Origin of the sequence: Bacillus sp. FSL H7-0578 (assembly GCF_038630855.1) — a bacterium.
Lineage (GTDB): Bacteria > Bacillota > Bacilli > Bacillales > Bacillaceae > Bacillus > Bacillus safensis.
The window spans coordinates 1-115,343 of record NZ_CP152045.1 but is presented as its reverse complement, the minus strand read 5'-3'; the positions used below and the strand labels follow the sequence as shown (position 1 = coordinate 115,343).

The 115,343-nt window shown below is 43.3% G+C and carries 94 protein-coding genes, 16 tRNA genes, 12 rRNA genes, 1 other RNA gene and 1 other annotated feature (1 of these 124 running past the window's edge); of the genes, 7 read left to right on the top strand and 116 right to left on the bottom strand.

The features are described 5' to 3' along the window. The 72 genes from gltX to metG all read right to left on the bottom strand — a co-directional run. Positions 1 to 1,111 carry the 5' portion of a glutamate--tRNA ligase gene (gene gltX / locus MHB41_RS00615; RefSeq protein WP_340899535.1) on the bottom strand. The gene continues 341 nt to the left of window position 1, outside the view, so 1,111 of the gene's 1,452 nt are visible here — the first part of the coding sequence; the start codon lies at positions 1,109 to 1,111; the stop codon falls past the left edge of the window. Positions 1,112 to 1,205: 94 nt separating this feature from the next. Further along, a complete protein-coding gene (gene ispF, locus MHB41_RS00610; RefSeq protein WP_003216928.1) occupies positions 1,206 to 1,682 on the bottom strand; it encodes a 2-C-methyl-D-erythritol 2,4-cyclodiphosphate synthase in 477 nt (158 codons plus the stop codon). Between the two features lie 3 nt (positions 1,683 to 1,685). Next, positions 1,686 to 2,375 (bottom strand): 2-C-methyl-D-erythritol 4-phosphate cytidylyltransferase, encoded by a 690-nt coding sequence (ispD, locus tag MHB41_RS00605; RefSeq protein ID WP_041115162.1) that lies wholly within the window; start codon positions 2,373 to 2,375, stop codon positions 1,686 to 1,688. A 13-nt stretch (positions 2,376 to 2,388) separates the two neighbouring features. Further along, positions 2,389 to 3,489: a PIN/TRAM domain-containing protein gene (locus tag MHB41_RS00600; protein WP_024425582.1), complete on the bottom strand. Its 1,101-nt coding sequence runs from the start codon at positions 3,487 to 3,489 to the stop codon at positions 2,389 to 2,391. A 153-nt stretch (positions 3,490 to 3,642) separates the two neighbouring features. Then, complete coding sequence (disA, locus tag MHB41_RS00595; RefSeq protein ID WP_024425581.1) at positions 3,643 to 4,722, bottom strand: DNA integrity scanning diadenylate cyclase DisA; 1,080 nt, start codon at positions 4,720 to 4,722, stop codon at positions 3,643 to 3,645. Between the two features lie 2 nt (positions 4,723 to 4,724). Then, a complete protein-coding gene (radA, locus tag MHB41_RS00590; protein WP_025092231.1) occupies positions 4,725 to 6,104 on the bottom strand; it encodes a DNA repair protein RadA in 1,380 nt (459 codons plus the stop codon). Between the two features lie 93 nt (positions 6,105 to 6,197). Next, entirely contained in the window at positions 6,198 to 8,633 is a 2,436-nt protein-coding gene (gene clpC, locus MHB41_RS00585; RefSeq protein WP_007496263.1) for an ATP-dependent protease ATP-binding subunit ClpC, read from the bottom strand. Then, entirely contained in the window at positions 8,630 to 9,721 is a 1,092-nt protein-coding gene (locus MHB41_RS00580; protein WP_024425579.1) for a protein arginine kinase, read from the bottom strand. Before MHB41_RS00580 ends, clpC begins: the two co-directional genes overlap by 4 nt. A gap of 4 nt (positions 9,722 to 9,725) precedes the next feature. Continuing rightward, entirely contained in the window at positions 9,726 to 10,283 is a 558-nt protein-coding gene (locus tag MHB41_RS00575) for a UvrB/UvrC motif-containing protein (RefSeq protein ID WP_024425862.1), read from the bottom strand. A gap of 14 nt (positions 10,284 to 10,297) precedes the next feature. Continuing rightward, the gene (locus MHB41_RS00570) at positions 10,298 to 10,762 is read right to left on the bottom strand and encodes a CtsR family transcriptional regulator (protein WP_003217184.1); all 465 of its coding nucleotides are present in this window, start codon (positions 10,760 to 10,762) and stop codon (positions 10,298 to 10,300) included. A gap of 177 nt (positions 10,763 to 10,939) precedes the next feature. Then, positions 10,940 to 11,055 (bottom strand): 5S ribosomal RNA (rrf, locus tag MHB41_RS00565). Between the two features lie 61 nt (positions 11,056 to 11,116). After that, a 23S ribosomal RNA gene (locus tag MHB41_RS00560) occupies positions 11,117 to 14,047 on the bottom strand. Positions 14,048 to 14,229: 182 nt separating this feature from the next. After that, a 16S ribosomal RNA gene (locus MHB41_RS00555) occupies positions 14,230 to 15,778 on the bottom strand. Positions 15,779 to 15,903: 125 nt separating this feature from the next. Continuing rightward, a tRNA-Ala gene (locus MHB41_RS00550) sits at positions 15,904 to 15,979 on the bottom strand. 8 nt (positions 15,980 to 15,987) lie between these two features. After that, positions 15,988 to 16,064, bottom strand: a tRNA-Pro gene (locus MHB41_RS00545). A 7-nt stretch (positions 16,065 to 16,071) separates the two neighbouring features. Continuing rightward, positions 16,072 to 16,148: transfer RNA gene (locus tag MHB41_RS00540), tRNA-Arg, on the bottom strand. 10 nt (positions 16,149 to 16,158) lie between these two features. Then, a tRNA-Leu gene (locus MHB41_RS00535) sits at positions 16,159 to 16,244 on the bottom strand. Between the two features lie 12 nt (positions 16,245 to 16,256). Continuing rightward, a tRNA-Gly gene (locus tag MHB41_RS00530) sits at positions 16,257 to 16,328 on the bottom strand. A 30-nt stretch (positions 16,329 to 16,358) separates the two neighbouring features. Further along, a tRNA-Leu gene (locus tag MHB41_RS00525) sits at positions 16,359 to 16,441 on the bottom strand. Between the two features lie 8 nt (positions 16,442 to 16,449). Then, positions 16,450 to 16,525 (bottom strand) — tRNA-Lys (locus MHB41_RS00520). Positions 16,526 to 16,562: 37 nt separating this feature from the next. After that, a tRNA-Thr gene (locus MHB41_RS00515) sits at positions 16,563 to 16,638 on the bottom strand. A 33-nt stretch (positions 16,639 to 16,671) separates the two neighbouring features. Next, a tRNA-Val gene (locus MHB41_RS00510) sits at positions 16,672 to 16,747 on the bottom strand. 820 nt (positions 16,748 to 17,567) lie between these two features. Continuing rightward, positions 17,568 to 17,683: ribosomal RNA gene (gene rrf, locus MHB41_RS00505) — 5S ribosomal RNA — on the bottom strand. A gap of 61 nt (positions 17,684 to 17,744) precedes the next feature. Then, a 23S ribosomal RNA gene (locus MHB41_RS00500) occupies positions 17,745 to 20,675 on the bottom strand. Positions 20,676 to 20,857: 182 nt separating this feature from the next. Then, positions 20,858 to 22,406: ribosomal RNA gene (locus MHB41_RS00495) — 16S ribosomal RNA — on the bottom strand. The 16S, 23S and 5S rRNA genes sit together here with 9 tRNA genes alongside, the layout of an rRNA operon. Before the next feature lie 342 nt (positions 22,407 to 22,748). Next, positions 22,749 to 24,248: a lysine--tRNA ligase gene (lysS, locus tag MHB41_RS00490; RefSeq protein WP_034284259.1), complete on the bottom strand. Its 1,500-nt coding sequence runs from the start codon at positions 24,246 to 24,248 to the stop codon at positions 22,749 to 22,751. Positions 24,249 to 24,338: 90 nt separating this feature from the next. Continuing rightward, a complete protein-coding gene (gene dusB / locus MHB41_RS00485; protein ID WP_024425662.1) occupies positions 24,339 to 25,340 on the bottom strand; it encodes a tRNA dihydrouridine synthase DusB in 1,002 nt (333 codons plus the stop codon). Then, positions 25,333 to 25,566: a helix-turn-helix transcriptional regulator gene (locus MHB41_RS00480; RefSeq protein ID WP_024425661.1), complete on the bottom strand. Its 234-nt coding sequence runs from the start codon at positions 25,564 to 25,566 to the stop codon at positions 25,333 to 25,335. Before MHB41_RS00480 ends, dusB begins: the two co-directional genes overlap by 8 nt. Continuing rightward, on the bottom strand, positions 25,518 to 26,021 hold the full coding sequence (folK, locus tag MHB41_RS00475) for a 2-amino-4-hydroxy-6-hydroxymethyldihydropteridine diphosphokinase (RefSeq protein ID WP_024425660.1): 504 nt from the start codon (positions 26,019 to 26,021) through the stop codon (positions 25,518 to 25,520). The genes MHB41_RS00480 and folK overlap by 49 nt, the downstream gene beginning before the upstream one ends. After that, entirely contained in the window at positions 26,018 to 26,380 is a 363-nt protein-coding gene (folB, locus tag MHB41_RS00470) for a dihydroneopterin aldolase (protein ID WP_024425659.1), read from the bottom strand. The genes folK and folB overlap by 4 nt, the downstream gene beginning before the upstream one ends. Then, positions 26,373 to 27,230: a dihydropteroate synthase gene (gene folP, locus MHB41_RS00465; RefSeq protein WP_034284257.1), complete on the bottom strand. Its 858-nt coding sequence runs from the start codon at positions 27,228 to 27,230 to the stop codon at positions 26,373 to 26,375. Before folP ends, folB begins: the two co-directional genes overlap by 8 nt. A 9-nt stretch (positions 27,231 to 27,239) precedes the next feature. Then, a complete protein-coding gene (gene pabC, locus MHB41_RS00460) occupies positions 27,240 to 28,088 on the bottom strand; it encodes an aminodeoxychorismate lyase (protein ID WP_340899539.1) in 849 nt (282 codons plus the stop codon). After that, positions 28,085 to 28,678, bottom strand: coding sequence for an aminodeoxychorismate/anthranilate synthase component II (gene pabA / locus MHB41_RS00455; RefSeq protein WP_024425656.1), 594 nt, complete (start codon positions 28,676 to 28,678; stop codon positions 28,085 to 28,087). Before pabA ends, pabC begins: the two co-directional genes overlap by 4 nt. 13 nt (positions 28,679 to 28,691) lie before the next feature. Next, positions 28,692 to 30,110: an anthranilate synthase component I family protein gene (locus tag MHB41_RS00450; RefSeq protein WP_340899540.1), complete on the bottom strand. Its 1,419-nt coding sequence runs from the start codon at positions 30,108 to 30,110 to the stop codon at positions 28,692 to 28,694. A 124-nt stretch (positions 30,111 to 30,234) separates the two neighbouring features. Next, positions 30,235 to 31,158, bottom strand: coding sequence for a cysteine synthase A (cysK, locus tag MHB41_RS00445; RefSeq protein ID WP_024425655.1), 924 nt, complete (start codon positions 31,156 to 31,158; stop codon positions 30,235 to 30,237). A 77-nt stretch (positions 31,159 to 31,235) separates the two neighbouring features. Then, positions 31,236 to 32,144: a peptidyl-prolyl cis-trans isomerase gene (locus MHB41_RS00440; RefSeq protein WP_024425654.1), complete on the bottom strand. Its 909-nt coding sequence runs from the start codon at positions 32,142 to 32,144 to the stop codon at positions 31,236 to 31,238. A 46-nt stretch (positions 32,145 to 32,190) separates the two neighbouring features. Then, positions 32,191 to 33,066 (bottom strand): Hsp33 family molecular chaperone HslO, encoded by an 876-nt coding sequence (gene hslO, locus MHB41_RS00435; protein ID WP_061109549.1) that lies wholly within the window; start codon positions 33,064 to 33,066, stop codon positions 32,191 to 32,193. 14 nt (positions 33,067 to 33,080) lie between these two features. Further along, positions 33,081 to 33,857 (bottom strand): type III pantothenate kinase, encoded by a 777-nt coding sequence (locus MHB41_RS00430; protein ID WP_024427185.1) that lies wholly within the window; start codon positions 33,855 to 33,857, stop codon positions 33,081 to 33,083. A gap of 162 nt (positions 33,858 to 34,019) precedes the next feature. Beyond that, positions 34,020 to 35,921 (bottom strand): ATP-dependent zinc metalloprotease FtsH, encoded by a 1,902-nt coding sequence (ftsH, locus tag MHB41_RS00425; RefSeq protein ID WP_034284252.1) that lies wholly within the window; start codon positions 35,919 to 35,921, stop codon positions 34,020 to 34,022. 95 nt (positions 35,922 to 36,016) lie between these two features. Continuing rightward, positions 36,017 to 36,556, bottom strand: coding sequence for a hypoxanthine phosphoribosyltransferase (gene hpt, locus MHB41_RS00420; protein WP_008357399.1), 540 nt, complete (start codon positions 36,554 to 36,556; stop codon positions 36,017 to 36,019). Between the two features lie 15 nt (positions 36,557 to 36,571). After that, positions 36,572 to 37,975 (bottom strand): tRNA lysidine(34) synthetase TilS, encoded by a 1,404-nt coding sequence (tilS, locus tag MHB41_RS00415; protein WP_101676976.1) that lies wholly within the window; start codon positions 37,973 to 37,975, stop codon positions 36,572 to 36,574. Between the two features lie 97 nt (positions 37,976 to 38,072). Further along, complete coding sequence (locus tag MHB41_RS00410) at positions 38,073 to 39,080, bottom strand: serine/threonine protein kinase (RefSeq protein ID WP_080701255.1); 1,008 nt, start codon at positions 39,078 to 39,080, stop codon at positions 38,073 to 38,075. Further along, positions 39,064 to 39,801 (bottom strand): VWA domain-containing protein, encoded by a 738-nt coding sequence (locus tag MHB41_RS00405; RefSeq protein WP_034284249.1) that lies wholly within the window; start codon positions 39,799 to 39,801, stop codon positions 39,064 to 39,066. The genes MHB41_RS00410 and MHB41_RS00405 overlap by 17 nt, the downstream gene beginning before the upstream one ends. Before the next feature lie 76 nt (positions 39,802 to 39,877). Next, the gene (gene spoIIE, locus MHB41_RS00400; RefSeq protein ID WP_340899544.1) at positions 39,878 to 42,361 is read right to left on the bottom strand and encodes a stage II sporulation protein E; all 2,484 of its coding nucleotides are present in this window, start codon (positions 42,359 to 42,361) and stop codon (positions 39,878 to 39,880) included. 203 nt (positions 42,362 to 42,564) lie between these two features. Then, positions 42,565 to 42,636, bottom strand: a tRNA-Glu gene (locus MHB41_RS00395). 25 nt (positions 42,637 to 42,661) lie between these two features. Further along, positions 42,662 to 42,735: transfer RNA gene (locus MHB41_RS00390), tRNA-Met, on the bottom strand. A gap of 177 nt (positions 42,736 to 42,912) precedes the next feature. After that, positions 42,913 to 43,308: a S1 domain-containing RNA-binding protein gene (locus MHB41_RS00385; protein ID WP_008357409.1), complete on the bottom strand. Its 396-nt coding sequence runs from the start codon at positions 43,306 to 43,308 to the stop codon at positions 42,913 to 42,915. A gap of 82 nt (positions 43,309 to 43,390) precedes the next feature. Next, complete coding sequence (locus MHB41_RS00380) at positions 43,391 to 43,765, bottom strand: septum formation initiator family protein (protein ID WP_003217952.1); 375 nt, start codon at positions 43,763 to 43,765, stop codon at positions 43,391 to 43,393. A gap of 18 nt (positions 43,766 to 43,783) precedes the next feature. Beyond that, positions 43,784 to 44,422: a spore cortex biosynthesis protein YabQ gene (gene yabQ / locus MHB41_RS00375; RefSeq protein WP_122632219.1), complete on the bottom strand. Its 639-nt coding sequence runs from the start codon at positions 44,420 to 44,422 to the stop codon at positions 43,784 to 43,786. Further along, the gene (gene yabP / locus MHB41_RS00370; RefSeq protein ID WP_024425646.1) at positions 44,419 to 44,727 is read right to left on the bottom strand and encodes a sporulation protein YabP; all 309 of its coding nucleotides are present in this window, start codon (positions 44,725 to 44,727) and stop codon (positions 44,419 to 44,421) included. Before yabP ends, yabQ begins: the two co-directional genes overlap by 4 nt. A gap of 73 nt (positions 44,728 to 44,800) precedes the next feature. Then, complete coding sequence (locus MHB41_RS00365) at positions 44,801 to 45,061, bottom strand: RNA-binding S4 domain-containing protein (protein WP_008341839.1); 261 nt, start codon at positions 45,059 to 45,061, stop codon at positions 44,801 to 44,803. Continuing rightward, positions 45,058 to 46,542, bottom strand: coding sequence for a nucleoside triphosphate pyrophosphohydrolase (gene mazG / locus MHB41_RS00360; protein WP_340899547.1), 1,485 nt, complete (start codon positions 46,540 to 46,542; stop codon positions 45,058 to 45,060). Before mazG ends, MHB41_RS00365 begins: the two co-directional genes overlap by 4 nt. Then, positions 46,532 to 48,136: a polysaccharide biosynthesis protein gene (locus tag MHB41_RS00355; protein WP_135033211.1), complete on the bottom strand. Its 1,605-nt coding sequence runs from the start codon at positions 48,134 to 48,136 to the stop codon at positions 46,532 to 46,534. The genes mazG and MHB41_RS00355 overlap by 11 nt, the downstream gene beginning before the upstream one ends. Positions 48,137 to 48,326: 190 nt before the next feature. Further along, positions 48,327 to 48,863, bottom strand: coding sequence for a stage V sporulation protein T (gene spoVT, locus MHB41_RS00350; RefSeq protein ID WP_034284159.1), 537 nt, complete (start codon positions 48,861 to 48,863; stop codon positions 48,327 to 48,329). 139 nt (positions 48,864 to 49,002) lie between these two features. Continuing rightward, on the bottom strand, positions 49,003 to 52,536 hold the full coding sequence (mfd, locus tag MHB41_RS00345) for a transcription-repair coupling factor (protein ID WP_041105720.1): 3,534 nt from the start codon (positions 52,534 to 52,536) through the stop codon (positions 49,003 to 49,005). A gap of 68 nt (positions 52,537 to 52,604) precedes the next feature. Beyond that, entirely contained in the window at positions 52,605 to 52,835 is a 231-nt protein-coding gene (locus MHB41_RS00340; protein ID WP_003217967.1) for an anti-sigma-F factor Fin family protein, read from the bottom strand. Positions 52,836 to 52,890: 55 nt separating this feature from the next. Then, positions 52,891 to 53,457: an aminoacyl-tRNA hydrolase gene (gene pth, locus MHB41_RS00335; RefSeq protein WP_217008953.1), complete on the bottom strand. Its 567-nt coding sequence runs from the start codon at positions 53,455 to 53,457 to the stop codon at positions 52,891 to 52,893. A gap of 140 nt (positions 53,458 to 53,597) precedes the next feature. After that, a complete protein-coding gene (locus MHB41_RS00330) occupies positions 53,598 to 54,224 on the bottom strand; it encodes a 50S ribosomal protein L25/general stress protein Ctc (protein WP_034284155.1) in 627 nt (208 codons plus the stop codon). 138 nt (positions 54,225 to 54,362) lie between these two features. Further along, positions 54,363 to 55,316, bottom strand: coding sequence for a ribose-phosphate diphosphokinase (locus MHB41_RS00325; protein ID WP_101676974.1), 954 nt, complete (start codon positions 55,314 to 55,316; stop codon positions 54,363 to 54,365). Between the two features lie 22 nt (positions 55,317 to 55,338). Then, complete coding sequence (gene glmU, locus MHB41_RS00320; protein ID WP_340899551.1) at positions 55,339 to 56,709, bottom strand: bifunctional UDP-N-acetylglucosamine diphosphorylase/glucosamine-1-phosphate N-acetyltransferase GlmU; 1,371 nt, start codon at positions 56,707 to 56,709, stop codon at positions 55,339 to 55,341. Between the two features lie 198 nt (positions 56,710 to 56,907). Continuing rightward, positions 56,908 to 57,204 (bottom strand): septation regulator SpoVG, encoded by a 297-nt coding sequence (spoVG, locus tag MHB41_RS00315; RefSeq protein ID WP_008357439.1) that lies wholly within the window; start codon positions 57,202 to 57,204, stop codon positions 56,908 to 56,910. A 224-nt stretch (positions 57,205 to 57,428) separates the two neighbouring features. Beyond that, a complete protein-coding gene (ridA, locus tag MHB41_RS00310) occupies positions 57,429 to 57,806 on the bottom strand; it encodes a 2-iminobutanoate/2-iminopropanoate deaminase (protein ID WP_024425639.1) in 378 nt (125 codons plus the stop codon). A 38-nt stretch (positions 57,807 to 57,844) separates the two neighbouring features. Next, a complete protein-coding gene (purR, locus tag MHB41_RS00305; protein ID WP_024427197.1) occupies positions 57,845 to 58,678 on the bottom strand; it encodes a pur operon repressor in 834 nt (277 codons plus the stop codon). Positions 58,679 to 58,733: 55 nt separating this feature from the next. Continuing rightward, positions 58,734 to 59,603 (bottom strand): 4-(cytidine 5'-diphospho)-2-C-methyl-D-erythritol kinase, encoded by an 870-nt coding sequence (gene ispE / locus MHB41_RS00300; protein ID WP_061109541.1) that lies wholly within the window; start codon positions 59,601 to 59,603, stop codon positions 58,734 to 58,736. A 146-nt stretch (positions 59,604 to 59,749) separates the two neighbouring features. Continuing rightward, positions 59,750 to 59,935 carry a small, acid-soluble spore protein, alpha/beta type gene (locus tag MHB41_RS00295; RefSeq protein ID WP_012008653.1) on the bottom strand — a complete coding sequence of 62 codons (186 nt, stop codon included), beginning with the start codon at positions 59,933 to 59,935 and terminating at the stop codon, positions 59,750 to 59,752. Positions 59,936 to 60,098: 163 nt separating this feature from the next. Next, complete coding sequence (locus MHB41_RS00290; protein ID WP_003217979.1) at positions 60,099 to 60,356, bottom strand: Veg family protein; 258 nt, start codon at positions 60,354 to 60,356, stop codon at positions 60,099 to 60,101. 213 nt (positions 60,357 to 60,569) lie between these two features. Beyond that, on the bottom strand, positions 60,570 to 61,454 hold the full coding sequence (gene yabG, locus MHB41_RS00285) for a sporulation peptidase YabG (RefSeq protein ID WP_024427198.1): 885 nt from the start codon (positions 61,452 to 61,454) through the stop codon (positions 60,570 to 60,572). A gap of 114 nt (positions 61,455 to 61,568) precedes the next feature. Next, the gene (gene rsmA / locus MHB41_RS00280; protein ID WP_034284149.1) at positions 61,569 to 62,447 is read right to left on the bottom strand and encodes a 16S rRNA (adenine(1518)-N(6)/adenine(1519)-N(6))-dimethyltransferase RsmA; all 879 of its coding nucleotides are present in this window, start codon (positions 62,445 to 62,447) and stop codon (positions 61,569 to 61,571) included. Then, positions 62,440 to 63,000: a ribonuclease M5 gene (gene rnmV / locus MHB41_RS00275; RefSeq protein ID WP_340899553.1), complete on the bottom strand. Its 561-nt coding sequence runs from the start codon at positions 62,998 to 63,000 to the stop codon at positions 62,440 to 62,442. Before rnmV ends, rsmA begins: the two co-directional genes overlap by 8 nt. 161 nt (positions 63,001 to 63,161) lie before the next feature. Next, positions 63,162 to 64,364 carry a G5 and 3D domain-containing protein gene (locus tag MHB41_RS00270; RefSeq protein WP_044334281.1) on the bottom strand — a complete coding sequence of 401 codons (1,203 nt, stop codon included), beginning with the start codon at positions 64,362 to 64,364 and terminating at the stop codon, positions 63,162 to 63,164. A 244-nt stretch (positions 64,365 to 64,608) separates the two neighbouring features. Next, complete coding sequence (locus MHB41_RS00265; protein WP_024425634.1) at positions 64,609 to 65,376, bottom strand: TatD family hydrolase; 768 nt, start codon at positions 65,374 to 65,376, stop codon at positions 64,609 to 64,611. A gap of 81 nt (positions 65,377 to 65,457) precedes the next feature. Then, positions 65,458 to 67,458 carry a methionine--tRNA ligase gene (metG, locus tag MHB41_RS00260; RefSeq protein ID WP_340899555.1) on the bottom strand — a complete coding sequence of 667 codons (2,001 nt, stop codon included), beginning with the start codon at positions 67,456 to 67,458 and terminating at the stop codon, positions 65,458 to 65,460. A gap of 520 nt (positions 67,459 to 67,978) precedes the next feature. Between metG and MHB41_RS00255 the strand changes: the two genes are divergently transcribed. After that, entirely contained in the window at positions 67,979 to 68,269 is a 291-nt protein-coding gene (locus MHB41_RS00255) for an AbrB/MazE/SpoVT family DNA-binding domain-containing protein (protein ID WP_087975202.1), read from the top strand. 45 nt (positions 68,270 to 68,314) lie between these two features. Here MHB41_RS00255 and rsmI read toward each other — a convergent pair whose 3' ends face one another. From rsmI to tadA, 25 genes are all read right to left on the bottom strand, one after another. Further along, complete coding sequence (gene rsmI, locus MHB41_RS00250; protein ID WP_326484181.1) at positions 68,315 to 69,196, bottom strand: 16S rRNA (cytidine(1402)-2'-O)-methyltransferase; 882 nt, start codon at positions 69,194 to 69,196, stop codon at positions 68,315 to 68,317. Beyond that, positions 69,171 to 69,470 (bottom strand): GIY-YIG nuclease family protein, encoded by a 300-nt coding sequence (locus tag MHB41_RS00245; protein WP_024425631.1) that lies wholly within the window; start codon positions 69,468 to 69,470, stop codon positions 69,171 to 69,173. The genes rsmI and MHB41_RS00245 overlap by 26 nt, the downstream gene beginning before the upstream one ends. Further along, the gene (locus tag MHB41_RS00240; RefSeq protein ID WP_024427205.1) at positions 69,457 to 70,200 is read right to left on the bottom strand and encodes a tRNA1(Val) (adenine(37)-N6)-methyltransferase; all 744 of its coding nucleotides are present in this window, start codon (positions 70,198 to 70,200) and stop codon (positions 69,457 to 69,459) included. The genes MHB41_RS00245 and MHB41_RS00240 overlap by 14 nt, the downstream gene beginning before the upstream one ends. 55 nt (positions 70,201 to 70,255) lie before the next feature. Further along, the gene (yabA, locus tag MHB41_RS00235; RefSeq protein ID WP_024425629.1) at positions 70,256 to 70,609 is read right to left on the bottom strand and encodes a DNA replication initiation control protein YabA; all 354 of its coding nucleotides are present in this window, start codon (positions 70,607 to 70,609) and stop codon (positions 70,256 to 70,258) included. 14 nt (positions 70,610 to 70,623) lie between these two features. Continuing rightward, on the bottom strand, positions 70,624 to 71,451 hold the full coding sequence (locus MHB41_RS00230) for a stage 0 sporulation family protein (protein WP_024425628.1): 828 nt from the start codon (positions 71,449 to 71,451) through the stop codon (positions 70,624 to 70,626). A 2-nt stretch (positions 71,452 to 71,453) separates the two neighbouring features. Beyond that, positions 71,454 to 72,443 carry a DNA polymerase III subunit delta' gene (gene holB, locus MHB41_RS00225; protein ID WP_024425627.1) on the bottom strand — a complete coding sequence of 330 codons (990 nt, stop codon included), beginning with the start codon at positions 72,441 to 72,443 and terminating at the stop codon, positions 71,454 to 71,456. 11 nt (positions 72,444 to 72,454) lie between these two features. Beyond that, entirely contained in the window at positions 72,455 to 72,895 is a 441-nt protein-coding gene (locus tag MHB41_RS00220) for a YaaR family protein (RefSeq protein WP_024425626.1), read from the bottom strand. A 12-nt stretch (positions 72,896 to 72,907) separates the two neighbouring features. Further along, entirely contained in the window at positions 72,908 to 73,237 is a 330-nt protein-coding gene (locus tag MHB41_RS00215) for a cyclic-di-AMP receptor (protein ID WP_024425625.1), read from the bottom strand. 79 nt (positions 73,238 to 73,316) lie between these two features. Next, on the bottom strand, positions 73,317 to 73,955 hold the full coding sequence (gene tmk, locus MHB41_RS00210) for a dTMP kinase (RefSeq protein WP_034284135.1): 639 nt from the start codon (positions 73,953 to 73,955) through the stop codon (positions 73,317 to 73,319). Next, positions 73,952 to 75,367: an aminotransferase class I/II-fold pyridoxal phosphate-dependent enzyme gene (locus tag MHB41_RS00205; protein ID WP_070326874.1), complete on the bottom strand. Its 1,416-nt coding sequence runs from the start codon at positions 75,365 to 75,367 to the stop codon at positions 73,952 to 73,954. The genes tmk and MHB41_RS00205 overlap by 4 nt, the downstream gene beginning before the upstream one ends. Positions 75,368 to 75,444: 77 nt before the next feature. Continuing rightward, positions 75,445 to 76,509: a toxic anion resistance protein gene (locus MHB41_RS00200; RefSeq protein ID WP_340899560.1), complete on the bottom strand. Its 1,065-nt coding sequence runs from the start codon at positions 76,507 to 76,509 to the stop codon at positions 75,445 to 75,447. Between the two features lie 18 nt (positions 76,510 to 76,527). Beyond that, entirely contained in the window at positions 76,528 to 77,142 is a 615-nt protein-coding gene (locus tag MHB41_RS00195) for a 5-bromo-4-chloroindolyl phosphate hydrolysis family protein (protein WP_340899561.1), read from the bottom strand. A gap of 128 nt (positions 77,143 to 77,270) precedes the next feature. Further along, positions 77,271 to 77,462, bottom strand: a complete 192-nt coding sequence (locus tag MHB41_RS00190) for a sigma factor G inhibitor Gin (protein WP_340899563.1) — start codon at positions 77,460 to 77,462, stop codon at positions 77,271 to 77,273. Positions 77,463 to 77,633: 171 nt separating this feature from the next. Beyond that, a 5S ribosomal RNA gene (gene rrf / locus MHB41_RS00185) occupies positions 77,634 to 77,749 on the bottom strand. 61 nt (positions 77,750 to 77,810) lie between these two features. Further along, a 23S ribosomal RNA gene (locus tag MHB41_RS00180) occupies positions 77,811 to 80,741 on the bottom strand. 98 nt (positions 80,742 to 80,839) lie between these two features. Then, a tRNA-Ala gene (locus tag MHB41_RS00175) sits at positions 80,840 to 80,915 on the bottom strand. A 14-nt stretch (positions 80,916 to 80,929) separates the two neighbouring features. Continuing rightward, positions 80,930 to 81,006 (bottom strand) — tRNA-Ile (locus tag MHB41_RS00170). Between the two features lie 95 nt (positions 81,007 to 81,101). Then, positions 81,102 to 82,650: ribosomal RNA gene (locus MHB41_RS00165) — 16S ribosomal RNA — on the bottom strand. A 274-nt stretch (positions 82,651 to 82,924) separates the two neighbouring features. Next, positions 82,925 to 83,188 carry a pro-sigmaK processing inhibitor BofA family protein gene (locus MHB41_RS00160; protein WP_034284261.1) on the bottom strand — a complete coding sequence of 88 codons (264 nt, stop codon included), beginning with the start codon at positions 83,186 to 83,188 and terminating at the stop codon, positions 82,925 to 82,927. 66 nt (positions 83,189 to 83,254) lie between these two features. Beyond that, entirely contained in the window at positions 83,255 to 83,479 is a 225-nt protein-coding gene (locus tag MHB41_RS00155) for a YaaL family protein (RefSeq protein ID WP_024425764.1), read from the bottom strand. Positions 83,480 to 83,497: 18 nt separating this feature from the next. Further along, positions 83,498 to 84,094 (bottom strand): recombination protein RecR, encoded by a 597-nt coding sequence (gene recR / locus MHB41_RS00150; RefSeq protein WP_003218094.1) that lies wholly within the window; start codon positions 84,092 to 84,094, stop codon positions 83,498 to 83,500. 15 nt (positions 84,095 to 84,109) lie between these two features. Further along, complete coding sequence (locus MHB41_RS00145; protein ID WP_008342011.1) at positions 84,110 to 84,433, bottom strand: YbaB/EbfC family nucleoid-associated protein; 324 nt, start codon at positions 84,431 to 84,433, stop codon at positions 84,110 to 84,112. A 26-nt stretch (positions 84,434 to 84,459) separates the two neighbouring features. After that, positions 84,460 to 86,172 (bottom strand): DNA polymerase III subunit gamma/tau, encoded by a 1,713-nt coding sequence (gene dnaX / locus MHB41_RS00140; protein WP_046314485.1) that lies wholly within the window; start codon positions 86,170 to 86,172, stop codon positions 84,460 to 84,462. Between the two features lie 330 nt (positions 86,173 to 86,502). Then, positions 86,503 to 86,767: signal recognition particle sRNA large type (gene ffs, locus MHB41_RS00135), an RNA gene on the bottom strand. Positions 86,768 to 86,843: 76 nt separating this feature from the next. Further along, positions 86,844 to 87,320 (bottom strand): tRNA adenosine(34) deaminase TadA, encoded by a 477-nt coding sequence (tadA, locus tag MHB41_RS00130; protein WP_041106248.1) that lies wholly within the window; start codon positions 87,318 to 87,320, stop codon positions 86,844 to 86,846. Between the two features lie 79 nt (positions 87,321 to 87,399). Here tadA and MHB41_RS00125 point away from each other — a divergent pair, with 79 nt between their 5' ends. The 4 genes from MHB41_RS00125 to MHB41_RS00110 all read left to right on the top strand — a co-directional run bounded on the left by MHB41_RS00125 (position 87,400) and on the right by MHB41_RS00110 (position 90,666). After that, positions 87,400 to 87,954, top strand: a complete 555-nt coding sequence (locus MHB41_RS00125) for an isochorismatase family cysteine hydrolase (protein ID WP_342502603.1) — start codon at positions 87,400 to 87,402, stop codon at positions 87,952 to 87,954. 45 nt (positions 87,955 to 87,999) lie between these two features. Continuing rightward, entirely contained in the window at positions 88,000 to 89,301 is a 1,302-nt protein-coding gene (locus tag MHB41_RS00120; RefSeq protein WP_046314483.1) for a glycoside hydrolase family 18 protein, read from the top strand. An 85-nt stretch (positions 89,302 to 89,386) separates the two neighbouring features. Then, positions 89,387 to 90,010 carry a deoxynucleoside kinase gene (locus tag MHB41_RS00115; RefSeq protein WP_024425759.1) on the top strand — a complete coding sequence of 208 codons (624 nt, stop codon included), beginning with the start codon at positions 89,387 to 89,389 and terminating at the stop codon, positions 90,008 to 90,010. Next, positions 90,007 to 90,666, top strand: coding sequence for a deoxynucleoside kinase (locus MHB41_RS00110; RefSeq protein WP_034284267.1), 660 nt, complete (start codon positions 90,007 to 90,009; stop codon positions 90,664 to 90,666). Before MHB41_RS00115 ends, MHB41_RS00110 begins: the two co-directional genes overlap by 4 nt. An 89-nt stretch (positions 90,667 to 90,755) precedes the next feature. Here MHB41_RS00110 and MHB41_RS00105 read toward each other — a convergent pair. The 5 genes from MHB41_RS00105 to pdxS form a co-directional block, all read right to left on the bottom strand. Next, a tRNA-Ser gene (locus MHB41_RS00105) sits at positions 90,756 to 90,848 on the bottom strand. Positions 90,849 to 90,977: 129 nt separating this feature from the next. Then, complete coding sequence (locus MHB41_RS00100; protein WP_024425758.1) at positions 90,978 to 91,808, bottom strand: methyl-accepting chemotaxis protein; 831 nt, start codon at positions 91,806 to 91,808, stop codon at positions 90,978 to 90,980. A gap of 101 nt (positions 91,809 to 91,909) precedes the next feature. Beyond that, the gene (serS, locus tag MHB41_RS00095) at positions 91,910 to 93,184 is read right to left on the bottom strand and encodes a serine--tRNA ligase (protein ID WP_024426746.1); all 1,275 of its coding nucleotides are present in this window, start codon (positions 93,182 to 93,184) and stop codon (positions 91,910 to 91,912) included. A gap of 49 nt (positions 93,185 to 93,233) precedes the next feature. Then, positions 93,234 to 93,450, bottom strand: a binding site (T-box leader). 53 nt (positions 93,451 to 93,503) lie between these two features. Then, positions 93,504 to 94,094, bottom strand: coding sequence for a pyridoxal 5'-phosphate synthase glutaminase subunit PdxT (gene pdxT, locus MHB41_RS00090; protein WP_034284269.1), 591 nt, complete (start codon positions 94,092 to 94,094; stop codon positions 93,504 to 93,506). A gap of 20 nt (positions 94,095 to 94,114) precedes the next feature. Beyond that, positions 94,115 to 94,999 (bottom strand): pyridoxal 5'-phosphate synthase lyase subunit PdxS, encoded by an 885-nt coding sequence (pdxS, locus tag MHB41_RS00085; protein ID WP_039175840.1) that lies wholly within the window; start codon positions 94,997 to 94,999, stop codon positions 94,115 to 94,117. Positions 95,000 to 95,245: 246 nt separating this feature from the next. Here pdxS and MHB41_RS00080 point away from each other — a divergent pair, with 246 nt between their 5' ends. Beyond that, positions 95,246 to 96,724 (top strand): PLP-dependent aminotransferase family protein, encoded by a 1,479-nt coding sequence (locus MHB41_RS00080; protein WP_041115180.1) that lies wholly within the window; start codon positions 95,246 to 95,248, stop codon positions 96,722 to 96,724. A gap of 41 nt (positions 96,725 to 96,765) precedes the next feature. Here MHB41_RS00080 and MHB41_RS00075 read toward each other — a convergent pair whose 3' ends face one another. Together MHB41_RS00075 and guaB are read right to left on the bottom strand one after the other, a co-directional pair. Continuing rightward, positions 96,766 to 98,091 (bottom strand): D-alanyl-D-alanine carboxypeptidase family protein, encoded by a 1,326-nt coding sequence (locus MHB41_RS00075; RefSeq protein WP_217008959.1) that lies wholly within the window; start codon positions 98,089 to 98,091, stop codon positions 96,766 to 96,768. A gap of 160 nt (positions 98,092 to 98,251) precedes the next feature. Beyond that, positions 98,252 to 99,718 carry an IMP dehydrogenase gene (gene guaB / locus MHB41_RS00070; RefSeq protein WP_024426749.1) on the bottom strand — a complete coding sequence of 489 codons (1,467 nt, stop codon included), beginning with the start codon at positions 99,716 to 99,718 and terminating at the stop codon, positions 98,252 to 98,254. 121 nt (positions 99,719 to 99,839) lie between these two features. Between guaB and MHB41_RS00065 the strand changes: the two genes are divergently transcribed. Then, positions 99,840 to 100,808, top strand: a complete 969-nt coding sequence (locus MHB41_RS00065; protein ID WP_024426750.1) for a YaaC family protein — start codon at positions 99,840 to 99,842, stop codon at positions 100,806 to 100,808. Positions 100,809 to 100,819: 11 nt separating this feature from the next. Here the strand turns inward: MHB41_RS00065 and rrf (MHB41_RS00060) are convergent. The 12 genes from rrf (MHB41_RS00060) to dnaA all read right to left on the bottom strand — a co-directional run bounded on the left by rrf (MHB41_RS00060) (position 100,820) and on the right by dnaA (position 115,343). After that, a 5S ribosomal RNA gene (rrf, locus tag MHB41_RS00060) occupies positions 100,820 to 100,935 on the bottom strand. A 61-nt stretch (positions 100,936 to 100,996) separates the two neighbouring features. Further along, positions 100,997 to 103,927 (bottom strand): 23S ribosomal RNA (locus MHB41_RS00055). Positions 103,928 to 104,025: 98 nt separating this feature from the next. Continuing rightward, positions 104,026 to 104,101, bottom strand: a tRNA-Ala gene (locus MHB41_RS00050). A 14-nt stretch (positions 104,102 to 104,115) separates the two neighbouring features. Beyond that, positions 104,116 to 104,192 (bottom strand) — tRNA-Ile (locus tag MHB41_RS00045). Positions 104,193 to 104,287: 95 nt separating this feature from the next. Beyond that, positions 104,288 to 105,836, bottom strand: a 16S ribosomal RNA gene (locus MHB41_RS00040). 364 nt (positions 105,837 to 106,200) lie between these two features. Beyond that, complete coding sequence (gene gyrA / locus MHB41_RS00035) at positions 106,201 to 108,705, bottom strand: DNA gyrase subunit A (RefSeq protein ID WP_034283649.1); 2,505 nt, start codon at positions 108,703 to 108,705, stop codon at positions 106,201 to 106,203. Positions 108,706 to 108,937: 232 nt separating this feature from the next. After that, positions 108,938 to 110,854 (bottom strand): DNA topoisomerase (ATP-hydrolyzing) subunit B, encoded by a 1,917-nt coding sequence (gyrB, locus tag MHB41_RS00030; RefSeq protein ID WP_217008753.1) that lies wholly within the window; start codon positions 110,852 to 110,854, stop codon positions 108,938 to 108,940. Positions 110,855 to 110,911: 57 nt separating this feature from the next. Further along, positions 110,912 to 111,157, bottom strand: coding sequence for an extracellular matrix/biofilm biosynthesis regulator RemA family protein (locus MHB41_RS00025; protein ID WP_034283648.1), 246 nt, complete (start codon positions 111,155 to 111,157; stop codon positions 110,912 to 110,914). A gap of 17 nt (positions 111,158 to 111,174) precedes the next feature. Further along, positions 111,175 to 112,287, bottom strand: coding sequence for a DNA replication/repair protein RecF (recF, locus tag MHB41_RS00020; protein WP_041105878.1), 1,113 nt, complete (start codon positions 112,285 to 112,287; stop codon positions 111,175 to 111,177). A 16-nt stretch (positions 112,288 to 112,303) separates the two neighbouring features. Further along, positions 112,304 to 112,519 carry a S4 domain-containing protein YaaA gene (gene yaaA, locus MHB41_RS00015; RefSeq protein ID WP_144496518.1) on the bottom strand — a complete coding sequence of 72 codons (216 nt, stop codon included), beginning with the start codon at positions 112,517 to 112,519 and terminating at the stop codon, positions 112,304 to 112,306. 150 nt (positions 112,520 to 112,669) lie between these two features. Then, positions 112,670 to 113,806 carry a DNA polymerase III subunit beta gene (dnaN, locus tag MHB41_RS00010; RefSeq protein ID WP_024424074.1) on the bottom strand — a complete coding sequence of 379 codons (1,137 nt, stop codon included), beginning with the start codon at positions 113,804 to 113,806 and terminating at the stop codon, positions 112,670 to 112,672. 196 nt (positions 113,807 to 114,002) lie between these two features. Then, positions 114,003 to 115,343, bottom strand: a complete 1,341-nt coding sequence (dnaA, locus tag MHB41_RS00005; protein ID WP_024424073.1) for a chromosomal replication initiator protein DnaA — start codon at positions 115,341 to 115,343, stop codon at positions 114,003 to 114,005.

Below are 115,343 nucleotides of genomic sequence, written 5' to 3'. Positions count from 1 at the left end.
GATACAGAGAAATAAGCTTGCGTACCCACGTGTTTTCTTCTTCAGTCAGCTGTTCACTTACCTTGCCTGCCTTTTGAAGATGCGGAAGTGTTAGTGCCACAACCTGATCAAGATCAAGTGCTTTCACGTATTGGTTGTTCACCCATTTTAGTTTATGCATATCGAATAGAGCTGGTGACTTAGAAAGTCGGTTCACATCAAAAATGTCGATGAATTGCTCTTTTGTAAACAGTTCTTCTTCGCCTACTGGAGACCATCCAAGTAATGCAATGAAGTTAAACAGGGCTTCAGGTAAATAGCCTAAATTCTTATATTGCTCGATGAATTGAATAATCGATTCATCACGTTTACTTAATTTCTTGCGGTTCTCGTTCACAATCAGCGTCATATGTCCGAATAGGGGAACATTCCAGCCAAATGCATGAAAAATCATGATTTGTTTAGGGGTATTTGAAATATGATCCTCTCCGCGAAGAACGTGAGTCATTTTCATCAAATGATCATCCACGGCAACTGCAAAGTTATAAGTTGGCGTGCCATCTTTCTTCACAATAACAAAGTCACCAATGCCGTCTGTTTCAAATGAAATATCACCTTTGACCATGTCGTCAAATTTGATGATTTCTCCTTTTGGTACTCGGAAGCGGATGCTTGGCTCTCTTCCTTCAGCAATCAGCTCGTCCTCTTCTTCTTTTGATAAATGACTGCATTTACCAGAATACCGAGGCATTTCGCTGCGGGCGATTTGTGCTTCACGCTCTGCCTCTAGCTCTTCTGCCGTACAATAGCACTTATACGCCAAGTTCTTCTCTAGCAGCTCATCATAATATTTTTTATAAATATCATTACGCTCTGATTGTCTGTAAGGACCGTAGCCGCCATCTTTATCAATGCTCTCATCCCAATCAATACCGAGCCATTGCAGGTGGCGAAGCTGGCTTTCCTCCCCGCCCTCTACATTACGCTTTTGATCCGTATCCTCGATTCGAATAATAAATTTGCCGCCTTGGCTGCGTGCGAACAAATAGTTGAAAAGAGCCGTTCTAGCATTCCCAATATGTAAATGACCAGTTGGACTCGGTGCATAACGAACACGCACTTCATTTCCCATGAGTTTAACTTCCTTTCATCTGCATCATGTTGTCTGACACCAATTTTTTATAAACGTATTTTATCATCAAAACCCATTCTCATCAAAATGGATTTTACTTTTTCTGAAGAAGCACTGTTGCCTGAGAAGCAATTCCTTCGCCTCTTCCTGTAAATCCGAGTTTCTCTGTCGTTGTTGCTTTGACATTCACCTGTGTGACATCTGCCTCAAGCGCTTCTGCAATTTTCTCACACATTGGTTGAATGTAAGGTGCCATTTTTGGCTTTTGCGCCATGATGGTGCAGTCAATATTCACAAGTGTGTAGCCCTTTTCTTTCACAAGTGCCCACACATGCTGCAATAATTTAAAAGAATCTGCATCCTTAAACTCAGGATCTGTGTCTGGAAAATGTCTGCCGATATCTCCTTCAGCAATCGCACCCAGGCATGCATCTGCCACTGTGTGAAGCAGTACGTCAGCGTCTGAATGACCTAGCAGTCCCTTTTCATAAGGGATGGTGACCCCGCCAATAATCAGAGGTCTCCCCTCTGTTAATTGATGTACATCAAAACCTTGTCCTATTCTCAACATGATCTAGTACCCTCTTTCCGCATCCATAATTGCCTTGGCAACCAATAAATCATCCGGTGTTGTCAGCTTAATATTGGTATAGTCTCCTTGGACAATATACACATTCTCACCCTGTAATTGTTCAACAAGACTGGCGTCGTCTGTTCCAAAGAAGCCTGTCCGCTCCGCATATTCATGCGCCTCTTTTAAAATAGAATGACGAAAAGCTTGTGGGGTCTGGACTGCCCACAAGCTCTGACGTTCAATGGTTTGTTCCACTTTGCCTTCTTGAACGCGTTTGATTGTGTCTTTCACTGGTACCGCTACAACTGCGGAGCCTTTTTCAATCGCTGCTTTAACGAGCAAGTCAATCTGTGTATGCTTAATAAAAGGCCTTGCTCCATCATGAACAAGCACGATGTCCGCATCTTTCACAGCCTTTAATCCTTCGTATACACTTTGCTGACGTTCTTCACCGCCAGTGACAAGTGAAACAGGCGTTTGAAAAGCGTGTACCTTGAGTAGCCTTTCAAAGTCTTGACGCTCCTCTTCATTGATCGCTAGGATCATGCGTTTGCATTGCGCATGAGCGTCAAACACCTTTAGTGTATGAATGATGACCGGCATTCTTTTCAGCTCAATAAAAAGCTTATTGCGGCCGGCCTTCATTCGTTTCCCCTGCCCCGCAGCCGGAATAACTACTTCATAATACATGTTCGTTCTCCCTTTAGAGCGCCTTCTCCAGAAGTTTTGGCTTCGCAAAAATCATTCTTCCAGCAGCAGTCTGCAGCACACTAGTGACGAGCACATCGATGTCTTTTCCAATGTAATTGCGTCCTTCTTCTACCACAATCATTGTACCGTCATCTAAGTAAGCAACACCTTGGTTATGCTCTTTTCCATCTTTGATGACCTGTACCTTCATTTCTTCCCCAGGCAGTACAACCGGTTTAACGGCATTGGCTAGATCATTGATGTTTAACACTGCTACTTTTTGAAGTTCGCATACTTTATTTAAATTAAAATCATTGGTCACAACAACACCTGAAGTTAATTTAGCGAGCTTCACAAGCTTGCTATCAACCTCTTGAATGTCTTCGAAGTCACCTTCGTAAATTTCAACTTTGATATCCAATTCTTTTTGAATACGATTTAAAATATCTAGACCTCTTCGGCCTCTATTTCTCTTTAATACATCTGAAGAGTCTGCAATATGCTGTAATTCCTCGAGTACAAATTGAGGAATGACCATGACGCCTTCTAAGAATCCAGTTTGACAAATATCTGCGATTCTTCCATCAATGATAACACTTGTGTCTAAAATTTTCAGCTTTTTATCTTCTATTTCAGGTTCATCATCAGCTGCTCCCTTTTTCTTTGTGACCTTTGCAGATCGGGAGAACAGCCCTATCATTTCATCCTTCTTCTTAAATCCTACCTGAAATCCAAGGTATCCTAAAAAGAAAGCCAGGAAAATCGGAATAATGGTACCAAAAATATGATATGGGATATTGTTTAGCGGGATCACGTTTACAATAAGATATGCTAGAATAAGTCCAAATACTAATCCGAAACTTCCAGATATAAGATCAGGAAGAGGCGCCTTCAATAGAGAATCCTCGATCCATTTCACCCAATTTACCACATAACCTGTGCACCATTTACCAATGATGAAGAACACAACGGCTCCTATTAGTGCTGATGAGTAAGCATTTGTTATGAAAGGTATGTCCTTTACATTTAAAAGCAGAAATAACTCTGGAATGATAAAAATCCCTACAACTGCACCCAAAATGATAAAAAACGCCTGAACGATTCTTTTTAACATACCTTCACCTCCTTTATTTTTCATCTGTCAATCCACCTTCATCTGACATTAATATATGTTTAAGTTTCCTATCATGAGCAACAGAAAACAAAACCATCATTAATATACCCATATTCATCCATTTTTAACCGTAATAGAGAAAAATTTCTCTTCTTAAAGCTGACGGTCAATGTAATGTTTTTCTTGTAACCTTTTTAATCCTTTTTTTATCTTTTTCGCTCTTACTTCTCCAATTCCTTCTACTTCATCCAATTCTTGTACATCTGCTTCCATAATTCGATCTAGCACACCGAATGCTTCAACCACATTTTCGACGATTGGCATTGGCAGTCTAGGGATTTTATGGAGCAATCTATATCCTCTTGTGTACACATATTCGTCAATATTTGTAGAAGCTGGATATCCAAGTAACTTGTACAGAATGGAATCATCTAAAAGCTCAAAGCTCGACATATCTTGAAGTTGTTTGAGCAGCACATACGGATCTTTGATCTTTTCTTTCACGTAATCTTTAATAAATAAAGCTGCTTCCTGCTCCATATCTGTAATCAATTCATTGACTTGCAGACGGATCAAGTGCCCTTCTGTTCCGAGCTCTTTGATATACATATTGATTTCATTTTTGATTCTGAGTACCATTTCGTAGCGGTGCAGCACGGATAATACATCACCAAAGGTCACAAGCTCTTCAAATTCTAGAGCGCTTAACGCAGAAATGGCGTGATCTAAAATGGTTTTATATTTCTCAAGTGTCTGAATGGCTTGATTGGCCTTTGTTAAAATAAAGCCAATATCTTTCAGCGTATAACGACGATTCCCTTGGTATAAGGTAATGACGTTCCTCCGTTCAGAAATGGCAATGATTAAGCAGCCTGTCTGCTTTGCTACACGTTCAGCCGTCCGGTGCCTCATGCCTGTTTCCGATGAATGGATGGTTGCATCTGGCATCAGCTGTGTATTCGCATACAAGATTTTTTGACCAGAATCGCTAAGAATAATGGCCCCGTCCATCTTCGCCAATTCATATAAATGTGCTGGGGAGAAGGCCGAATTAATGTGAAATCCTCCATCTACCACACTCTTTACTTTGTCATTATAACCAACAACAATGAGCCCGCCAGTATTGGCTCTCAGGACGTTTTCAATCCCTGCCCGCAGAGGTGTTCCTGGTGCCACAAACTGTACAATATCTAAGAGATCGAGTTCTCTCGCTCCTTTTTTCTCTTTTTCCATTTCTATGATCCCCCTAGTGAAATTCGAAGTGCCTCCGCTACATTTTCTACACCAACTAACTCAATCCCTCTCGGCTTTTTCCATCCGTCTATATTCGCCTGAGGAATAAACATTCGCTTAAATCCTAGTTTTGCAGCTTCCTGCACTCGCTGTTCAATTCTTGATACTCTTCTGACTTCTCCCGTCAGACCGACCTCTCCTATAAAGCAATCCGCTTGATGCGGCGCTGCATCTTTAAAGCTTGATGCAATACTGACGGCAATAGCTAAGTCAATCGCCGGTTCGTCAAGCTTCACACCGCCTGCGACCTTTAAATACGCATCTTGGTTTTGCAGCAGCAGCCCCACGCGTTTTTCTAAAACTGCCATGAGCAGCGATACTCGATTATGATCAAGGCCAGTGGCCATTCTTCGCGGATTCCCAAAGCTTGTCGGGGAAATTAACGCCTGTATCTCGACAAGTACGGGTCTTGTTCCTTCCATTGAGGCAACAACACACGAACCAGATACACCTGCCGACCGCTCTTCTAGAAAGATTTCTGATGGGTTTAATACTTCCGTGAGCCCTTCCTCTCTCATTTCAAAAATTCCCAATTCATTCGTTGAACCAAATCGGTTTTTGACCGCCCGTAAGATACGAAACGTATGATGACGCTCGCCTTCAAAATAAAGAACTGTGTCCACCATATGCTCTAAAAGGCGTGGACCTGCGATCGAGCCTTCTTTGGTCACGTGACCAACGATAAAAATAGGAATACCATTTGTCTTGGCAATCTTCATCAGCTGCGCTGTACATTCTCTAACTTGAGATACAGAGCCGGGAGCTGACGTGATATCGCTTTGGTAAACGGTTTGAATCGAATCCACCACAACAAAAGCAGGTTTCATCTCCTGTATAGCAGACGTTATATACTCCATATCGGTTTCAGCCAAAACATGTAAAGAGGCGCTTTCAATGCCAAGGCGGTCCGCTCTTAGCTTCGTTTGTTTAATGGACTCCTCACCAGATATGTATAACACATTCTGATTTTTGTCTGAGAGCTGTGCTGATACTTGTAATAATAATGTGGACTTCCCAATCCCAGGATCTCCGCCGATGAGAACAAGAGAACCTTTGACAATTCCACTTCCTAATACTCGATTAAATTCTTCTAAATTTGTTTTAATTCGGGGTTCTTCGGATGTTTCAATTGCAGATATAGGTGAAGGTTTTTGAATGGTTTGAACAGAATGATTAAAAGCACTTCGACGGTTTGCCGGCTCTTTGCGAACGACCTCTTCTGTCATACTGTTCCACGTGCCGCAGCCTGGACATTTCCCCATCCATTTGGCTGACTCATAACCGCACGATTGGCATATAAATTTTGATTTTGTCTTAGCCATAGATTGAAGAATACAACTCCTTATACTGGTCAGAAAATAAGTAAAGGGAGGCATACACCTTACTGGTATGCCTCACACTTTTTTCTTACTATATTAGTTCGTAGCAGCCGTCGCTTTTACGACAATCTCTCCATCTTCCACATCTAATACGATATGTTGACCTTTTTCAATATTCCCCTTCAGAAGCTCTTCAGAAAGTCGATCTTCTACATGCTTTTGAATCGCTCTTCTTAACGGACGCGCACCGTACTCAAGATCTACTCCTTCGTCGGCAATCTTCGCTTTTGCTGCTTCCGTCAATTCAATTGATAGGTCTTGTTCTTTTAATCGTTTTGTCAATTGATCAGACATGAGAGACACGATCTCTTTTAGATGTTTCTTCTCAAGCGAGTGGAAGACAATGATTTCATCAATACGGTTGATAAACTCAGGTCTAAACGCACGTTTCAACTCGCCCATCACTTTGCCTTTCATATCCTTGTAATTTTGACTTTCATCCTGCACGTTAAAGCCAACATATTTATTGCGCTTCAGCTCACTAGCTCCAACGTTTGATGTCATAATCAAAATCGTATTTCTAAAGTCAACGGTACGCCCTTTAGAATCAGTCAGACGACCATCTTCTAACACTTGCAGTAAGATATTAAATACATCTGGATGCGCCTTTTCAATCTCGTCTAAAAGAACGACAGAATAAGGTTTTCTTCTCACTTTTTCAGTCAGCTGTCCACCTTCATCATAGCCCACATAGCCTGGAGGTGACCCAACAAGTCTGGATGTAGAGTGCTTCTCCATGTATTCAGACATATCAATACGGATCATTGCTTCTTCATCACCGAAAATAGACTCAGCAAGTGCTCTTGCAAGCTCCGTTTTACCAACCCCTGTTGGACCTAAGAAAATAAAGGAACCGATTGGGCGCTTCGGATCTTTCAGGCCAGCACGCGCACGTCTCACCGCTTTTGCTACAGCGACAACCGCTTCATCCTGTCCGATCACGCGAGAGTGGAGCAATTGTTCCATATTCAGAAGCTTATCTGTCTCCGTTTGAGCAATTTTCGAAACAGGCACTCCCGTCCAGCTGGAAACGACCATTGCGATATCATCTACAGATACCTCTGAATTCTCTTGTCCCTGCTTTTCTTTCCATGATTTCTTTGTAACTTCTACTTTTTCACGCAAACGCTGTTCTGTATCGCGAAGAGAAGCTGCTTTTTCAAATTCTTGACTTTGAACTGCCGCATCCTTTTCCTTGCGTACTTCATCCAGCTTTTGCTCTAATTCTTTTAGGTTAGGCGGTGTTGTGAACGAACGTAAACGGACTTTCGAACCTGCCTCATCAATTAAATCAATCGCCTTATCTGGAAGGAATCGGTCAGAAATATAACGGTCAGACAGCTTCACCGCCGCCTCAATCGCTTCATCTGTAATAGACACACGGTGATGTGCTTCATACCGGTCTCTAAGCCCTCTTAAGATTTGAATACTTTCATCAACAGACGGCTGATCTACTTGAATTGGCTGGAAACGTCGTTCAAGCGCAGCATCCTTTTCAATATATTTACGGTACTCATCTAACGTTGTCGCCCCAATACATTGAAGCTCTCCACGTGCTAGGGATGGCTTCAAGATATTAGACGCATCAATCGCACCTTCTGCTCCACCAGCACCAATAAGTGTATGAAGCTCGTCGATAAAGAGAATGATATTTCCTGCCTGGCGAATTTCGTCCATCACTTTTTTCAAACGATCCTCGAATTCACCACGATATTTCGTACCAGCTACAACAGTTCCCATATCCAGGGTCATTACTCGTTTATCACGCAGGATTTCAGGCACTTCATTATGAATAATTTGCTGTGCAAGACCTTCTGCGATGGCTGTTTTACCAACACCAGGCTCACCAATCAGCACAGGGTTATTTTTTGTTCTTCTACTTAGGACCTCAATGACACGTTGAATTTCTTTGCTTCGGCCAATGACAGGGTCCAAGCTGTCCTCTTTTGCGATAGCTGTTAAATCTCTTGCCAGGCTATCAAGTGTTGGTGTATTTGCATTGCTATTAGAGCCAGCTGCAGATGCACCTGTTTCATTGCTTCCAAGCAGCTGCAGGACTTGCTGGCGTGCTTTATTTAAGCTCACTCCGAGGTTATTTAAGACACGGGCAGCGACACCCTCTCCCTCACGAATAAGACCTAATAGAATATGTTCTGTCCCTACATAGGAATGACCTAGCTTTCTTGCTTCATCCATTGAAAGCTCAGTGACCTTCTTCGCTCTAGGCGTATAATGAGGAATAGCTTGAGACACCTCTTGCCCTCTTCCAATCAAGCTTTCGACTTCTTTTTGGATTTTATCTGAAACAAGGCCCAGTGCTTCTAACGCTTTGGCAGCGATGCCCTCACCTTCACGTACAAGGCCAAGTAAAATGTGCTCAGTACCTATGTTCTTATGGCCTAGGCGAATGGCTTCTTCTTGTGCAAGTGCTAATACCTTTTGAGCTCTTTCAGTGAATCTTCCAAACATCATATCGTTTCATCCTCCTGTCCATTCCTATGCATTTCTAAGCGCAGCCTTTCTCTAATAATCGCTGCTCGTTTTATATCTCGTTCATTTGGCTCTAAGGCTCCTCCTGAATATTGTTGAAGGAAGCCGGGCTGAGTCAAAATCATGAGTTCATTCAGTATATTACTTGAAAGCCCCTTAATGATACCTAAATCAATTCCAAGCCGCACATCTGACAAACACTTCGCTGTTTCCTTTGATTCAATCATACGACAATTGGCCAAAATTCCTAAGGAACGGTACACTCTGTCCTCAAGTTCAATTTTAGATGTTTGATATAACGCTTTTCGTGCAGATCGCTCTTGTTCAATGAGCTGAGCGGTCACACTATTCAAGTCATCTACAATGTCTTCTTCTGATTGACCAAGTGTCATTTGATTTGAAATTTGAAAGATGTTCCCTATTGCTTCGCTGCCCTCACCATAAATTCCTCTGACCACAAGACCTAATTGATTAATGGCCGGAATAATCCGATTCATTTGTCTTGTGAGCGCTAATGCTGGTAAATGCATCATGACCGAAGCCCTGATACCTGTACCTACATTGGTCGGACAGCTTGTTAAGTATCCTCGCTTTTCAGAAAACGCGTAATCCACTTGCTCTTCAATCCAGTCATCTACCTGATTAGCCGCTTTTAGTGCATTGGCTAGCTGAAAACCTGGGAATAAGCACTGGATTCGAATATGGTCTTCTTCATTCAGCATCACACTGATTTCTTCATTTTCAGAAAGCAAACAGCCGCCAAATCTTGATTCAGCTAAATTGGGGCTGATCAAATGCTTTTCAACAAGTACCCTCTTTGCTAAAGGCTGCGTTTCATTCATTCGAATCAGAACAAAGTTTCCAATGTCCTTCACTTCCTGGCTAGCAAACTTTTGCTCGAATTGCTGGAGAACAGCTTCAGCTTCAGCTTGAGAAAACTGAGTTGGGAAACGAACATGCTCTAGATTGCGCGCTAGCCGGATACGACTGCTTAGAACAATGTCACTTTCTGGTCCTTTTTGTTTCATCCACTGACTAAGAGCGTCTTGAATAAAATGCTGGAGCGACATGACGTTAATCTCCCTCCCTCTGCTGAGATTGCTCATGCTCTAATGCACGAATTTGATCTCGAACTTCCGCTGCCTTTTCGAACTCTTCCTGTTCAATCAGCTGCTTCAGCTCTTGCTGCATTAACTCAAGTTTCCGGCGAACATGCAGGCTGCCGGCAATTCGTTTTGGTACTTTTCCATTATGGACTGTATTTCCACTATGGACTTTCCGTAAAACAGGGTTCAGATACTGATCAAATGTACGATAGCATTCTGCACAGCCAAATCGGCCTGTTTTTCTGAACTGCTGAAAGGTTAAGCCACACTTAGGACATTGATCCACTTCTTTCGCTTCTTGAAAAATAGACGAGCCCTTGTTCGCACTTGTGGTGAAGCTAGGATCAATATTCAATAAGCCTGATAATAAGTTGTGAATCGAGAAACCTTGGTTTCCACTCATAGCATATGAATCACTGTTTTCTTTTGCACATTGTTCACATATGTGCATTTCTTGTTTTTCTCCATTTATAACTTTCGTAAAGTGAAAAGTGGCTGGTCTCTCATTACATTCTTGACAAATCAATCTTTTCACCCGCTTTACTTTAATTTCAAAGCATTTAACATCGCTTTCATCATCCGAGCCCGCAGTTCATCTCGTTCAGGTAAATCAATATGCAATACAGAACGGTCCATGACACTAATCATCATCTTAGCTTCTCTTTCAGATAATATGTTATTTTCAACAAGACGCATGATGATATGATCAGATGCAGCCTGTGATAACCGATGATATATTTGGGAAATAATATTGTTCAATAAGTCGACTTCATCATTCATTTTGACTTTAATGATGCGGATATAGCCACCGCCGCCACGCTTACTTTCAACGATATAGCCTCTCTCGCTCGTAAAGCGTGTATTGATAACATAGTTAATTTGTGAAGGTACGCATTGAAATTTATCTGCAATTTCATTGCGTTTAATTTCTAATATTTCTCGACCGTTCTGATCCAAGACTTCCTTCAAATACTGCTCGATGATATCAGAAATATTTTGTGCCACTCCGCCTCCTCCTCCATTGACTTTGACTATATTTGACTTTAATCTTACTATAAATTTTTTCGATCAATTTTTCAAGATAATCGCTCAACTAACAATATTATTTCCACATTTATATGGTGTCAAACCTCCCAAAAACACAAAAAAGACCAGTTCCGACTGGAACTGATCCTAATAGAAGCTTGGCGGCGTCCTACTCTCACAGGGGGAAACCCCCAACTACCATCGGCGCTGAAGAGCTTAACTTCCGTGTTCGGTATGGGAACGGGTGTGACCTCTTCGCTATCGCCACCAAACCTGATGGAGAGAATGTTCTCTCAAAACTAGATAACAATGTTCATGCTTCACATTAGAATATAGGTTAAGTCCTCGATCTATTAGTATCTGTCAGCTCCACGTGTCACCACGCTTCCACCTCAGACCTATCAACCTGATCATCTTTCAGGGATCTTACTTCCTTGCGGAATGGGAAATCTCATCTTGAGGGGGGCTTCATGCTTAGATGCTTTCAGCACTTATCCCGTCCGCACATAGCTACCCAGCGATGCCCTTGGCAGAACAACTGGTACACCAGCGGTGCGTCCATCCCGGTCCTCTCGTACTAAGGACAGCTCCTCTCAAATTTCCTGCGCCCGCGACGGATAGGGACCGAACTGTCTCACGACGTTCTGAACCCAGCTCGCGTACCGCTTTAATGGGCGAACAGCCCAACCCTTGGGACCGACTACAGCCCCAGGATGCGATGAGCCGACATCGAGGTGCCAAACCTCCCCGTCGATGTGGACTCTTGGGGGAGATAAGCCTGTTATCCCCGGGGTAGCTTTTATCCGTTGAGCGATGGCCCTTCCATGCGGAACCACCGGATCACTAAGCCCGACTTTCGTCCCTGCTCGACTTGTAGGTCTCGCAGTCAAGCTCCCTTGTGCCTTTACACTCTGCGAATGATTTCCAACCATTCTGAGGGAACCTTTGGGCGCCTCCGTTACATTTTAGGAGGCGACCGCCCCAGTCAAACTGCCCACCTGACACTGTCTCCCTGCCCGATAAGGGCAGCGGGTTAGAAGGTCAATACAGCCAGGGTAGTATCCCACCGATGCCTCCACCGAAGCTAGCGCTCCGGTTTCCAAGGCTCCTACCTATCCTGTACAAGCTGTACCAACATTCAATATCAGGCTGCAGTAAAGCTCCACGGGGTCTTTCCGTCCTGTCGCGGGTAACCTGCATCTTCACAGGTACTATAATTTCACCGAGTCTCTCGTTGAGACAGTGCCCAGATCGTTGCGCCTTTCGTGCGGGTCGGAACTTACCCGACAAGGAATTTCGCTACCTTAGGACCGTTATAGTTACGGCCGCCGTTTACTGGGGCTTCAATTCGCACCTTCGCTTACGCTAAGCGCTCCTCTTAACCTTCCAGCACCGGGCAGGCGTCAGCCCCTATACTTCGCCTTACGGCTTCGCAGAGACCTGTGTTTTTGCTAAACAGTCGCCTGGGCCTATTCACTGCGGCTTCTCGGGGCTTTAACACCCTAAGAAGCACCCCTTCTCCCGAAGTTACGGGGTCATTTTGCCGAGTTCCTTAACGAGAGTTCTCTCGATCACCTTAGGATTCTCTCCTCGCCTACCTGTGTCGGTTTGCGGTACGGGCACCTCTCACCTCGCTAGAGGCTTTTCTTGGCAGTGTGGAATCAGGAACTTCGCTACTAAATTTCGCTCGCCATCACAGCTCAGCCTTTACGGGAAACGGATTTGCCTATTTCCCAGCCTAACTGCTTGGACGCGGATATCCAATACCGCGCTTACCCTATCCTCCTGCGTCCCCCCATTGCTCAAATGGTGAGGAGGTGGTACAGGAATATCAACCTGTTGTCCATCGCCTACGCCTTTCGGCCTCGGCTTAGGTCCCGACTAACCCTGAGCGGACGAGCCTTCCTCAGGAAACCTTAGGCATTCGGTGGACGGGATTCTCACCCGTCTTTCGCTACTCATACCGGCATTCTCACTTCTAAGCGCTCCACCAGTCCTTCCGGTCTGGCTTCACAGCCCTTAGAACGCTCTCCTACCACTGTTCGTAAGAACAGTCCGCAGCTTCGGTGATACGTTTAGCCCCGGTACATTTTCGGCGCAGAGTCACTCGACCAGTGAGCTATTACGCACTCTTTAAATGGTGGCTGCTTCTAAGCCAACATCCTGGTTGTCTAAGCAACTCCACATCCTTTTCCACTTAACGTATACTTTGGGACCTTAGCTGGCGGTCTGGGCTGTTTCCCTTTCGACTACGGATCTTATCACTCGCAGTCTGACTCCCAAGGATAAGTCATCGGCATTCGGAGTTTGACTGAATTCGGTAACCCGGTAGGGGCCCCTAGTCCAATCAGTGCTCTACCTCCGAGACTCTTACCTTGAGGCTAGCCCTAAAGCTATTTCGGAGAGAACCAGCTATCTCCAGGTTCGATTGGCATTTCACCCCTACCCACACCTCATCCCCGCACTTTTCAACGTGCGTGGGTTCGGGCCTCCATTCAGTGTTACCTGAACTTCACCCTGGACATGGGTAGATCACCTGGTTTCGGGTCTACGACCACGTACTCATGCGCCCTATTCAGACTCGCTTTCGCTGCGGCTCCGCATCTTCTGCTTAACCTTGCACGGGATCGTAACTCGCCGGTTCATTCTACAAAAGGCACGCCATCACCCGTTAACGGGCTCTGACTACTTGTAGGCACACGGTTTCAGGATCTATTTCACTCCCCTTCCGGGGTGCTTTTCACCTTTCCCTCACGGTACTGGTTCACTATCGGTCACTAGGGAGTATTTAGCCTTGGGAGATGGTCCTCCCGGATTCCGACGGAATTTCACGTGTTCCGCCGTACTCAGGATCCACTCTGGAGAGAACGACATTTCAGTTACAGGGCTGTTACCTTCTTTGGCGGGCCTTTCCAGACCTCTTCGCTTATATCATTCCTTTGTAACTCCGTATAGAGTGTCCTACAACCCCAAGAGGCAAGCCTCTTGGTTTGGGCTGTTCCCGTTTCGCTCGCCGCTACTCAGGGAATCGCATTTGCTTTCTCTTCCTCCGGGTACTTAGATGTTTCAGTTCCCCGGGTATGCCTTCTCATACTCTATGTATTCAAGTATGGATACTACTCCATTACGAGCAGTGGGTTTCCCCATTCGGAAATCTCCGGATCAAAGCTTGCTTACAGCTCCCCGAAGCATATCGGTGTTCGTCCCGTCCTTCATCGGCTCCTAGTGCCAAGGCATCCACCGTGCGCCCTTTCTAACTTAACCATTTCTTACTTTAGAAAGAATCACTATGTGTGATGAACTTTGCATTGCATTCAATGTGAATGTATTACTTATTGTTATCTAGTTTTCAAAGAACAATCCTGTCTCGCTAGAGACATGTTTTGAAGGAATGATCCTTCAAAACTAAACAAGACGAAAACGTACGCTGCTCCATATATCCTTAGAAAGGAGGTGATCCAGCCGCACCTTCCGATACGGCTACCTTGTTACGACTTCACCCCAATCATCTGCCCCACCTTCGGCGGCTGGCTCCATAAAGGTTACCTCACCGACTTCGGGTGTTGCAAACTCTCGTGGTGTGACGGGCGGTGTGTACAAGGCCCGGGAACGTATTCACCGCGGCATGCTGATCCGCGATTACTAGCGATTCCAGCTTCACGCAGTCGAGTTGCAGACTGCGATCCGAACTGAGAACAGATTTATGGGATTGGCTAAACCTTGCGGTCTTGCAGCCCTTTGTTCTGTCCATTGTAGCACGTGTGTAGCCCAGGTCATAAGGGGCATGATGATTTGACGTCATCCCCACCTTCCTCCGGTTTGTCACCGGCAGTCACCTTAGAGTGCCCAACTGAATGCTGGCAACTAAGATCAAGGGTTGCGCTCGTTGCGGGACTTAACCCAACATCTCACGACACGAGCTGACGACAACCATGCACCACCTGTCACTCTGTCCCCGAAGGGAAAGCCCTATCTCTAGGGTTGTCAGAGGATGTCAAGACCTGGTAAGGTTCTTCGCGTTGCTTCGAATTAAACCACATGCTCCACCGCTTGTGCGGGCCCCCGTCAATTCCTTTGAGTTTCAGTCTTGCGACCGTACTCCCCAGGCGGAGTGCTTAATGCGTTAGCTGCAGCACTAAGGGGCGGAAACCCCCTAACACTTAGCACTCATCGTTTACGGCGTGGACTACCAGGGTATCTAATCCTGTTCGCTCCCCACGCTTTCGCTCCTCAGCGTCAGTTACAGACCAGAGAGTCGCCTTCGCCACTGGTGTTCCTCCACATCTCTACGCATTTCACCGCTACACGTGGAATTCCACTCTCCTCTTCTGCACTCAAGTTTCCCAGTTTCCAATGACCCTCCCCGGTTGAGCCGGGGGCTTTCACATCAGACTTAAGAAACCGCCTGCGAGCCCTTTACGCCCAATAATTCCGGACAACGCTTGCCACCTACGTATTACCGCGGCTGCTGGCACGTAGTTAGCCGTGGCTTTCTGGTTAGGTACCGTCAAGGTGCGAGCAGTTACTCTCGCACTTGTTCTTCCCTAACAACAGAGCTTTACGATCCGAAAACCTTCATCACTCACGCGGCGTTGCTCCGTCAGACTTTCGTCCATTGCGGAAGATTCCCTACTGCTGCCTCCCGTAGGAGTCTGGGCCGTGTCTCAGTCCCAGTGTGGCCGATCACCCTCTCAGGTCGGCTACGCATCGTCGCCTTGGTGAGCCATTACCCCACCAACTAGCTAATGCGCCGCGGGTCCATCTGTAAGTGACAGCCGAAACCGTCTTTCATCCTTGAACCATGCGGTTCAAGGAACTATCCGGTATTAGCTCCGGTTTCCCGGAGTTATCCCAGTCTTACAGGCAGGTTACCCACGTGTTACTCACCCGTCCGCCGCTAACATCCGGGAGCAAGCTCCCTTCTGTCCGCTCGACTTGCATGTATTAGGCACGCCGCCAGCGTTCGTCCTGAGCCAGGATCAAACTCTCCGAAAAAGTACAAAACCGAAGTTTTGCTTTTCGCCAGTTTGACTGACTACCTATGAAGTTTCATAGGATTTTTTTATAAAAACTCGAATTAACAGGTACGTTTTGTCTTGTTTAGTTTTCAAAGATCATATTGGTGGAGCCTAGCGGGATCGAACCGCTGACCTCCTGCGTGCAAGGCAGGCGCTCTCCCAGCTGAGCTAAGGCCCCATAAAAGATGGTCGGGAAGACAGGATTCGAACCTGCGACCCCTTGGTCCCAAACCAAGTGCTCTACCAAGCTGAGCTACTTCCCGATCTTAATGGCGCGCCCGAGAGGAGTCGAACCCCTAACCTTTTGATCCGTAGTCAAACGCTCTATCCAATTGAGCTACGGGCGCTTATTTATAATGCCGAGGGCCGGACTTGAACCGGCACGGTAGTCACCTACCGCAGGATTTTAAGTCCTGTGTGTCTGCCAATTCCACCACCCCGGCGTGGATGGTATAAGCGGAAGACGGGATTCGAACCCGCGACCCCCACCTTGGCAAGGTGGTGTTCTACCACTGAACTACTTCCGCATTACAGGATTTCTTTATTTTATTTGGCAATGCGGGTGAAGGGACTTGAACCCCCACGTCATAAAGACACTAGATCCTAAGTCTAGCGCGTCTGCCAATTCCGCCACACCCGCATGAAACATGGTGAGCCATGAAGGACTCGAACCTTCGACCCTCTGATTAAAAGTCAGATGCTCTACCAACTGAGCTAATGGCTCGCTTTAAAAGCGACTTGTCTATCTTACCATATGAAAGTGGTGCCGGCAAGAGGACTTGAACCCCCAACCTACTGATTACAAGTCAGTTGCTCTACCAGTTGAGCTACACCGGCTTTATCTATCCTAACATTATGTAAGAATAAATATGGTGGAGGATGACGGGCTCGAACCGCCGACCCTCTGCTTGTAAGGCAGATGCTCTCCCAGCTGAGCTAATCCTCCATATTGTGTCGTTTCGAAGTGTCTCTCGATCTGACAAATAGTATTATATAACGATAAGATATTGTTTGTAAAGACTTTTTTAAAATAATTTTTGAATTTATTTTAAAGCTGTTTTTTCACCTTTTCGTTAAGGCACCTAAAGAAGTTTACCACTTGTCTCATCATTTTAAAAGCCTTTTTTTCATTTTTTATGTTTTTTTGTTAAAAAGAGCGCTTATATGGCTCTATCATTGCAAAAACAGCAATTTCGAAGCTTTCATATCCTTGTTTTATTTCATATATCTCTGGATAAAAAACATCCAAAAAAGAAATTCTATTATTATTTTATTTTTCTGAGAAATCTTTTTTGCCTAAAAAAGTGTAAAAATAATTACTGGTCTTTACTATTTTTCAACAAATCGTTTCACATTAATTTTTCTGCTGCTTCAAACACTCAACAGTCTTATCATCGATATAAAGTTTTACCAGGAGAATTAATATTAGTATTGTTTCTTTCTCCTTTTAAGTTAAAAATTTAGCAATAGCTGACTATCCCCTTTGGGGTGAGGGTGCCTTTCTATCTCGTGACCCTGTACATCACCTCTTTACATCTATTTAGTCCAAGGAGAGGTTTTCTTATGCTTTTAGTGTTGACCCTTGATAATTTGAACTACTGGTTCATATGATGACTGAAATGTTAAATTGAAGGAAAGTAAAGTTTGATTTATTTAGCAATCAACGAGGAAACAACGTATTTTTACTTTACGAACCTATTATATAGAAGCAAGTCATTCAAAAACACAAAAAAGACCAGTTCCGACTGGAACTGATCCTAATAAAAGCTTGGCGGCGTCCTACTCTCACAGGGGGAAACCCCCAACTACCATCGGCGCTGAAGAGCTTAACTTCCGTGTTCGGTATGGGAACGGGTGTGACCTCTTCGCTATCGCCACCAAACCTGATGGAGAGAATGTTCTCTCAAAACTAGATAACAATGTTCATGCTTCACATTAGAATATAGGTTAAGTCCTCGATCTATTAGTATCTGTCAGCTCCACGTGTCACCACGCTTCCACCTCAGACCTATCAACCTGATCATCTTTCAGGGATCTTACTTCCTTGCGGAATGGGAAATCTCATCTTGAGGGGGGCTTCATGCTTAGATGCTTTCAGCACTTATCCCGTCCGCACATAGCTACCCAGCGATGCCCTTGGCAGAACAACTGGTACACCAGCGGTGCGTCCATCCCGGTCCTCTCGTACTAAGGACAGCTCCTCTCAAATTTCCTGCGCCCGCGACGGATAGGGACCGAACTGTCTCACGACGTTCTGAACCCAGCTCGCGTACCGCTTTAATGGGCGAACAGCCCAACCCTTGGGACCGACTACAGCCCCAGGATGCGATGAGCCGACATCGAGGTGCCAAACCTCCCCGTCGATGTGGACTCTTGGGGGAGATAAGCCTGTTATCCCCGGGGTAGCTTTTATCCGTTGAGCGATGGCCCTTCCATGCGGAACCACCGGATCACTAAGCCCGACTTTCGTCCCTGCTCGACTTGTAGGTCTCGCAGTCAAGCTCCCTTGTGCCTTTACACTCTGCGAATGATTTCCAACCATTCTGAGGGAACCTTTGGGCGCCTCCGTTACATTTTAGGAGGCGACCGCCCCAGTCAAACTGCCCACCTGACACTGTCTCCCTGCCCGATAAGGGCAGCGGGTTAGAAGGTCAATACAGCCAGGGTAGTATCCCACCGATGCCTCCACCGAAGCTAGCGCTCCGGTTTCCAAGGCTCCTACCTATCCTGTACAAGCTGTACCAACATTCAATATCAGGCTGCAGTAAAGCTCCACGGGGTCTTTCCGTCCTGTCGCGGGTAACCTGCATCTTCACAGGTACTATAATTTCACCGAGTCTCTCGTTGAGACAGTGCCCAGATCGTTGCGCCTTTCGTGCGGGTCGGAACTTACCCGACAAGGAATTTCGCTACCTTAGGACCGTTATAGTTACGGCCGCCGTTTACTGGGGCTTCAATTCGCACCTTCGCTTACGCTAAGCGCTCCTCTTAACCTTCCAGCACCGGGCAGGCGTCAGCCCCTATACTTCGCCTTACGGCTTCGCAGAGACCTGTGTTTTTGCTAAACAGTCGCCTGGGCCTATTCACTGCGGCTTCTCGGGGCTTTAACACCCTAAGAAGCACCCCTTCTCCCGAAGTTACGGGGTCATTTTGCCGAGTTCCTTAACGAGAGTTCTCTCGATCACCTTAGGATTCTCTCCTCGCCTACCTGTGTCGGTTTGCGGTACGGGCACCTCTCACCTCGCTAGAGGCTTTTCTTGGCAGTGTGGAATCAGGAACTTCGCTACTAAATTTCGCTCGCCATCACAGCTCAGCCTTTACGGGAAACGGATTTGCCTATTTCCCAGCCTAACTGCTTGGACGCGGATATCCAATACCGCGCTTACCCTATCCTCCTGCGTCCCCCCATTGCTCAAATGGTGAGGAGGTGGTACAGGAATATCAACCTGTTGTCCATCGCCTACGCCTTTCGGCCTCGGCTTAGGTCCCGACTAACCCTGAGCGGACGAGCCTTCCTCAGGAAACCTTAGGCATTCGGTGGACGGGATTCTCACCCGTCTTTCGCTACTCATACCGGCATTCTCACTTCTAAGCGCTCCACCAGTCCTTCCGGTCTGGCTTCACAGCCCTTAGAACGCTCTCCTACCACTGTTCGTAAGAACAGTCCGCAGCTTCGGTGATACGTTTAGCCCCGGTACATTTTCGGCGCAGAGTCACTCGACCAGTGAGCTATTACGCACTCTTTAAATGGTGGCTGCTTCTAAGCCAACATCCTGGTTGTCTAAGCAACTCCACATCCTTTTCCACTTAACGTATACTTTGGGACCTTAGCTGGCGGTCTGGGCTGTTTCCCTTTCGACTACGGATCTTATCACTCGCAGTCTGACTCCCAAGGATAAGTCATCGGCATTCGGAGTTTGACTGAATTCGGTAACCCGGTAGGGGCCCCTAGTCCAATCAGTGCTCTACCTCCGAGACTCTTACCTTGAGGCTAGCCCTAAAGCTATTTCGGAGAGAACCAGCTATCTCCAGGTTCGATTGGCATTTCACCCCTACCCACACCTCATCCCCGCACTTTTCAACGTGCGTGGGTTCGGGCCTCCATTCAGTGTTACCTGAACTTCACCCTGGACATGGGTAGATCACCTGGTTTCGGGTCTACGACCACGTACTCATGCGCCCTATTCAGACTCGCTTTCGCTGCGGCTCCGCATCTTCTGCTTAACCTTGCACGGGATCGTAACTCGCCGGTTCATTCTACAAAAGGCACGCCATCACCCGTTAACGGGCTCTGACTACTTGTAGGCACACGGTTTCAGGATCTATTTCACTCCCCTTCCGGGGTGCTTTTCACCTTTCCCTCACGGTACTGGTTCACTATCGGTCACTAGGGAGTATTTAGCCTTGGGAGATGGTCCTCCCGGATTCCGACGGAATTTCACGTGTTCCGCCGTACTCAGGATCCACTCTGGAGAGAACGACATTTCAGTTACAGGGCTGTTACCTTCTTTGGCGGGCCTTTCCAGACCTCTTCGCTTATATCGTTCCTTTGTAACTCCGTATAGAGTGTCCTACAACCCCAAGAGGCAAGCCTCTTGGTTTGGGCTGTTCCCGTTTCGCTCGCCGCTACTCAGGGAATCGCATTTGCTTTCTCTTCCTCCGGGTACTTAGATGTTTCAGTTCCCCGGGTATGCCTTCTCATACTCTATGTATTCAAGTATGGATACTACTCCATTACGAGCAGTGGGTTTCCCCATTCGGAAATCTCCGGATCAAAGCTTGCTTACAGCTCCCCGAAGCATATCGGTGTTCGTCCCGTCCTTCATCGGCTCCTAGTGCCAAGGCATCCACCGTGCGCCCTTTCTAACTTAACCATTTCTTACTTTAGAAAGAATCACTATGTGTGATGAACTTTGCATTGCATTCAATGTGAATGTATTACTTATTGTTATCTAGTTTTCAAAGAACAATCCTGTCTCGCTAGAGACATGTTTTGAAGGAATGATCCTTCAAAACTAAACAAGACGAAAACGTACGCTGCTCCATATATCCTTAGAAAGGAGGTGATCCAGCCGCACCTTCCGATACGGCTACCTTGTTACGACTTCACCCCAATCATCTGCCCCACCTTCGGCGGCTGGCTCCATAAAGGTTACCTCACCGACTTCGGGTGTTGCAAACTCTCGTGGTGTGACGGGCGGTGTGTACAAGGCCCGGGAACGTATTCACCGCGGCATGCTGATCCGCGATTACTAGCGATTCCAGCTTCACGCAGTCGAGTTGCAGACTGCGATCCGAACTGAGAACAGATTTATGGGATTGGCTAAACCTTGCGGTCTTGCAGCCCTTTGTTCTGTCCATTGTAGCACGTGTGTAGCCCAGGTCATAAGGGGCATGATGATTTGACGTCATCCCCACCTTCCTCCGGTTTGTCACCGGCAGTCACCTTAGAGTGCCCAACTGAATGCTGGCAACTAAGATCAAGGGTTGCGCTCGTTGCGGGACTTAACCCAACATCTCACGACACGAGCTGACGACAACCATGCACCACCTGTCACTCTGTCCCCGAAGGGAAAGCCCTATCTCTAGGGTTGTCAGAGGATGTCAAGACCTGGTAAGGTTCTTCGCGTTGCTTCGAATTAAACCACATGCTCCACCGCTTGTGCGGGCCCCCGTCAATTCCTTTGAGTTTCAGTCTTGCGACCGTACTCCCCAGGCGGAGTGCTTAATGCGTTAGCTGCAGCACTAAGGGGCGGAAACCCCCTAACACTTAGCACTCATCGTTTACGGCGTGGACTACCAGGGTATCTAATCCTGTTCGCTCCCCACGCTTTCGCTCCTCAGCGTCAGTTACAGACCAGAGAGTCGCCTTCGCCACTGGTGTTCCTCCACATCTCTACGCATTTCACCGCTACACGTGGAATTCCACTCTCCTCTTCTGCACTCAAGTTTCCCAGTTTCCAATGACCCTCCCCGGTTGAGCCGGGGGCTTTCACATCAGACTTAAGAAACCGCCTGCGAGCCCTTTACGCCCAATAATTCCGGACAACGCTTGCCACCTACGTATTACCGCGGCTGCTGGCACGTAGTTAGCCGTGGCTTTCTGGTTAGGTACCGTCAAGGTGCGAGCAGTTACTCTCGCACTTGTTCTTCCCTAACAACAGAGCTTTACGATCCGAAAACCTTCATCACTCACGCGGCGTTGCTCCGTCAGACTTTCGTCCATTGCGGAAGATTCCCTACTGCTGCCTCCCGTAGGAGTCTGGGCCGTGTCTCAGTCCCAGTGTGGCCGATCACCCTCTCAGGTCGGCTACGCATCGTCGCCTTGGTGAGCCATTACCCCACCAACTAGCTAATGCGCCGCGGGTCCATCTGTAAGTGACAGCCGAAACCGTCTTTCATCCTTGAACCATGCGGTTCAAGGAACTATCCGGTATTAGCTCCGGTTTCCCGGAGTTATCCCAGTCTTACAGGCAGGTTACCCACGTGTTACTCACCCGTCCGCCGCTAACATCCGGGAGCAAGCTCCCTTCTGTCCGCTCGACTTGCATGTATTAGGCACGCCGCCAGCGTTCGTCCTGAGCCAGGATCAAACTCTCCGAAAAAGTACAAAACCGAAGTTTTGCTTTTCGCCAGTTTGACTGACTACCTATGAAGTTTCATAGGATTTTTTTATAAAAACTCGAATTAACAGGTACGTTTTGTCTTGTTTAGTTTTCAAAGATCATTTTCGTTATCGCTCGTAAGCGACTTTAACATCTTAACATTTTGATTCAGTTAAAGTCAAGAACTTTTTTCAATTTCTTTTTTTAGCCTCGTTGCTGTTTTGCGGCAACGAATAATAATATACCATCTGGATTCTTTCCTTGCAATAGTTTTTTTAAAAAAAGTTTCATTTTATGAAAAATAAAAAGCGCCATAGATAAAATGGCGCTTTGATTGATGTATTAGCGGTTTCTCATTTGCGGGAAAAGCAGTACATCTCTAATTGACGGAGAATTTGTTAAAAGCATGATTAATCGGTCGATCCCGATTCCTAAACCACCTGTTGGAGGCATGCCGTATTCTAATGCTTCAACAAAATCGTCATCCATTAGGTGTGCTTCGTCATTTCCTTCTTCACGTTCTTTTAATTGAGCTTCAAAGCGTTCTCTTTGATCAATTGGATCGTTTAGCTCTGTGAATGCATTTGCATGCTCACGGCGTACGATAAACAGCTCAAAGCGATCTGTGAAGCGAGGGTCTTCAGGGTTTTTCTTAGCTAATGGAGAAATCTCCACTGGATGTCCATAAATGAATGTAGGCTGAACCAATGTTTCTTCTACTTTTTGCTCGAAGAACTCATTGATAATATGACCTACTGTCATATTTTTCGTGATTTCAACACCATGATCAGCAGCATGCTGTTTTGCTTCTTCTACAGACATCTCCTGCCAGAAGTCTACACCTGTTGCTTCTTTGACCGCTTCAACCATATGCAGTCTCTTCCATTCAGGTTTGAGATCAATTTCATCTTCTCCATATTGAATGGTTGTTGTTCCCAGCACCTCTTGGGCAATATGAGCAATTAAGTTTTCAGTCAGATTCATAATGTCTTTGTAGTCTGCGTATGCTTCATACAGCTCAATCATAGTGAATTCTGGGTTGTGGCGAGTCGATACCCCTTCATTACGGAATACGCGGCCAATCTCATATACTTTCTCTAGACCACCGACAATTAGGCGTTTTAAGTGCAGCTCGATCGCAATACGCATATAAAGCGGCATATCAAGTGCATTGTGATGAGTAATGAAAGGACGCGCTGATGCACCACCAGGAATGCTGTGCATTGTTGGTGTTTCAACTTCTAAGTATCCTTTAGAATCTAAGTATCTTCTCATGGATTGAATGATTTTGCTTCGCATAATAAACGTCTGCTTACTTTCTGGATTTACAATGAGGTCCAGGTAGCGCTGACGATAGCGTTGTTCAACATCTTTTAATCCATGATATTTATCAGGAAGCGGGCGAAGTGCTTTTGTCAGAACCTCAAAGCTAGTCGCTTTAATAGAAAGTTCTCCTACATTAGTTTTAAAAACAGTTCCTGTTACACCAATGATATCGCCTAGGTCTGAGCTTTTGAATAATTCATAAGCTTCTTCCCCTACACTATCTTTACGAACATAGATTTGAATTTGTCCTTCGAGGTCTTGAATATGCGCAAAGCCAGCTTTTCCTTTTCCGCGCTTTGTCATCATACGACCTGCGATTGTCACTTGGGCCGCTTTTCCTTCTAAGTCTTCTTTAGAAAACTCGTCATATTCAGCGATAATTTGCGCAGATTGATGAGAACGGTCATATCGTTCACCGAATGGATCGATACCCTCTTCTCTCATTTTATTCATTTTGTCACGTCTGACCTGGAATTGGTCATTTAATTCTTCGTTATTAAGCCCTTCATTACTCATTTATATCACTCCAATAATGTATTTTGCAGAGAAAAGCAGAAAAACTGCCAGTACATGCACTAGCAGTGAGCTACAAAAAGAAAGATAGTCTTATCCTACTTTTATACTTTGAAGCTCTTTTGCCTCGGCTTCGATCGTAAAGTCATCAAGAACTTGTACAAGCTCCGCTCTCGTTTCACTTTGATTGATTTGGTTTCTTACGTCAGCGTTGCCGCGGACCCCTTTTAAGTACCATGCTGCATGCTTTCTCATTTCTCTAACAGCGACATGCTCGCCTTTCAGGTCAATGAGTCTGTCTAAGTGAAGTTTGCACACTGACATTTTCTCACGCACGTTTGGCTCTTCTTTCAGTTCACCCGTTTCTAAATAATGAACCGTTCGATAAATCATCCACGGGTTTCCAAGTGCGGCTCTTCCGATCATAACAGCGTCCACACCTGTTTCATCAAGCATACGTTTTGCATCTTGAGGGGTTTTGACATCGCCATTGCCGATGACAGGAATTGAAACAGATTGTTTAACCTCTTTAATAATATCCCAATTCGCTGTTCCTTCGTACATTTGCACGCGTGTCCGTCCGTGAAGCGCAACCGCTTGTCCACCAGCTCGTTCAACAGCACGGGCATTGTCGATAGCAAAGATATGGTCTTCGTCCCAGCCCATTCTCATTTTCACTGTAACTGGTTTGTCTACAGCTTCTACGACAGCAGAGACCATTTCATAAATCTTGTTTGGATCAAGGAGCCATTTCGCTCCTGCATCACATTTCGTAATCTTTGGTACAGGACAGCCCATGTTGATATCAATAATATCAGCTGTGGTATTCTGGTCTACGAACTTTGCCGCTTCGACGAGTGTATCTTTTTCCCCTCCAAATATCTGAAGGCTCAAAGGCTTTTCCCGTTCATCAATGTATAGCATACCCATTGTTCTCGCGTTGTTGATCAGGATCGCTTTGTCACTGACCATTTCAGCGCAGACTAAGCCCGCTCCAAACTCTTTCACCGTCAGTCTGAAGGCAGAGTTGCACACACCAGCCATTGGTGCGAGCACTACTTTGTTTTTAATCTCGATATCCCCGATTTTAAACATTTTTCCCCCTCCTTTCTTCTTCAAGAATTGGCGAAAGTTCTTCCACCGTTATATTTAAAGCATCTGCTATTTGACCAACCAATTGGTTTGTTGGTAATCGATTGCCTCGCTCAATTTCTCCTAAAACAGAGACAGAGATGCCTAGTCTTTTCGCGAACCCTTCCTGAGTATACCCTTTTAGCTTTCGGTATGCACGAATTCTTCTACCCCACATGTCTTTTTCCATATGCTTACACCTTCTTGGTCTGTTACGGCATTTATTTGTACTTCGCCGATTTCTGGGCAAATCTCACTCATCGGGACAAGAACGAATAAACGTTCGTACATTCTGGGATGCGGCACTACAAGTTGTTCTGTTTCAATATTTTCACGATTATAAAGTAAAATGTCAAGGTCAGCCGTTCGCGGTCCCCATCTCACTTCTCTTGTTCTGCCTAACTCCTGCTCGATTTTCTGAGTAAGAGACAGTAGTTCCTCCGGACGAAGTGAAGTGGTAATTTTCACGGCCATGTTTAAAAAGTCATCTTGGTTTTCATAGCCTACAGGTGCTGTTTCATATATCGATGAGATTAATTCCACTTGAACCTCTGGATGTTCATGCAGTTTTTTGACGGCTTCTTTTAAATAGGTTTCTTTTTTACCTATGTTTGAGCCTAATGCGATGTATGCTGTATTGTTCATGTGCGCGATCTCGTCATTTCAATTGCAACGGACTGATAATGTCCTGGAATTGGGGGATCTGGTTTGATCACCTTCACTGTACATTCCTGAACTGTCGGAAAGTCCTTTAACACTTGGTTTGCAATTCTTTCTGTCAGTGTTTCAACAAGATTGACCGGCTCGCCTTCTACAATGCTTTTGCAGATTTGGTAAAGCTCTGCATAGTTGATGGTCTCATTGAGGTCATCAGTTTGTCCGGCTTTACTTAAATCAAGTGAAGCTGTTAAGTCCACGCGGAATCGCTGCCCTAATTTATTTTCTTCTGCAAATACACCGTGGTACCCGTAAAATTCCATTCCGTTTACATATACTTTATCGATGATAAGCGCCTCCCTTATTCAGCATGGCATCCATCATTTTTGCCATTCTTGCTATTTCTTTTACATCATGTACACGGACCATCGCACTGCCCTTTTGAATCCCAAGGCAGACCGTCGCACCTGTTCCTTCAGTACGTTCTTCAGGCGGCAGGTCTAAGACAGCACCAATGAATCGTTTTCGAGATGTAGCCAGCAGCAGTGGATACCCAAGGTGACAAAAATGTTCGAGTTCATTCATGACCTTCAGGTTGTCCTCTTTATTTTTCGCAAATCCTACACCTGGATCTAATATGATCATGTCATCACGGACACCCGCTTGCTGGGCAATTTGGACACTTTCTTTCAAATCGGCGATCATATCTGAAATCAGATGTGTGTAGTTTCGTTCTGGCCGATTGTGCATTAAAATGATTGGGACATTGTGCTTCGCCGCCACATGTGCCATTTGGGGATCTGCCTTCGCTCCCCATACATCATTAATGATGGAGGCTCCAGCTTTCACCGCTTCATCTGCAACACGGGCTTTATACGTATCAATAGAGATAGGGATATCTAAATCTTTTGTGATTTTCTCAATGACAGGAATGACCCTTGAAAGCTCCTCTTCTTCCGAGACAAGTGCCGCTCCCGGGCGAGTCGATTCTCCGCCAATATCAATAATATGCGCCCCGTCTTCTATCAGCTGCGCTGCATGAGCCAGCGCTTTATCTACTTGATTAAACTTTCCTCCATCTGAAAAAGAGTCAGGAGTGACATTTAAAATGCCCATGACCAATGTCTTTTCTTCATAGCTAAGGGTGTGATGCTTGGCCTGAATGATTTTAGGCTGTTTTATCAATTGTTGTGTCATTGTGTCCACCTACTCTTTATGATCTTGACGTTCTTTTGTGTATTGCATTCTTAACTTTGTTGAGATGGTCCGGCTATTTTTGAGCAAGTGGATGTCTCCTATACACCCGAAAGGTACAACTCCCTGAACAGAATTGGTCATCCATGCCTCATCAGCTGAGAGCAAATGTGAGACTGGGTATCGTCCTTCCTTTAGCGAGACCCCCATCGCGTGGAGCGTTTCCATACAGTATCGACGAGTGACCCCATTTAAAATGCCTGTATCAAGTGACGGTGTATAGACCACATCATCTTTTCGCCAAAATACATTCGAGGTAATGCCTTCTGCCACATCATCTTCTTTTGTTAAAAAGATGCCTTCTAACGCCGGGTCGTTCCCCACTTCTCTTTTCCCGAGCAGGTTGTTCATATAGTGATGAGACTTGAGGCGTTTTGGCCCTTCTGGTGTATTTCTTCTTGTTTGAAGAATGACTCCCTTTTTCTCATCCAAAATAGATTCTGGACGGAATGGAGAGATCATGACAAAAACGACAGGCTCTTCATAAGGGTCTGCAGAAAACCCATTGCCTCTGCCCGCAGAAACATTCAAGCGAATTCTCGCATGGCCGCCGGCTATTTGGTTTTTATTCAGTAAAGTATGAATGATGTCGAGTACAAATGGTTTCTCTATTGTGGATTCGATGCAAAGGTCACGTAATGATTGATTGAGCCTTTCAAGATGCCAATCTAACAGGAAGACTTGTCCTGCCAGGCTGGTAAATGTTTCGAATACACCGATGCCATATAGAAAACCATGATCAAAAGGAGAAAGAGTCGCGTCTTTCTCCTCTATATACTGACCGTTCAGATAAATGATCATGCGTTTACTTCATGCCCCTTTTTACGATAGGTTTCAATGAAATTTTTCAGCATTTCTTTTCCGAAGGACGTCATAATCGATTCAGGATGGAATTGCACACTTTCAATCGGCAGTTCTTTATGACGAATCGCCATGAGCTCGCCTTCCTTTGTGCTGGCTGTTGCGTCAAAGCACTCTGGCAGCGTCTCGTTTTTGACAATTAATGAATGATATCTCGTTGCGACGAGCGGATTTTGAAGTCCTGTGAAAACACCTTTTCCATCATGTTTAATCTCTGACGTTTTACCGTGCATTAGGCGCTCTGCTCGAACGACATCCCCGCCAAAGACTTGCGCGATGGATTGGTGACCTAGACACACACCGAAGATTGGAATGCTTCCTGCAAAGTGCTTGATCGCCTCCATACTAATTCCCGCTTCATCAGGACTGCATGGTCCTGGAGAAATCATGAGAAAATCCGGCTTGAGCTCTTCAATTTCTTGAATGGTTACTTGATCATTCCGTTTCACGATCAATTCTTCTCCAAGCTCACCTAAATACTGGACCAGGTTGTACGTAAATGAATCATAATTATCAATCATTAAAATCATACTCTGCTCACCTCTAACTCAAAATAGTCTCTTCTTTGCTCAGCTGTAATGCTTTTTTCACTGCATAGGCTTTTTTAATCGATTCTTTATATTCGTGTTTAGGGACAGAATCTATGACGATCCCCGCACCTGACTGCATAAAGGCTTTTCCTTCTGTACAATACGCAGTACGAATGACGATATTAAAGTGCATATCTTGATTGAATCCAAACCAGCCTATAGATCCAGTATAAAGCCCACGTCTTGTTGGCTCAAGTTCTTCTATGATTTCCATCGTCCTCACTTTTGGAGCACCTGTAATCGTTCCACCTGGGAATACAGCTCTCATGACATCTACCGCGTCACATTCATCACGCAGCTCTCCTTGTACATTGGATACAATATGCATCACGTGCGAATATTTCTCAATCGCCATAAATTCGTTCACTTTTACGGATCCATAAGTGGATACGCATCCAAGATCATTCCGCTCAAGATCAACGAGCATCACATGCTCTGCGCGTTCTTTTTCATTTTCAATGAGCTCTTTTGCCAGCGCTTGATCCTCAGCGTCGTCTTTGCCTCGTGATCTTGTTCCGGCAATTGGTCTTGTTTCTAGCTGAGTTCCTTTTTTCTTAATAAGCAGCTCTGGAGATCCACAAACAATCTGGAAGTCAGGCGTATGCAGGTAAGACATATAAGGAGATGGATTGACTTGACGTAACGTTTTGTATAAATTATACGGGTGAGTGTGAAGCTGTTCATCTTGTCTGATGGATAAGTTCACTTGGAACACATCACCGTTTGCGATATATTGCTTAATTTTCTCTACTGCTTCCCCAAAAGTTTCTTCAGTGAAAGGTGCTGCTGGTACAAATTCTGTGGAAGGTTCATTGACAGGTGATTGTGCTGATTCTTCTGAAGAGCTTGTCCATTTTTGCTTCCATTCTTCAAGCCTTTGGTTCGCTTCACTCCCTGATTCCGCTTCCTCTATGTGCGTAATCAGCCACAGCGCGTTTTCTTCATGATCAAAAACTGCAACATCATTAAACACGAGGAAATAAAGGTCTGGTGTTTGTAGATCATCAATTGCCAGCATCTTAAAATGCTCGATGTATCTAGCATAATCGTAGCTTAAAAACCCAATCGCTCCGCCTTGAAAGTCGGGGTATTCGTCGTTCGTTTCGGTTTGAAGGGTTTGAAACCAATCTGTAAACGCTCTGAATGGATCACCTTCTTTGAACAGCACTTCATCTTGATAATGGATGGTCGTCATCCCATCTTTCCCCTTCGCTTTAGCAATCGGGTGAATACCAGCGATGCTATATGAACCGCCGCGCGCACTTTCAAGAAGCACATGATGTGTTTCACGAGCAGTTAATTGTTCGTATCTTTTCAAGAATGCATCTTTCGTAAAAGGAATTTTGATGCCCATCGGCCTGCGTTGTGTCATGTTATCATCCTTTTTCATTTTCATTAATCTTATTGTAATGCAATCCAATTTATTTAGAAAACAGTATTTGCTTTCCATCTTCAGAATTCATGAAAAAACCCCAGCAAATGCTGGGGTGATTGGTTTAATCGAATTGATAAAGAGGTGTACTGAGGTAACGCTCTCCATTACTTGGGATAATGGCGAGAACCTTTTTCCCTTTACCAAGCTTCTTCGCTGTTTGAAGCGCTGCGTAAATAGCTGCTCCTGAAGAAATACCGCCAAGAATTCCTTCTTCTTTCGCTGCTTTTCTTGCAAGCTCAAATGCATCTTCGTTTTTCACTTGGATGATGCCGTCATATATTTCTGTGTTCAAGATTGAAGGAACAAAACCTGCTCCAATTCCTTGAATTTTATGCGGACCCGGCTTCCCGCCTGACAATACAGGGGAATCTGTCGGCTCTACTGCATAAAGCTGGATGGATGGGATGGCTTCTTTTAGGACTTCACCAGCACCTGTAATCGTACCGCCCGTACCAACACCTGCAATAAATGCATCAAGCTCGCCGTCAAATTGTTCAAGGATTTCTTTCCCAGTTGTACGACGGTGAATCTCCGCATTGGCTTCGTTGCTAAATTGCTGAGGCATGAAGTAACCATGCTCCTCTGCCAATTCTTCTGCTTTTTTGATGGCACCTTTCATTCCTTCTGCACCTGGTGTTAAGACAAGCTCCGCACCATAAGCGCGTAAAAGGTTGCGGCGCTCCTGACTCATTGTGTCCGGCATAACCAAAATCGCGTTAATTCCTTTAGCAGCCGCTACCATTGCAAGGCCGATTCCTGTGTTTCCGCTTGTTGGTTCAATAAGCGTATCGCCGGCTTTTAATGTTCCTTTTGCTTCAGCATCTTCGATCATCGCTAAAGCAATACGATCTTTGACACTGCTGCCCGGGTTCATATATTCAAGTTTCAAGTAGACATCCGCACTGTCTTCATCTACTAAACGGTTTAATTTAACGACTGGTGTATTTCCTATTAGTTCAAAAACTGAATTTGCAATACGAGCCATCACTAACACCTCTATCTCCGAGTAATTTTATTGTATTAATATTAAATTATCAATTTCAAAAAATTTTGTCAATGCTTTTAGTCCTGCTCGCCATCGTAAAACCATGTGACTTTTGCTTCTTTCCACAGGGTTTTGACATTCGCCTTTTCACCTAGATCTTCCATAGCGATCTGCCTTTTAATCTGATCTTTGACTTCGTCATAGGAGAAAGAGCGGCCATTTAATTTTTCTTTTAACTGAATAATGGCATACCCGTTTTTGGTCTGAATCGGCTCTTTCGTCCATTCATCTGGCTGAAGCTTTTGAGCTTCTTGTATGTATAGGGCCGGGATACTTTCCTGCTCTTCTGTCACAAATCCAAGATCTCCGCCGTATGGTGAGGTGTAACGGTCGATTGAACGTTCAGCTGCTACGGCTTCGAAGCTAGATCCACCTTTTAAATCTTTCAATACATTTTCAGCCTCGCTCTTTGTCTTCACGACGATATGGCGAATGCGGTATGAATCATCATATTGATATAAGTCCTTGTTTTTTTCATAAAACGATTTCGCTTCTTTTTCAGAAACGACGGCATCTCTTGTTAAAAGCTGCTCTAATAAAATTTGATAACGAATCTGTTCTTTCCATTCCTTCTCACTTGTATGTCCATCTTCATAGAAATTATTAGACACCGCTTTGAGCATAAGCAATTCACGATTGATCTCTTTTGAAGACACCTCCAGCTTGTTTTGCTTGGCAAGCTGATTGACCACCTTTTGATTGATCATTTGCTCAAGTGTCGCCTTTCCGTAGCGGTCTTCCATTTTCTTTAGCCATTCTTGACGCGTCACCTTCTCTTTTCCAATCGACGCAATTTCTTCACCGCTCTTCCCGTTAGAAGAGGCCTGTGACATTTGTGACTTTGTTAATACATATGCAATGACAACGGCATTAATCATGAGCAACACGAGGATAAATGTCCATACCACTCTTGCTTTTAGTCTCATCTTTCGTCTCCTTTCCATTCTAAAAAGAAAACCCGCTGCTTAGAGCTTAGCGGGTTAATTCTTCACGTAGCTCTTCTAGCTCTTCTTTTGTAAATACATACGTTTCGTTACAAAAATGGCATTGAGCTTCTGCTTGTCCGTCTTGTTCAATCATATCATCAATTTCGGCTTTCCCTAGGCTGATAATGCCATTTGCAAACCGTTCTTTTGAGCAGTTACAAGAAAATTCGACAGGTACAGTTTCTAAAATTTGAGGCTTTTCACCGAGCACTTCTTCTAATATTTGTTCTGGTGTCATCCCTTTTTCAATGAGTTTAGAGATTGGTTCAATGGTTGACAGGCGCTTTTCTAGTCTTTCAATGACAGCATCGTCTGTACCAGGCAGCAATTGAATGATGAAACCGCCTGCTGCGAGGATCGAATTATCTGGATTGACAAGGACACCTACGCCTACAGAAGAAGGCACTTGCTCAGAAGAAACAAGATAATAAGTGAAGTCATCTCCAATTTCACCTGAGACGATTTCCGTTTGTCCTGTAAAGTGGTCCTTCAGCCCGATATCTTTGACAACACTTAACGTTCCAGATGTTCCGACTGCACGCCTCACATCCAGCTTGCCATGTTCATTTAAGTCAAAGTGAACTTGTGGGTTTGAGACATATCCTCGTACCTGGCCTTTTGCATTTCCATCAGCAATAATGGCGCCGATTGGTCCACCGCCTTCTATTTTGACAGTTAGCTTATTCTCACCTTTCAGCATAGCACCCATCATGACTGTTGCTGTCATCGTTCTGCCGATGGCTGCTGATGCGGTCGGCCACGTATGATGTCTTCTTTGTGCTTCGTTGATTGTATCTGTTGTGTTTGCAGCATATGCGCGGACTTTTCCGTCATATGCTAACGCTTTAACTAAGTAATCCATTTGATTTAAACCTCCTATAATACACCGACACGATTACGTTCATAAATGAGCTGCAGTCCTTTTAATGTGAGGAACGGATCGACAATATCAATACAGTCTGATTCATTTCCAATCAATGTAGACAAACCGCCTGTTGCAATGACTTTCGGTGTTTGTTTGGCTTGCTGCTTCATCCGTTTCACTATTCCCTCGACTTGGCCAACATATCCATAAAGGATGCCGGATTGCATCGCACTGATGGTGTTTTTTCCAACAATGTGATCTGGACGGACAATTTCAATTCTCGGCAGCTTCGCCGCTCTTGTATATAAAGCCTCAGTTGAAATGGTAATACCCGGTGCAATCGCTCCACCCATGTATTGTTTTTGTTCATTGATATAACAGTAGGTTGTTGCTGTTCCAAAGTCTACCACAATAAGAGGCGCCCCATATAGGTGAATGGCTGCTACTGCATTGACAATTCGATCTGCTCCGACTTCCTTTGGATTGTCACACATAATGTTTAAACCAGTCTTCATTCCAGGCCCTACAATTTGGGGTGTTATGTGAAAATACTTTTCGCACATTCTTTCAAGTGCGAACATCATAGGCGGGACAACAGACGAGATGATAATCCCTTCTATTTGGTCAAACATCAGCCCCACATAATCGAATAAAGCCCTGATGGACATACCAAATTCATCTTCTGTTTTATGACGGCTTGTTTCAATTCGCCAATGGTAGTTTAGATCGCCATTATGATAAACACCTAAAACGGTATTTGTGTTTCCTACATCTATCACGAGTAACAACTTCATCACCACTTTGAATAGTTTCTCAAAAAGAGCATTTTTCGACTTTCTATCATACCATACACGAATTGAGTTCCATTTGTAAACAATTCGAAACCGATCCATTCATGAATCGAAATAAAAAAAGCTGCCGGTGATCCCGGCAGCTTTCACAGAAGGAGATTAGATCTCCTCATCTTCTTTTTTCTTGATGTTTACTTTCACATCATCGTTTTTCTCTTCGTCATCTGCGTATACACGCTCTGGAAGCTTTCCAGTTTCGTAAAGAGATTTAATTTGCTCAGCATCTAATGTTTCAACTTCTAGAAGAGCCTGTGCGATGATTTCTAGCTTATCTTTATTCTCAGTGAGAATTTGCTTCGCACGTTCGTAGCTCTCCTTAATGAAACGCTGAACTTCTTGGTCAATTTCGTAAGCGATCGCTTCACTGTAATTCGGCTCATTGTTGAAATCACGGCCAAGGAATACTTGACCTCCTTGTGATTGACCGAATTGAAGCGGACCAAGTTTATCAGACATACCGAACTCTGTAACCATTCTTCTTGCAATGCCTGTTGCACGCTGGAAGTCGTTGTGAGCGCCTGTACTTACTTCGCCAAACGTAATTTCCTCTGCAACACGACCGCCGAGCAAGCCGACAATTTTATCAAGAAGCTCTGGTTTCGTTTGGAAATAACGGTCTTCCCTTGGAAGCATGACCGCATATCCGCCTGCCTGACCTCGAGGAACGATCGTTACTTTATGCACCATATCCGCTTCGTCTAGGATAAGACCAATGACGGTATGACCTGCTTCATGGTAAGCCACGATATTACGTTCTTTCTTCGAAATGACGCGGCTTTTCTTCGCCGGCCCAGCGATGACACGGTCAGTCGCTTCATCGATATCACGCATATCGATTTTCTTTTTGTTTTGACGGGCAGCAACAAGTGCTGCTTCGTTTAGTAAGTTCTCAAGATCTGCTCCAGAGAACCCTGGTGTTCTGCTTGCAATGGCTTTTAAGTTGACTGACTCGTCAAGCGGTTTGTTTTTCGCATGAACTTTCAGTACTTCTTCACGGCCAATAACATCTGGGCGGTCAACCGTAATTTGACGGTCAAAACGTCCCGGACGCAGCAATGCAGGGTCTAGAATATCTGCACGGTTCGTCGCAGCAATGATAATAATACCTTCGTTGGCACTAAAACCATCCATTTCAACAAGAAGCTGGTTAAGCGTTTGTTCACGCTCATCATGACCACCGCCAAGACCGGCTCCACGCTGACGACCAACTGCATCAATCTCATCAATAAAGATTAAGCAAGGTGCATTCTTTTTCGCATTTTCGAATAAATCACGTACACGTGATGCACCGACACCGACGAACATCTCGACGAAGTCAGAACCACTGATGCTGAAGAAAGGAACGCCTGCTTCTCCTGCAGATGCTCTCGCAAGCAATGTTTTACCTGTACCTGGAGGTCCTACTAGTAAAACCCCTTTAGGGATTCTTGCGCCAAGCTCCGCAAATTTACGTGGATCCTTCAGGAATTCAACCACTTCTACAAGCTCTTGCTTCTCTTCATCTGCACCGGCAACATCTTTAAATTTCACACGTTTCTTCTCTTCTGTGTAAAGCTTCGCCTTACTCTTACCAAAGTTCATGACTCGGCTTCCGCCGCCCTGAGCTTGGTTCAATAAGAAGAAGAACAGGATAAAGATGATGATAAACGGAATGATGGTTGTCAGAACTTGCAGCCATCCATTTGTTTCAGGTGCTGGTTCTACTTTTACATCTGTATTCTTCAGTGCACTGTAAATTTGGTCAACACCTTGACCATCTGGAACATGGGTAATGAAGTATTGATCTTTCTTCGCGCCATCTAATTGACCACGAATTTCATAAACCCCTCTTACAGGCTGAATGGAGATACTCTCCACTTTTCCCGCACTTAGATTTTGCGAAAATTTGCTGTAAGACATGTTCTCAGGCTTTTGATTTGGGGATCCTAACCAACTGACGACCCCTATCACAAGTAATAAAATAAGTATATAAAAAATCGTATTACGAAAAACCCGATTCATTCCTTACCTCCTCCCACAGTAAGCACAACTATGTTCAATAGTATCATAGAAAATCATTCCAACACAACCAATAACCTCATGTATACGTATGCTGATCAGCCTTCGTAAACAGATGGTTTTAACACTCCAATATACGGGAGGTTTCGGTAACGTTCAGCGAAATCCAATCCATAGCCGACAACAAATGCATCTGGCACTTCAAATCCAACATAATCTGCTTTGATGTCTGCTTTGCGGCCGCTTGGTTTATCAAGCAATGTCACAATTTTAATGGAATTTGCTTTACGGTATCGGAAAAGCTCTACCAGATAGCTCAAAGTTAACCCACTGTCGATGATATCTTCCATAATCAAAATATCTCTTCCTTCAACAGAAGTATCTAGATCCTTAATGATCTTTACTTCTCCAGAAGATACGGTAGACTTTCCGTAGCTAGATACATCCATAAAATCAAGTTCTAAATATGTATCAATGTGTTTGATTAGGTCTGCCATGAATGGAAGAGCCCCTTTCAAAACACCAATAGCCAGGGGAAATTTACCATCATAATCGCTGGTTAATGTTGCACCCAGTTCCTTCACTTTTTGCTGGATCTCTTCTTCTGAGATCAAAATCTTTTCAATATCTTGTTTCATGCTTTTGCTTGCCCCCTACAAATTTTCGTGCTGTCTATATTGTAATACAATGAGATCGCTGTTTGTCATATCAATTTCTTCAAAAACGGATTTTTTCAGACCTGGGATCCAGATGATTTGATGATCCGAGTCAGTGACGATCGGCCAGCTGTCTCTTTCTGCAAGAGGCACTTTTTTATCAATAAATATATCCTTCACCTTTTTTGATCCATTCATCCCTTTAAGTTTGATTCGATCACCATTTTTTCGTGAGCGAATGATCAAAGGGAGACGAACATGATCTTTTTGAAGCAAGAAAAAATGGTTTCCGTTCCGTGCATCCTTCGGAACATGATTTGATACGACGATAGACTGTCCATTTGGGAGAAAAAGCTCTTCTCCGAGCTCAGCCTTTAAGTGAAGAGCATAAGACTGGTCTAATACATGCGATCGTTCAAAGGTAAACATACAGTGATCATAAGACTTGACAGCTTGTAAACCTTTTGGCAAATCTAATGATCCAGACGGTTGATCTGTATGAGATAACCAGTCTAAAGTCCCTAGAATATGCTGGTTTGAAAACGCTGATTGAGTGTTTTCATAAAGATAGTTTAATATTAGTTGAATGCCTCTTCTTTGTAAAGGCAAAGGCAGGTCAAGCAAAGGCTTCGTTTTGATCTCAATTTGCTTAGGCGATTGACTCGTTATCACTTGGTTCATTTGTTCCTTTGTTAAAGCCTGCAAGTATTGCTCATCCTCAGTCAGCATGTCACTTACAAACTGAAAGCTTTCATGTACATGAGGTGCCTCTTCTTTTAACACGGGAAGAATATGTCTTCTTACCCGGTTTCTCAAGTAGTCATCCGTATGATTGCTTTGATCAATGACATAGGGGACATGTTCTTTTTCACAAACTTTTAGCACGTCGTCTTTAGAGTATCCAATGAGCGGACGAATCAGCCATCCGCCTTGAAAAGGACGTTTTGCTTGGATACCCGCGAGTCCAATACCAACAGTCCCTCTCACAAGTCTCATCATCATTGTTTCTACTTGGTCGTCTCCATGATGTGCAAGCGCTATAAATTGAGCGTTGTATTGCTCCATCAATTGACGAAAGAAAGCATATCTGCACTCCCTTGCAGCTGCCTGTTTGTTTAAGCGGTTTTCTTTTGCATATTGGGTGACCTGTATGCGGGACGATTCAAAAGGGATCTCGTGCTCCTTACAGTAAGCCTCAACAAATGCCAAATCAGCGAAGGACTCTTCTCCTCTGAACATGTGATCTACATGGGCTGCAATCAGCTGATAGGAACCTTTGCGACGCTTGTTAAGTTCATGCAGTAAGAGCATGGAATCCGGTCCGCCGGAAACCCCGACAATGACTGTCGTATTTTCAAGGTAAACATCATGTTTTTTCAAAAAAGATTCAATTCTACTCACAACTTCCTCCTCACAAAAGAGCAGGTAATTTAAAGATATACATATCCTATCACTTTCAGTAGCTCCAAGCAAAGAAGAAGCCTGCTTTTTTCCGGCTCTACAACAGGAACAAAACCACATATGCACAGTAAAGAGCGAGTACACTGCACACGATAAGAATGGTTTCAAAAAGTCCGCCTGATTTTTTACGCACTGACGTTCTTTTTGCTGCTGCAGCCCGCGATCGTGAGGTCACTTGTTGATTTTGATTAACAGCAGGTTTTGGCGCGTTTTTTTGCTGCTGCTTCTTCTGGCGCGATTTCCTTGATGCAATCAGCTGTCCTTCTTTCAGCATCGCACTTTTCATGTCTGCTGCTGATTGATATTTACCTTGTAGAGCAGCCTTTAACACCCTTTCATATCGCTTTAATAAAGGATGTCCTTCAATAGCTCGATAAAGCTGCTTTTCTGGTTCTGCTCCTTTTTTGAATTCTTTCTTATACGCACAGTTCACCATCACCATCGTCAGAGCAAATAAATCATAAGTTGGTTCAGCTTTTCGTGTACCGAATCCCCAATAGCCTCGATCAAAAAACTCGGTATACTCCTTAATTGCCCTGCCCGCTTTCGTCGTTCCTCCCACATCAATGCACCGGATCGTGGCCGGGGGCCCAGAAACAATGAGATTATCCGGCTTTAAATCACCAAAAATCCAGCCTTCCTGATGTAAATGAGCCAAGCTAGATAAAAGCTGAATCATTAAAACCACAATCCACTCATCACCCTTTTGTTTCACAAATTCAAGCAGTAATGGGCCTCTGACATATTCCATCACATAAAAAGAGCGTTTTTGAGGCATACCAGGATAAATCGCATCATCCATATCATAAAAAGAAGGCCCCATGGTTTTCACAGGAGCCTTTGAAAAGGATTTTAAAACATTGACTTCAGATGCAATGAGCATACTGTCATCACTCACTTTAAGGGCCGCTTGCCCATGTGGCGATTCGGCCAGATAGACAACACCGTTCGCCCCTTTTCCAAGCTCTTTTACAATACGGTAATGATGGTGGTGCCATTTCCCTTGAATCACCGTGCCTAACGGGATGTTAGAAGCCGAATTCATCATCATGCTCTTCCTTTGCTTCAAGCAGCCCTTTGCGTGAACGAACTGATTTGAAATGCTGAAGTGCTTCCCGAAGCGCTGGTCCCGTTGGGGTGATTCCTCCAGTGGTCAGTTTTGGGAAAATAGATGATAATGAATCGAATCGAGGCGTCCAATTCAACACAATTTCAGCATCTGAGTTTTTCCCGGGAAATACACACATCCCAAACTGATTTTCTCCAATTCTTGAATTTAAACTGATGGAAAGGTCGATGAGTGCTTCTTTTACGGTCGGCAGCTTCGGTTTCATACTTGCACTTGTATCAACAAGCACGAGTACTTGAAGGTGAACCGTCTCTCCTAACTCATCTACAACCTCCATTACTTCCCCGCGCTTATCAGGTGGAAGTTCTTCAATTTCAGCATCTTTGCCGAGAATTTGCTGCAATTCTTTATTCACAACACCTTGCAGGGTTTGTGTCATCGCTTTTTTTGTGACCATTTGTACTGTTTGAGATAACTGCTGGACGTAGACAACTTGATGGATGCCTCCGCCTGCGAGAGCAATCCCCTCTACTTCCTTCATCGCTTCATGATCGTGTCTGTTTTCTTCCATAATGCCAATGACATTGACTGTAATCCCTTGTTCCTTTGCCAATGAGGCAATCGCAAGCGGATCTTCCCCGTGATTTGAGCAGCCATCTGTAATCAATAAGATTTGGTTGACGTGACCTTTTCGCATCTTCATTCCTCCTGGGATTGTAACTGAATGCTTATATCCCCATCATCGCCAGAAGAAATTCATATTATACGATATTTTAAGAAATCTCTTGTTTCTCAAGATAGAATGTACCGGTCGGAATGGAAGCCCATTTTGGTGTGTTGTGGTCGAGCCTGATGACAACAACTGTCATATCGTCATCAATTTGGCCTGCTCTTGTTCGAATGACCTCTTCCATTAATAAATCAGCAATTTCTTGGGGATCTTCTGTTTTAAAGCTTTTCATTTTCCGTTTCACCCACAGATCATGATTTTCAATATGCTTTGGCCCTTCAAAAATGCCGTCACTCATCATAATCAATAGATCTCCTGCCTTCATCTGTTCACTCACAACCTCGACTTCGAATTCATCAATAATACCGATTGGCAAGTTGCTTGCTTGTACCTTCATAACCTGATCACCCCGTTTAATAAAGCTGGGTGTTGAACCAATTTTGAGGAACTTACAGCTCGCATCCTGTAAATCAATGATCGATAAATCCAATGTTGAATAGATCTCGTCCGTCGTTCTTAAAGATAAAATACTATTAATGGTTTTAATCGCCACTTTTTCATTGATACCTGACGCCAATATTTTTTCTAACAGCTTAATCGTTTCATTGCTTTCAAAATGAGCCCGTGCTCCGTTGCCCATTCCATCACTAATAGCTGCAGCATACTTGCCCGCACCAAGCTCCATCATGCTGTAGCTGTCTCCAGATACCAGTCCTCCGCCTTTTGCTGCATGTGCCACGCCTGTAGCCACTCGATATGATTTAGCAGAGCCAAATACAACGTGGCAATAGCCTGTTGGATGCTCTGCACACTGCTCTGCTTTGACTAAAATCTGTTCTTCTAAAATATCTGAAAGCATTGGAGCAATGATTTTTTCACATTCCCCATGCCCTTGGCAATATGGGATTCTCATTTCAATATCCACATTTCCCTGCTCCAAGCTATAGATTTCTACTTGCTGGATTTCAATGCCAAAGTGCTGAAGCGCTTCTATCATCTGCTCTTCCTGAATAAAATGCTGTTCTCTTTCTCGTTTTATTTCCCGGGAAAAATCCTCCATTACTTGCGAGACCCCCATCAGCTGTTCAGCCACAAGACGTCTGCTGTCTTGGACTTTTTTCTTCAATGTCTGATTGGCTTTATAGTAAGCGATCTCCTCTTCGATCAATTCCTCGACATGTTTTGATTTTGAGCAGTGCTGACTAAATTTCTTTTTCAATTTTCGGTTATGCTCATACGTTTTTTCATCAGATTCATGCATAACTTGTTTCATTAGTTCATAGGTTGTATCAAAGTTCTGCACCCAGCATTTATTTTTCTTATAGCACGTTTGACAGGATCGTTCTGTGATCGTACTTAAAAAAAGATCTACATCCTCTTCCTGCTTCTTCTCTTCAGGAATGGATTCGTAAAATGTCGCAAAACTCTCAGACAGCGCATGAAATACATGAGAGAACTGATCTACCTTTTTTGCTGTCACGTCTCGTACCTTCCGAGCATATTGCTGCTGCTCTTGTACATGCTCTACCGTACCAGGAATGTATTTCGCTACCTTGGAGGTGACTGATTGCGGCGTGAGCAAAAAGAGTGCAACCGCTATAAGTGATTCATACAGTGTGGTCAGGAGACCTGCTGATCCTTCCCCGTACAGTGAAATGAGTAAGGAACCCACAATTAAGCCGATGGCTGCCCCTGCTTTCTTCCCTTCTTTCAGCAATCCGCCTAATAAGCCTGAAAAGGCAAGAAGACTCATCTGATAAAGGTTTCCGATGTTAGCGAGACCGAGAATTAATCCTGTCACAACACCGACCGTACACCCAATACTGGCTCCGCCAATAAAGGCAAATGTCAGCACTACATAACGTGACAAAATATGCTCTGCCTGCATTCCTTGAAATGTGATCCCAGCAAGACCAGTTAAAACTGAGGCAATTAAAATCATAAAACAAATAATTTCTTCGACCTTTAATGAGTGTTTAATTTTCCTGACTGTAAAAATCGGCAGGCTTTGAAGAAAAATCAGAGTCAAAATGAAGGCAAGTCCTGCTTCGACACCCGCCATGACGTAATCATAGCTTTGCACAGCACCTTGCTCTAGGTAAACAAACGCTCCTCGGGTGATCAGCATTGAGAGAACAATGACAATCGGTAATGTTTTCACTGGGTCTTTGATGATGAAAGAAACCACATTTGACATAAGGAGAAACATGAGCAGCGACGCAAACACAAACAATGCATTTTGAGGTGATATCGTCATCGCCCCTGCGAGTAAAGCTAGACAAGCAAGCATCGCCTTATCTCTTTTAATAAGCAGCATGGAACCAAAGAAAGGCAGAGCAAACGGCATAATTTCAGATAATATAAAGGCTCGTCCTAATAAAAAGCCTAGAACAACATAAATAAACCCTTTATAGAAAAAAAGAGAATGCGTGTGATGAAGAAACAGGTTTTTCATCTTTTTTAATCCCGCACTGATTCTTTCAAACCCCGCTCCTGTTAAATCAGTTCTTCTTTCTAGTTTTTCCATCTTCTCATCCCCCACCTGATATTCGTTGCTTGTCATTATAGCGAAGGCGAAAAGGAAATTTTGTCAAAAGAAGTTGTCGTTTCCATAAAACGTTCGACGCTTTATTCGTCAAAGAGGCATACTTTCATGAAAGTCGATGTCTTTCATCAGAATTTTACGAAGGCACAAAAAAACAGCTTTCCTATAGAAAGCTGTTTCGAAGATGACCCGTACGGGATTCGAACCCGTGTTACCGCCGTGAAAGGGCGGTGTCTTAACCGCTTGACCAACGGGCCTTGCTTTATGTTCTAGTTAAAAGGATAGCGGCGGAGGGGATCGAACCCCCGACCTCACGGGTATGAACCGTACGCTCTAGCCAGCTGAGCTACACCGCCATAATGAAAATGCGCTAAGAAGCACAAGAACTATAATACAAAGGATTCGCTTGCCCGTCAATAGAAAGTTTTAAATTAAATGACGAAATCTCAAAAAATGTCGGATGGATCATGAAAAAAAGCACCTGCTGAACAGCAGATGCTTTGTTGTGAAAATATATAGAAAGCAGCAACAAGTTAACCTCTTCTTGCTCCGCGCCCCCCACGTTTTGATTCCGTGTTACGTTTTAAAGATGTTAAGCGATCTTCGCTATCTTTTAAGAATTTGTTCATTTTTTGTTCAAACGATTCCTTCGGACGGAAATCATTTCTGCTTGGTCTTGATTGTTGTTGAGGACGATCTTTTGCTTTTTTAATGGACAAGCCGATTTTACCGTCTTTTTCAACGTTAATCACTTTCACTTCAACTTGTTCACCGACTTTTAAATGCTCATTAATATCTTTTACATAGTTATCGGCTACCTCACTGATATGAACGAGACCAGTTGAACCGCCTGGCAACTCCACAAAAGCTCCAAAATTTGTAATGCCCGTAACTTTCCCTTGTAACTTGCTGCCAACTTCAATCGACATAAAAAAAGTGCTCCTCCTTAGACTTATAAAAAAATCTCATTTGTTCAATTATACATAAACTGAATTTTAAGTGTCAACAAGGCTAATCGCTCTTATTGCCCACATCAAAGATTTTTTCGCCTTTTTTGGACATATAATAGTCCCGTCGTGCCAGTTCGAGTACGTATTCCTTGCTTTTCAGCTTCTTAATTTCATCAGAAATATCTTCCTGCTTTGTTTGTAATTGCTTCAACTCTTTTTCGAGCGCAACCTTCTTCTCTTCTTTTTCCTTTAGTGAAGACGATTGCGACCAGAGGGCACTTGTCACCAAGACAGCAAACATGAGCACGATTACACCAAACACGGTAAGCCTTCTAAGGAGTCCGCGACGTTTGCGTTTTAAGCGCTGCGCTTGCTGTTCCATTTGTTTTTGGTAATCATTTTGAATTTGTGCGATATTTCTTTTTCTCTTGTTCAAAATTGAAGGCCTCCTCTCTTACTTTGTCCAGAATTGTTTCCATTTCGTTTTGATGGTACCAGATAATTTCTTGGCCCCTTGTAAAATTCCTGCTCCTTTTGAGAAAAACAATCTCATTGATGTTCGCCATTTTTCGGGAATCCGATGAATAATGGTCACATTGAGTAACCAGATGAGCGGATAACAAACAATCGACAGCACCTTCCACACGAGCCGAAACGTAAAACGAACAAGACGTAAGAGCGAGTGGAGCAAGAACAGAATAGCACTTATGATCAATGTGATCATCCAGCGTATCGGCTGGAAGACAACCGACATGACCAGCCTTTTTAGGAAGAGAACGGTTTGATATACACACATCATGATAAACTTGAGAATCTTGAGATACAAATGTTTCATCAATGCCTGATACATCGAGAAACCTAGAGCAACGGCTAGAAAAATATAAAGCCTGAATTCTCCCTCATTTGTCAGCAACAGGACGTAAAAGAATAAGAGACCCTGTACCATCCAAAAAAGGAGATCATGGATAGCCAAAAGCCATTTTGCTGTTTTTTCCCGGTTCACAAACAGCTTGTACGTATCAAGCGATGCGCCCAGCCAGATGCCCATCGCCGCCATGGAAAGCATCGTATAAAACTGGACTGTCAGCGTCATTTAAACAGCTTGCTAAAAAATCCTTTAGCTTTCTCCCCGTGCTGCTCATCCACATAGATTAAATCAAAGACACGCCCTTTGATCGACACAACGCCCTTTTCGACGTCTAGATTTTTCATTTGCAGATTTTCTCCGCGGATGGCGAGAATCCCCATGACCGTCTCCAGCAGAAATTCCTCACTATCAAAGCTTTCCACTTGTTTGACACCAGTAATATCTAAATGCTTTCTGTTTCGCATTGTGACATTGTGCTCCGCGTCTGATGACAGCTTCGTGCCTTGAGGTTGATTATAATATTGATTCATCTATACATCCCCCATATCTCATACTTGCATGTTACTGCATTGTATGTGATAAGAGGGTCATTTAGAACAAGCCCTATTCTGCTGTTTTTTCTTCTTTTAGCACAGTATACATGCCAGCTGCTTCTTCTTTTTTCGTCGTGTCCTTTAACTCGTTGACTTGAACAGTCACTAGTTTTTGACCAAAGCGGATTTGCAGCTCATCTCCTTCTTTCACGTCAGAGCTTGCTTTCGCCTGTGTTCCGTTAATAGATATCCTGCCTTGATCAGCTACTTCTTTTGCCAATGTTCTTCTTTTAATTAAACGGGACACTTTTAAAAATTTATCTAGTCTCATGTGTGTTCACCTCTTTCTATGCGTTTCGCATCGTTCCATAGATCGTCCATTTCCTCTAGCGTTAAGTCATCTAATGAACGGCCCATGTCCTTTGCTTTTTGTTCGATATGCTGAAAGCGCCGTATGAATTTTGTGTTGGCAGAAGCGAGTGCCGTTTCAGGCTCTAGGTGATAGAACCTGCCAATATTAACGAGAACAAACAAAAGATCTCCAAATTCATCTTTCATTTGCTTCGTTGCACCTTCGTCCGTCTTCTCTGCCACTTCAACGAGAAATTCCTGCTTTTCTTCTTCGTATTTGTTCCAAATATCTTGAACATTTGTCCAATCAAAGCCTACTTTGGCAGCTTTCTTTTGGAGCTTATATGCCTTTGTTAGTGCCGGAAGTGTCGCCGGAATCGATTGCAAAATAGAACCGGTACGCTCTGGCTTCTCCTGCTGTTTGATTTTTTCCCAGTTGGCCACCACATCTGCTGCCTCAGAAACATTCGTGTCACCAAACACATGGGGGTGGCGCCGAATCATTTTTTCTGTGACATGCTGGATGACGTCATCGATTGAGAAATAACCGTCATCTTCGCCAATTTGAGCGTGAAGTAACACCTGCAGCAGCACATCGCCAAGCTCTTCCACTATATGATCTGGGTCATCTTCATCTATCGCTTCAAGCAGTTCATAGCATTCTTCAATTAAATATGGTTTCAGTGATTCATTGGTTTGTTTTTGATCCCATGGACAGCCGTCCGGACCTCTTAATGTACGTATGACGTCACGGAAGGTGTCAAATTGTTGATAAAGCAGCTGTTCATCTTGAATCGGAGGAACATAAACACTCGTTAAGTTATTTATCGACACATCTCGATCAAGTTCAAATAAAGGAACGGCAGTCATCTGTTCCTGACTGCTTCCAGCTGCTGTCACAATATAAATTTCATAATCGTCAGGGAGCTTTTCCATCAGCGTGAGTTTCACATTCGAAGCTGTCATCTGATCATATACCTGACAAATCAGGACGTGCTGGGTTAATTTCAGATCATCCGCTCTCATATCCCCTGCATCAACGAATTGTAATCCCTCGATGGGGTCAATCTGCAAGGAGTTGAATGTCGCATCTAGAAAGCTTTGTCCACCAGCGACAGACACCTCAATCCCGCGCTCTTTCTGCCCGGCGACGAGCAGCTGTACGGTCTTTTCTGCCACAAATGGATGACCAGGTACAGCGTACACAATGTCTTTTTCCGCTGCCTCTGCAAATAATATTTCGGTAATTTCCTGATACACCTGATCAAACTGATCATGCTTTTCATAAATTTCATCAAAAAAGGTGAGAGATGGGACCTCCTGCATTAACTCTGCGGTAAGCGGATGATCCTGCGTTCTCATAAATACTTCTTTCGCCTGCTTCAGCTGCTTATATACACCGAGCGTCAGCTGATCCATGTCGCCTGCCCCGAGACCGACGACGGTAATCTTACCTGCCATTTTGATTCCCTCTCATCTGTTTAAAATATAAAATCTTTTCTCCTAATGGAATGAGTCTCCATTCCTCGTCCGTAAATACTTCTAGCTTAAGAATACTATATAAAAAGGCGAAACCACCAATAAAAACTGATGTCAGGCTCTCTAAAACGGAAAACGGGCGTTTTTCAAAGGGAATCACCCATGAAAACAGAGCCTGATATCCTATTAAGACCACAGCCATGAAGGCGGCTGATAAAAGAATTTTCACCGGGAACAGCTCTCTCAACGAAATCCATCCTTTATGCTTCAAATAAACGGCATTGAGAACGGCTGCTGTGAGAAAACCACATACAGTTGACCACGCGGCACCATGGATGCCAAATAACGGTACAAGCGCAATCGTTAGAATCCATTTCACCAGCACGCTGAGGACCACCACAACAGCAGGATATACAGTATGCCCGAGCCCTTGCAGTAAAGCCGCCTGCGTAATGGCAATCGACGTAAAGACGATCGATATACAAAATATTTGCAAGGCATCGGTGCCTAAATCATTACGAAAAAGCATTGTATTGACTGGTGCTAAAATACAAATCAGTCCAACCGCTGACCCTATCCCTAATACCGACGTGGTCTTAACCGATGATCGAACTTTTTGCCGTATCGTTTCATGCTCTCCATTCCTCATGGCTGCAGATAAAAATGGCACAAGAGAGGTTCCGATGCTGATGGCAAACACCGTTCCGAGCTGTAAGAAAGGCTGGCCTCGGTCATATACACCTTTCGCCGCCTTTGCCGCCGCTTCACTGAGACCCTCGCTGCGCAGCAGCGCATACAGATGAAAAGCATCAATCATTTGCATCCATAAAATGAGCAAACCGCTGACACAAATCGTCAATGTATACAGCACCAAACTCTTCATAACATCTTTTTTTCGAAGTGTCGCCTGTTTGCCTGACATACTTGCAGCAGACTGCTTTCGATAGGTCAGCCAAAGGAAAAGAAGCAAAATGAGCGAGGCCGCACTTCCTGCGATAGAAGAGAACACCGCACCCGCCCCTGTTTCATAAAGCGAATAGCCGTGCCTCACGAAATAGAAGGATAAAACAAGCAGGACACCTACCCTGATGAGCTGCTCAACCAATTGAGAAACAGCTGTTGGAAGCATCAGACCGTCACTCTGAAAAACTCCCCTCAGCATCACGGTGAGCGGCAGAAATAGAAACACAAAAGCACTCATCTGGATGAGCAGAATTAATTGACTGTCTGCCATAAGACTCGCAATTGTGCCTGCTCCTATGTAAAGACAAAGAAATAAGGCTAGGCTCAGTAAAGTGATATAGACTAAGGATACCCTTGTAATGATCCGTCGATTCTCTTCCCCATGCTCACTCAAAAGCTTGGACACCATGACAGGAAAACCTGTTGTACCAAGCATGATGGCAATGCCAAGGAAAGGATATACCTGCTGATAAATATAAAACCCTGTATCCCCTACGATGTTTTGAAACGGGACACGGTAAACAGCACTTAATATCTTTGATAACAAGCCTGCGATGGTCAAAATCACCGCACCCTGGAAAAGCCAATGCGGCTGATTCACAGCATTTTTCATGGATGACTCCTTTAAAATAAATCTACAGTTAAACGCACTCATTATAACATACGTGAATGAAAAGACGTTTCTTTCTAAGGAGTAGACGGCACATGTCTCGTTTTGTTTCATCCCATATAAAAAACCGACAAAATCAAATGATTTCATCGGCATTCTTTCATTTTATCAAGATGATATAGAGTTATTAGACCTAATGTTCCATTTGACGGGCTAAGAAGCCAGCTGCTGTCTCTGCCGCTTTATGCTCCACTTCTCCCATTGAACGCTCTTTAGAAAATAAGACGACGGCGCCAATCGGATCTCCGTTTGCAACAATAGGTGCAATGGTATAAGAAGATACGTCATCATCAATACCATCGACAAGTTGAATTTCTTTTTTGCTTTCTTCTAACACAGAATTACGCTGATCCATTGTTCGTTCAAGTAAATCACTGATGGATTTGTTCAAGTACTCTTTTTTCGAACTGCCGGATACAGCAATATACGTATCTCGATCACAGATCAGGATGGAATGACCCAGACTGTCGAATAATGCATCAGCATATTCCTTCGCGAAGTCTCCTAGCTCACTAATCGGCGAATACTTCTTCAAAATCACTTCTCCATCGCGGTCGACGAAAATCTCAAGCGGATCTCCTTCCCGGATGCGCAATGTTCTGCGAATCTCCTTCGGAATAACCACTCTACCTAAATCATCGATGCGGCGTACAATTCCAGTTGCTTTCATTCACTGCTGCCTCTCTTTCGTTTGATGATGTGTTGGGTGAATGAAACAAAAGCGTCCACTTTATGCAACATTCACCACTTGACCCTGAGTTTAGTATCCGTCACATCAAACGTAATATACACGAGAGACAAACAAAATTTTATGAAGATGGAATGGTTTCTTTTTTCACATCTTGAAGGCCTCGAAGCATGTTAAGGACAACCTCAAGCCATTCCTCGGTCTTCTTGCCTTTCGTTTGGACAGAAATAATCAGCTTGCTGCCTTCCATTCCTAACCCGATTTCACGTCCATATTTACTGCCGAGCTCAAATAATTTTTGACCGTCGATTTCACTGCTTGCTTTCTCATCAAGAGTCATTCTGACAATGCCTTTCTCCATCTTGATCAGCTCGACACGTTCCTGGACAGCGTACACCTTCATTGTCGCAATCGTAAACAAGTCAGCCACTTCTTGCGGATATTCACCAAATCGGTCGATCATTTCATCCTGAAGCTCTTTTCTCTCTTCAATCGATCCAATTGCTCTGAACTGTTTATACATTTCAATCTTTTGCTTGCCATCCGAAATATAAGTGTCTGGGATGTAAGCATCAATTTGCAGATCAATTTCTGGCTCGAACTTATCTTGAGCCGTTGTATCGCCTCTTCTTTCCTCAATGGCTTCTTTCAGCATTTGAGAATAGAGGTCGAATCCAACCGAATCAATGAAGCCATGCTGCTGAGCACCAAGTAAGTTCCCTGCTCCTCGAATTGTTAAATCACGCATCGCAATTTTAAACCCAGATCCGAGCTCTGTGAATTCTTTAATGGCTTGAAGTCTTTTCTCCGCAACTTCAGAAAGAACTTTATCTTTTCGATACGTGAAATAAGCATAAGCGACACGGTTCGAACGCCCGACTCGTCCTCTTAGCTGGTACAGCTGAGAGAGCCCCATTTTATCGGCATCGTGGACGATGAGCGTGTTCACATTTGGAATATCGACTCCCGTTTCAATGATGGTGGTACTGACCAACACATCTGATTCACCTTCAAGGAAATTGATCATCACTGATTCCAGCTCGTTCTCACTCATTTTCCCGTGCGCATAACTGACTTTTGCGTCTGGGACTAGCATGGAGATTTCGTCTGCTTTTCGTTCAATATCCTCAACACGGTTGTAAAGGAAGTACACTTGACCGCCGCGTGCTAATTCTCGCTCTATCGCTTCTCTGACTAGAGCGCCATTATACTCAACCACATAGGTTTGAACAGGGAAGCGGTTTTCAGGCGGTGTTTCAATAACCGATAAATCCCGCACGCCAAGCATGGACATATGAAGCGTACGCGGAATTGGCGTAGCTGTTAATGTCAGTACGTCGATATTGGCTTTCATCTGCTTAATTTTCTCTTTATGCGTCACACCAAAACGCTGTTCCTCATCAATGATCAACAGTCCTAAATCCTTGTAGACGATGTCTTTTGAAAGAAGGCGGTGTGTGCCGATAACCATATCGATCGTTCCGTTTTTCAGCCCTTTTAACGTTTCAGTTGTTTCTTTTCTTGTACGGAAACGGCTCAGCTGCGCAATTTTGACAGGGTAGTCTTGGAATCGGTCCATGATTGTGTCAAAATGCTGCTGTGCTAAGATGGTTGTCGGAACAAGCAAGGCTACCTGCTTCCCGTCAGCAATCGCTTTGAAGGCCGCACGAATAGCCACCTCCGTTTTTCCGTAACCCACATCTCCACAAAGCAAACGGTCCATTGGACGTTCCCGCTCCATATCCTGTTTAATTTCGTGAATCGAACGGATTTGATCATCTGTTTCCTGGTAAGGGAACGCAGATTCAAACTGGCGCTGCATCTCATGATCAGGCGAGAAAGCATATCCTTTGCTTGCCTCGCGTTCTGCGTACAGTTTAATCAGATCATCTGCGATGTCCTGTACAGATGTTTCGACTTTTTTCTTCACGCGTTTCCAATCGCTGCCGCCTAGTTTGTACAGCTTTGGTTCTTTACCTTCTGATCCTACATATTTCTGCACCTGATCAATTTGTTCAACCGGTACATAAAGCTTGTCGCTTCCTTGATAATGAATATTTAAATAATCTTTATGAATGCCGCCGATTTCAAGCGTTTCAATTCCTAAATATTTACCGATCCCGTGGTTAATGTGCACCACATAATCGCCGACTTGAAGCTCTGAATAGCTCTTGATCCGCTCTGCATTGGTCAGCTTTTGCTTACGCGCCTGTTTTTTCACACGTTTCTTGAAGAGTTCACCTTCTGTGATTACAGCAATTTTTGATAACGGCAGTTCAAAGCCTGTTTGCAGCTCACCTTGTAAAATATACACCTGTCCGCTCACAAGCTCAGCGTCCGGTTTAGCAAGAGCGGCTTCAATGTCATAATCATGCAGAACAGACGACAGCTTTTCTGTCCGCTCTTCATCAGCACCTAAGAAGACAACCGTGTATTGCTGTTTTTTATAGCGTTCAATTTCACTCGCCAGCACATTCATCTGTCCGTGGAAATTCTGCATTTGCTTACTAGATACATTGACGATATTTTGCGGATTTGTCTGCTGGACATGTCTCAGGAACAAAGAGTAGTACAGAATGGATCTCGATTGCTGATTGATCAGTTCTTGGAACGGGAAAGATAGAGATAAATCATGAAGAATATTGCCTTCTTCAAGCAGACTAATTGTCCAATCGGCTTCTTCCTGTTCAAGCTGTTCTTCCATCTCCTGAATTCTGCTGATTTCATCTAAAATAATAATCGTATCCTGCGATGTGTAATCTAGCAAACTAGCAGGCTTTTCATAGAAATAGGACAGGTACTTCGTCATTTCCTGTGTCACGATGCCTTCTAGCAGCTTCTCGCGATCAGCAGAAATATTTTGATGAAGCAGTTCTTTTTGCTGATCTGAGTTGAATTTCTTTAAGCTCTTCGCCAGCCCTTGATCAAGCTGTTCAATGGCTCTCACTCGTTCAGGACCTCTCACAATTAACTCTTTTGCAGGACCTATTTTGATTTCTTGAAGGGTTTCTAATGAACGCTGTGTATCCGAATGAAACGTTCGAATCGAGTCTACTTCTGTATCAAACAGTTCAATACGGATTGGATGATCTTCCGTTAACGCATAGATGTCGATAATTCCTCCGCGCACACTAAAATCTCCGGGCGCTGCAACCATCGAGGTCCGGTCATAACCAATTTGTACGAGCTGTTTTGAAAACGCCTCCAAATCAATTTCTTCACCGATCTTTAAATGGATCTGACTCTCCTTCCAGAGCTCAACTGGCGGAAGCATCCTGCGAACCGCAGCAGCGGGAGTGACGATAATGGGGTTTTCTCCATTCGCAAGTCGATTCAAGACATCCAAACGCTGTGCTCTCAGCTCAGGACTGGCCACTGCAATTTCTGAAGCGATGAGTTCATTGACAGGATAAAGAAGAACCGAGCGATCCGGCATCACACTTGCTAGATCATCTGTTACCTTCTGCGCCTGATATAAATTGTGAGTCACAATAAACATTGGCCGCTTCAGTTCGTCTGATATCGCGGCTGTAAATAAAGATCTGACGGAGCCTGATAGTCCGGCAAGCAGCTGTTCTTTTAACCCTTCCTTTAGTCCATTAAAAATAGACTGAAAATCATCACTTTGTTTGATAAATGATTGTATGTTTTTCATTTGGCTCCTCCTCCCTGTTTGTTTAAAACAGAAAAACGCTTTGGTCTAATATCTACACCAAAGCTTTTTTATTGAATAAAAGTATGATACTGATGGTAATCAGGATTTCTTTCAAGCGCCTCTTGGCAATCCTCACAAATGGTTTGTACATGTAAATCACCATTTTCCCTATAAGAAATCATATCGTTTCTTTCCTCATTTGTTAAGTGATGAAATCCAAGTGCTTCACTTTGGACAGCAGATTCATCTAGACTGCCAACCTTTACACCACAGTGGCGGCAGTAATAATGCAAAGCCATACGTGATCCTCCCATGCTGAGATTTTATGATCAGTATGTGCTTCGCTTATCATTCTTATACCTTCTTGTTAAAATCATTCATCACTTCTAAAAATGGCTTTTTTAAAGCTGCTTCACAAGCCTCGACAGACGATTGAATGGCTGATACAATGTCAGGCTGTTCTTCTTCTGAGAAACGTCCTAGTACGTAATCAACGACCTTCATGCCGTTTTGAGGACGTCCAATGCCGATACGGAATCGGTCAAATTCAGGTGAGCCTAAATGCTGAATCAATGATTTGATTCCATTATGCCCGCCTGCACTTCCTTTTGTACGTAAGCGAATCCGTCCAGTTGGCAAATCAAGATCATCATAGATCACTTTCAAATGTTCGAGGGGAATATCGTAATAGTCCATCAGCGGACGCACACATTCTCCTGATAAGTTCATATATGTAAGCGGCTTCACAAGTAGAACCTTTTGCCCCGAAACAAACCCAGTTCCAAATTGTCCATGGAATTTTGATTGATTTAAAGGAATGTCCCATTTTTTCGATAATTCATCTATTGTCATAAACCCGACATTATGTCTTGTTTTTTCATATTCTTTTCCTGGATTGCCTAATCCAACGAATGCAATCATGAAACCAATAACCTCCTTTGTCACACAGCACACGCCTAAAAAATGAGCCAATCAGATTGCCTCATGTAAAAACGTATGAATTCTTTTCATTCTAGCACAAAAGACGCAACCGCGGGAGGGTTACGTCTTTAAATGACCAGTTATTCTCCATCGTCATCCTTTTCTTTAATGGCCTCAGGCTCTTGCGGCTCTTCTTCGCTATCCGGCTCAGGAACCTCTGATTGCTGAGGCGGCAGAATGGAGGCAACGACTTCTTCTGGATCGTTATTGATTTGATAAGATGACTGAACAGGCAGATCAGCAACTGTTAAGACATCATTGACTTCTAAGTTTGTAATATCAGCTTCAATATTCTGCGGAATATCTTTTGGTTTCGCTGTAACAGATAGTTCAAATAGTGGCTGCTGAAGCACACCGCCATCTTTTACCCCTTTAGACTCGCCAATCAGCTGTATTGGTACATCTGCCTCAATTTCACGCTGTAAGTCAACGACTTGGAAATCAGCATGAACAAGTTCGTTTTTCAACGGATCTGTTTGTAATTCTGTCACCATCACAGATTTCGTTTCACCACCCACGTCTAAGGTGATGATTGTATTCTTCCCTTCATCACGTAAGGTTTTTAATAAATCGATGCTGTCTAATGAAACAGCCAGATTGTCTGTATTTTTTCCGTATATGACACCAGGAACGTGTCCTGAATGACGGATTTTTTGCAGTGTGGAACGTTTGAAATCAGTTCTTTTATTTGCTTTTAAAGTTGCCATATTCAGCACCATCCTATTTCTTTTTTGTCACTACTCTCATAATTACCCATAACCGAATCATTTTAAACCTATTTGCCGTGAATGATGATAGCAAAAAGACCCCAAGCTTGATGCCTAGGGCCTTTTTTAATCAGAAAATCAGCTAAAAAGGTAGCTCACAGATTCTTCTTCATGTACACGGATGATGGCTTCTGCAAGCAAAGGCCCAACTGAAAGCGGAATGAATTTTCCAGCTTTCTTGTCATCAGTTAATTGAATACTGTTTGTCACAACCAATTCTTTAATTTTAGAGTTTGTGATGCGTTCTACTGCTGGTCCAGACAAGACTGGGTGCGTACAGCAAGCATATACTTCAGCTGCTCCATTTTCGACTAGCGCATTTGCAGCAAGTGTAATAGTACCAGCTGTATCAATGATATCATCGATTAGAATGGCCGTTTTGCCTTCAATGTTACCAATAATGTTCATGACTTCAGCAACGTTTGGCTTTGGACGGCGTTTGTCGATAATTGCGATTGGCGCTTTCAGGCGGTCTGCCATTTTACGCGCACGTGTCACACCACCGTGGTCAGGAGACACAACAACGACATCATTCAAGTTCTTCTGTTCGAAATAGTTTGTTAAGATTGGCACAGCCATTAAGTTATCGATTGGAATATCGAAGAAACCTTGGATTTGCGGCGCATGAAGATCAAGCGCAATCACACGTGTAGCACCTGCTGTTTCAAGCAAGTTTGCAAAAAGCTTCGCAGTGATTGGCTCACGAGGTTTTGCTTTACGATCTTGACGTGCATATCCGTAATAAGGGATCACAATATTGACAGTTTTCGCAGAAGCGCGTTTTAGTGCATCCACCATAATGAGCAGTTCCATAATATGCTCATTGACTGGCGCACTTGTTGATTGAATAACATAACAATCACAGCCGCGGATACTTTCTTCAATATTGATTTGGACTTCACCGTCACTAAAGCGTTTAACAGAGCTCTTTCCTACATCAACTCCGATACGATCGGCAATTTCTTTGGCAAGTTCAGGGTTTGAATTCAAAGAGAATATCTTTAAATTCGCATCAGCATAACGATTAGACATGGTAAACCTCCGGGTATTTGGATTATTTTTTATGAATATTTTTCACATAATCTTCTTTATTGACTTGTCTTGCTCTAGCAATAGACAATGCATCCTGCGGTACATCTTCTGTAACCGTTGAACCGGCTGCAACATATGCCCCTTTTCCGACAGTGACTGGTGCAACGAGATTTGAATTACAGCCAATAAATGCGCCGTCTTCAATCTTCGTTAAGAATTTGTTTTTCCCATCATAGTTGACTGTAATGGAACCACAGCCAAGATTTACATCAGTTCCAACCTCTGCGTCTCCAATGTAGCTTAGATGAGATGCTTTGCTGCGGTCTCCGAAAACTGTTTTCTTGATTTCGACAAAATTTCCGATTTTTACTTCATCGCCAATTTTCGACAACGGGCGAATATGAGCAAACGGTCCAATTGTCACATCAACTCCAACCTCACTATCGCAGACGACAGATTGCTTAATGACTGTTCGATCTCCGATGATGCTGTCAACAATTTCAGTGTTTGGCCCAATAGTGGCGTCTGCACCGATTTTTACATTCCCTTTGATGACCGTCCCAGGATAAATAACTGTATCTTCACCGATGACAGCATCTGGCGAAATATACGTGTTCTCAGGATCAATCAAGGTCACACCATTCTTCATATGCTGATGATTAATACGTCGCTTCATGAATTGCTCTGCTTGTGATAGAGCGATACGATCGTTAACTCCAAGTGTTTCTTCAAAATGCGGTGTTTGATAAGCTGCAACTGTTTGCCCTTCATTTTTTAGAATTTCAATAACGTCTGGCAAGTAGTATTCACCCTGTGCATTTTCATTCGACACTTGCTCAATCACACGGAAGAGATCTTCATTTGAAAAGCAATAAGTCCCTGTATTAATTTCATTCACTTGAAGCTCTGCATCGTTCGCATCTTTATGCTCCACAATTTTCACGACAGCACCTGTTTCGTCACGAATAATACGGCCATAGCCTGTCGGATCATCCGCATGTGCTGTTAAAATAGTGACTTTCGCTTGATGTTTTTGATGCTCGCTTAACATGGCTTCCATTGTTTCCGCTGTCAATAATGGCGTATCACCACAAATGACAATGGTTGTTCCCTTTTCCTGCGCGAGGAACGACTTTGCTTGTTTGACGGCATGGGCTGTTCCCAGCTGTTCTTCTTGAAGTGCATACTCACTTCTGTCTCCAAGCTGCTCTTTCACGTCCTCTGCACCATGACCGACAATCGTCACCAGCTTGGCTAAAGAAAGCTTTAACGCTTCATCTGCCACATGCTCGACCATTGGCTTTCCGCAAACTGGATGAAGTACTTTATATAGCTTTGACTTCATTCTCGTTCCTTTTCCCGCTGCTAAAATCACTGCGAACCGCTTATCCATTGATTGGCCTCCAATATCCCTATTATCCATAGAAAAATATATCCTAAATAAAGACTGATTTCAAGGATACATAAGGAAGTACAATAATTTTCTAACAGATGAAAGACTTAAGAAACAAGAGAAAGAACGAAAAAAAGACAGCATTTAAAAGAAAACATTCATTTTCTCTTAAAGCCGTCTTTTTAAGTTCACATATGATTAAGAAGCTCCAGCTTCTTCATATTCAATTGTTTCTTCCTCTTCGCCTAAGCGATGATATTCATTTAATACAGCATCTTGGATTTTACCCCGAGTGCTTGAATTAATTGGATGTGCAATGTCGCGAAACTCTCCATCGGGCGTGCGTTTGCTAGGCATTGCAACAAACAACCCATTATTTCCATCAATCACACGAATATCATGAACAACAAATTCGTGGTCCAGCGTGATGGATGCAATCGCCCTCATGCGACCATCGGTATTCACGCGGCGTAATCTTACGTCAGTAACTTCCACAGTAGTTCACCACCTTTTCCCAATATAAAAGCATTACTTAGGTATTCAACGATCGTGGTGATTCTCCTGCTCTTTTTTTAAACTTTTTTTGAAATATCGGGATATTTATACATTATTTGTCATATTCGTGACGACGCTTACATTCTCAGCATAAAAAAAGACATCATGATGATGTCTTTCCCTGCATATGATGAAACCAAACGGCTTTCATTGAGAGTGCCTGTTTATTTCACTAATGCAACTACTTCTATTTCTACAAGCGCATCCTTTGGAAGTCTTGCCACTTCCACACATGAACGAGCTGGCTTATGTGTATGGAAATACTCACCGTACACTTCATTCACTTCAGCGAATTGTTCCATATCTTTGATGAAAACAGTTGCTTTCACGACTGTTTCAAAGGAAGCACCTGCTGCTTCAAGTACAGCCTCAAGATTACGGAATACTTGATGTGTTTGTTCTTTAATATCTCCATTGACAAAATCTCCAGCTGGGGTTAATGGAATTTGCCCTGAGCTGTAAAACATGTTATTGACAATAATTCCTTGAGAGTAAGGTCCAATGGCTGCTGGTGCATGTTTGGTTTGAACAACTTTTGTCATATCAATCTCTCCCATTCAAATACATGTTTAATCAAAGCTTACGCTTTCGGATGAAAAAACTCGTGGAAATTGCCTTCATTGATCTCAATGATTTTTTGCTTCATATCAATGGTTGAAAGCTTTAACAATGAGACATATTCATCGACAAGACGTTCATCTACGCCTTCATCTTCTAAAAGAACACCGATCCCTGCAACATTTGCATTAAATTCCTCAAGCAAATTCATCATGCCGTTAATGGTTCCGCCCGCTTTCATAAAGTCATCAATGATCAGCACATTGGAGCCTTTATCTAAGCTGCGCTTTGCAAGGGACATGGTTTGAATTCGGTTAGACGAACCTGACGCATAATTAATACTGACTGTTGATCCTTCGGTTACCTTATTATCTTTTCTAACGATCACAACAGGCACATTTAAATAACCCGCAACAGAATAGGCAATTGGAATACCCTTTGTCGCAACGGTCATGACGACATCAATCGCACGGTCCGCAAAGATGGTCGCAAACAGCTTACCGATTTTCGCAAGAATCGATGGATTACCTAAAACATCGGTTAAATATAAATAACCGCCAGGAAGTACACGTTCAGGAGTTGATAATGCCTCTCCGATATCGTTTACTACGTCATCTGCTTCTTTTAGGTGAATTTTAGGAATATATTTCACTCCGCCAGCAGCGCCAGGTACAGTAAGCAATGTGCCTATTCCCTGCTGTTCGAAGGTCTGTTTGATAATCGTTAAGTCTTCACTAATGGAGGACTTTGCAGATTGATAACGTTCTGCAAAAAAAGTTAAAGGTACTAGTACGTGCGGGTGGGCTAACAAATAATTTGTTAAGTCCACCAATCTGCCGCTTCGACGAAACTTCATGAACTTACCCCCAGAACCCGAATAATTTATGAATAATATAACTTAATATACGGATTTAATCAAGGGCATTTTGTTCGCCGATCATGCGGACAGCGTATACTTGATCACAAAATCCTCTCAGTCCGTTATATATTCTTTGTACCTTCGATTCATATTGAATCAAGCCAAATACAGTTGGGCCGCTCCCACTCATTAATACAGCATCAGCACCGAAACGCTTCATCTGTCTTTTGATCATATCTACTTCCGGATACATCTTTAATGTCACAGACTCCAGAACGTTACCGAGTGAGCCGCACATCTCTTTATAATCTTTCGCTTCAATGGCTTCAATCATACGCTGTACATTTGGGTGTTCTACTTTGCTTGCGTCATATTGTCTATAAACTTCAGCTGTAGATACCCCAATCACCGGCTTCGCTAAAATCACCCAGCAATGCGGCGGTGTCGCGATATGCTTCAGTTTTTCTCCACGTCCTGTCGCTAGTGCTGTGCCTCCGTGTACACAAAAAGACACATCTGAGCCGATCTCCGCTCCAAGCTCAGCTAGTTCATCTAACGTGAGATTCAACTTCCACAAACGGTTTAAACCGCGAAGCGCTGCTGCAGCATCACTGCTGCCTCCAGCTAAACCTGCTGCAACAGGTATTGTTTTTGTGATGACAATCGATACTCCTTTTTGAATACCGAACCTTGTTTTGAGTAATTTAGCCGCCTGATAAGCCAAGTTACGCTGATCATCTGGCACAAATCGATTATGAGATGATACACGGATTTCGTCTTTGTCCAGCTCCGTCAGCTCAAGTCGATCTGCAAGGTCTATTGTTGTCATCACCATCTCTACTTCGTGATATCCATCCGGTCTTTTTCCATGAACATCAAGTGAGAGATTAATTTTTGCCGGTGCTTTTTCTAAAATACGCAAACATTTCACCTACTTCTCCATCTAAACATAAGTATCAATATTGTATCACATTTGATGGATCTGATGAATATTGGCTTTTACGCCCAGCACACTGACTTTTTCAGCAAAAAAAGCCAGAGACACCTGAGGTATCCCTGACCATTTTTCTATCGTTGATTCTCATCCTGAGCCATGTGCTGCTGAGCTAATTCGATGGCACGTTTGACCATATTACCTGCGTCACGCGCACGAATTTCTCCCCAGCCTCCATTTTTGACGGTATCATAAAATCCAAGATCCTTCGCCAGCTCGTATTTGAACTCATCTGACATAATGCCTCGGCGTCTACCCAAACGAAACAGCCCCTTTAGTCGAGAATTCGAATCAGTGCCACTGCTTTTGTGGCTTTCTTATTTTGTATCGAATCCTTTCTTTTACCCCTTTCAAAAAATGGACAGACTCCCATTCAGAAAAAAAGGCAAAACAAAAAGCAGTAAACAAGAAGTTCACTGCCCATTAATAGGCGACTGAGCTAGCGGTATCATCGAACGTTAATTCGACCGTCTCAGTCAGTATATCTGCATAACTGTAAGAAACTCTTTCAAACGAATTCTCATCTTGATCTAATTGAATCACAAATACAGAAGGGTACGTTTCAGCTAAAATGCCCGAACGCTCAATTGTTTTACGGCGGCCTCCGTTAGCCTTTAACGTCAAACGTTTACCTAAGTTACCATCAAGCGATCTTTTGATGTCGGACAAAGTCTTCGCCATTGCATCCACCTCACTGAGATAATTATACAACAAAGGCCCATTTTTGTCAAATAAAAATTAAATTATATCAACCAACACGAGCCATTGTCAACAAAATAATTTTGACAAACTTCTACCTTTTCTCCTCCCTATTTTTCTCAAATTCCGGTGAATTATGTATCCGTTTGAAATTTCTTTTTACACATAAAAAAAACCAGACTGAAATCAGTCGGGTTATGTCGATTCATGGTCTTTTTTATATGGCATACCTACCCTTAAAACACCCTTCGTCTCGATGCCTCCGAGACCTTTTTCTCTTGTTAATGTATTACGAAGCACATCCCACACATTGATTCGATCTACAAATGGAGTGAAGCTGATCTTCGCAACGATATAGACGGGATCGAGCGCATGGATGTTCACACGTGAAGGTGAGCTTGCAAAATTGGCACCTGCTTGGATCAATGATTCGAAATGAGATTGACAGGCGCCTGCAAAGATCACAAGCTGATCTAAATGAGGAATTTTCTTTCTTGCTTTTTGAACCGTCTCAACGAAATGACGAGAATGGCGATAGGCACCGATATCATTTACGCCGCCCTTTTGCTTGGAATACGCATCATGCCCTGTAATGACCAAAATATCAGGCCGATATTGATCAAGTAACGAATCGATCACGCTTGGCATTTTCTTCTCATGACAATGCACTCCGTACACAGGTACACCAATTCGTTCATATACATCTAAGCATTTCTTTAAGTATGAAGCATCTCCATCTAAATGAAGGACCTTTCCAGGCATGTGAAAATACTGCTCCTGATGCTGATATTGTCCAGAAGTATAATACTCTTGTTTTTCACGCAGCAGCTGATAATCCTGTCTTAGTAAGTCGAGCGATTCGTTAATTTTCCGTTCGTCGTCCTTTTCCCTTGTCAGCTGCTCCTCTTTTTGAATCAAGACGAGATCCGACATCTTAGCATCAGCAATCAGCCTCACTTCATTCCCATGCAATATGGCAGTGGCTTCGTGCTGATCTGTCTCATCAATTCGAATGATTCGAAACATAATATCCATTTGATAGGATGCCCTCGTCACCATATCTCCTATTTGAAATTGCATGCTGTTCACTCCACAATCAGGCTCATATCCTGTTGGTATCGTCTTTCATATATGCTGTTCTTTCTAGCCTATGCCCGAACAGTTGAAGTGGTGAAAAACAAAAGAAAAAAGCCCTTACGATAGGGCTTTTTGTAAAACATTCGACAAACGGGCAAATTCCTCAATGGATAATGATTCTCCGCGGCGCTTTCCATCAATATCTGCTGTTTGAAGTGCTTCTTCGATGATGGCTTTATGTTTTTTTCCATCAGGGAGATTGTTCATCAAATTATTCATCAATGTTTTCCGGCGCTGGCCAAAGCTTGCTCGGATCAATTGAAAGAAAAACGCATCATTTTCTACTGAGACAGCAGGCGTTTCACGAACAGTCAGCTTAATCACAGCCGAATCAACATTGGGCTGAGGAACAAAAACCGTTTTAGGCACAACCATCACCGTTTTTGCTTCCGTATAAAATTGAACTGCGATAGACAGTGAATTATATTCCTTTGATGAAGGGGCAGCTGCCATACGATCTGCTACTTCTTTTTGCAGCATGACCACAATCCCTTTCAATGGAAGGTTTTCTTCAAGCAATTTCATAATAATCGGTGTTGTCACATAATATGGAAGGTTGGCTACGACCATCACTTCCTTACAGTCAGCAAAATTTTCCTCGATGACCTTTCTCACATCGGCTTTTAATACATCTTGATGAATGATCGTGACATTATCATATGGAGAAAGCGTATCGTTTAAAATAGGCAATAAACGCTGATCGATTTCAAAAGCGGTAACTTTCTTTGCACGTTTAGCCAGCTGCTCTGTCAATGCGCCGATACCAGGTCCAATTTCAATGACGCCGGTCTCATCTGTAACCTCCGCGTGATCGACAATGCGATCTAAAATATTTGTATCAATTAAGAAGTTCTGCCCCAAGCTCTTTTTAAAAGAGAAACCGTACTTCTTCAGTATTTCCTTCGTTCTGACGGGTGTCGCAATATCTTTATTCATCGGCTTCCTCCTGCATGACGGTCTTTAAGGCCGCAATAAAATCATGTTTGGTTATTTGGAACATGTGAAGGCGCTTTTGCAGCTGCTTCGCATTGGTATATCCTATATTTAAAAGCACTCCTAGTCGTTCGCGGCGGCGTTTCGATGCTTCGCCTCCGATAAGGCCTGCGTCAATTAAGTCATCTAAAGTAATGTCACTTTCCGTTACTTCCATTTCTTCATGGACATGGGCAAGACATTCCCGAATACTGTCCAAGGAAGCATGCTCGACACCAATTCCTTTATCCCGCTTCGCCTTCGCAAGATGTTTTGGCAAAAAAGCGTGCTTACAGCCAGGAACTGCCTCTGCGATGGTTTTACGGATCTTCTCACCAGGAAAATCAGGATCTGTTAAAATAATGACCCCTCTCGTCTCCTGAGCAAGACGCACTTGTTGAATGACTGTATCGCCAATGGCAGATCCGTTTGTTTCAATCGTATCTGCATCCACTGCCATCTTCACTCTGGCAGTGTCATCACGACCCTCCACCACAATGATTTCTTTGATTTTCATGTATTCCTCCGCTTGCAAAAACAATCTACATTTTTTGGTTAAAAAAACGAAACCTTTCATGCTGCTTTTGCGTCTAATTAATTAGAAAACAGTGCTTCTATTATAACCAAAAAAACAGAGGGTGCGCAAAGCCCTCTGTTCATATAAATGATTTGATGTGTTTATTTGAGTACTCTAATTTTTACTCGTTTATTTCCCCATTGATAAGCTGCCGACTTACTTGGGACGAACACATCAATTTTATTCCCTTTTATAGCAGATCCAGTGTCTGATGCAACGGCATATCCATAGCCTTCCACATACACTTTTGAGCCCAGCGGAATGACACTCGGATCAACTGCTATAACCTTTGCACCTGGATTTGCTTTTAAATTAAAGCCTGTAGACGTTCTGCCCGTACATCCAGCACAGCTCGCTGTATAGGCTGTTGATGCCACATAAAATTCTTTTCCTGACGATTCATTGCTTCGTGAAACCGCAGGGGACGCTGTAGGTTCCTTTTTGGCCACTTGTGTACCAATAGCCACTAATCGGTCCTTACTATCTTTTTCGGTCACTTCTTTAATCAATTCTTTAGACACCACTTTGCCGTTTTCTTTCACAATGGCATAGTGCTTCTTCAATTTACCTTCTTCACCTTTTTTAAGTACCTTCTCTTTCCCTTTTTCAAGAGAATGATCCTTTTTATGTTTGGTATCAAAAGCAATTTTCTCTTCCACTACATCGGTGACTTTTTCCACCCGAGTGATCTTTATATCTGCGCTCTTTTTAGAAAGGTTACTATGTAACGCAGGCTTGATCTTATCGTGCTTCTTGAGCTTCAGCTCTTGTTGCTTTAAAAAGTCAGCGACCGTAGTCGAAGTGGTCCACACTTTTTTATCTTTTCCTCCATCATTTAAGCTGACCTGGAAGGCCTGCTGAACCACAAGATTCATATCCTTTGTTAACTTGTCATTCTTTCCTGGAGTTACTTGATCGTGCTTCCCAATATCTATCTTCTCATTCTTCAATAATGCTCCAACCGTCTGATCTGTAGTCCATATCGTTTTCTCTTTCCCATCTAGGGTCAGATGAACCGGTATAGCCGCATCATACACAATGTTCATATTGTCTTGAATCTTTGTATTTAGACTTGGAGAGATATGATCCTCCGCCTTGGTCCTTATGCCAAGGTCTGAAAGCAGCTGAGCTACTGTCTCTTCATGTGTACGAATTGTCTTCTCTTTACCATTGATTGAAATGGTAATAGACTGCTTAGTGAGCTCATGCGCACCGTAAGCCGTTCCAGTTCCAGCTAAAAGCAAGCAAACAACTAGTAATAAAACCTTGCCTTTTCCTAGCTTCACAGAAAACAGATTTTTCATTTTTTGTACGATGAAAAACGCCTCCTTCTCCTCGGAGAGATTATATAGAGTATCTCAAAACCTGTCAACCCTTCCACCCACTGTACAAAAATGCTCGATTGTAAACCTATTATGGGAGATTTATGGAAGGAAGGGAAGAAAGACTTATCGACAACTTATCCTATGAGGAGGCGCAAACGTGTAGAACTTTTTCGTTATGTTTCACAATTGGACAAGCTTAAACAAGGATTGACATCATATACTGTCAGTTTATACGGAAAACTTTTTTTGCATTTTTTGTTGTCAATTCAGCAAGCTCTTCAAAGCTGATTTCTCTCAGCTCCGCAATCTGTTCTGCGATATATTTGACATAACTTGGCTCATTACGTTTCCCTCTAAATGGCACTGGCGTTAAGTATGGGCAGTCTGTTTCAATCAAAAGCTTATCACTTGGTATCTCCTTTACAACTTCCTTTGGCTTTTTGGCATTTTTAAATGTCACGGGTCCACCGAATGAAATATAAAAGTTCATCTCCATACACGCTTTTGCAGTTTCCAGACTGCCAGTAAAGCAGTGCATAATACCTCCAACCTCAGCTGCTCCCTCTTCCTTTAAAATCGTCACGACATCTTCCGTTGCGTCACGATTATGAATAACGATTGGAAGCTTCACTTCCTTCGCAAGAGCAATTTGGCGTCTAAAGACTTCCTTTTGCACATCTTTTGGCGACTTGTCCCAATAGTAATCCAGACCCATTTCTCCAATTGCAACCACTTTTTCGTGTTGAGATAAATCTTTGATCCAAGCCAAATCCTCATCTGTCATATCAATAGCATCGACTGGATGCCAGCCGATAGCTGCATATATGAAATCATACTCTTCAATTAATTCCATCGCTCTCGTAATTGTCGGGCGGTCAAACCCTACCACCACGATTTTCTCAACTTTTTCGCTTTTCGCTCTTTCGATCACCTGCTCTAAGTCTTCATTGTATTGTTCTGCATTTAAGTGGGCATGTGTATCAAATAACATGGTTGATTGCTCCTTTCGACAATTCTCCTAAAAAACAAAAGGTGTTCGACGAAATGTTACACGTGGAACACCTTTGTTAATTTATAAAATTTTTGTTCCATTTGCTAGAGATTGATCTACTTCAAGAACCTGCAATTTCCCGCCAGTTTCTCCAGTTAAAATCATTCCCTGGGAAATTTCCCCTCGGAGTTTAACTGGTGTAAGATTAGCTACGCAAACAAGCTTCTTCCCTACTAATTCCTCTGGTTGATAGTGCTTGGCAATCCCAGAGACTATTTGTCTTTTTTCAAATCCAAAATCAAGCTGAAGCTTTAAGAGACGATCCGCTTTTTTCACTGGGGCTGCTTCCAATACCTGTGCAACTCGAAGATCAACTTTTGAGAAATCATCAAATGCAATTTCTGCTCCCAGCTCAGGTAATTCCGTTTCTTCGATTTCCACTTTCTCTTCTTCTACCTTAGGTGCACTTCCCTGCATTTTTTCTTTAATGTAGGATACTTCTTCTTCAACCTCTAAACGCGGGAACAAAGGCTCTCCTTTTTGTACCGTTGCTTGTTGAATCGCACCAAATGATAGGATACTATCCCAGCTTTTGAGCTTCTCTTCTTCAATTCCAAGCTGGAAGAAGATTTTCTCAGGTGTTTTCGTTAGGAACGGCGTTAAGAGTACTGCAGTGATTCGAAGTGATTCTGCTAAATGATACATAACAGAATGCAATTCTTTTCGTTTTGTTTCATCCTTTGCCAGCACCCACGGGGCTGTTTGATCAATATATTTATTGGTTCTGCTGATTAATGTCCAAACATTTGAAAGAGCCACAGAGAATTCAAGATTTTCCATCGCTTCTTCATAGGCTTTGACTGTTTGTTCAGCTACTGCTTTCAGCTCTTCATCAAACTCATTAACAGGGCCTTTATAGCTGCTTAATGTGCCGTCAAAATATTTTTGGACCATCGCAACTGTACGATTAAGCAAGTTACCTAAATCATTGGCAAGGTCATAGTTTACACGTTCCACGAATCCTTCTGGTGTAAACACACCATCTGCACCAAATGGTACTTCGCGAAGCAGGTAATAACGAAGGGCATCGAGGCCATAGCGATCAATTAATGTGACCGGATCTACCACATTCCCTTTTGATTTAGACATTTTGCCATCTTTCATGAGCAGCCAGCCGTGTGCGAAAATTTGTTTCGGCAGAGGCAGATCTAATGCCATCAGCATAATCGGCCAATAAATCGTATGGAAGCGTACAATTTCTTTTCCTACGAGATGTACGTTGGCAGGCCAATATTTTTTATATTTTTCATCTTGATCTGTTCCATAGCCAATCGCAGTTAAATAGTTGAATAACGCATCAATCCATACATAAATGACGTGTTTTGGATTGTTAGGAACTTTAATTCCCCAATCAAAGGTTGTTCTTGATACTGCTAAATCCTCTAAACCTGGTTTAATGAAGTTATTAATCATTTCATTCTTTCTTGATTCAGGCTGAATAAACGATGGATTTTTTTCGTAATAATCGAGCAAACGGTCCGCATACTTACTCATACGGAAGAAATATGATTCCTCTTTAATTAATTCAACAGGGTGGCCGCTGTCAGGGCTTTTCCCGCCAATGACTTCCCCTTTCTCATTACGCTCAACATCAACAAGCTGTGTTTCCGTATAGAATGTCTCATCAGGAATACTGTACCAGCCCTCATATTGATCTAAATAAATATCGCCTTGACCAAGCAATTTTTGGAAGACTTGCTCAATGATTTTCGTATGTCTTTTTTCTGTTGTACGGATGAAGTCATCATTCGAAATGTCGAGTTTCTTCCATAATGATTTAATGTCTTCAACGACTGGATCTAAATACTCGATCGGTGTGATATTTTGTTCTTCAGCTTTTTGCTGAATTTTTTGTCCGTGCTCATCTGTACCTGTTAAATACATCACATCATAGCCTTGAAGACGTTTATAACGAGCCATAGCATCTCCTGCTACTGTCGTATAAGCATGTCCAATATGTAATTTTCCGCTCGGATAGTAAATAGGTGTTGTCAGATAAAACGTTTTTTTCTTTTCCGGCATGTCGGAACCTCCTGCGTGTGTGTAAATGTCAAAAACTCCCGCCCAATGGACGAGAGCGGTTATCATCATTACATGAAAATGTGTCAGATCAATTCATTCAATTTTGCACTTGTGCTTTCTCTATGATACCATCTTAGCCTTTAAGATCAAGCATATATACATAGAACAAGATGAAATGATCGAAAAAGATGAGTTTTTCGAAAAAAACGACAAACCCGTCGACATTTTGTCGAATATTGTCGTATGAAATCTATTTCCAGATTTACAATTGGCTAAATTAGGGCAAAAGTCTTGTTAATCTGATCTCGTCATTTCTTATATTTTCATAGGAAAAGCCTACAAAATCCTTATACACCAGTAGTTTCAAGGTCTTTTGACTTTAAGAGTCATATTTTACAAACAATAGTAAACAAAATGATTGACGATTTATGGAAACCTTGTTATGCTAGGAATGTAAGGAATTTGTCGAATAATGACGAAGATAATATTATTTTAAGAATAAGAACTTTTTGGGAGGAGAATGAAGATGAAATCTACAGGTATTGTACGTAAAGTTGACGAATTAGGGCGCGTGGTGATTCCAATCGAACTTCGCCGTACGCTAGGAATCGCTGAAAAAGACGCTTTGGAAATTTATGTTGATGATGAAAAAATTATCTTAAAAAAATATAAACCAAACATGACTTGCCAAGTAACAGGTGAAGTATCAGACGATAACCTTAAACTTGCTAATGGTAAATTAGTTCTTAGCCGTGAAGGTGCAGAGCAAATCATTAACGAAATCCAAAACCAACTTCAATCACAAAAATAAGGTTCATATAAAAAAGGTTCTTGCACCGTTTGCAAGAACCTTTCTTTATTGTTCAATATGATAAGCATCGTATATCGTGCGCTTTGGTACACCACGTTCGACAGCTGTACGTTTAATGGCTTCCTTCGACGTTAATCCTTCCTCTATGTAATGGATCACATGTTCTTTTTCAGATAAGGACGTCCACCAAGCTTCTTCATTCAGCTCTTCTTCAGCTTGATCATTTCCTTGTACCACAAGACAGAACTCACCTCGAATTTGATTCTCCGCAGCCCATGTCAGCACAGCTTCTAAATCCCCACGAATAAACTCTTCGAATTTTTTCGTCAGTTCTCTCGTAATTGCGATGTTCCGATTCCCCCACACTTCCTTCATTAAAGTCAGCGTTTCTTTTAACCGATGGGGCGCTTCATAGAAAATGATCGTTTCTTGACGTTTCTTCAAGGCTTCAAGCTGCTTTTTCTTTTCTTTTTTCTGACGGTCGAGAAAACCATAAAAGAAAAATGGCTGAGGCGCGATTCCTGATGCAATGAGTGCTGTTAGTGCAGCATTTGCGCCAGGTAACGGAATGACATAGCCTCCGATGCTAGTAAAATCTCGAACCACTTCAGCCCCTGGATCTGAAATCGTTGGTAAACCGGCATCACTCACAAGTGCGATACTTTTCCCTTCTTTTAGCCATTCGATTAACTTGTGGCCGCTGCTGTCTTTGTTATGTTCATGATAACTGGTTAAGGGTGTATCAATTTCGTATACATGACAAAGCTTTTTCGTTTGCCTTGTATCTTCTGCTGCAATATAGTCTACATCTTTTAATGTTTGTATCGCTCGGAACGTCATATCTTCTAGATTTCCGATCGGGGTTGGGACAAGATAAAGAATACCCATGCCAGATTGACCATCAAAGCTTTTCTGTGTCTTTTTCATGTGCCGCCTCCTTTTCCATTCGCATTTCTTCTATATAAATATCTTTCTTTTTCCGCGTCCACGTTTTGAAACGATATTCTTGCTGCATGGCTTCTCTTTTGGTTGCAAAACATTCATGATAAAAAAGCTCAACCGGCCGTCTCGCTCTTGTATACTTTGCTCCCTTTCCACTATTATGGGTTATTAGTCTTTTTTGTAAATCATTTGTATAACCCGCATACAGGCTGCCATCTGCACATTTTAAAACATAGAAATAATGATTATGCTTCTCCATACAGTATCGTCCTGATTTCATCTGTATACTCCTGATCTTCCCCATAAACAAAAAGAGGCGGAAGAATTTTCAGATCTGGTTTTCCATCTTTTATGCCCTCTACCAAGATAGTATTGGCTTCTTTCCCTTGTTTGGGATAAACAAATTGAATTCGTTTCGGCTCAATTCGGTATTTTTTCATTAATTCAACAATCTCAAGCAGCCGTCCTGGTCGATGAACCATCGCCAGTTTCCCCCCTTGCTTTAGCAGCGTGGAAGAAACACGAATAACATCTTCTAATGTACAATGAATTTCATGCCGTGCAATCGCCAAATATTCATTTTCATTGATTTCATCCTTAGAGGGTGTTTTAAAATATGGCGGGTTACATGTAATCACATCAACTTTATGGTTGCCGTAGCGTTCCGGCATATCATTCAAATCACCATGAATCAATTCAATCTGGTGCGCAAGTTGATTATACTCTACACTTCTTTTTGCCATATCAAACAGCCGTTCTTGAATTTCAACACCCGTAATCGAGGCCTTAGAACGAGTCGAAAGCAGCAATGGCACGATACCGTTTCCGGTACAAAGATCAATGATCTCCCCTTTTTGGATCGGTACATACGCAAATTTAGCTAATAACACTGCGTCCAATGAAAAGGCAAACACAGTTTTACTTTGTATAATCTTCATATCTTCGGCGAGCAGGTAATCTAAACGTTCATCTTCTCTTAACGAAACCATGATGTATCCTTTCTTTTCCTGTGAAAAAGGCTCCCGATTCAGCGGAAGCCTTTTCTCATTTTTTATTTAAAAATGACAGACAGAACAAACAGTCTCCCTCTTTACGAATGCTTCCATAATGTACATTACAAATATGGAAGCCCTCCTGATATAACCGGGCCAGGTTATCATGACCTTCTCCTATATCAGAGTGACTTGGCTTCTGGGCAGAATCATTCTCTGCCTCAGACGATTTGTCTCGATCGGACTGATCCAGACGTTCACGCAAGTGCTGATTCTCCATCTGCAGCTGATGATTTTCTTCAATCACTTCACCGATATGATTTTTCAAATCACCTAACTGGCGATAAAGAGAACCGATTTGTTCTTCTAAATTAATCACCGTATCAAATAGTTCCTTTTTATCCAAGGTGGCACACCTCGTTACTCAGTTGTTTGTGCAGATACAACGCCTTCTTGTAATAATTCTTCCCATGTATATTCTATCACTTTTTCTTGCCCGGTTAATTCAACTTGCAAAATTCGTTCTAAAATATTGAGCCCTACTACCTTTGCAGAGCCATTAGACGTTTGAATCGTTTCGCCGATATCCGGTAATTGTTCCTTCGCTGTTTCATACTCATCATTCTCATATTTCAAGCAGCACATCAAACGGCCGCATAGTCCGGAAATTTTTGTCGGATTTAACGACAGGTTTTGATCCTTTGCCATCTTAATCGACACTGGTTCAAAGTCTCCTAAGAATGTCGAACAGCAAAGCATTCGCCCGCAAGGACCAATGCCGCCAAGCATTTTTGCCTCGTCTCTTACGCCAATCTGGCGAAGTTCAATTCTCGTTTTGAAAATTGATGCAAGATCCTTCACTAGCTCACGGAAATCAACTCTGCCATCTGCTGTGAAGTAGAAGATGACCTTGTTTCGGTCAAATGTAAATTCAACATCAACCAATTTCATTTCCAGCCCATGTTCACTTACCTTCTGAAGACATGTATCAAAGGCTGTCATCGCTGCTTCTTTGTTTTCCTCAACGATGAGCCGATCTCGTTCGTCTGCTACACGAATGACTTTACGCAGAGGGAGAACCACATCGTGTTCATCTACTTTTTTGTTGGCGATGACCACTTGTCCGTACTCAACCCCTCTGACCGTTTCTACAATGACACAACTATCATTTTCTATATGAAATCCATTAGGATCGAAATAATAGATTTTGCCCGCTTTTTTAAAGCGAACACCAATTACGTTGTACAAGCTTATCCCTCCTGCAACATCAACACCAATTGCTCCATCAGCCCTTGGGCATTCACGTTGGATTGAAGTCTCTTTTTCGCTTCTAATACAGCAAGGATCTGGCTGGTCACCATCTGCTGTGTGGAATGCAGCGCATGCTGCTTCATTGTCTGGAATAAGTCTTGATAAATGACTTTATCTTCATTTCCTATTTGAATCGACAATACATCACGATATATAAATAAAAGCATATCCAGACCTGTTTCTTGAAGGTCTTTCTCTTTGAAAAAAGGCATCCATTGATCCTGTATATAAAAAAATGCATGTTCTTTTCGCTGGTGTAAGACTTCATACAATTTTATCACTTTCGCTCTAGACTCTGCAAACTGATCATTTCGACTTAATTCGAGTGCTTCTGCTAAATTATTGGTTAAATTCGACAAAAGCCTTGCGAGATGCTGAGATACGCCTTCTTGTAAAAGCTGCTGCTCCAAGGATTGTGGCTGCAGCGGCTGAAAGCTGAGCATCTGACATCTTGAAATAATCGTATCCAGCATTTTATGCGATTGCTCAGTGATTAAAACCGCCATCGTTTCCCGATTAGGCTCCTCTAGGAACTTCAATAAACTGTTCGCGGCATTGACCGTCATTTTGTCCGCATGAAGAATAATATACATTTTCCGGTGAGATTCTACACCGGCTTTTGTAAATTCCTCTTGCAGTGCCTGCACTTGCGCCTTCTTAATTGATTGGCCATCAGGCTGCACAAGATGTAAATCGGGATGGTTTCCTGATGCAATCCTTTTGCAGTTTTGACAGGATTCACATGGTTTCACTCCTGATTCCAAGCAAAAAAAGCTTTTAGCCAAAAGCATCGCTGCATCCAGTTTTCCGGTTCCTTTTTTTCCTTCAAATAAGTAGGCGTGCGCAAGTCGGTCTTTATCAATACTATTAAAAATCAGCCGCATGACGCGCGGCTGCAAATCATTCATGTCATCCCAGCTAATTGCCATGTTATCACTCTCTATGTGTAAAGGTTAATCAATAAACCTTTTATTTCTCCAATACGTTCAAGCAAATCAATAGATGGTTTTTCTTGATCCATCATTTCCTCGGTTAATTCAATCAGCTTTTCATCTAAGGCTTTGACTAAAGCAAGTGTACGTGTATTTCCATAAATGTCAAAGCTCCTTGAAGTTTCTATATTTAATCCATTATCGACTGTCTCTTTCACAAAGCGCTTCACCAGTCCTTTAAACCTAGCCAAATCCTTTAGGTTTCGTGACTTTGCGAGCTTTTTTCCGAACACTTCGATATCACTCAGCATGACCGTCAGCTGTTCTAAGCGCAGTTTGCCGCTTTGCGTCTCCATCGAAGCTTTAAAGGAGGCAGATGTCTGGCTTCCTTTCATCGCTTGAAGTTCACGCTTTTCTAAACGCAGCCGCATATCTTGATTAATTTTCACAGCAACCCATCCTTAAAATTGATGAAATTGTTCAACTGGCAGAATAAAAACAGTAGCTCCGCCAACTTCAACCTCAACAGGGTATGGTACGTATGAATCTGCATTTCCGCCCATTGGGGAGACAGGCGCGATCATTTGATCACGTTTACGGCAATTTTCTTTTATAAGCTGTAATGCTTTATCCACTCGGACATCATCACAACCAATAATAAAAGTCGTATTCCCAGACTTTAAAAACCCACCAGTTGAAGCTAATTTTGTCACGCCGAAATGATGTTCAGTCAATATTTTCAACAACTTGCTGCTATCTTGGTCCTGTACAACGGCAACAATTAATTTCATTTGATTGGCCTCCTTTATTTTAGGCACAGATGACATGCCGATGTCTTCCTCTATATTATAACAACGATTGGGAATTAGGTCATATTTGATTTTGCTTTAATGTGTCCTGAATCAATTGAAGGACTTCTTTATAGACAGCCTGCATCGGCTGAGACGCATCCACTACACGGAATCGTTCTGGCGATTGTGCAATAAGCAGTTCATAGCCTTCTCTGACCAGCTGGTGGAAATTCAGCGTCTCCATGTCTAATCGATTCTTTTCTCTTCCCTGGTTGGCATCAATTCGCTTTAGCCCTTCCTCAGGTGTAATAGAAAAATAAATGGTCATTTGCGGCATCGTGCCATTGATAGCAAAGTCGTTAATTGACTTTACTTCTTCAATCCCAAGCCCTCTCGCATAGCCTTGATAAGCAAGGGAGCTATCAACAAAACGATCACATAAAACCGTCTGCCCGCGCTGTAATGCCGGTTCTACCTTCTCAGCCAAATGCTGCCTTCTTGCGGCTGCATACAGCAAAGCTTCTGTTTTCGCATCCATTTTTGTGTTTTTTTCATTTAAAATGACTTCACGAATCTGCTCTGCAATGTCAATGCCGCCAGGCTCACGTGTCGCCATCACTGCATATCCTTGGCGTTCCATTTCTTCATACACTTTTCGAATCACTGTCGTTTTTCCAGCACCCTCTGGCCCTTCAAACGTAATAAACATACCGCTCATAGTGTCTCCTCTTCTATATAAACATATAATTTTCTCTGATGAATCACCTGACTGGCTTGAACATGAACCTGATGTCCAAGCAAACGGCTTAAAGCCGCAATCTGATCGATTTCAATACGCTCTCCTTTAACGATCAAGGGAATACCCGGTGGATATGGAATAACCGATTCTGCACTAACCCGTCCTGCTGCATGTTCAAATGGGACGGCTTCTATATCCTGTCTATGCTCATCGTTGTCATTAGCCGGCGCCTCTCTTTGGAAATGATCTTTTCCTTTGAGCTTGAGCAATGAATCGCTTTGATTAAGGGCCTGCTCTATCTGTTTAAAAGGAATATCCTTCTTCTGTTCTAAACCAAAGATAAGTAAAACCTGATGTTCGTCGGCAAGCTCTGGGTGAACCTCCACTGATTCAAGTACTCGTTTTAGTTCATAACCAGTCAGCCCTTTTGTTGATCGAATCACACATTTTAATGGATCGTTAGAAAGCAATTCAGACTCGATCACTTCAAGCTGCGGTATACGATTGAACTCATTTTTCAGCTCTGCCAGCTCTTTCATGATTCCATCCAAGATCCCTTTTTTCTTGATCTCCTCGACATAGGCCCTTGCCACATCTAATGAGGCCATAATTGGATAGGATGGAGAACTGCTTTGAAGCATCGTGAGGAATGTTTTCAAACGTTTTGCATCCATTCGCTCCCCCTGTAGATGAAGGTAGGATCCCATCGTCATGGCCGGAAGGGTTTTATGTGCTGATTGTACCACCACGTCAGCTCCATAGGAAAGAGCAGATGGGGGAAAAGCGCCGCCTAATACAAAATGTGCACCATGTGCCTCATCAACCAAAACGATCATGCCTGCTTCGTGGCACATGTCAATCAGCTTTGATAAATCAGCCGCATGTCCGTAGTAGTTCGGATAAGTCAAAACGATCGCCCGGCAATTAGGATGTTTGGCTATGGCTTTTTTGACTGTTTCATCCGTCACATGTGTTGGAACATACAGGTGTGGATCTACCTCAGCTTCTACCATAATAGGCGTGGCTCCTGCAAGCTCAATCGCATGGTAAACAGACTTATGACAATTTCGCTGGACGAAAATCTCATCTCCCGCACGACAGGCTGCCATCACCATCGCTAAATTTCCGACAGTTGTCCCATTCACAAGGAAAAAGCTTTGATCTGATCCATATAGCTTTGCCAATAAATGTTCAGCCTCTTGAATCACACCAGTTGGATGATGGAGATCATCTAACCCTTCAAGCTCTGTTACATCCAGCTGAAGAATTGAGTCATAATAAGTCCGTGCCTCATCAAAAAAGACATCTCCATTGTGATGTCCTGGAACGTGGAAAGAATAAGGTTTCTTTTCCGCATGTTGTGCTAATGCTGTATATAAAGGTGTTTTCAAACAAATCGACCCTTTTCACTTTAACGATATCTTATGTCTATTATAACGTTCATACAAGGGAACCGAAAGGTGGATTCTCATTCCTTAATTGGCTGGTGATTCGCCAGCTGCTGTTCTGCCTCATACATGCTGTTTTTCAATTGGGCTCGCTCTTGGCTTCCATGCTCTTTCACCTGTAACGTTTCCTGTAAGGTTTCAGCTAATTGGCGTTGAACCTTTTTCAACGTATCTATAGGTGCAAAAGCTGCCTCTTCAAGAAGCTCCCCCTGCTGCTTTGATACCTGTTCATATGTTTTTTTGATTCGATTCTCAAGAGCTGAATTGGCACGCTGCTGAATATACGTTAACGCAATCGACATTTGGTTGATCCATAGAGGAATAGATGCAGAAACAGTTGATTGAATGTGATTGGCCAATGTATGATTCGTATGCTGGATCATTCGAATTTGGGCATTACATTGCAACGCAATTTGCCGGCTTAGCAGCAAATCATATTTCCGTTCTTTCAACCTCTCCATATATTCTTCTGCATTGACTTCCTGACTCATCAATTGCTCCTCTATAGTCCGATTACCAGTCTGCTCCGTTTCTGATATGATCTGCTTCTCTAAAGTTGTTATTTTCGCTTCAACTGCTGCAACCTGCAGCGTCATCTCTTGGAAAAAGGTTTGATTTTCTTCAAATAAACGCTCTAATAACATGTGATCGGAAATTAATCCGCCTTTTGCGTAACGAAGCCTTGCTGATAATCTCTCGATCTGTGATTTTGCATGTTGAAAACGCGATATGATTTCCTGAGTAGAACGCTTCTCCCGCCGAAATAACTTCGAAAAAAAGCCCTGCTTCTTTGGCAGTAAGTCCTCCGGTTCTACTACATGCAGCTGGTGCAAAAAGGCCTCAAGCACGTCTCCTATTTGATCGATATCTTTTTTCTCAACATATTTCATCATTTGTTGTGATTGTTCCAATAATCGTTCCTGAACACGTGTACCATAGAAAAGCAGCTTTTGCGGATTGTCAGGGATTTGCTCAGCACGCTGCAAGGCTTCTTGTTTCTCCTCATCAGATAAGGTATCAAACACTTGAAACTGAAGATCTGTAGTGGCAGCAGATGATGTTGGGATGTGATCTTCTGGTTTCATTACGTTTGACTCCTTTCATTATTTCTTTATCATTTTATCTGCCACTTCAAGCTCAATATGAAGGGCTTCTATGTCTCTTCCTAATACTTGCTGCAAATCATTCGTCAATTGCTTTTGCAGTTCTGTCAGCGTCACCCGAGTTTGGCTCAGTGTCATTTCCAGCTCATGACTGCGATCAGGCTGGTTATACAATAATGCATATTTTTCAGTTAGTTCAACGACAGAATCCAAGCTTTCGAAATAAAAACGCTGTGCATCATAAAATCGGGTCGGCTCTTTTTTTGTAATCGTATAGATTCGTCGTGCAAGTCGGAGAATTTCATAATTATGTTTGATCGTCTGTACGTTCTTCACAGTAAATAAAGCCTTCTTTAAACGTACGAGCTTTTGTCCTGCTTCTTTTAAATGCTGTTTGATATATACATAATCACTACGAGACAGTCCGTGTTTCTTTAAAAACAACTGGAAAGCAACCCATCTGCTCCCTGCAAACATTACGCCCCACCCCATCATCGCATACAGTATCGATAGTCCAACATGATGATGGAAAACCCCAATACTGACGGTTAAAATCACAAGCGAAAAAAAAGTAGAGAGGATGGCCCATATAAATGTATAAAAGATTGATTTCATGTTCATCGACTCCTATGAATAATCAGGCTCTCTGTTTATCTTATTATTAATTACGGATGATGTCCAAACTAAGTTCCAAAAAACAGGCCCAATCCTCCATAGATCATAAAAAAAGACCATCTCATGGTCTATGAATACAAAGGCGGTGTATGAAGATTTTTTAGCTTTCTAACATAATCGGCATAGCTAGGATCCGAGGTCGATGTAGAAATTAACTTTCTCTCACATTCTCGGCACAAAAACTGATGATATAAATAAATTCCCTTTGTTTTTTTCTCTTCACAAATCAAACAAATCGCTTCTCGCTTTTTTTTGCTCATTGTGACACCTCCACTTATAGCTTCAGTATGCCCTAGCGCTTTCAATTGTATACAAAATTAAGAATGTTTTAGATGGTAGTTTAGTATATGTATCCATGTCAGATCGAGTGTTTGTTCCTTTTCTTAAAAAACAAAAAAGACCAGTTCCGACTGGAACTGATCCTAATAGAAGCTTGGCGGCGTCCTACTCTCACAGGGGGAAACCCCCAACTACCATCGGCGCTGAAGAGCTTAACTTCCGTGTTCGGTATGGGAACGGGTGTGACCTCTTCGCTATCGCCACCAAACCTGATGGAGAGAATGTTCTCTCAAAACTAGATAACAATGTTCATGCTTCACATTAGAATATAGGTTAAGTCCTCGATCTATTAGTATCTGTCAGCTCCACGTGTCACCACGCTTCCACCTCAGACCTATCAACCTGATCATCTTTCAGGGATCTTACTTCCTTGCGGAATGGGAAATCTCATCTTGAGGGGGGCTTCATGCTTAGATGCTTTCAGCACTTATCCCGTCCGCACATAGCTACCCAGCGATGCCCTTGGCAGAACAACTGGTACACCAGCGGTGCGTCCATCCCGGTCCTCTCGTACTAAGGACAGCTCCTCTCAAATTTCCTGCGCCCGCGACGGATAGGGACCGAACTGTCTCACGACGTTCTGAACCCAGCTCGCGTACCGCTTTAATGGGCGAACAGCCCAACCCTTGGGACCGACTACAGCCCCAGGATGCGATGAGCCGACATCGAGGTGCCAAACCTCCCCGTCGATGTGGACTCTTGGGGGAGATAAGCCTGTTATCCCCGGGGTAGCTTTTATCCGTTGAGCGATGGCCCTTCCATGCGGAACCACCGGATCACTAAGCCCGACTTTCGTCCCTGCTCGACTTGTAGGTCTCGCAGTCAAGCTCCCTTGTGCCTTTACACTCTGCGAATGATTTCCAACCATTCTGAGGGAACCTTTGGGCGCCTCCGTTACATTTTAGGAGGCGACCGCCCCAGTCAAACTGCCCACCTGACACTGTCTCCCTGCCCGATAAGGGCAGCGGGTTAGAAGGTCAATACAGCCAGGGTAGTATCCCACCGATGCCTCCACCGAAGCTAGCGCTCCGGTTTCCAAGGCTCCTACCTATCCTGTACAAGCTGTACCAACATTCAATATCAGGCTGCAGTAAAGCTCCACGGGGTCTTTCCGTCCTGTCGCGGGTAACCTGCATCTTCACAGGTACTATAATTTCACCGAGTCTCTCGTTGAGACAGTGCCCAGATCGTTGCGCCTTTCGTGCGGGTCGGAACTTACCCGACAAGGAATTTCGCTACCTTAGGACCGTTATAGTTACGGCCGCCGTTTACTGGGGCTTCAATTCGCACCTTCGCTTACGCTAAGCGCTCCTCTTAACCTTCCAGCACCGGGCAGGCGTCAGCCCCTATACTTCGCCTTACGGCTTCGCAGAGACCTGTGTTTTTGCTAAACAGTCGCCTGGGCCTATTCACTGCGGCTTCTCGGGGCTTTAACACCCTAAGAAGCACCCCTTCTCCCGAAGTTACGGGGTCATTTTGCCGAGTTCCTTAACGAGAGTTCTCTCGATCACCTTAGGATTCTCTCCTCGCCTACCTGTGTCGGTTTGCGGTACGGGCACCTCTCACCTCGCTAGAGGCTTTTCTTGGCAGTGTGGAATCAGGAACTTCGCTACTAAATTTCGCTCGCCATCACAGCTCAGCCTTTACGGGAAACGGATTTGCCTATTTCCCAGCCTAACTGCTTGGACGCGGATATCCAATACCGCGCTTACCCTATCCTCCTGCGTCCCCCCATTGCTCAAATGGTGAGGAGGTGGTACAGGAATATCAACCTGTTGTCCATCGCCTACGCCTTTCGGCCTCGGCTTAGGTCCCGACTAACCCTGAGCGGACGAGCCTTCCTCAGGAAACCTTAGGCATTCGGTGGACGGGATTCTCACCCGTCTTTCGCTACTCATACCGGCATTCTCACTTCTAAGCGCTCCACCAGTCCTTCCGGTCTGGCTTCACAGCCCTTAGAACGCTCTCCTACCACTGTTCGTAAGAACAGTCCGCAGCTTCGGTGATACGTTTAGCCCCGGTACATTTTCGGCGCAGAGTCACTCGACCAGTGAGCTATTACGCACTCTTTAAATGGTGGCTGCTTCTAAGCCAACATCCTGGTTGTCTAAGCAACTCCACATCCTTTTCCACTTAACGTATACTTTGGGACCTTAGCTGGCGGTCTGGGCTGTTTCCCTTTCGACTACGGATCTTATCACTCGCAGTCTGACTCCCAAGGATAAGTCATCGGCATTCGGAGTTTGACTGAATTCGGTAACCCGGTAGGGGCCCCTAGTCCAATCAGTGCTCTACCTCCGAGACTCTTACCTTGAGGCTAGCCCTAAAGCTATTTCGGAGAGAACCAGCTATCTCCAGGTTCGATTGGCATTTCACCCCTACCCACACCTCATCCCCGCACTTTTCAACGTGCGTGGGTTCGGGCCTCCATTCAGTGTTACCTGAACTTCACCCTGGACATGGGTAGATCACCTGGTTTCGGGTCTACGACCACGTACTCATGCGCCCTATTCAGACTCGCTTTCGCTGCGGCTCCGCATCTTCTGCTTAACCTTGCACGGGATCGTAACTCGCCGGTTCATTCTACAAAAGGCACGCCATCACCCGTTAACGGGCTCTGACTACTTGTAGGCACACGGTTTCAGGATCTATTTCACTCCCCTTCCGGGGTGCTTTTCACCTTTCCCTCACGGTACTGGTTCACTATCGGTCACTAGGGAGTATTTAGCCTTGGGAGATGGTCCTCCCGGATTCCGACGGAATTTCACGTGTTCCGCCGTACTCAGGATCCACTCTGGAGAGAACGACATTTCAGTTACAGGGCTGTTACCTTCTTTGGCGGGCCTTTCCAGACCTCTTCGCTTATATCATTCCTTTGTAACTCCGTATAGAGTGTCCTACAACCCCAAGAGGCAAGCCTCTTGGTTTGGGCTGTTCCCGTTTCGCTCGCCGCTACTCAGGGAATCGCATTTGCTTTCTCTTCCTCCGGGTACTTAGATGTTTCAGTTCCCCGGGTATGCCTTCTCATACTCTATGTATTCAAGTATGGATACTACTCCATTACGAGCAGTGGGTTTCCCCATTCGGAAATCTCCGGATCAAAGCTTGCTTACAGCTCCCCGAAGCATATCGGTGTTCGTCCCGTCCTTCATCGGCTCCTAGTGCCAAGGCATCCACCGTGCGCCCTTTCTAACTTAACCATTTCTTACTTTAGAAAGAATCACTATGTGTGATGAACTTTGCATTGCATTCAATGTGAATGTATTACTTATTGTTATCTAGTTTTCAAAGAACACGTTGGTGGAGCCTAGCGGGATCGAACCGCTGACCTCCTGCGTGCAAGGCAGGCGCTCTCCCAGCTGAGCTAAGGCCCCGATTTAATAGAAGATGGTGGGCCTGAGTGGACTCGAACCACCGACCTCACGCTTATCAGGCGTGCGCTCTAACCAGCTGAGCTACAGGCCCATCTTTCATATCGAAGATATGATGTTGTAGGATCTTTTGCAAGTTCCTTCAAAACTAAACAAGACGAAAACGTACGCTGCTCCATATATCCTTAGAAAGGAGGTGATCCAGCCGCACCTTCCGATACGGCTACCTTGTTACGACTTCACCCCAATCATCTGCCCCACCTTCGGCGGCTGGCTCCATAAAGGTTACCTCACCGACTTCGGGTGTTGCAAACTCTCGTGGTGTGACGGGCGGTGTGTACAAGGCCCGGGAACGTATTCACCGCGGCATGCTGATCCGCGATTACTAGCGATTCCAGCTTCACGCAGTCGAGTTGCAGACTGCGATCCGAACTGAGAACAGATTTATGGGATTGGCTAAACCTTGCGGTCTTGCAGCCCTTTGTTCTGTCCATTGTAGCACGTGTGTAGCCCAGGTCATAAGGGGCATGATGATTTGACGTCATCCCCACCTTCCTCCGGTTTGTCACCGGCAGTCACCTTAGAGTGCCCAACTGAATGCTGGCAACTAAGATCAAGGGTTGCGCTCGTTGCGGGACTTAACCCAACATCTCACGACACGAGCTGACGACAACCATGCACCACCTGTCACTCTGTCCCCGAAGGGAAAGCCCTATCTCTAGGGTTGTCAGAGGATGTCAAGACCTGGTAAGGTTCTTCGCGTTGCTTCGAATTAAACCACATGCTCCACCGCTTGTGCGGGCCCCCGTCAATTCCTTTGAGTTTCAGTCTTGCGACCGTACTCCCCAGGCGGAGTGCTTAATGCGTTAGCTGCAGCACTAAGGGGCGGAAACCCCCTAACACTTAGCACTCATCGTTTACGGCGTGGACTACCAGGGTATCTAATCCTGTTCGCTCCCCACGCTTTCGCTCCTCAGCGTCAGTTACAGACCAGAGAGTCGCCTTCGCCACTGGTGTTCCTCCACATCTCTACGCATTTCACCGCTACACGTGGAATTCCACTCTCCTCTTCTGCACTCAAGTTTCCCAGTTTCCAATGACCCTCCCCGGTTGAGCCGGGGGCTTTCACATCAGACTTAAGAAACCGCCTGCGAGCCCTTTACGCCCAATAATTCCGGACAACGCTTGCCACCTACGTATTACCGCGGCTGCTGGCACGTAGTTAGCCGTGGCTTTCTGGTTAGGTACCGTCAAGGTGCGAGCAGTTACTCTCGCACTTGTTCTTCCCTAACAACAGAGCTTTACGATCCGAAAACCTTCATCACTCACGCGGCGTTGCTCCGTCAGACTTTCGTCCATTGCGGAAGATTCCCTACTGCTGCCTCCCGTAGGAGTCTGGGCCGTGTCTCAGTCCCAGTGTGGCCGATCACCCTCTCAGGTCGGCTACGCATCGTCGCCTTGGTGAGCCATTACCCCACCAACTAGCTAATGCGCCGCGGGTCCATCTGTAAGTGACAGCCGAAACCGTCTTTCATCCTTGAACCATGCGGTTCAAGGAACTATCCGGTATTAGCTCCGGTTTCCCGGAGTTATCCCAGTCTTACAGGCAGGTTACCCACGTGTTACTCACCCGTCCGCCGCTAACATCCGGGAGCAAGCTCCCTTCTGTCCGCTCGACTTGCATGTATTAGGCACGCCGCCAGCGTTCGTCCTGAGCCAGGATCAAACTCTCCGAAAAAATACAAAACCGAAGTTTTGCTTTTCGCCAGTTTGACTGACTACCTATGAAGTTTCATAGGATTTTTTTATAAAAACTCGAATTAACAGGTACGTTTTGTCTTGTTTAGTTTTCAAAGAACTTGTTTACCGCTTCAGAAGCGACTAGAACATCTTATCACATCCAAGTTGTTAGTGTCAACAACTTTTTTGTTATTATGTTTTTTCGTTTCTTCGTCATCAGCGACGTATATTAATTTACCACCCTATCCAATCAAAGTCAACAATATTTTTCATTAAATAATAAACTTTTCAATGACGATTAAAGCTGCTACGCCCGGAATACCCAATAAACCACTAATTCCACTCGTTACAGGGTTAATAGAGACATGTAATCCTAGACTCTCGCCAAATAGGTTGAGGCAAAATAAAAAAAGAGCGCCTGCTACAAACTTCACTCCGATAAGCCCTAACCATTTGAATGGATTCGCCTGCACACCTGACATAAACAACAATAGCACAGCTAGCAAAATTGACCCGATCACAATAACAGGTTCCATAATCCTCTCATCTCCTCTTCATATGAATAGTACAAGCATATGAGAGGACTATGTATAATAGACCTGCTATTTCCAGTTGTTTAAACGTAAATTCCTCTTTTTCGCTTCTCTCAGATAGAAAAAGTACTTCGCTTGAGCAAGCTTTAATTCGAATAGAATGTCCGGTGAAGGCTCAACGCTATTTGCGACAAGCTTTTTTTGTCTGTTCCATTCTTCCTTTTGCTTAAAAAGCTGTTGAATTAATTTCTCATCGAATTCTTTTCGAATTGATTTTCTGCGAAGAAAACCCATGTACCGTACTTCTCCTTCCTACATCTCACGTCTGCCTTCTAGAGCCTTAGACAGTGTAACTTCATCCGCATACTCTAAATCCCCGCCTACTGGAAGTCCGTGAGCAATGCGAGAGAGTTTAATTCCTGATGGTTTTAACAATCTGGAGATATACATGGCTGTTGCTTCTCCTTCAATGTTTGGATTGGTTGCAAGGATCACCTCTGTCACTTGATCGTCTTGCAATCTTTTTAATAGGTCAGGAATTTTAATATCCTCTGGGCCAATTCCGTCCATTGGCGAAATGGCACCATGAAGCACATGATATAAGCCGTTGTATTCTTTCATTTTTTCCATTGCGATTACATCTTTTGGATCCTGCACTACACAGATAACAGATTGATCTCTTCTTGTATCTTCACAAATATAGCAAGGATCTTGGTCTGTGATATGACCGCATACCGAACAATAAGTTAAATTACGCTTTGCATTTACAAGCGCCTTCGCAAAATCTAGTACGACATCTTCTTGCATACTAAGAACAAAAAAAGCCAGACGGACCGCAGTTTTCGGTCCGATTCCTGGCAATTTCATAAAGCTGTCAATCAGCTTTGATATTGGTTCAGGATATTGCATCTTCAGTTATTCCTCCTAGAATAAACCTGGCATGTTCATTCCTTTTGTGAATTGACCCATCGTTTCATTCGTTAGCTCATCGACTTTTTTCAATGCATCGTTTGTCGCAGCAAGTACAAGATCTTGAAGCATATCGATATCTTCTGGATCAACAACTTCTTCATTAATTGCTACATCAACGACTTCTTTTTGTCCATTTACTTTTACAGTGACCATACCGCCACCAGCTGTACCTTCAAGGACTTTTTCTGCAAGCTCTTCTTGAGCCTTCGCCATATCCTTTTGCATTTTTTGCATTTGTTTCATCATTTTTTGCATATTTCCCATTCCACCGCGCATATGAACACCACTCTCTTTCATTTTTATTAATCTTTAATTTCAATTAAATCGGTTCCTACTAATTTCTTTGCTTCCGCAATCAATGGATCCTCTTCAGAAGAAGTTTCCTGACCATCTGCTTGTTCATCCGGCTGATGATCTCTTAAAAATTCTTCTCTTATTTTACCCCATTGAGCGTCAGGAACGCCAACTAATTCCACTCTTTTTCCTAACATAGACTCTAGCAGTTGTTCAAGATTGGTCCGAACACCACTTTTATCTTCAGCAACCATTTTACAATGTATTTCAAATTTGAATTTTAAAACAAAGGCATGCGAAGCAGCCGCAACTGGCTCACTGTCCGTTAATAACGCAGCGTGAGACACCTTATTCTGCTGTTTCAACTGGGCAAGGAGCTCTCCCCATTTGCCTTTAATTTTTTCTAACTCAGGCCGTTTCGCTTCTTTTAGAATCTCATGAATTCGGCCGACAGGAGCACGATAGCCATTTTTGTTACTTGTTTGTGGTCGAGGCGCTTCCTTTTTTTCTTGAGGACTATGAGATGGAGACATTGGTACACCTTCGGCTCTTAGCCTTGATAGTTCCTGTTCCAGCCTGTTTATTTTATCTGTTAGCGCCGTTAAATCAGCGTCAGCATGACCTTGTGTCAATCCTGCTGTTGACTGACACAGCTTTACAACAGCTACCTCAAAGAAAATCCTTGGATGATTTGTCCATTTCATTTCTTGGTGGCTTTTATTCAGGACTTCAATGGTTTCATACAGAAATTGAGGTGTCACACGATCTGACAGCGCCACGAAACTTTCGTCGACCTTTACCTTTTCAAGGACCCCCTCGAGATCTGGTGCCGTTTTATAAAGCAGCATATCTCTAAAGTAAAAAATCATATCCTCTATTAATTTAGCAGCATCTTTCCCCTGCTGGAGCAACTCATTTAATGTATCTAACGCTGTCGCAATATTTTGATCAAAAATTGCTTCAGCAAGCTGACTAATGAAATGCTGAGATACAGCACCTGTAATGAGCAGCGCATCATCAATTGTCAATTGTTCACCACTAAATGAAATCGCTTGATCCAAGAGACTTAGTGCATCACGCATACCGCCATCAGCTGCACTAGCAATAATCTCGAGCGAACCCTCCTGTACGTTAAGGCCTTCTGCATCTACAATTTTCTCCATTCTTCCAACAATATCTTTAGTCGTGATTCGTTTGAAATCAAATCGCTGACAACGAGATATGATGGTAAGAGGAATCTTATGGGGCTCTGTGGTAGCCAAAATAAAGATACAATGAGCAGGCGGTTCTTCCAGCGTTTTAAGGAGGGCATTAAATGCACCGATAGAGAGCATATGTACTTCATCTATAATATAAACCTTATACGTAACCGCCGAAGGAGCAAATTTCACTTTATCACGTATATCACGGATTTCATCTACCCCGTTATTCGAGGCAGCATCTATTTCAATCACGTCTGAAATTGAACCGTTTGTAATCCCTTTACAGGCATCACATGCATTACACGGCTCACTAACAGGTGACTTTTCACAGTTCACTGCCTTAGCAAAGATTTTGGCAGCACTTGTTTTACCTGTTCCTCTAGGACCTGAAAATAAGTAAGCATGAGAAAACTTTTTCTGCAAAAGGGCATTTTGCAACGTTTTTGTGATGTGTTCTTGTCCAACAACATCCTCAAAAACTTGAGGTCTGAACACTCGATATAAAGCTTGATAACTCACAAATACGCCCTCCTCCATTTATCATCTTTTTCATTATACATGATGCACCGATCAATTCAAAAGCACACCTTTATTTTCTAATATGCCAAAAAGATGATTTCAACTATAGATTTTCTACTTTCCATGCATTAAAAACGTATTTTCTAGCTTTGTAAAAAGACCCGAAACCCCAAATAGAACACCAGTTCTTATTGCGATTAGTGAAACAAACAAATGGAACCAAAAAGACTTTTTATCTATTTGTATAACCAAAGCAATTCAGCTATTCTTTGAACAGCAACAAAAAACTCACCTAGTTAAACTAGATGAGTTACATTTAATATTGATTTACCGTGCACCTTCTGTCGATTCGCTACCCCAAGCGTTACTTAAACAGTTAGCTCGGCCCAGGCAACCCTGCGGCACATGAGAGGTTTCACTTAATGCTGCTTCCTTCCGGACCTGACATGGTTCATGAATTCCCATTGCGCAGGACCCAGACGTCAACACCACTTATTTAAGGCAGACCTTGAAGTAAACGAACCTCGAGAAGGGATTCGGCCTCGCTAGAGCGGATTGCGAGTACAGGGCACCGCTACCTCCCCGCTTAGCACGGCAAAATGAATATTAAATTGTTAGTGACGCAGACATAAGTATACCTTCTTATAGCTCAAATTGCAAACGGCATCCATTCATTTACTTTTGGCTTGTTTCTTTCGCTGACGGAGATTTCGGAAGAACTGACTTAACAGCTCACCACACTGATTTTCAAGTACACCACCGATGACCTCAGACTGATGATTGAACCGTTCATCATCCAGTAAATTCATTAAAGTACCTGCGCATCCACCTTTTGGATCGTATGCACCAAAAACGACCTTTTTCACTCTAGAGAGAACAATAGCACCCGCACACATTGGGCATGGCTCAAGCGTAACGTAAAGCACAGCATCTTCTAAACGCCAGCTCCCTGTCGCTTTACATGCTTCATCAATAGCAAGTAATTCTGCATGTGCAATCGAACGCTGCTCACTTTCCCTTAAATTATGAGCCCGGCTCACAATTTGATCATCAACAACAATGATCGCACCAATCGGCACTTCCCCTATTTGTTCTGCTTTTAAGGCTTCAGAAATGGCTTCTTGCATAAACTGTTCATCTTTCGTCATAGCACGGCTCTCTTTTCATGTTTTTTAAAAGGAAATTGAGGTTAACATATTATCACAATCTTTTAAAGGGGGTCTTATTTTGTCAAAGCACCAAAAGGCGCTGCTTATTATCGACATAATTAATGATTTTGATTTTGAAATGGGACATGTGCTTGCAGAAAAAACAGAGCAAATGACCAATAAAATTTTAGCTCTTAAACAACATGCTTTCAAGGAAAATTGGCCAATCATTTATATCAACGATCACTACGGACTTTGGAAGGCTGATATCCAAGCTGTTCTGGAAACATGCAAAAACGAAAGAAGCGCTCCTATTTTAGAGAAAATGACACCATCTAAAGATAATTACTTCTTGATTAAACCTAAGCATTCTGCCTTCTACGGTACTGCACTAGAGACACTCTTAAATGAATTAGGTGTTGAGGACATTATTCTAACTGGAATTGCCGGAAACATTTGCGTTTTGTTCACTGCAAATGACGCATACATGCGAGAATACAATCTAATTGTACCTAAAGATTGTATCGCTTCAAACGACGACAGAGATAACGACTACGCTTTAACGATGATGGAGAACGTTCTTCTAGCCAAAATCACTACCGCTAAGGAAATCACGAATGAAAATCAAACATGATTTAGCCATAACCCTCATAAATTGTTAGCAATAACAAAGGGGGCGTTGACTATTCAAATTTATGTTGTCAAAAGAGGAGATACTTTAAACGACATTGCTATGCGTTTTAAAACGACAGTCAATGAAATCATCCGTACTAACGAAATCGAAACACCAAATCAACTCGTCATTGGACAAACAATTGTCATTCCAATTAGAGGTCAATTTTATGAGGTCAAACAAAATGACACACTATATCAAATTGGTAGACGGTTTCAAATCTCAGTGGAAGAATTGGCACGCGTGAACAGAATTCGGCCTGAAGCAATACTGCCTGTTCGTTTCTTGCTCTATATTCCACAAAGACCGAAAAGGAACATTAATTCCAATGCTTATATTGAACCACGGGGAAATCAAGTCAGTGAAAACTTAAAGCAGGCAGCTAGAGAGGCCTCCCCATACTTAACCCATTTAGACATCTTTAGTTTTCAAGCACAAAGAGATGGGACACTGCGAGAACCACCGTTAGACCAACTACCCCAGATTGCCGCTCAGAACAGAACTGTATTAACCATGGTGGTGACAAATCTAGAGAATGAAAAATTCAGTGATGAACTTGGGCGTATTCTTTTAACTAACCAATCTGTCAAAACGGCATTTTTAGATGAAATTGTTCGTGTTGCCAAAAAGTATCAATTCAAAGAAATCCATTTTGATTTTGAATATTTACGCCCTGTTGATAAAGATGCTTATATTCAATTTTTAAGAGAAGCAACAGCCCGTTTCCATCAAGAAAGATGGACAATATCTGTTGCACTTGCACCAAAAACAAGTAGTCAGCAAAAGGGCAAATGGTATGAAGCCCATGACTATGAAGCGATCGGTAAGATCGTCGATCATGTTGTGCTGATGACCTATGAATGGGGGTACAGCGGCGGCCCTCCACAAGCTGTCTCTCCAATTGGACCTGTCCGCCAAGTCATTGAATATGCACTAACTGTCATACCGGCCAATAAAATTGTAATGGGGCAGAATTTATACGGCTATGATTGGACACTTCCTTTCGTCCAGGGCGGCCCCATCGCCAAAGCCGTCAGTCCTCAACAAGCAATTGCACTTGCTAGAGAGCACAATGTCTCTATCTTATACGACGAAACAGCACAAGCACCCCATTTTCGTTATACAGATGCCAACAACAAAGAGCATGAGGTCTGGTTCGAAGACGCTAGATCGATTCAAGCAAAATTCAATCTCATCAAAGAGCTAAAATTGAACGGCATTGCTTATTGGAAATTAGGTCTATCTTTCCCACAAAATTGGCTCTTATTATCAGATCAATTTAATATTGAAAAAAGAACGACATCGTAATCCATTCACTCTATCAATTAGAAGGGGTATGGTACAATATATATTGGTTTGACAACTTTAACTTTATAGATAGAGGAGAACGCCTATGTATCCTGCCCCTTTTATTGCAGTGGAAGGCCCAATTGGAGCCGGAAAAACAACTTTGGCTACAATGCTTGCGAAGGAATTTCAATTTCCTTTAGTAAAAGAGATTGTAGAAGAAAATCCATTCTTAGATAAATTTTATGAAGATATGGAACAATGGAGCTTTCAGCTTGAGATGTTCTTTTTATGCAATCGGTTCAAACAGTTAGAATCAATTGAAGAAAACTATGTGAATAAACAGCAGCCGGTTGTCACTGATTATCACGTCTATAAAAATATGATATTTGCAGAAAGAACATTATCAAAAAAGCACATGGATAAATACAGAAAGATCTATCACCTGCTAACAGATGATCTTCCTAAACCAAATGCCATGATCTATATAAAAGCCAGCCTTCCCACCTTACTTGAAAGAATACAGATGAGAGGACGCTCTTTTGAAGAAGACATTGACCCAGCTTATTTAAAAACACTCATTGAAGATTACGAGCTGGCCATTGAACATTTAAAACAGACTGAGCCAGGGCTTCCCATCATTACAATTGAAGGAGATCATACAGACTTCGTTTCCTCACAGCAAGATTACCAGCAAATTGTACAGAACATAAAGGAGCAAGTGCTATGAACAATATCAAAATACCAAAGGACGCAGTCATCACAATTGCCGGGACTGTTGGTGTCGGCAAATCAACTATGACCAAAACAATAGCGGACAAGCTAGGGTTTCAAACCTCTCTTGAAAAAGTAGATGATAACCCATATTTAGAGCCTTTTTATTCAGATTTCCAAAGATGGAGCTTCCACTTACAGGTCTATTTCCTAGCTGAGCGTTTTAAGGAGCAAAAGCGGATTTTTGAATCTGGCGGAGGATATGTACAAGATCGTTCCATTTATGAGGACACTGGCATTTTTGCAAAAATGCATGCGGACAAAGGTACGATGTCTGAGGTCGATTATGAAACGTATACAAGCCTATTTGAGGCGATGGTGATGACACCTTACTTCCCTCACCCTGATGTCCTCATCTATCTACACGGAGATTTAGATCATATTTTACATCGTATTGAAGAACGCGGCAGAGAGATGGAAACTCAAACTGACCGGGCTTATTGGGAAGAAATGTACACTCGATACACGGAATGGATCGAACAATTTGATTTATGCCCAGTGATTAAAATTAATATTGAAGATTACGACTTACTTCATGATGAAAGCTCACTTGATCCCATTCTTCATGAAATAGCTTCTGTTATTCAAAAAAATCGCAATAAAACAAAATAAAAAAAACCGCTGCATTCGCGAAATGCAGCGGTTTGACAATTTCCAATTTTTATGCTTGCGTTCAATTCAACTAAGGTAAAAAATCAATATGGCGGAGGAAGAGGGATTCGAACCCCCGCGGGCTTTGACACCCCTGTCGGTTTTCAAGACCGATCCCTTCAGCCGGACTTGGGTATTCCTCCGTATCGACAAGAATTAATATACCATATCATTTTATTTGAAGTCAACACCTTTTCGTAAAAAAATTTCAATATGTGATTTTTGCATGATGTTTGCCTATAAAAAAGCAGCCATTGACGGCTGCTCTTGATCTATTTCGTATCCTGTCTAATTTCTTCAATAAACTGATTCATCTCTACTTTAAACTCATTTAATGACTCGATAATCTTCGTAAAGTCTGTCACTTGTTTGGCTTGTTCATTTGTTGAGCTGCTGATTTGTGAGATGTTTTCAGACAAAGTGCCAATGCTGTCTTGGATTTCTTTTAAAAATGTATTAATGGTTTCAGCCGCTTCCTTCGAGCCATCTGATAATTTGCGAACTTCATCAGCAACGACAGCAAACCCTTTTCCGTTCTCACCTGCTCTTGCGGCTTCAATTGCAGCATTTAAACCAAGCAGATTTGTTTGTCTAGCAATTCCGCCAATGGTTTTGACGACTTCTTCAATATTCGCAGATTTCTCTTCCGCTCTTCCTGCCTGTTCGCTTATTTCTAAACTTGTGGCAGCCAGTTCTTGTGAATGTGCAGCAATTTGCTCAATTCCACCTTGGAGTTCTTTCGCTACTTTATTGATTTGCTCCATATAACCGCTTAATTTCTTTTCGCGATGATGTGAAAATGCCACTAAAAAAGAGCCGATTACTTTTCTATCTTCATCAAAAATCGGGTAACCTTTTACAGCAATTTCATAACCATATAAATGCTCTGGTAAATGACCGTCATATTCTTGTCCTCTTAATGTCGTCGCCACATTTTGGTCTTCTGGGTTCAATGGGTCTCCAACTTTCATACCAAAATCTATTGTGTTAGACGGGTAATAACAAAGTATCTTCTCTGTATCTGTGATGCCGAAAAGAATACTTTCATCTAGTACCTTTCTAAGTAAATGAGCCATTTCAACATAATAGTCAAGCCTATTCACGGTTATTCCTTCTTTCCTAGAAGCTTTTAATTTTTTTATCGGCTAAATTCAGGAAAACTGTAGGACTTTTGGTAAAAAGAAAAAGATGCCTTGACGGCATCTTATTTCATCACTTCTTTATTTCCCATATAAGGACGCAGTACTTCAGGAATGATCACTGTGCCGTCCTCTTGTTGATAGTTTTCTAAAATAGCCGCTACGGTTCTTCCTACCGCTAATCCAGATCCATTTAATGTGTGGACATGTTCTGGCTTCGCTTTAGGTTCTGGACGGAAACGAATGTTTGCACGTCTTGCTTGGAATGCTTCGAAGTTACTGCAAGAAGAAATTTCACGGTACGTATTCTGGCTCGGAATCCACACTTCGATGTCGTATTTCTTCGCAGCTGTGAATCCTAAATCTCCCGTACACATGCTCATGACACGGTATGGCAGGTTCAATAGCTGAAGAACTTTTTCTGCTTGATTTGTTAGTTTCTCTAATTCTTCATAAGAATCTTCTGGTCTGACAAATTTAACAAGCTCTACCTTGTTAAATTGATGCTGACGGATGAGTCCACGTGTATCTCTTCCGGCAGATCCTGCTTCTGATCTAAAGCAAGCACTGAATGCTGCATAGTTGATTGGCAGCTGCTCACCTTCGAGAATTTCGTCACGATGCATGTTCGTAATTGGCACTTCAGCTGTTGGAATGAGGAAGTAATCTTCTTCACGTATTTTAAAGGCATCCTCTTCGAACTTTGGAAGCTGACCAGTTCCTGTCATGCTCGCTCTGTTGACCATATAAGGTGGAAGCACTTCAGTAAAACCAAACTCATCCACATGTAAATCAAGCATAAAGTTATACAATGCGCGTTCTAAGCGTGCGCCAAGCCCTTTATAAAAAACGAAACGGCTTCCTGTCACTTTTCCTGCACGTTCAAAATCAAGGATTTTTAGCTCATCAGCTACGTCCCAATGTGGTTTTGGTTCAAATGAGAAGGCTGGCTGTTCGCCCCATTTTCTCACTTCCACGTTGTCGTCTTCTGTTTCACCAACTGGTACAGAGTCATGGGGGATATTTGGAATTGAGAACAGGATGTGCTGCAGGCTTTCTTCTACTGTTCTTAGCTCATCATCCAGCTTCTTGATCTCATCTCCTACCTCACGCATTTCTTGAATAATGTGATCGGCGTCTTTCTTTTCTCTTTTTAGAACGGCCACTTGCTGTGATACTTCATTTCTTCGGCTCTTTAATTCTTCTGTTTTCCCGATTAATTCTCTTCTTTTTTGATCTAGCTCACCAAACTTATCAAAATCCGCTAAATCTTCGCCTCGGTGTGCTAATTTTTCTTTGATTTGATCAAAGTCCGTGCGCAGTTGTTTAATATCCAGCATGTGTAACACTCCTTTTTTTATCGAAAAATAAAAAGAGCCCTCATCCCATGAAAGGGACGAGAGCTCTCGCGTTGCCACCCTGATTGAAAACATGCAAAGACATGCTTTCCTCTTTCCTCTGTAACGGTATCACCGTAAATGCTTACTTCTCTAGTTTCAGCATTTCGCTCAAGGATGGATTCAGAATGCATCTTTCACCGATTCTCACCAACCATCGGCTCTCTGAGAAAGAGGGGCTTCTTACTATTTCCCGTCAACGCTTTTTCGATCTTTGATTGTGATTTTAATGTACTATAAGTTTTATCTCTTTTCAACCGTTTTATACAGCAAGCTTCGTTTTGTAGGACTTCACCATGTCTACAAACAGCTGTGTTAACCGGTGATCGTCTGTCAGCTCTGGATGAAAAGAGCAGCCTAAGATATTGTTTTCTTTCGCCATCACAATCCTGCCATCATATTCAGCCATGATTTCTACGTCATCATCTGCGCTGATGATATGAGGCGCACGGATGAATACCCCTGTAAACGGCGCATCCAGTCCTTTTACTTCTAAATCTGCTTCAAAGCTGTCTACCTGTCTGCCAAAAGAATTCCGTGCAACAGATACATTTAACAGTCCAAGATGAGCATCTTCTCGATCTTCGATATGCTTTGCCAGCATAATCAAACCGGCACATGTCCCGAAAATCGGTTTCCCTTGAGCAGCGAACGCTTTGATCGGGTCATTGAATTGGTACGTATCCATGAGTCTTCTCATCGTCGTACTTTCTCCACCAGGGATAATCAAACCGTCAACGGATTTTAGCTCTTCTACACGTTTGATGATCTTTCCTTCTGCGCCGCAGGCTTCAATCGATTGAATATGCTCTCTCACCGCTCCTTGAAGCCCTAGTACACCAATTGTCAGCATGTTCGTTTGCGCTCCCTTAATTACCAGCCACGCTCTTGCATACGTTCTTCTGGCAGTAGATTTGAAATTTCAATTCCTTTCATAGCTGTTCCAAGCTCTTTTGAAAGTTCTGCAATGAGACGGTAATCAGTGTAATGAGTCGTTGCTTCAACAATTGCTTTTGCAAATTTAGCTGGATTGTCTGATTTGAAAATACCAGATCCGACAAATACACCGTCTGCGCCTAGCTGCATCATTAATGCAGCATCTGCTGGTGTCGCAACGCCTCCTGCTGCAAAGTTCACAACTGGCAGTTTGCCGTCTCTTTTGATTTGCAGCAATAATTCATAAGGCGCGCCAAGATTCTTGGCTTCTGTCATCAGTTCATCTTCACTCATAGCCGATACTTTACGAATCTGAGCATTGACCTTTCTCATATGACGAACAGCTTCTACGATGTTGCCTGTCCCAGGTTCTCCTTTTGTGCGAAGCATAGAAGCGCCTTCTGCGATACGGCGGGTTGCCTCACCTAAATCGCGGCATCCACAGACAAAAGGTACTGTGTATTCATTTTTATTTAAATGGAATTCCTCATCTGCGGGCGTCAGCACTTCACTCTCATCGATATAATCAACACCAAGTGCTTCAAGAACACGAGCCTCGACGATGTGGCCGATACGTGCTTTTGCCATGACTGGAATCGTTACTGCATTTTGTACTTCCTCTACGATTCTTGGGTCTGCCATACGGGCAACACCGCCTGCAGCACGGATATCAGCTGGTACTCGTTCTAGTGCCATGACTGCCACTGCACCTGCTTCTTCTGCAATTTTTGCCTGCTCCGCATTGACGACATCCATAATGACGCCGCCCTTTTGCATTTCTGCCATTCCACGTTTCACTCGTTCAGTTCCCTTATTGCTCACAATAGTTTCCTCCCATTTGTCTATTCGATTCATTCAACATCTTTATCATACAAGCGAGGAAGTATAACAATAAAGAGAATAGTATAACAATTCAATCAGCCGATAAAAAAGAATAAATCCTTGTATATAAAGGGTTTTCAGCTAAAAACATGTCATTTTCTCTATCAAGTGAGATTTACATGTTATAATGCAACTATAACAATTAAAAATCATGTATAACAATTTTGTTTTCAATGGAGGGGTTTCATGCATATTGATATCCATCGACACTCTGATACATCTCTTTCAAATCAAATTTACTTTTCAATCATCGATCACATTCAATCGGGTTTGCTTCAGCAAGGAGAAAAGCTGCCAACTGTCCGTGATTTAGCTAAACAGCTCAATGTGAGTCTTGTCACGGCAGCTAAGGCATACACCCGATTAAAAGACGACGGATACTTAACGACGGTGCAAGGTAAAGGAACTTTTGTGAATGAGCAGCAAGAGCAGACAGAGACCCCGGTTCCATCATCTACCTCTTTCGATTGGCAGTTGTCGATTCCAGATTATTTACCACGATCTCAATTCGCTCAGTATCACTATGTCGAAGAAGCCATTAACCTTTCTTCCTCTATGATCGATCCAGGGCTTTTGCCAAACCGGTATTTAGAAAAAGAAATGCAGCATGTACTAGCCAGACATCCTCAAATCATGTCGAAGTATGGAGAAATACAAGGTGATCTTCAGCTGCGACAAGTCATTCAGTCCTTTTTAGAAAAGTTGGATGTGCCCTCTACACCTGAAAATATCCTTGTAACAAGTGGTTCTCAGCAAGGGCTTGATTTGGTGGCACGTACGTTTATTGGTCCGGATGATGTGGTTGTCATGGAAGCACCGACCTATCCTGGGGCCATTGATGTCTTTATGGGCAGAGGAGCAAGAATCATTACCGTCCCTGTCGATCATGAAGGAATGAACATGAAGCAGCTTCAAAGCATTTGTGATAAATATAAACCGAAGCTGATCTATACGATTCCTACTTTCCACAGTCCAACAGGAGCCAGTATGTCGATGAAGCGTAGAAAACAGCTTCTCTTACTGGCTCAAAGCATTGATTGTCTCATTGTAGAAGATGACCCTTATCGTGAGCTTTATTTTGAAAAGAAGCCGCCAGCACCTATTAAAAGCTTGGACCATGATGGACACGTCATTTATTTACGAGGATTAAGTAAAACACTGGCTCCAGGATGCAGAATAGGGATTATCACCGCATCAGGCTCAATATTTAACCGCTTATTAGCTGCAAAGGCCAATAATGACTTAGGCAGCCCTCTCCTCACACAAAAGGCCATATTGCCGTTTCTGACATCGAAGAAAATGATTGATCATACGAAGAAGCTAAGAACCGCCTTGAAGGTGAGACGCGATTTGATGATGGATGTGTTAACGAAGCACGCACCGAAAGATGTAACGTGGCAAATTCCACAGGGCGGTCTCAATTTATGGCTCAGCTTTCCTTCCTGGGTCGATACACGAGCACTGTTACATGAGGCCCGTAAGCAGCAAATTACTTTTCTACCTGGCTCTGTCTGCTATCCTGGAGAGCCGAAACAGAATTATATCCGCCTCAGCTTTTCTTATGTGAATGAAAAAGCACTGGCCGAGGGCGTGGAAAAGTTATGTGGTATTTTTCAGCAAGCCTTGTCCACTCCTCAAAATCAGAAGCAATCGCTCTTCTTTTAACGATAAAAAAACTGCTCTCGTGTATAGAGAGCAGTTTTTTATTAGAACCAGCCTTTTACTGTGTCAACGATTCCGCCCCAAATGCCAGCGAAGAATCCACCTACACCACGCATTGCAAGGATGAACCAGTTTGCTTTTTCATCGCTTGTTTTCGTCACAAGCTCAACACCTGATTGGTCTTTATTTAAATAACCGTAGTCCTTCTCATCACCAGAATAAGAAGTCGTCAGCATGCCAACCTTCGTTCCTTTTTTAATAGGCGCTTCTAGTTTCTTTTTCTCGATATTTACTTTTGCTTTATAGCTCTTTTCGTCACCATTTTTTACTGGCACAGAAAATGCTTCTTTCGTCACAACAGGTACTTCTTTATCTTTGCCTTTATCCACTTCGATGTTTTCATGTCCTTTAATTTGTTGACCTTTTTTGTACATTTCTTTCATCGTGAAGTTTTTAAACGCATAGTCGAACAGTTTTTTCGCCACGTCGAAACGTGCTGTATGAAGATTACCTTTTGCATTCAAGATAACTGCGATGACACGCATGTCACCTTGTTTTGCTGTACCTGTGAAGCTAGAACCTGCTGAATCTGTAGATCCTGTTTTCAGACCATCTACACCTTTATATTCCTTCACAAGTCCTTTAAGCATGAAGTTCCAGTTAGGCATGTCCATTTCATCGTCAGTGCCTTCTCTGAACTTTGTTTTCGCAATACTTGCTGTTTCAAGAATTTCTGGATGGTCTTTGATGAGATGCTGTGCTAGCAATGCCATATCTTTTGCAGATACTTCACTTTCTTCATCAGGACCTGTACCTTTTGGCTGTTGGCCATGTAAGTCTTTATTTTCTAGACCAGTTGCATTCACGAATTTGTAGTTTGTTAAACCAAGTTCTTTCGCTTTTGCGTTCATTTTTTCAACAAATTTCGATTCTGATCCAGCGATCACTTCTGCTAAACCAATCGCTGCTGCATTTGCTGAATAAATAGCCGTTGCTTGATAAAGTTCTTTTACTGTATACGAGCCATCTTTTCTCAAAGGAACGTTAGATAAACTGCGGTCCTGAGAAATTTCGTATACATAATCATCTGGCGTATACTTTTGATCCCATTTCACCTTGCCGTCAGCAATCGCCTCTAGTAATAGATACTCTGTCATCATTTTAGCCATACTTGCAATAGGCAGTCTTTGATCTGCGTTTTTACTATAAAGAATTTTACCTGTAGAAGCTTCAATAAGGATCGCTGCTTTCGCATTCACACTGAATGGATCTTCAGCAGCTTTTGCTTTGGACATTGGTGTAAATGCTGTAACAATCAATGCCAATGCAAGGATAGAGACCATAAGCTGTTTCATCATCTTGCTGTTCAATCGTCATACCTCCGTATTCATCTTTTTTCGACGTTTTTCATATATATGTAATCCACAAGGGCTTATCTCAACACAACAGTATAAATTTTATCACAATAAAGACAAAAAAAATAGACAGAGTCATAGACCCTGTCAAATGTAATTTGATTGTCACAATTTATCAAGAAATTGTGTAGTTTGGTGATTCTTTTGTAATTTGTACATCATGTGGATGACTCTCACGAAGTCCTGCACCCGTCATACGAATGAATTGTGCTTCTTCTCTAAGAGTGCGTAAATCTTGTGTTCCACAATAGCCCATACCAGAACGAATACCGCCAACTAGTTGATACACTGTATCAACGACTGGCCCTTTGTATGGTGTACGGCCTTCAATACCTTCAGGAACGAATTTTTTATTATCTTCTTGGAAGTAACGATCTTTACTTCCTTTTTCCATTGCAGCGACAGAACCCATACCACGATAAACTTTGAAACGTCTACCTTGGAAAATTTCTGTTTCTCCTGGGCTTTCAGATGTACCAGCTAGAAGGCTTCCCAGCATAACAGCATGTCCGCCAGATGCTAATGCTTTCACGATATCACCTGAATATTTAATTCCACCATCTGCAATAATAGCTTTACCATGTTTTCTTGCTTCTGTTGCACAGTCATAGATCGCTGTGATTTGTGGTACACCGACACCTGCAACAACACGTGTTGTACAAATAGATCCTGGTCCGATACCGACTTTCACAATATCTGCTCCTGCTTCAAACAATGCTTTTGTTGCTTCAGCTGTTGCAACATTACCAGCAATGATGTTAAGAGAAGGATACGTTTCACGGATTTTCGATACAGTGTTTAGAACACCTTGAGAATGACCGTGTGCTGTATCAATGACAATGACATCTACATTGGCTTCGACTAATTTTTTCACACGTGTCATTGTATCGCCAGTGACACCAACAGCGGCACCAACAATTAAACGGCCATGTGCATCTTTAGAGGAGTTAGGGAATTCAATCACTTTTTCAATATCTTTGATTGTGATAAGACCTTTTAACGTTCCTTCGTCATCTAAAAGAGGTAATTTTTCAATCTTGTACTGCTGTAGGATTTTTTCAGCTTCTTCTAATGTTGTACCAACAGAAGCTGTCACAAGTTCCTCTTTTGTCATCACGTCGCTAATCTTCATTGAATAATCCGAAATAAAACGAAGGTCACGGTTCGTAATAATACCAACAAGCTTTTGGTCTTGTTCATTGTTGACAATCGGTACACCTGAAATACGGTATTTACCCATCAAATGCTCTGCATCAAATACTTGATGCTCTGGTGTTAAGAAGAATGGATTTGTAATAACGCCGCGCTCTGAACGTTTTACTTTATCCACCTGTTCTGCTTGCTGTTCAATGGACATGTTCTTATGAATAATACCAAGACCACCTTGACGTGCCATTGCAATCGCCATTTGTGATTCCGTCACTGTGTCCATTCCCGCACTGATAATTGGAATGTTTAGCTTTAATGTGCTTGTTAGCTCCACTGATAAATCGACATCACGCGGAAGTACTTCAGACTTTGCTGGAACAAGCAAAACATCGTCAAACGTCAAACCTTCTTTTGAAAATTTACTTTCCCACATTAGTAAATCCCCCTCTTTTCGGCAAAATATTATATGTAGATTATCAACTAGCAAACAGCATGTCAAGGAAGCAACAAACAGTTGCAATTTTTAGAAAATATAAAGAGAGTTGAGGAAGAAGATGAAAAGTTCAGGATGGAAGGATTTAAAACGTTTTTACTCGCTCGAAACCTCCCAAAAGTTTCTATTTCAACAATATGAGAAACGGAACATTCAAGATGCAAACCAGCAAGCCTATAAAAACTGTGAACGATTTATTTACTTTTTAAAACATGGCCATACGTTCTATGAACAGGCAGCGATCGCGCCTCTAGAACTTAAACCCATTTTATTGTTTTATGGAATGGCACAGCTGCTAAAAGCATGTTTGCTGACAGTGGATCCCCATTATCCTTCTCAAACCTCTGTTTTAGCTCATGGCGTAACATCGAGAAAGAGAAAGAAACAGCATTACCGTTTTAGTGAAGATGAGGTGAAAATCCAAAGAAATGGGCTATGTATGCATGTGTTAAAGCATCTATTTCAATTAAATGGTCTTGAAGATGAACGATTTACGATGATCCATCTCCTGTCTAAAATACCTGAAATGAGTCATATTCTTGAGTTTCAAAAGCAGCCCTCGACTTTAGTTAAAGTAGAAAAGGCTAATGGAATGATGATTCAAGATCATATTCCATTACTTTATAACATGTCTGCTGAACGCTTTATTGAATACTTTGAGTTTCATACAAGCTGGAAACTCAAACAGAGAGAGGCTAAAAAACTGACGTTTGATGTATTTCTTGAAGAAAACCCAGCACTTGCTACTCATCTTCATTATGATTTAGAAATGGATCAATGGTTTATACCCTCAACACGAGATGCTTTTCTAGGGATTCCTGAAATCATCAGCCATTACTTATTGATGTATAACCTTAGTATGATTGCCCGCTACGAAACAGAATGGTGGTACGAGCTGCTGTCTCAATACATTAGCGATGATTACGTCATGATTGAACGCTACATGGAGATTGCAGAAGAGAAGTTCCCAGCATACATCATGATGCTGTTAGAAGAAAAAACAAAAAAGACCAGTTCCGACTGGAACTGATCCTAATAGAAGCTTGGCGGCGTCCTACTCTCACAGGGGGAAACCCCCAACTACCATCGGCGCTGAAGAGCTTAACTTCCGTGTTCGGTATGGGAACGGGTGTGACCTCTTCGCTATCGCCACCAAACCTGATGGAGAGAATGTTCTCTCAAAACTAGATAACAATGTTCATGCTTCACATTAGAATATAGGTTAAGTCCTCGATCTATTAGTATCTGTCAGCTCCACGTGTCACCACGCTTCCACCTCAGACCTATCAACCTGATCATCTTTCAGGGATCTTACTTCCTTGCGGAATGGGAAATCTCATCTTGAGGGGGGCTTCATGCTTAGATGCTTTCAGCACTTATCCCGTCCGCACATAGCTACCCAGCGATGCCCTTGGCAGAACAACTGGTACACCAGCGGTGCGTCCATCCCGGTCCTCTCGTACTAAGGACAGCTCCTCTCAAATTTCCTGCGCCCGCGACGGATAGGGACCGAACTGTCTCACGACGTTCTGAACCCAGCTCGCGTACCGCTTTAATGGGCGAACAGCCCAACCCTTGGGACCGACTACAGCCCCAGGATGCGATGAGCCGACATCGAGGTGCCAAACCTCCCCGTCGATGTGGACTCTTGGGGGAGATAAGCCTGTTATCCCCGGGGTAGCTTTTATCCGTTGAGCGATGGCCCTTCCATGCGGAACCACCGGATCACTAAGCCCGACTTTCGTCCCTGCTCGACTTGTAGGTCTCGCAGTCAAGCTCCCTTGTGCCTTTACACTCTGCGAATGATTTCCAACCATTCTGAGGGAACCTTTGGGCGCCTCCGTTACATTTTAGGAGGCGACCGCCCCAGTCAAACTGCCCACCTGACACTGTCTCCCTGCCCGATAAGGGCAGCGGGTTAGAAGGTCAATACAGCCAGGGTAGTATCCCACCGATGCCTCCACCGAAGCTAGCGCTCCGGTTTCCAAGGCTCCTACCTATCCTGTACAAGCTGTACCAACATTCAATATCAGGCTGCAGTAAAGCTCCACGGGGTCTTTCCGTCCTGTCGCGGGTAACCTGCATCTTCACAGGTACTATAATTTCACCGAGTCTCTCGTTGAGACAGTGCCCAGATCGTTGCGCCTTTCGTGCGGGTCGGAACTTACCCGACAAGGAATTTCGCTACCTTAGGACCGTTATAGTTACGGCCGCCGTTTACTGGGGCTTCAATTCGCACCTTCGCTTACGCTAAGCGCTCCTCTTAACCTTCCAGCACCGGGCAGGCGTCAGCCCCTATACTTCGCCTTACGGCTTCGCAGAGACCTGTGTTTTTGCTAAACAGTCGCCTGGGCCTATTCACTGCGGCTTCTCGGGGCTTTAACACCCTAAGAAGCACCCCTTCTCCCGAAGTTACGGGGTCATTTTGCCGAGTTCCTTAACGAGAGTTCTCTCGATCACCTTAGGATTCTCTCCTCGCCTACCTGTGTCGGTTTGCGGTACGGGCACCTCTCACCTCGCTAGAGGCTTTTCTTGGCAGTGTGGAATCAGGAACTTCGCTACTAAATTTCGCTCGCCATCACAGCTCAGCCTTTACGGGAAACGGATTTGCCTATTTCCCAGCCTAACTGCTTGGACGCGGATATCCAATACCGCGCTTACCCTATCCTCCTGCGTCCCCCCATTGCTCAAATGGTGAGGAGGTGGTACAGGAATATCAACCTGTTGTCCATCGCCTACGCCTTTCGGCCTCGGCTTAGGTCCCGACTAACCCTGAGCGGACGAGCCTTCCTCAGGAAACCTTAGGCATTCGGTGGACGGGATTCTCACCCGTCTTTCGCTACTCATACCGGCATTCTCACTTCTAAGCGCTCCACCAGTCCTTCCGGTCTGGCTTCACAGCCCTTAGAACGCTCTCCTACCACTGTTCGTAAGAACAGTCCGCAGCTTCGGTGATACGTTTAGCCCCGGTACATTTTCGGCGCAGAGTCACTCGACCAGTGAGCTATTACGCACTCTTTAAATGGTGGCTGCTTCTAAGCCAACATCCTGGTTGTCTAAGCAACTCCACATCCTTTTCCACTTAACGTATACTTTGGGACCTTAGCTGGCGGTCTGGGCTGTTTCCCTTTCGACTACGGATCTTATCACTCGCAGTCTGACTCCCAAGGATAAGTCATCGGCATTCGGAGTTTGACTGAATTCGGTAACCCGGTAGGGGCCCCTAGTCCAATCAGTGCTCTACCTCCGAGACTCTTACCTTGAGGCTAGCCCTAAAGCTATTTCGGAGAGAACCAGCTATCTCCAGGTTCGATTGGCATTTCACCCCTACCCACACCTCATCCCCGCACTTTTCAACGTGCGTGGGTTCGGGCCTCCATTCAGTGTTACCTGAACTTCACCCTGGACATGGGTAGATCACCTGGTTTCGGGTCTACGACCACGTACTCATGCGCCCTATTCAGACTCGCTTTCGCTGCGGCTCCGCATCTTCTGCTTAACCTTGCACGGGATCGTAACTCGCCGGTTCATTCTACAAAAGGCACGCCATCACCCGTTAACGGGCTCTGACTACTTGTAGGCACACGGTTTCAGGATCTATTTCACTCCCCTTCCGGGGTGCTTTTCACCTTTCCCTCACGGTACTGGTTCACTATCGGTCACTAGGGAGTATTTAGCCTTGGGAGATGGTCCTCCCGGATTCCGACGGAATTTCACGTGTTCCGCCGTACTCAGGATCCACTCTGGAGAGAACGACATTTCAGTTACAGGGCTGTTACCTTCTTTGGCGGGCCTTTCCAGACCTCTTCGCTTATATCATTCCTTTGTAACTCCGTATAGAGTGTCCTACAACCCCAAGAGGCAAGCCTCTTGGTTTGGGCTGTTCCCGTTTCGCTCGCCGCTACTCAGGGAATCGCATTTGCTTTCTCTTCCTCCGGGTACTTAGATGTTTCAGTTCCCCGGGTATGCCTTCTCATACTCTATGTATTCAAGTATGGATACTACTCCATTACGAGCAGTGGGTTTCCCCATTCGGAAATCTCCGGATCAAAGCTTGCTTACAGCTCCCCGAAGCATATCGGTGTTCGTCCCGTCCTTCATCGGCTCCTAGTGCCAAGGCATCCACCGTGCGCCCTTTCTAACTTAACCATTTCTTACTTTAGAAAGAATCACTATGTGTGATGAACTTTGCATTGCATTCAATGTGAATGTATTACTTATTGTTATCTAGTTTTCAAAGAACACGTTGGTGGAGCCTAGCGGGATCGAACCGCTGACCTCCTGCGTGCAAGGCAGGCGCTCTCCCAGCTGAGCTAAGGCCCCGATTTAATAGAAGATGGTGGGCCTGAGTGGACTCGAACCACCGACCTCACGCTTATCAGGCGTGCGCTCTAACCAGCTGAGCTACAGGCCCATCTTTCATATCGAAGATATGATGTTGTAGGATCTTTTGCAAGTTCCTTCAAAACTAAACAAGACGAAAACGTACGCTGCTCCATATATCCTTAGAAAGGAGGTGATCCAGCCGCACCTTCCGATACGGCTACCTTGTTACGACTTCACCCCAATCATCTGCCCCACCTTCGGCGGCTGGCTCCATAAAGGTTACCTCACCGACTTCGGGTGTTGCAAACTCTCGTGGTGTGACGGGCGGTGTGTACAAGGCCCGGGAACGTATTCACCGCGGCATGCTGATCCGCGATTACTAGCGATTCCAGCTTCACGCAGTCGAGTTGCAGACTGCGATCCGAACTGAGAACAGATTTATGGGATTGGCTAAACCTTGCGGTCTTGCAGCCCTTTGTTCTGTCCATTGTAGCACGTGTGTAGCCCAGGTCATAAGGGGCATGATGATTTGACGTCATCCCCACCTTCCTCCGGTTTGTCACCGGCAGTCACCTTAGAGTGCCCAACTGAATGCTGGCAACTAAGATCAAGGGTTGCGCTCGTTGCGGGACTTAACCCAACATCTCACGACACGAGCTGACGACAACCATGCACCACCTGTCACTCTGTCCCCGAAGGGAAAGCCCTATCTCTAGGGTTGTCAGAGGATGTCAAGACCTGGTAAGGTTCTTCGCGTTGCTTCGAATTAAACCACATGCTCCACCGCTTGTGCGGGCCCCCGTCAATTCCTTTGAGTTTCAGTCTTGCGACCGTACTCCCCAGGCGGAGTGCTTAATGCGTTAGCTGCAGCACTAAGGGGCGGAAACCCCCTAACACTTAGCACTCATCGTTTACGGCGTGGACTACCAGGGTATCTAATCCTGTTCGCTCCCCACGCTTTCGCTCCTCAGCGTCAGTTACAGACCAGAGAGTCGCCTTCGCCACTGGTGTTCCTCCACATCTCTACGCATTTCACCGCTACACGTGGAATTCCACTCTCCTCTTCTGCACTCAAGTTTCCCAGTTTCCAATGACCCTCCCCGGTTGAGCCGGGGGCTTTCACATCAGACTTAAGAAACCGCCTGCGAGCCCTTTACGCCCAATAATTCCGGACAACGCTTGCCACCTACGTATTACCGCGGCTGCTGGCACGTAGTTAGCCGTGGCTTTCTGGTTAGGTACCGTCAAGGTGCGAGCAGTTACTCTCGCACTTGTTCTTCCCTAACAACAGAGCTTTACGATCCGAAAACCTTCATCACTCACGCGGCGTTGCTCCGTCAGACTTTCGTCCATTGCGGAAGATTCCCTACTGCTGCCTCCCGTAGGAGTCTGGGCCGTGTCTCAGTCCCAGTGTGGCCGATCACCCTCTCAGGTCGGCTACGCATCGTCGCCTTGGTGAGCCATTACCCCACCAACTAGCTAATGCGCCGCGGGTCCATCTGTAAGTGACAGCCGAAACCGTCTTTCATCCTTGAACCATGCGGTTCAAGGAACTATCCGGTATTAGCTCCGGTTTCCCGGAGTTATCCCAGTCTTACAGGCAGGTTACCCACGTGTTACTCACCCGTCCGCCGCTAACATCCGGGAGCAAGCTCCCTTCTGTCCGCTCGACTTGCATGTATTAGGCACGCCGCCAGCGTTCGTCCTGAGCCAGGATCAAACTCTCCGAAAAAATACAAAACCGAAGTTTTGCTTTTCGCCAGTTTGACTGACTACCTATGAAGTTTCATAGGATTTTTTTATAAAAACTCGAATTAACAGGTACGTTTTGTCTTGTTTAGTTTTCAAAGAACTTGTTTGTCACTCTCTTAAAGCGACCACTTAAATATATCATATATCTCTATCAACAGTCAACATTTTTCTTGAAAAACATTTTATTTTTTTAAGAAGTTTCCACTGTAAAAGAGATAAAAAATAGAGCCTCTTTTTGCTCCTTTGAAAGATTAACACATATCTATGAAAAAAGCATTATAAATTTCAAAAAAACTCATGTTTTTTTAGAAAAAAATAAAGCCGGTGAAAAACCGGCTTTATTTTTACTCAGATTGCTCTTGATCTGACTCTATAGTTTCTACGTTTTCTTCACTATTCTCTTCATCATCTTCTTGTGATTGTTCAACTAATGCCACTGTAGCGACATGTTCATCATCACCTAGACGGATCAGACGGACACCTTGAGTGACTCGACCTGTTGTTGAAATGTCTGAAACGGCCATACGAATGATCACACCGCTTCCTGTAATAATCATCAAGTCCTCTTCAGCTTCAGCATTCGTCGCCTTCACTGCGACAAGCGGACCATTGTTGTCAGTGATTTTACATGTTTTAAGACCTTTACCGCCCCGACTTTGAACACGGTATTCTTTTTCAGGTGTTAACTTACCATATCCTTTTTCGGTTACAATCAATACGTTTGCATCTGGCTCAAGGATTTCCATCCCAACGACGATGTCATCTTCAGAAAGCGTAATTCCTTTCACGCCAGCTGCCGTACGCCCCATTTCACGAACATCTGTCTCGTCGAAACGAATCAGCATACCTTTTTTCGTACCAATGATGATTTGTTTTTCTCCATTGGTTAAACGGACAGCCATCAGTTCATCTTCGTCACGAAGACTTAATGCGATAAGTCCATTGTTTCGAATGTTGGCAAACTGAGACAATGAGGTTCGTTTTGATACACCATGTCTTGTTGTAAAGAAGAGATACGAATCTTCATCAAATTCGCTTACCGGAATAATGGCATTAATCCACTCTCCCTTTTCTACTTCAAGCAGGTTAATAATCGGAATCCCTTTCGCTGTCCGTCCGAATTCAGGAATCTCATATCCCTTCGCACGATAAACCTTCCCTTTATTAGAGAAGAAGAGGATCGTATCATGGGTAGATGTTGAAATCAGCTGTTCTACGAAATCATCCTCATTGGTTCCCATTCCCTGAACACCTTTACCGCCTCTTTTTTGACTGCGGTATGTTGATGCAGGCAGACGCTTGATATAACCATTATGAGTCAGCGTAATCACGATGTTCTCAACAGGAATCAAATCTTCGTCTTCAATTGTTTCAATACCTGCTGTCACAATTTCAGTACGGCGCGTATCATTGAAACGTTCTTTGATTTCTGTTAATTCTTCTCTAATGATTTCAAGAACTTTTTCATTGTCTGCTAAAATGGCTTTCAACTCAGCAATCAAATCAACAAGCCCTTTGTATTCTTCTTCTATCTTTTCTCTTTCCAAACCAGTTAAGCGCTGAAGACGCATATCAAGAATGGCCTGTGCTTGTTTTTCGGACAAGCTATAGTTCTCCATTAAGCCATTTCTCGCGATTTCAGCAGTTTGAGAGCTTCTAATTAATGCAATGACTTCATCTAAGTGGTCAAGAGCGATTCTTAAACCTTCTAGAATATGAGCTCTTGCTTCAGCTTTACGAAGTTCATATGCTGTTCTTCTGCGAATAATCACTTTTTGATGCTCTAGATAATATTCAAGACATTGTTTGAGGGACAAGACTTTCGGCTGTCCATCGACAAGTGCCAATAAGTTGATTCCAAATGATGTTTGGAGTGTCGTTTGTTTATAAAGATTGTTTAATAGAACGTGGGCGTTCGCGTCTCTTCGCAGTTCAATCACAATCCGCATTCCATTACGATCAGACTCGTCACGCAGATCTGTAATGCCATCGATCTTTTTATCGCGCACAAGATCAGCGATTTTTTCGATCAAACGGGCTTTGTTGACCTGATATGGAATTTCATTGATGACAATCCGCTGCTTACCGCTGGATGTTTCTTCGATGATAGACTTTGCACGTAATGTAATAGAGCCCCGGCCTGTTTCATATGCCTTACGGATTCCGCTTCGGCCAATGATTTGTCCCGCAGTTGGGAAGTCTGGTCCTGGAATGATCTCCATTAGTTCCTGTGTTGTCATTTCTGGACTTTGACTAATTGCCAGTACACCATCAATCACTTCACCTAGCTGGTGAGGCGGAATGTTGGTTGCCATCCCTACAGCGATACCTGTTGCCCCGTTGACTAATAAGTTCGGGAAACGAGCAGGCATGACGATTGGTTCTCTTTCACTGCCATCGTAGTTATCTTGATAATCAATCGTATCCTTGGTGATATCACGAAGGATTTCCATTGAAATTTTAGATAGACGCGCCTCAGTATAACGCATTGCTGCTGCACTGTCTCCATCGACAGAACCAAAGTTTCCGTGTCCTTCAACTAGCATATTTCGATAGTTGAAGTCTTGCGCCATACGAACCATCGCTTCGTATACAGCGCTGTCACCGTGAGGGTGGTACTTACCGATAACTTCTCCAACGATACGTGCAGATTTCTTAAATGGTTTATCACTTGTCATACCTAGGTCATTCATCGCATACAAAATTCTTCGATGCACGGGCTTCAATCCATCTCGCACATCTGGTAATGCACGCGAAACAATAACACTCATTGCATAATCTAAAAAGGACGTACGCATTTCTTGACTAATATTCACTTCGCGTACATTTGGTGTATGTTGTTCACTCACTATAAGAACCTCCCTTTACGTATCACATGAAATAAATTATGTGGGAGTAAAATATGTATTTATCTTCACAAGACTATTCTTCATTATATCAATAATCTCGGCTTTATACACATTAATTTACTAGAAAATCAACGAAAACACGGAAAACCAGGACATTCGTTTCACACCCCTGTTTCTTGAAAAACAACCTTATTCCAAACAAGAAATAAGGTTGTTCTCAGGAGGGATTCATCTAAATATCAAGGTTTTTCACGTATTGTGCATTTTCTTCGATAAAGTTCCGTCTCGGCTCTACTTTATCTCCCATCAGCATTTCAAATGTCTCATCAGCATCGATCGCATCCTCAAGTGTGACTTGAAGAAGTGTTCTCGCATCAGGGTCCATTGTTGTTTCCCAAAGCTGAGTAGCATTCATCTCTCCAAGACCTTTATAACGCTGAAGTCCAGGCTTTGGTGATTGAGGTAGTGATTTTAACAGCTCATCCAGCTGTTTATCGTTATACACGTACTCCACACGTTTTCCTTGCTGCACTTTATATAAAGGCGGCTGTGCAATATACACATAACCGTTTTCAATGATTTGACGCATGTAACGATAGAAGAATGTTAAGAGAAGCGTTCGGATATGCGCTCCATCTACATCGGCATCTGTCATGATCACAACTTTGTGATAGCGTGCTTTCTCTAAAGTGAAGTCTTCTCCGATTCCAGTTCCTAACGCTGTAATCATTGCACGAACCTCGTTGTTCGATAAAATTTTATCTAAACGAGCTTTTTCTACGTTTAGGATCTTCCCTCTTAACGGTAAGATCGCTTGGAAGTGGCGATCACGGCCTTGCTTAGCAGATCCGCCCGCAGAATCTCCCTCTACAATATAGAGCTCAGAGATGGAAGGATCTTTAGAAGAACAGTCCGCCAGTTTCCCAGGTAAGCTGGAGACTTCCAGCGCACTTTTACGTCTTGTCAGCTCACGAGCCTTTTTGGCAGCCATTCTTGCACGAGCTGCCATCAGTCCTTTTTCCACAATTTTTTTCGCAGAATCAGGATTTTCAAGCAAGAATTTCTCAAGTGCTTCTGAGAAAAGGGAGTCTGTGATGGTTCTCGCTTCTGAGTTCCCAAGCTTTGTCTTCGTTTGTCCTTCGAATTGAGGGTCTGGATGTTTGATCGAGATAATGGCTGTTAAGCCTTCTCGCACATCTTCACCACTTAAATTCGCATCCCCATCTTTGAATACGCCATTTTTACGAGCATAGTCATTGATGACACGCGTTAGACCGGTTTTAAAGCCAGCTTCATGTGTTCCGCCTTCATACGTGTTGATGTTGTTGGCGAAGGAATAGATATTGCTTGTATAGGAATCGTTGTATTGTAATGCCACTTCAACCGTAATTCCGTCTTTCTCACCTTCGATGTACACAGGTTCTTCATGAACGACTTCTTTTGAGCGGTTTAAATGTTCTACATAGCTCTTAATACCGCCTTCGTAGCAGTATTCATTTTTCCGCTCTTTGCCTTCACGCAAGTCTTCTATGATGATGTTTACACCTTTTGTTAAGAAAGCTAACTCACGAACACGGTTAGCAAGTGTATCGTAATCAAATTCAATGGTTTCCGTGAAAATTTCTGGATCTGGCACAAAGTGGGTTGTTGTCCCGGTTACATCTGTTTCACCAATAACCTCTAAATCTCCCACTGGAACACCGCGTTTGAACTGCTGATAATGAATTTTTCCGTCACGGTATACGGTCACGTCTAAGGTAGTAGATAATGCATTTACAACAGATGCCCCTACACCATGCAGACCGCCAGATACTTTATAACCGCTGCCGTCAAATTTACCGCCAGCGTGAAGAACAGTCATAATGACCTCTACGGCAGGACGCCCCATTTTCTCATGAATTCCAACAGGAATCCCGCGGCCATTATCTTTTACTGTAATGCTGTTATCCTTTTCAATTTGCACTGTAATGTCTGTACAATAACCAGCTAATGCCTCATCAATACTGTTGTCGACAATTTCCCATACAAGATGGTGAAGTCCTTTTGCATTGGTTGACCCAATGTACATTCCTGGACGTTTTCTAACAGCTTCTAGTCCTTCAAGCACCTGTATCTGATTTTCATCATAACTATTATGTTGCTGTTCCATTGCCACGTACATTCACCTACACTTTTCTTAAACGATATATTTATATGAATTGAGCTTTTAGACTTCAATTTCAATCACAAACGAAGCACGTTTTTTGAGCGTGCTTGAGGAAAGAGGAGAGTAATAAACAGACTCAGTTGTGACGACAATGGATTTGGGTGTCCCTTGTGATAACGAAATGATATGTTTCTCCTGTTTTTGTAGAAATTCTTCTACAACAGAAGACGACCTCATTTTGTAATCAACAATTGCGACAATCTCTCGTGTAGAAACAACACAATCATCACCTAAATGAATATACAAGACTCACACCTCATTTATCAGTCAATTACTTTTCCACTGGCTACTCTGAAAATTTCCGCTTCTTTCAGGGTGGCGTGATCGATGCCTTCAACACTTGTTGTGGTGACGAAGGTCTGTACTCGCCCCTGAATGGTATGGAGCAAATGAGACTGTCTGTAATCATCAAGTTCAGATAACACATCATCAAGTAGAAGAATAGGATATTCTCCGATTTCTTCATGTATCAGATCAATTTCTGCCAGCTTTAGTGAAAGAGCTGTTGTTCTTTGCTGCCCTTGAGAGCCATATGTCTGAACATCCCGGCCATTCACAAAGAAAAGCAGGTCATCTCTGTGAGGTCCCCACAGTGTCACCCCTCGGTCTATTTCTCTCTCTCTTAGTTTCTGAAACGATTCTTCATAGCTATTCTTTATTTTCGACAAGTCTGACGCTTCTGATACCTCTATTGCCGTCTGGTATTGGAGCGTGAGTGTTTCTAGCTCTCTAGAAATCCCAAAATGCAGCGGCTGCGCCCATTTTTCGAGCTGTTTCGTAAAAGTCAGTCGTCTTTTGACCACTTTCGCTGCCGCATCAATCAACTGCTCTGTTAAAATCTCCAGCATCGCTTGATCCGATTGCTTTCTTGTCTGCAATTGTTTCAAGTAATGATTCCGCTGAGAAAGGATTTTTTGATAGAGCGATAAATCATGCAAGTAGACAGCAGAAACTTGTCCAATCTCCATGTCGAGGAATCTTCTGCGGATTTGCGGGCTGCCCTTCACAAGACTTAAGTCCTCTGGCGCAAACATGATGGTGTTTAATGCACCAACATAATGACTGAGCTTCTGTTGTTCAATGTGATTGACCTTGCCCTTTTTCCCTTTTTTTGAGATCACGAGCTGCATTGGGAGTGGACCATTTTTTTTAATGACTCTACCTTCTATTTTAGCATAGTCTTGGTCCCATCGGATAAGTTCTTTATCATTTGACGTACGATGAGACTTTGCCATCGACAATACATAGATCGCTTCCATCAAGTTCGTTTTACCTTGGGCATTCTCACCGATCATAACATTCACCTTATTGTCGAATTGAAGCTCGGTGTGTTCATAGTTTCGGTATGAAGTTAACGCCAGACTTTGAATGTACATGTATTGTCACCCGTTTCTAATTCACAACTTGAAATGTGCCGTAACCTTCAATCTCGACAACATCTCCTGGGTATAGTTTGCGTCCCCGTCTATTATCTGGCTCTTGATTAATGAGCACCTCATGTTCACTTAAAAACCATTTCGCCATTCCGCCAGATTGGATGACTTCGGCTAATTTCAAAAACTGCCCTAATGTAATCATTTCTGTTTCAATGGTTATAAGATTAGGCATTGTATCGACCTCTTTCAATATCACTAATATCTAATTGTACTAAAAAACAAGACAAGAAGGAAAGGGGGAAAGCCAACTGGGATGAAAGAAAGCATGGAAAACGAGAAGAAAAGCTGCTGTGCACTCACACAGCAGCCATTTTAGTTTGAATTAATACGTTCTTACCGGAAGAATCAATTGCAAGATAGAATCATCATTCGGCGTACGCAGCAGGAACGGTCTCATTGCACCAGTGAAGCTTACATGAATATCTGTTCCCTCTAATACTTTTAACGCATCCAGCATATATTTTGGACTGAAGGAGATTTTAAGATCTTCCCCTTTAATGTCATCTGCTTGAACCGTCTCCACCACTTTACCGATCTCAGGTGAATTAGAAGAGATTTCAAGGCTTTGTTCAGGATCAGCTGACAGTTTCACGACATTATTACGTCCTTCTCTTGCCAAAAGTGATGCACGATCAATGGCTTGAAGGAACTCTTTCGTGTTGACCACGACATCCGTTTTACTTTCTTGCGGGATCAGACGAGCTGTATCTGGATAATTTCCATCCAGCAACCTTGAGAAGAACAGCACATTTTGTGCTTTAAAAAGAACTTGGGTTTCTGTAATGACGATGCTCACAAGATCTTGTCCATCATCAAGAATTTTACTTAGCTCTGTTAAACTCTTCCCTGGAATCACGACATTATACGAACTTTCCTCGTTAATATCTAGCTTCGCTTTTCTTAAAGCAAGACGGTGGCTATCCGTCGCCGTGCATATTAATTCACCTTTTTCCACCTTCCAGTTTACACCTGTCAAGATAGGTCGTGTTTCTGAGGTGGACACTGCAAAAACAGTTTGACGAATTAAGTTTTTAAGCAGATCTGTCGGAATTTGAAATGCATGATGCTCTTCAATTTGTGGAAGATGCGGATATTCTTCAGCATCTAAACCGTTTAGGTTAAATTCCGCTGAACCAGAGCGGATGATCGTCAGGTGATTTTGTTCTACTTCAATTTCGACAGTAGACATAGGCAGTTTCTTTACAATTTCACTAAAGAAGCGGGCTTGAAGCACAATACTTCCCGGACGATCAATGGTGATAACCTCTAAATCTCCATCTCTTTGAGGAATGAAAGATTCAATTGAGATATCAGAATCGCTTCCTGTTAGAGAAACCCCTTCATCAGACGCAACAATTTTAATCCCTGTCAAAATAGGAATCGTTGTTCTAGAGGATACGGCCTTTAATACATCTTGGACACTTTGGACAAGACGATCTTTTTGAATCGTGAATTTCATAGTGGTCCTCCTAAATTTTCTTAATGACATGTATATATATTTTATTAATAAAAATCGTAGAAGTAATAGTAGGGCTTGTGAATATGTGGATAAGTCATGAAAAAGAAAGGAAAGACAGCCTATCCACATGTGGACAGGCTGTGTATGACTATGCTCTAGTTATTCACATTTTCCCGTACTCATTATATCAGCTTGGTTATTTTAATTGTTCTTTGATCTCTTTGACATGCTGCTGAAGCTGTTCATCTTCAACAATTAATTTCGAAATCTTCTCATGAGCATGAATGACAGTCGTATGATCACGACCGCCAAATTCTTCTCCGATTTTAGGCAGAGAGGAATCGGTCATTTCTCTAGAGAGGTACATGGCAATTTGTCTTGGATAAGCAACTGACTTCGTACGTTTCTTTGCTTTGAAATCCTCTAATCGAATATTAAATTGCTGCCCTACAATTCTTTGAATATCTTTAATTGTAATGACCTTAGGCTTTGATGAAGGAATGATGTCCTTTAGCGCCTCAGCTGCTAGATCTGCATTAATGTCTTTATTAATTAAAGATGAATAAGCAACAACACGAATCAAAGCACCCTCCAGCTCACGAATGTTGCTGTCGATTTGATTGGCAATGTACAGCATGACTTCATTTGGAATGTCCAAGCCTTCTGCCTTTGCTTTTTTGCGCAGAATTGCGATGCGCGTTTCTAGATCTGGCGGGGTAATGTCTGTAATTAAGCCCCATTCAAATCGAGAGCGTAATCTGTCTTCAAGTGTCGGAATTTCCTTCGGAGGCCGGTCACTAGAAATGACGATTTGCTTACTTTCTTCGTGAAGTGTGTTGAATGTATGGAAAAACTCTTCTTGTGTTTGTTCTTTTCCTGCTAGAAATTGAATATCATCTATCAAAAGCACATCTACATTCCGATAGCGGTTACGGAAGTCGACAGCTTTGTTATCTCGAATTGAGTTGATAAATTCATTAGTAAATTTTTCAGATGATAGATAGACCACTTTGGCCGATGGATTATGGTCGATCACGTAATGACCAATCGCATGCATCAAGTGAGTCTTTCCTAAACCAACGCCCCCATAAATAAAAAGCGGGTTATATGCTTTTGCTGGTGCTTCCGCGACTGCAAGTGAAGCGGCATGAGCAAAACGGTTGCCTGAACCAATAACAAAAGTATCAAATGTATATTTTGGATTCAGCATATTTTGTGGAATGTCAACGGGCTCTTCTTTAGACATTTTTTTGATAGGAGACTTTGGCATGGCTTCCTCTTCGTCCTGATTTTGAGGAATAATAAATTTAATGCTGAGCTCTTCACCTGTTAGTTCATAGATGGTATCAGCAATTAAGTGAAGATATCTTGACTCAAGCCAATCTCTAGCAAATTCATTAGGTGCCGTAATTGTAAGCGTATCTCCCTGAAGAGAATGGGCTTTTGTCGATTTCATCCATGTCTCAAAACTGGGTTTGCTCAATTTTGTCTCTATTTTTTGAAGTGCTTTATTCCACAGATCCAAAATATTTTCCAT

What these genes read in the sequence shown, in the direction of transcription:
- ispF (WP_003216928.1), bottom strand. Translation starts at nt 1,682, where the DNA reads ATGTTGAGAATAGGACAAGGTTTTGATGTACATCAATTAACAGAGGGG.
- ispD (WP_041115162.1), bottom strand. Translation starts at nt 2,375, where the DNA reads ATGTATTATGAAGTAGTTATTCCGGCTGCGGGGCAGGGGAAACGAATG.
- MHB41_RS00600 (WP_024425582.1), bottom strand. Translation starts at nt 3,489, where the DNA reads ATGTTAAAAAGAATCGTTCAGGCGTTTTTTATCATTTTGGGTGCAGTT.
- disA (WP_024425581.1), bottom strand. Translation starts at nt 4,722, where the DNA reads ATGGAAAAAGAGAAAAAAGGAGCGAGAGAACTCGATCTCTTAGATATT.
- radA (WP_025092231.1), bottom strand. Translation starts at nt 6,104, where the DNA reads ATGGCTAAGACAAAATCAAAATTTATATGCCAATCGTGCGGTTATGAG.
- clpC (WP_007496263.1), bottom strand. Translation starts at nt 8,633, where the DNA reads ATGATGTTTGGAAGATTCACTGAAAGAGCTCAAAAGGTATTAGCACTT.
- MHB41_RS00580 (WP_024425579.1), bottom strand. Translation starts at nt 9,721, where the DNA reads ATGTCGCTCCAGCATTTTATTCAAGACGCTCTTAGTCAGTGGATGAAA.
- lysS (WP_034284259.1), bottom strand. Translation starts at nt 24,248, where the DNA reads ATGAGTAATGAAGGGCTTAATAACGAAGAATTAAATGACCAATTCCAG.
- dusB (WP_024425662.1), bottom strand. Translation starts at nt 25,340, where the DNA reads ATGTTTAAAATCGGGGATATCGAGATTAAAAACAAAGTAGTGCTCGCA.
- MHB41_RS00480 (WP_024425661.1), bottom strand. Translation starts at nt 25,566, where the DNA reads ATGGAAAAAGACATGTGGGGTAGAAGAATTCGTGCATACCGAAAGCTA.
- folK (WP_024425660.1), bottom strand. Translation starts at nt 26,021, where the DNA reads ATGAACAATACAGCATACATCGCATTAGGCTCAAACATAGGTAAAAAA.
- folP (WP_034284257.1), bottom strand. Translation starts at nt 27,230, where the DNA reads ATGACACAACAATTGATAAAACAGCCTAAAATCATTCAGGCCAAGCAT.
- pabC (WP_340899539.1), bottom strand. Translation starts at nt 28,088, where the DNA reads ATGATCATTTATCTGAACGGTCAGTATATAGAGGAGAAAGACGCGACT.
- pabA (WP_024425656.1), bottom strand. Translation starts at nt 28,678, where the DNA reads ATGATTTTAATGATTGATAATTATGATTCATTTACGTACAACCTGGTC.
- MHB41_RS00450 (WP_340899540.1), bottom strand. Translation starts at nt 30,110, where the DNA reads ATGACACAACGCAGGCCGATGGGCATCAAAATTCCTTTTACGAAAGAT.
- cysK (WP_024425655.1), bottom strand. Translation starts at nt 31,158, where the DNA reads ATGGCTCGTATTGCAAATTCAGTTTTTGAACTAATAGGAAATACACCA.
- MHB41_RS00440 (WP_024425654.1), bottom strand. Translation starts at nt 32,144, where the DNA reads ATGAGACTAAAAGCAAGAGTGGTATGGACATTTATCCTCGTGTTGCTC.
- hslO (WP_061109549.1), bottom strand. Translation starts at nt 33,066, where the DNA reads ATGGATTACTTAGTTAAAGCGTTAGCATATGACGGAAAAGTCCGCGCA.
- ftsH (WP_034284252.1), bottom strand. Translation starts at nt 35,921, where the DNA reads ATGAATCGGGTTTTTCGTAATACGATTTTTTATATACTTATTTTATTA.
- hpt (WP_008357399.1), bottom strand. Translation starts at nt 36,556, where the DNA reads ATGAAACAAGATATTGAAAAGATTTTGATCTCAGAAGAAGAGATCCAG.
- MHB41_RS00410 (WP_080701255.1), bottom strand. Translation starts at nt 39,080, where the DNA reads ATGAATTCGGCTTCTAACATCCCGTTAGGCACGGTGATTCAAGGGAAA.
- MHB41_RS00405 (WP_034284249.1), bottom strand. Translation starts at nt 39,801, where the DNA reads ATGCGAAAAGGTCACGTCAACCAAATCTTATTGATTACAGATGGCTGC.
- spoIIE (WP_340899544.1), bottom strand. Translation starts at nt 42,361, where the DNA reads ATGGAAAAACTAGAAAGAAGAACTGATTTAACAGGAGCGGGGTTTGAA.
- MHB41_RS00385 (WP_008357409.1), bottom strand. Translation starts at nt 43,308, where the DNA reads ATGTCGATTGAAGTTGGCAGCAAGTTACAAGGGAAAGTTACGGGCATT.
- yabQ (WP_122632219.1), bottom strand. Translation starts at nt 44,422, where the DNA reads ATGACGCTGACAGTCCAGTTTTATACGATGCTTTCCATGGCGGCGATG.
- yabP (WP_024425646.1), bottom strand. Translation starts at nt 44,727, where the DNA reads ATGAATCAATATTATAATCAACCTCAAGGCACGAAGCTGTCATCAGAC.
- MHB41_RS00365 (WP_008341839.1), bottom strand. Translation starts at nt 45,061, where the DNA reads ATGAGACTAGATAAATTTTTAAAAGTGTCCCGTTTAATTAAAAGAAGA.
- mazG (WP_340899547.1), bottom strand. Translation starts at nt 46,542, where the DNA reads ATGGCAGGTAAGATTACCGTCGTCGGTCTCGGGGCAGGCGACATGGAT.
- MHB41_RS00355 (WP_135033211.1), bottom strand. Translation starts at nt 48,136, where the DNA reads ATGAAAAATGCTGTGAATCAGCCGCATTGGCTTTTCCAGGGTGCGGTG.
- spoVT (WP_034284159.1), bottom strand. Translation starts at nt 48,863, where the DNA reads ATGAAAGCAACTGGAATTGTACGCCGCATCGATGATTTAGGTAGAGTG.
- mfd (WP_041105720.1), bottom strand. Translation starts at nt 52,536, where the DNA reads ATGAAAAACATACAATCATTTATCAAACAAAGTGATGATTTTCAGTCT.
- MHB41_RS00340 (WP_003217967.1), bottom strand. Translation starts at nt 52,835, where the DNA reads ATGGCTTTGCATTATTACTGCCGCCACTGTGGTGTAAAGGTTGGCAGT.
- pth (WP_217008953.1), bottom strand. Translation starts at nt 53,457, where the DNA reads ATGATTGCATTCGTTGGATTAGGCAATCCAGGAAAAGAATATGAAAAA.
- MHB41_RS00330 (WP_034284155.1), bottom strand. Translation starts at nt 54,224, where the DNA reads ATGGCAACTTTAAAAGCAAATAAAAGAACTGATTTCAAACGTTCCACA.
- MHB41_RS00325 (WP_101676974.1), bottom strand. Translation starts at nt 55,316, where the DNA reads ATGTCTAATCGTTATGCTGATGCGAATTTAAAGATATTCTCTTTGAAT.
- glmU (WP_340899551.1), bottom strand. Translation starts at nt 56,709, where the DNA reads ATGGATAAGCGGTTCGCAGTGATTTTAGCAGCGGGAAAAGGAACGAGA.
- ridA (WP_024425639.1), bottom strand. Translation starts at nt 57,806, where the DNA reads ATGACAAAAGTTGTTCAAACCAAACATGCACCAGCAGCCATTGGACCT.
- purR (WP_024427197.1), bottom strand. Translation starts at nt 58,678, where the DNA reads ATGAAGTTTCGTCGAAGCGGCAGATTGGTGGACTTAACAAATTATTTG.
- MHB41_RS00290 (WP_003217979.1), bottom strand. Translation starts at nt 60,356, where the DNA reads ATGGCGAAGACTTTGTCCGACATCAAAAGATCGCTTGATGGTAACTTA.
- yabG (WP_024427198.1), bottom strand. Translation starts at nt 61,454, where the DNA reads ATGCAATTTCAAATAGGAGATATGGTGACGAGGGCATCCTATCAAATG.
- rsmA (WP_034284149.1), bottom strand. Translation starts at nt 62,447, where the DNA reads ATGAATAAAGATATTGCGACACCCGTCAGAACGAAGGAAATACTGAAG.
- rnmV (WP_340899553.1), bottom strand. Translation starts at nt 63,000, where the DNA reads ATGAAAATCAAAGAAATCATTGTGGTGGAGGGTCGTGATGACACTGCC.
- MHB41_RS00270 (WP_044334281.1), bottom strand. Translation starts at nt 64,364, where the DNA reads ATGAAAAATCTGTTTTCTGTGAAGCTAGGAAAAGGCAAGGTTTTATTA.
- MHB41_RS00265 (WP_024425634.1), bottom strand. Translation starts at nt 65,376, where the DNA reads ATGTTATTTGATACACATGCCCACTTAAATGCAGAACAATACAATGAA.
- metG (WP_340899555.1), bottom strand. Translation starts at nt 67,458, where the DNA reads ATGCCGGAAAAGAAAAAAACGTTTTATCTGACAACACCTATTTACTAT.
- MHB41_RS00255 (WP_087975202.1), top strand. Translation starts at nt 67,979, where the DNA reads ATGAAGATGAAATCTACAGGTATTGTACGTAAAGTTGACGAATTAGGG.
- rsmI (WP_326484181.1), bottom strand. Translation starts at nt 69,196, where the DNA reads ATGAAAAAGACACAGAAAAGCTTTGATGGTCAATCTGGCATGGGTATT.
- MHB41_RS00245 (WP_024425631.1), bottom strand. Translation starts at nt 69,470, where the DNA reads ATGGAGAAGCATAATCATTATTTCTATGTTTTAAAATGTGCAGATGGC.
- MHB41_RS00240 (WP_024427205.1), bottom strand. Translation starts at nt 70,200, where the DNA reads ATGGTTTCGTTAAGAGAAGATGAACGTTTAGATTACCTGCTCGCCGAA.
- holB (WP_024425627.1), bottom strand. Translation starts at nt 72,443, where the DNA reads ATGGCAATTAGCTGGGATGACATGAATGATTTGCAGCCGCGCGTCATG.
- MHB41_RS00215 (WP_024425625.1), bottom strand. Translation starts at nt 73,237, where the DNA reads ATGAAATTAATTGTTGCCGTTGTACAGGACCAAGATAGCAGCAAGTTG.
- tmk (WP_034284135.1), bottom strand. Translation starts at nt 73,955, where the DNA reads ATGAGCGGTATGTTTATTACGTTTGAAGGGCCAGAGGGTGCTGGAAAA.
- MHB41_RS00200 (WP_340899560.1), bottom strand. Translation starts at nt 76,509, where the DNA reads ATGAAACCAGAAGATCACATCCCAACATCATCTGCTGCCACTACAGAT.
- MHB41_RS00195 (WP_340899561.1), bottom strand. Translation starts at nt 77,142, where the DNA reads ATGAAATCAATCTTTTATACATTTATATGGGCCATCCTCTCTACTTTT.
- MHB41_RS00190 (WP_340899563.1), bottom strand. Translation starts at nt 77,462, where the DNA reads ATGAGCAAAAAAAAGCGAGAAGCGATTTGTTTGATTTGTGAAGAGAAA.
- MHB41_RS00160 (WP_034284261.1), bottom strand. Translation starts at nt 83,188, where the DNA reads ATGGAACCTGTTATTGTGATCGGGTCAATTTTGCTAGCTGTGCTATTG.
- MHB41_RS00155 (WP_024425764.1), bottom strand. Translation starts at nt 83,479, where the DNA reads ATGGGTTTTCTTCGCAGAAAATCAATTCGAAAAGAATTCGATGAGAAA.
- recR (WP_003218094.1), bottom strand. Translation starts at nt 84,094, where the DNA reads ATGCAATATCCTGAACCAATATCAAAGCTGATTGACAGCTTTATGAAA.
- MHB41_RS00145 (WP_008342011.1), bottom strand. Translation starts at nt 84,433, where the DNA reads ATGCGCGGTGGAATGGGAAATATGCAAAAAATGATGAAACAAATGCAA.
- tadA (WP_041106248.1), bottom strand. Translation starts at nt 87,320, where the DNA reads ATGACGAAAGATGAACAGTTTATGCAAGAAGCCATTTCTGAAGCCTTA.
- MHB41_RS00115 (WP_024425759.1), top strand. Translation starts at nt 89,387, where the DNA reads ATGTATCCTGCCCCTTTTATTGCAGTGGAAGGCCCAATTGGAGCCGGA.
- MHB41_RS00110 (WP_034284267.1), top strand. Translation starts at nt 90,007, where the DNA reads ATGAACAATATCAAAATACCAAAGGACGCAGTCATCACAATTGCCGGG.
- serS (WP_024426746.1), bottom strand. Translation starts at nt 93,184, where the DNA reads ATGCTGGATATTAAACAACTGCGCACGGACTTTGATCAAATCAAAGAA.
- pdxT (WP_034284269.1), bottom strand. Translation starts at nt 94,094, where the DNA reads ATGCTGACAATTGGTGTACTAGGGCTTCAAGGAGCGGTGAGAGAGCAT.
- MHB41_RS00080 (WP_041115180.1), top strand. Translation starts at nt 95,246, where the DNA reads ATGCATATTGATATCCATCGACACTCTGATACATCTCTTTCAAATCAA.
- guaB (WP_024426749.1), bottom strand. Translation starts at nt 99,718, where the DNA reads ATGTGGGAAAGTAAATTTTCAAAAGAAGGTTTGACGTTTGACGATGTT.
- MHB41_RS00065 (WP_024426750.1), top strand. Translation starts at nt 99,840, where the DNA reads ATGAAAAGTTCAGGATGGAAGGATTTAAAACGTTTTTACTCGCTCGAA.
- gyrB (WP_217008753.1), bottom strand. Translation starts at nt 110,854, where the DNA reads ATGGAACAGCAACATAATAGTTATGATGAAAATCAGATACAGGTGCTT.
- recF (WP_041105878.1), bottom strand. Translation starts at nt 112,287, where the DNA reads ATGTACATTCAAAGTCTGGCGTTAACTTCATACCGAAACTATGAACAC.
- yaaA (WP_144496518.1), bottom strand. Translation starts at nt 112,519, where the DNA reads ATGCCTAATCTTATAACCATTGAAACAGAAATGATTACATTAGGGCAG.
- dnaN (WP_024424074.1), bottom strand. Translation starts at nt 113,806, where the DNA reads ATGAAATTCACGATTCAAAAAGATCGTCTTGTCCAAAGTGTCCAAGAT.
- dnaA (WP_024424073.1), bottom strand. Translation starts at nt 115,343, where the DNA reads ATGGAAAATATTTTGGATCTGTGGAATAAAGCACTTCAAAAAATAGAG.